This window comes from Janthinobacterium sp. JC611 (genome assembly GCF_018682595.1).
In the GTDB taxonomy this organism is placed as follows: Bacteria; Pseudomonadota; Gammaproteobacteria; order Burkholderiales; family Burkholderiaceae_D; genus Janthinobacterium.
On sequence record NZ_JAFLJN010000044.1, the window covers coordinates 171,909 to 286,160 of the forward strand.

Sequence of the window (114,252 nt, forward strand, 5' to 3'; positions counted from 1 at the left end):
GGAAGGAGCGCTCGCCCTCGTACCCGAATACACGGATGCGCTGACCTTGCTGCATGGCCAGTATGTGCGGATGGGAAGAATCGACGACGCCGTCACGGTGGCCATCCAGGCCATCATCTCGCCACCGGCATTTGGCGGCCCGCCCTTGAAAGCCTTGCAATGGCTGCGCACGCAGCCGGTGCCGGAAGGGGAAATCGACCCCATCTGGCGCGCCTGCGGGCAGTTGTCGTTCCACTTTGGCGGCAGCAAGGACAATGCCGATTATCCCGTGCTGCTCGCGGCCATCGACTCCTACCTGGCGCAGGGCAAGCACGTTTGCGCCGCGACCCTGATGCAGACGTATGCCGAACTGATGAGCGCGGAAACCGTCTCCTTCCAGGAACGCCACGCCTTCGAGCCGGCCGCCTTCATCGCGCGGCAAATCGCCGTCAGCGCGATGCTGCCCCAGGGCAGCCGGGATCCGGCGCTACTCTGGTCAAGCGAGCTGGCCTAGCTGCTGCCGGAACAGCTTGCGATACGCCGTAGGCGACGTCTGCAAGCTGGTCCGGAAATGCTGACGCAAGGACAGGGCCGTGCCGAAACCGGCTTCCTGCGCCACGATGTCGATCGACGCCGCGCTTTTTTCCAGCAAGCCTTGCGCATGCGCCAGGCGCTGGTTCAGCAGCCACTGCTTGAACGACGTGCCCATGGCCTGGCGGAAGTGGCGCGTGAAATTGCGCCGGCTCATGGCGGCCTGTTCGGCCAGCGCGTCGATGCTGTGCGCCTGGTCCAGCCTGGCCGTCACGCCAGCAAGCACCTCGGCGAAGCGCCCTTCGCTGCCGGACACGGGCAGCGGGCGCGCGATGAACTGCGCCTGCCCGCCCTGGCGGTGCGGCGCCACCAGCAGCCGGCGCGCCACCCTGTTGGCCACTTCGGCGCCCGCCAGCTGGCGCAGCAGATACAGGCAGCAATCGAGGCCGGCCGCCACGCCGGCCGACGTCAGCACGCCGCCATCGTCCACGTACAGCACTTCCCGGTCCACCCTGACCCTGGGATAGCGGGCCGCCAGCCGGTCCGCCATGCCCCAGTGCGTGGCGGCACTCTTGCCATCCAACAAGCCCGCCTGCGCCAGCGGAAACGCGCCCAGGCACAGGCCCACCATGCGCGCGCCGCGCCGGCTGGCCGCCTGCAGCGCCGCGACCAGGGGCGCCGCCGCGTCGCGGCAATCGTCGTGCCAGGCCGGCATGATGACGATATCGGCGCCGTCCAGCCCTTCCAGGCCGAACTCGGGCGCGATGCCGAAGCCGGCCGCCGTGCGCAAGGGCGCGGGATCGGCGGCGCACACGCGCACGTGGAAAGGCGGTAGATCGGCCTCGTCCGTCTGGGCGCCGAACACGAGGCAGGGCACGGACAAGTGGAATGGCGTCATGCCGTCGAAGGCGATCACGGCAATGCTCAAAGGAGCGGAAGAGGCAGGAAGAATAGGCATGGCCCGATTTTATCGCAGATAGGCCTTCGGGCCACTTTTTGTTTGCGGCGCGCGGATCGAGAATAACGGTATCGAGGAAGTCCTTCCTCTTTCAACCGTCTCAGGAGAACCCATGTCCAGCCCAGTTTCCACCGCCCCACGCCGCGCCCTGCTCGTCATCGACGTGCAAAATGAATACTTCACGGGCGACCTGCCCATCGCATATCCATCCGTCGACATCTCGCTGCCGAACATCGTCACGGCCATGGCGGGCGCCCGCGCCGCCGGCGTGCCCGTCATCGTCGTCCAGCACGATGCGCCGGAAGCCTCGCCCATCTTCGCCAGGGGCAGCGACGGCTGGCAGCTGCATCCGCAAGTGGCCGCCTTCACCGCCGACCACCGCATCAACAAGATCATGAGCAGCGTGTTTGCCGGCACGGACTTGCGCGCCTGGCTGGAGCGCCACGGCATCGACACCCTGACGGTGATCGGCTACATGACGCACAACTGCGACGCGGCCACCATCGTCCACGCCGCCCACGACGGCTTGCAGGTCGAGTTCCTGCAGGACGCCACCGGCACCCTGCCCTACGCCAATGCGGGCGGCACGGCCAGCGCCGAGGAAATCCACCGCGTCTTCAGTACGGTCTTCCACTCGAATTTCGCCGCCGTCGCCAGCACGCAGGCGTGGCTCGACGCCGTGCGCGAAGGCAAACCGCTGGAAAAGGACAATATTTATCTGTCGAACCAGCGCGCGCGCAAGGCGCAGGCGAACTGACGCCGGCGGGAATGGACGGGTATCATGCGTCCATTTCCTACTTGATGATGCACGATGCGAAAAATAACTGTGATTGGCTTGACGACTGCGGGTGTTTTCCTGCTGGCCACGACCGCCCTGGTGCTGGCGGGACTCGACGACAAGCTGGCGCCCGCCGACCTGATCGTCGTGCCGGGCAACACGATCCTGCCCGACGGCACGCCCAGCCCCCGCCTGCAGGCGCGGCTCGACGCGGCGCTGACGCAATTCCAGGCACACCGGGCGCCGCGCATCCTCGTCAGCGGGGCGACGGGCAAGGAAGGCTTTGACGAGGCCGCATCAATGGCCCGCTACCTGCAGTCGCGCGGGGTGCCGGCCAGCGCCATCATCGAGGATAATCAAGGCTGGACCACGGACGCCACGGCCCGCAACGCGGCGCTGCTCATGCGCGCGCACGGCTGGAAGACAGCCATGGTGGCCACGCAATATTTTCACGTGCCCCGCTTCCGGCTGGCGCTGGAGCGGGCCGGCATCGCCGTCAGCGCCAACGTGCACGCGCCGTATTTTGAACTGCGCGACTTGTATTCGGTGCCGCGCGAAACGGTCGGTTACGCCGTGTATTTCATGCGGCCCTGAGCACGCGTTTTCACTCGCTCCAGTCGCGAGAGCGCTCCACGGCCCGTTGCCACTTGTGCAGCCGGCTCAGGCGCTCGTCGGCCGCCATGGCCGGCTCGAAGCGGCGTCCCACCCGCCACTGGGCCGCGATTTCTTCCTGCGATGCCCAGAAACCCACGGCCAGGCCCGCCAGGTAGGCGGCGCCCAGAGCCGTCGTTTCCGTCACCACGGGACGCACCACGGGCACATTCAAGATGTCGGCCTGGAACTGCATCAGCATGTCGTTGCGGGCCGCGCCGCCGTCGACGCGCAGTTCCGAGAGCGCGATGCCCGCGTCGTCCTGCATGGCGGACAGCACATCGACGTTCTGGTAGGCCACGCCTTCGAGCGCCGCGCGCGCGATGTGCGCCTTGCCCGTGCCGCGCGTGATGCCGATCAGGGTGCCGCGCGCATACGGGTCCCAGTACGGCGCGCCGAGTCCGGCGAACGCGGGCACGAAGACCAGGCCGCCCGAATCGGGCACGCTGGTGGCCAAGGCTTCCACTTCGGACGAGTCGCGGATGATGCCCAGCCCATCGCGCATCCATTGCACGGCCGCGCCGGCGATGAAGGCGCTGCCTTCCAATAAATAATCGGTCTTGTCCGTTCCCTTGCCCAGGCTCCAGGCCACCGTCGTCAACAGCCGGTTTTTCGAGGGCAAGGGACGCTTGCCCACGTTCATCAGCATGAAGCAGCCCGTGCCGTAGGTATTCTTGGCCATGCCCGGTTTCAAACAGGCCTGGCCGAACGTGGCGGCCTGCTGGTCGCCCGCGATGCCGGCGATCGGCACGGACACGCCCAGCAAGTTGGCATGCGTGTGCGCAGCCACGCCGCTCGACGGCACGACGTCGGGCAGCAGGGAGGCGGGAATGTCCAGCAGCGCCAGCAGGTCCGTGTCCCATTGCAGGGTGTGGATATTGAACAGCATGGTGCGCGCCGCGTTGCTCGTGTCCGTCAAGTGGGCGCCGCTCATCTTGTAGATCAGCCAGCTGTCGACGGTGCCGAAGGCCAGCTCGCCCCGTTCGGCGCGCGCGCGGGCGCCGGGAACGTTGTCGAGCAGCCATTTGAGCTTGGTGGCGGAAAAATAGGCGTCCAGCACGAGACCCGTCTTGCGCTGGATCAAGTCCGCCTTGCCCTGCTCGACCAGTTGCTCGCAGTAAGCCGCATTGCGGCGGTCTTGCCAGACGATGGCGTTGGCGACGGGCTCGCCCGTGGCGCGGTCCCACAGCACCGTCGTTTCGCGCTGGTTGGTCACGCCGATGGCGGCCACGTCGGATGCGGCCACGCCGCTGTCGCGCAAGACCTGGTGCAGCACGCCCTCTTGCGACGCCCAGATGTCGTTCGCGTCATGCTCGACCCAGCCCGGCTGGGGGAATATCTGGCGAAATTCGCGCTGCGCGCTGGCGTGCGGCCGGCCCGCATGGTCGAACAGGATGGCGCGCGAGCTGGTGGTGCCCTGGTCTAAAGCAAGTATGTATGTGGTCATGGTCGCTACTACGTCTTTACAGTGAAAGGGGCACAGGCATTGCCCGTGCCCCGGAACAACGGCGGCGGAAGTCTACACGACTACCTGACCTTGCCTTCTTTCCAAGCCTGCAATAATTTATCGTAGGCGATCGTTTCACCCTTCGGCTTTTCATTCGCCAGCTTTTTCCATGGGGCGTGCTGATCCGACAGATACTGGTTCGGGTCGACCTTGGGATTGAGCTTCGGCGCGCACGCTTTCATGCCGGCCCGCTGCAATCGCGCCATGACCTGGTCCATTTCCTCGGCCAGGTTATCCATGGCGGCTTGCGGCGTTTTTTCCGCCGTGATGGCCGTGGCCACGTTTTTCCACCACAGCTGCGCCAGCTTCGGATAGTCGGGCACGTTGTTGCCGGTCGGCGTCCACGCCACGCGGGCGGGGCTGCGGTAGAACTCGATCAAGCCGCCGTATTCATTCGCATGTTTCGTGAAGTAATCGTGGCGGATGTCGGAATCGCGGATAAAAGTCAGGCCGACGATGGACTTCTTCAGCGACACGGTTTTCGACGTGACGAATTGCGCGTACAGCCAGGCGGCGGCCTTGCGGTCGTCCGGCGTGGACTTGAACAGGAACCAGGAACCCACGTCCTGGTAGCCGTTCTGCATGCCGTCCTTCCAGTACGGGCCGTGCGGCGACGGCGCCATGCGCCATTTCGGCGTGCCGTCCTTGTTGACCACCGGCAAGCCCGGTTTCGTCATGCCCGCCGTAAATGCCGTGTACCAGAAGATTTGCTGGGCGATTTCACCCTGCGCCGGCACGGGGCCCGATTCCGAGAAATTCATGCCGTTCGCCTGCGGCGGCGCGTATTTCTTCATCCAGTCGATGTATTTCGTCAGCGCAAAGACGGCCGCCGGCGAATTGGTGGCGCCGCCGCGCGACATCGACGCGCCCACGGGCGTGCACTTGTCGGCCGCCACCTTGATGCCCCACTCGTCGACCGGCATGCCGTTTGGAATGCCCTTGTCGGCCGCGCCAGCCATCGACAGCCAGGCATCGGTGAAGCGCCAGCCCAAGGATGGATCTTTCTTGCCGTAATCCATGTGGCCATAGACTTTCTTGCCGTCCAGTTCCTTCACGTCATTCGTGAAAAAGTCGGCGATATCTTCATACGCGGACCAGTTTTGCGGCACGCCCAGCTCGTAGCCATACTTGGCCTTGAACTTGGCTTGCAAATCCTTGCGCGCGAACCAGTCGGCGCGGAACCAGTACAGGTTGGCGAATTGCTGGTCGGGCAGCTGGTACACCTTGCCGTCCGGCGCCGTGGTAAAGCTGATGCCGATGAAATCCTTCAAGTCCAGGCCGGGATTGGTAAATTCCTTGCCCTTGGCGGCCATGTAGTCGGACAGCGGTTCGACGGCGCCATAGCGGTAATGGGTGCCGATCAGGTCGGAATCGGAAATCCAGCCGTCATAGATGCTCTTGCCGGACTGCATCGAGGTTTGCAGCTTTTCCACCACGTCGCCTTCCTGGATGATGTCGTGGCGCACCTTGATGCCCGTGATTTCCTCGAAGGCCTTGGCCAGGGTCTTCGATTCGTAGACGTGGGTGTCGATGGTTTCCGAGACCACGGAAATTTCCTTGATGCCCTTGGCTTTCAGCTTGGCCGCCGCATCGATGAACCATTTCATTTCAGCAAGCTGTTGCTGCTTGCTCAGGCTGGATGGCTGGAATTCCTTGTCGATCCAGGTTTGCGCCTGTTTGGCGTCCGCCAGGGCCGCATTCGACACGAGCATGGCCGCAGCCGCGAAGACCGTGAACTTCAATTTCATCGTGAATCTCCTTTTATAGTTTTTACCGGCCGCCTGCTGGCGGTCCGGCCTCCATCAACACCGGCAAGCCGGTCATCCCCAACGCATTACAACCAACAACAAGACAAAACTGATCGCAGCCCCGATGGCCTGCTGCATTTCCGTGAACCCCGCCCACGCCAGATTCACATAGGCGGCCGTGAGCAGCCCGATGAACAGGCGGTCGCCGCGCGTGGTCGGCATGGGCAGGAAACCCTTGCGTTCGATGCTGGGCGAACGGATTTGCCACACCGTCATGCCCGCGAGCATCAAGCCGATGCAAAGGAAGAAGATGGCCACTTCCGGCGTCCACGCCATCCAGCCGAACAGGCTGGCAGTGCTATCGCTGGTATTTTCCATGTCACACCCTCCCCATCGCGAAACCCTTGGCTATGTAATGCCGCACGAACCAGATCACCAGCGCACCGGGCACGATGGTCAGCACGCCCGCGGCCGCCAGCACGCCCCAGTCCATGCCGGCCGCCGAGACCGTGCGCGTCATGGTGGCGGCGATGGGCTTGGCATTGACGGACGTCAGGGTGCGCGCCAGCAGCAGCTCCACCCAGCTGAACATGAAGCAGAAGAAGGCCGTCACGCCCACGCCGGACTTAATCATCGGCAAGAAGATGCGGATGAAGAAGCGCGGAAAACTGTAGCCGTCGATATACGCCGTCTCGTCGATTTCCTTCGGCACGCCGGACATGAACCCTTCCAAAATCCAGACGGCCAGCGGCACGTTGAAGACCATGTGCGCCAGCGCCACGGCCAAATGCGTATCCATCAGGCCCACCGTCGAATACAGCTGGAAGAACGGCACGAGAAACACGGCGGGCGGCGTCATGCGGTTGGTCAGCAGCCAGAAGAACAGATGCTTGTCGCCGACGAAGTTGTAGCGCGAAAATGCATACGCGGCCGGCAAGGCAACGGTGACCGACATGACCATGTTCAAGGCCACGTAAATCATGGAATTGATGTAGCCGCTGTACCAGGATCGGTCGGTAAAAATCGTGTGGTAGTTGGCGAACGTCAGTTGCTGGGGCCACAGGCTCAGCACGCCCACGATTTCCTCATTAGTCTTGAGCGACATATTGAGCATCCAGTAGATGGGCAGCAAGGAGCCCAGCAGGAAGACGGTCAGGATGGCGCTGCTCATTTTCTTGTGCATCATTTCTGGTCTCCCGTGCCGACGCGCTGCATCCACGTGTACAGCACAAAGCAGAACAGCAGGATGATCAGGAAGTAAATCAATGAAAAGGCCGAGGCCGGCCCCAGGTCGAACTGGCCCACGGCCTTTTGCGTCAGGTATTGCGACAAGAAGGTGGTCGCGTTGCCCGGTCCGCCGCCCGTCAGCACGAACGGTTCCGTGTAGATCATGAAACTGTCCATGAAGCGCAGCAAGACGGCGATCATCAGCACATTGCGCAGTTTCGGCAGCTGGATGTAGCGGAACACGGCCAGGCGCGAGGCGCCGTCGATGCGCGCCGCCTGGTAATACGCGTCGGGAATGGCGCGCAAGCCCGCATAGCACAGCAGCACCACCAGCGGCGTCCAGTGCCAGATATCCATCACCATCACCGTCAGCCAGGCGTCGAGCGAATTGCCGTTGTAATTGTAGGCTAAGCCCAGCTGGTTCAGGCTGTAGCCCATCAGGCCGATGTCGCCGCGGCCGAAGATTTGCCAGATGGTGCCCACCACGTTCCAGGGAATCAAGAGGGGCAGCGCGATGAGCACCAGCGCCAGCGACGCCTTCCAGCCGTCGGCCGGCATGCACAGGGCGATCAGGATGCCCAGCGGAATCTGGATCGCCAGCACGGAGCCGGAAAACAGCAGCTGGCGCAGCAGGGCGCTGTGCAAGTCGCCGTCGAGCATGACCATGCGGAACCACTCCGTGCCCACGAACACTTTTTGCGTGGGGCTCAGAATATCCTGCACGGAATAGTTCACCACCGTCATCAGCGGCAGGATGGCGGAAAAGGCCACGCACAGCAGCACCGGCAGGATCAGCAGCCAGGCGCGGCGGTTGTTATCGGTTTTACCGTTATGTATCATCAGGCCACCCGCTTATCGTTGACATAGAACAAGGTGCGTTGCGGCGGAAAGCGCAGCCGCACAGCATCTCCGGCGACGGCGTCGATGGCGCGCAGCTTGGCCGCCACCGTCGCGCCGCCCAGCTGGAATTCCGCCAGGTAATGCGTGCCCATGTTGCGCACGGCCGTCACCTTGGCCTCCAGGCAATGATCATCACCCTCACCCGCCTTCCAGCATTCGACGAACTCCGGCCGCACGCCCAGCGTGATCTTGCCTTGCGCGCCAGCGAGCGCCGCGCGCGCGGCGGCGGATACGGCCAGCACCTGCCCCGCCACGCGCAAGCCGCCATCGTCCAGGGCGCAATCGAGCAAGTTCATGCCCGGGTTGCCGATGAAATAGCCGACGAAGGTGTGCTCGGGCTCCTCGAACAGCGCTTGCGCGCTGCCCGTCTGCACCACTTCGCCCTGCGTCATGACGACCACCTGGTCGGCAAAGGTCAGCGCTTCCACCTGGTCGTGCGTGACATAGATCAATGACAATTTCAGCTCGTGGTGGATTTCCTTCAACTTTCTGCGCAGCAGCCATTTCAGATGCGGGTCGATCACCGTCAGCGGTTCGTCGAACAGCACGGCCGCCACGTCGGGCCGCACGAGACCGCGGCCCAGCGAAATCTTTTGCTTGGCGTCCACGGACAAGCCGCTGGCGCGCAATTTCAGGTCGTCCGCCAATTCCAGCATCTGCGCCACCTGCTGCACGCGCTTTTTGACTTCCGTCTCTTTCCAGCCGCGATTGCGCAGCGGAAAGGCCAGGTTGTCGTGCACGGTCATGGTGTCGTAGATGACGGGAAACTGGAACACTTGCGCGATATTCCTCGCCTCGGTTGGCAGTTGCGTGACGTCCTTGCCGTCGAACAGCACCTTGCCGTGCGACGGCTTCACCAGGCCGGAAATAATGTTGAGCAAGGTGGTCTTGCCGCAGCCGGACGGCCCCAGCAAGGCATACGCGCCGCCGTCATGCCATTCCATGCTCATGGGCCGCAGCGCGTAGTCGGCCGGCGCCGCGGGATTCGGTTTGTAGGCGTGGGCCAGGTCCAGCAGTTCGATGCGCGCCATGTCAAGCTCCTCCTGGCGCAAACAGCAGCCCGCCATCTTCTGCAAAAATCAGCAAGGCATGCGGCTGGCAATACACGGTGCAGGCGCTGCCGATCTCCAGCTTGTGCACGCCGCCCAGCTGCGCCACCAGGGCCAGCTCGCCGCGGCGCGCATGCACATAGGTTTCCGAACCGCTGATTTCCGCCAGGTCCACCGTAGCTGCGATGGGCACGTCGCCATCGGACTGCGGAGATAAATGCAAGCTGTGCGCGCGCACGCCGAGGATCACGTCCCGGCTGTCGCCCAGGCGGGCGCGCTGCGCGCCGCTCAGGTGGATGGCCAGGCCGTCGGCCGCCTGCGCCACGCCGTGCGCATCCACGCGCGCGGGGATCAGATTGATGGGCGGATCGCTGAAGGTGCGCGCCACGTCGATGGAATTGGGCGCGTTGAAGACGTCCAGGGTCGGCCCCTGCTGCAGCAAGCGCCCCTCGTGCAGCACGGCCACGTGGCCGCCCAGCTGCAGCGCTTCCAGCGGTTCCGTCGTTGCATACACGACCGTCGTGCTGCCGCTGGAAAACAGTTCCGTCAATTCGCGGCGCAATTCCTCGCGCAGTTTGTAGTCGAGGTTGACGAGCGGTTCGTCGAGCAGCAGCAGCGACGCATCCTTGATCAGCGCCCGTCCCAGCGCCGTGCGCTGCTGCTGGCCGCCCGACAGTTCGCCCGGCGTGCGCTGCAGATACGGCGTGATGTGCAGGCGCTCGGCCAGCGCCAGCACTTTCGTCCGGATCTGCTCCTCGGGCACCTTGCGCAAGCGCAAGGGCGAGGCGATATTGTCGTAGACGGTGAAGGCTGGATAGTTGATGAATTGCTGGTAGACCATGGCCAGGTTGCGTTTGCTGACGGGCACGCCCGTCACGTCCACGCCATCGGCCGTGACGGTGCCCCCGCTGGGCTTGTCCAGGCCCGCCATCACGCGCATCAGGGTCGTCTTGCCGGCACGCGTGGTGCCCAGCAAGACGTTGATGGCGCCCGGCACCAGTGCCAGCGACATCGGATATAAAAAGTCGTCAGCCCCCTGCTTCCTGCTGATCTTGTCCAGTACCAGTTGCACGCGCTTCTCCTCCAGTGATGGTTTCTTATTCTTCGCCGCGCCCTCTGCGGGGCGCGGTCGCTTACGTGTGCTGCTTACGGCAAAGGGTGCTGCTTATGACAAAGGATGCTGCAACAGCCAGGCGTCGAGCCTGCCTGCCGTCTCTTGCGGCAGGTGCAGGCCCAGCTTGGAGCGCCGCCACAGGATGTCGGCCGCGCTGACCGCCCATTCGTGGCGCCGCAGATAATCGACTTCCGCCGCGTACAGGCCGGCGGCGATTTCCTCGCCCATGGCCGCCACGTCCGCCCTGCCATCGAGCAGCACGTGGATGCGCGTGCCGTAGGCGCGCGCATAGCGCGCCACCAGCGCCGCCGGCAGCCAAGCATACTCGCGCTGCAAGCCTTGCACGAACTGGCCGAACTCGCGCACGGCGCGGTTCTGCGGCGTGCCGCCGAACAGGTCGCCGCCGGGCAGGCAGGCGCTGGCGGTCCAGGCCGGCAGCGTATTGCCCAGCAAGGGCGCCAGCATGTCCATGGCCTCCTCGGCCAGCTTGCGGAAGGTGGTGATCTTGCCGCCGAAAACGCTGAGCAGCGGCGCACCTTCCCGGTCCAGTTCGAAGCGGTAATCGCGCGTCACGGCCTTGGCGTCGGCCGCCGCGTCTTCCACCAGCGGGCGCACGCCCGCATACGTCCACACCACATCGGCCGGCAAGATTGGCTTGCTGAAATAGTAACTGGAAAGCTCGCACAAGTAACGAATTTCCTCGCCATCGATCTCCACCTTGCCGCTGTCGCCGTGATAGTCGAGATCGGTGGTGCCGATCAGGGTGAAATCGTGCTCATACGGAATGGCAAACACGATGCGTCCGTCCGGATGCTGGAAGATGTAGGCATGATCATGCGCGAACAGGCGCTTGACGACGATATGGCTGCCCTTGATCAGGCGCAAATGCCGGTGCGGTGCGGCGGGCGCCGCCTGCCGCAGGAACTCGGCCGTCCACGGCCCTGCCGCATTGACGACGCTGCGCGCGCGCACGGCCAGTTCGCGCCCGTCGTCCTGCCGCAAGGTGGCCAACCAGCAAGCATCCGCACCCGCACCGTCGCGCCGCAAGGCCGCGCAGCGCGTGCGCGTCAGGATGGTCGCGCCCTTGTCCGCCGCATCGATGGCGTTCAGCACCACCAGGCGCGCATCGTCGACCCAGCCGTCGGAATACACGAAGCCGCGCTTGAACTGGGGTTTCAACGGTTGGCCGGCCGCGTGGCGCGCCAGGTCGATGCCGCTGGAGGCGGGCAGGATTTCCCGCTTCGCCAGCATGTCGTAGAGGAACAGGCCGGCGCGTATCAGCCAGGCCGGACGCTGGCCCTTGGCGTGCGGCATGACGAAGCGCAGCGGCCACATGATGTGCGGCGCCGAGCGCAGCAGCACTTCACGCTCGATCAGCGCCTTGCGCACGAGGCCGAATTCATAGTATTCGAGGTAGCGCAGGCCGCCGTGTATCAGCTTGGTCGATGCGGACGAGGTATGCGCGGCCAGGTCATCTTTTTCGCACAGCAGCACCGACAAGCCCCGTCCCGCCGCGTCGCGCGCGATGCCGGCGCCATTGATGCCGCCGCCGACCACCAGCACGTCGCATGCCATCGTTGTCTCCACACCTTGCTGTGCTGCGGCCATCGGGACTCCGTGTCTGTCGGGAAAAGGCCGGCGAGGAAAGACTAGGCATCGCCGGCGACTGTCGCTAAGATCAATACAGATGCATTTCGAATGCAATATGGATAAGATTACGCCAGAATACGAACTCATAGCAACATATTTTTAGTACTATTTGTTCGTTTTTGTTCGTTTTAGATTTTTAAAGAGACAAACCCATGATCTTGAATCCCCGCCAGCGCCGCCTGCTCGAAGTGGTGCGCCAGAAGGTCACCATGTCCGTCGAAGAGCTGGCGCAGCAGCTGGACGTGACGCCGCAAACCGTGCGCCGCGACGTCAAGCAGATGGAAGAGGCGCGCCTGCTGGCCCGCTACCACGGCGGTGTGGGCTTGCCCTCGTCCGTGGAAAACATCGATTACAGCCAGCGGCAGGTGTTCAACAGCGACGCCAAGCGGCGCATCGCCGCCGCCGTCGCCGCGCAGGTGCCGCACGGCTGTTCGCTGCTGATCAATATCGGCACGACGACCGAGGAAGTGGCGCGCGCGCTGGGCCGGCACACGGGCTTGCACGTGGTAACGAACAACCTGAACGTGGCCGCCATCCTGGCCGACAACGCCGCCTGCGAAGTCATCGTGGCCGGCGGCGTCGTACGCGGGCGCGACCGCGGCATCGTCGGCGAGGCCACCATCGACTTCATCCGCCAGTTCAAGGTCGACATCGGCATCATCGGCATTTCCAGCATCGACGAGGACGGCAGCCTGCGCGACTTCGACGCGCGCGAAGTGAAGGTGGCGCAAGCCATCATCGAGCAGTCGCGCGAAGTATGGCTGGTGGCCGACCAGCATAAATTCGGCCGCAAGGCGCTGGTGCGCCTGGCCGACCTGGCGCAAGTGGACATCCTGTTTACGGATGCGCCTCCGCCGCCCCGCTTTGCCCAGGTCTTGCGCGACGCCAACGTAAAAGTACGCGTGGCAGCCTGACGACGACCGCGTCCTCCCCGGCTCAGTGCGCGATGGCAAGCTTGCCGAAGTGGCGCCCGCCGGCAGCCAGTTCCGCATACGCTGCGGCCGTGTCGTCGATGCCGAACACGCGATCGATGACGGGCACGATGCCATGCGCGGCGATGGCCTGGGCCGCCTGCGCCAGGTCGGCCACGGAACCGGTGTTGTTGCCGATGACGCGCAAGGCCTTGACGATGACGGGCAACAAGTCGATGCCGGCGGCCGTGCCGCCGACAAAGCCCACCGTGAAGACCGTGCCGCCCACCGCCGCCGCGTTGAGCGAGCGCGCGATGGTGGCGCCGCCCACCGTCTCGACCACCAGGTCGGCACCCCGCCCAACGGTCAGTTTCAGCACTTCCGCGTCCCAGGCCGGCGTGGCCCGGTAGTTGATCAGGTGATCGGCGCCCAGTTGGCGCGCCCGTTCCAGCTTTTCATCGCTGGACGACGCCAGGATCACCGTGGCGCCCGAGGCCTTGGCAAACTGCAAGGCAAAAAGGCTGACGCCGCCCGTTCCCAACAGCAACACCACCGATCCGGGGCGCACCTGCGCCGAACGCACGGCATTCCAGGCCGTCGTCGCCGCGATGGGCAGCGCCGCGCCCTGGACGAAATCAAGATGAGCCGGCAAGGGGACCAGGCTGGCGGCGGGCACGGCCACGTACTCGGCCAGCGAGCCCGGCAAAGAGACGCCGCGCATCGCACCGACGTTGTGCGGCGTAATGGCGCCGCCCTGCCAGTTCGGCATGAAGTGCGGGATGACGCGGTCGCCGACGGCCAGGCCGCTCACGCCGTCGCCCAGCGCCGCCACTTCGCCCGCGCCGTCGGCGACGGGGATCAGCGGAAAGGCCGCGCCGGCAAAGTTGCCCGTCGCAATGGCCACGTCCAGGAAGTTCAGCGTGGCGGCGCGCAAGCGCAGCAGCACCTCGCCCCGGCCGGCCTGCGGCTCGGGCAGCTCGGTCCGGCGAAACGCGGCAAGGGAAGGAGCGGTCAGTTGTATGGCTTTCATGGTCTGTTCTCTGGAGATGTGTGTCAGGGTGGCCGCAGGCTGGCGGGAAAAACATCAGTGTCATTTAAAATCATCGGTAGATAAACTATGGTTTAATTCAATGATTTGACACCAAGGATTGCCAATGGATTTACTCGACAGCATGAAGGTGTATGTACTGGCCGTTGACAAAGGCAGTTTGAGCGCGGCCGCGGCCGCCTGCGGGATCTCCGCGACGATGGCCGGCAACCATCTGCGTATGCTGGAAAAACGCCTGGGCATGCAACTGCTCCACCGCACCACCCGGCGCCAGCACCTGACCGCCTTCGGCGAGGATTACTACGCCCGCTGCAGGGAAATCCTCAGGCTGGTGAGCGAAACCGATGTCCAGGCGCAAAACTCGCAACTGGCGCCCGTCGGCAAGCTGCGCATCACGGCGCCCCTCACCTTCGGCGCGGAAGCACTGATGCCCGCCATGGCCGTGTACCTGGAACGCTATCCCGAAGTGAGCATCGATGTGTCCCTGAGCGACCGTGTGGTCGACCTGGTGGAGGAAGGCTTCGAGGCCGCCATCCGTATCGGCCAGCTGCCTGATTCGTCGCTGATCGCCAGGCCGCTGGCCCCCTACCGGCTGATGATCTGCGCCTCTCCCGACTATCTGGCGCGCAAGGGAACACCGCGCGAGCCAGCCGACCTGAGCCAGCACGAATGCCTGTCCTTCTCACCCGCCGCCCTGGCACACTGGCGCCTGACAGACCGCCAGGACGACGTCTGCAGCGTGCCGGTCTCGGGCCGCCTGCAAGTCAATCACGGCCAGGCGCTGCGTGTTGCCGCATTGCATGGCATGGGCATCGTGCTGCAACCGGCCTTCCTGCTACAAACCGACGTGCAGGCGGGCCGCCTGGTTCAGCTATTCCCCACGCATGCATTGCCCAGCCGCCCGTTAAGCGTGGTCTACCTGCCGGACCGCTATCGCTCGCCCAAATTGCGCAGCTTCGTCGATTTTCTGGTGGAAAGGTTCAGCTGAACGGCGCCGGCAACAGGCATCCGCCATTCGACAGTCATCGCCATTGAAATATTTATCAATTCGGCAAAATTCATGTTACCATTGATGCAACATGAGTTATTCTTTTAATCTTCCTGTCCAGCAAGACGATTACTTGCTTGATATTGCTTTTTATCCATCCAGAGCAAGAAAAAAGGAAAAACTCTTTGCCGGTAAGTGATTTCCTGCGAAAACAGTGTTAGAAATACCTCAAGCACGATGATTGTTCCCAAACAAACCACTCGACAGCAAGCGTGAAGGCCTGAACCATGCCGGCAACGCCGCCTTGTGAAGGAAAAGAAATGAGCCATAATTTTGAAACGGCCGCCATGCCGCAAGCCGCCCCTCCGAACAGCGACACCGTCAGCGAGCTGGAAGCCCATCTCGGTTACTGGCTGCGTTTCGTGTCCAACCACGTTTCCCACGGTTTCCAGAAAAAGGCCGAAGCCAATGGCGTGACGGTCTCCGAATGGGTGGTGCTGCGCGAAATGTTCCGCCTGGGCTGCACCTCGCCCACGGTGCTGGCGCAAGTGTCGGGCATGAGCAAGGGCGCCGTATCGAAACTGATCGACCGCCTGGAAAGCAAGGGCATGGTCAGCAAGTCCATCCTGCTGGCCGACCGCCGCCAGCATTCGATCGAACTGACCACGGAAGGCGAGGCGCTGGTGCCCGTGCTGGCCGAGATGGCCGACCAGAACGACGAGGAATTCTTCGGCCAGCTGCCGCGCCAGCTGCGCGACGACCTGCTCGAGGCGATGAAGGAAGTGGCGCGCACGCACCAGCTCAAGAGCGCCCCGCTGAACTAGCCGTAGTAACACATACGGCAAGGGTAACATGGTGGCGTGGGCGCTTCGGCTATGATGCTGGCCTGACTGTTTTCCAGGAACACGCATGGCCCTGCACATCGAAACTCCCTTGCTCAACTCGCGCGCCCTGAGCCTGCATAGCGAACGCGCCATCTGGCTCAAGCTCGAAGCCTTGCAGCCGCCCGGCTCCTTCAAGATCCGCGGCATCGGCCTGGCCTGCGAAGAATACGCACGGCGCGGCGCCAGCCGTTTCATCTCCTCTTCCGGCGGCAACGCCGGCATTGCCGTCGCCTATGCGGGCCGCCAGCTGGGCATCCCCGTCATCGTCGTCGTGCCGGAAACAACGAGCGCGCGGGCCAAGGCCCTGATCGCGCAGGAAGGCGCCGAAGTCATCGTGCATGGCGCCGCCTGGCAGGAAGCGAACGCGCTGGCGCAGTCGATGCTCACGCCGCAAGACGCCTTTTTGCATCCGTTCGACGACCCGCTGCTGTGGCAAGGCCACGCCGGCATGATCGATGAAGTGGCCCGCGCGGGCCTGAAACCGGACGCCGTCGTGCTGTCGGTGGGCGGCGGCGGGCTGCTGGCCGGCGTGGCCGAAGGCTTGCGGCGCAATGGCTGGGATGACGTGGCCCTGGTGGCCGTGGAAACGCAAGGCGCCGCCTCGCTGGCGGCCGCCGTGGCCGCGCGCGAACACGTGGCCCTGCCGGCCGTGAGCAGCATCGCCACCTCGCTGGCCGCGCGCCAGGTGTGCGCGCAGGCATACGCCATCAGCCAGACGCGTTTGCTGCACAGCGTGGTGGTCTCGGACCGGGACGCCGTCGACGCCTGCCAGCGTTTCATCGCCGACCAGCGCCTGGTGGTGGAGCCGGCCTGCGGCGCGGCGCTGGCGGCCGTCTACGGCAAGGCGCCGGCACTGGCGCCCTACCGCAAGGTGCTCGTCATCGTCTGCGGCGGCGTGACGGCCACCACGCAGCAGCTCGACCACTGGAGCGCCACCCTGTAGCACCTAAGGCGCCGCCTCGAGCAGCGCCACGCCGTCGCGGCCCTGCCCCTTGGCGGCATACAGGGCCTGGTCGGCCAGGTCCAGCAGCTGCGCCGGCGTCAGCGCGCCTTCGCGGAAGATGGCGATGCCGATGCTGGTCGTCACCGGCAGCGGGCCGCCGGCCAGCTCGAAGGGCTGGCGGATGGCGTCGATGATCTTGGCGCCGACGTGGCGCACCTCGGCGGCGCCGTTCACGCCGTCGAGAATGATCACGAATTCATCGCCGGCCAGGCGCGCCACCAGGTCGCTGGCGCGCACGCTGCGCACCAGGCGCGCGGCGAATTCCTGCAGCACCTCGTCGCCCGCCTTGTGTCCCAGGCTGTCGTTGATGGCCTTGAACCGGTCGATGTCGAGATAGGCCAGCGCCATCGGCGCGCGCGCGGCCCGCGTGCGCTGCATGCTTTGCGCCAGCTGTTCGTCGAAGCGGCGGCGGTTGGCGATGCCCGTCAGGGTGTCGGTGGCGGCGGCAAACTGCAGCGCCGTGTGCACGGCCTTGGTCTTGGTGATTTCGTGAATCAGGCCATACACGCCGTCCACCGCGCCGCTCTCGCCCACGTCGGGCACGTAGCTGGTCTGGAAGGCGCGCCGGCCGGCGTCCCCCTCCCCGTCGATGGTAAATTCATATTCGACCTCCTCGCCCGCGAAGGCGCGCCGCAGATACTGCTCGCGCAGCTGATAGGCTTCCTCGCCCAGCACCTCGCGCATCGACTGCATCAGGCTTTCCTGCTGCGACCTGCCGAACCATTTTTCAAACGTCGCGTTGATGAACTGGTAGCGGTGCTCGCGGTCGATGTAGACGATCACCACCGGCACGTGATCCGTCAGCAGCTTCAGGCGCCGCTCGCTGTCGCGCGTCTGCGCCTCGGCGATTTCGCGCTCGGCCACCAGGGAATAGAAATCGCGGCTCAAATCGCCGATCTCGTCGCGCCGCTCGATTTGCAGCGCCTCTATGCCCAGGCGCTGGCGGCGGATCTGGTGCACCTGGCGGCGCAAGCGCTCCAAAGGCTGCAACAGGCGCAGCACCACGCGCCAGCCGGCCAGGCCCGCCAGCGCCGCCAGCAGCACGGCGGCCAGCAGTATCTTGCTGCGGATGGCGTGCAGCGGCGCGAACGCGTCGCTCATCGGATACACGGACGCCAGTATCCAGCCCGTCGAGGCGATGCGGTGGTAGGCGAACAAGGCATCGACGCCTTGCGTGGTGGTGCCCGTCAGCCAGCCCTCGAAACCCTGCATGGCGCGCCGCGTGGGCACGCTGACGGGGCCATGGGCTTCGATATGCTGCATGATGCGCGACTTGTCGGGATGCTCGACGATCACGCCTTCGCTGGTCATGATGTACAGGTAGCCGCCCGCTCCGGGCTTGAGGGCGCCGAGACGGCCCAGGAAATCGGGCTGGCGCAGGTTCACGCTGGCCGCCAGCACATAGCGCACGCCACCCTGCGCATCGAACACGGGCTGCGTCACCACGACGATGGGCATGCCGGAAATGCTGCCGTTGAGCGGCGCCGAGATCGCCGAACGCCGGGTCGCCAGCGTCTGTTCGAAGTAGGGACGATCCTTCACGTTCAGCCCCGCCTGCGGCTTGAAGGGGCTCACGCTGGCCAGGACATGGCCGTCGGCGCCCACCACGCCGGCCGAATAGAATTCCTTGCCCAGCACCGTTTGCGCGGCCAGGAAACGCTGCAGGCTGGCGCCGTCATGCGCGCCGCTTGCCGCCAGGCTGTCCGCCATCGCGCGCAGCACATTGCGCTTGGCGTCGAGTTCCTCGTCGATGAAGACGGCGGCGCTGGCCAGCGATACGTACTGCTGGCGCCCCATCACGTCGCGCATGCCCCGTTCAGCCACGGCCAGGGTGGCCAGCGCCAGCGAAGCCACCGCGCCCAGCACGAGCAGGAAGACGACCACGCTCATGCGCGCCTTCAGGCTGGCGGGCAGACGCCGGCGCAGCCACTGACGCAATCTCCCCCTTGTCGCCGTCATGCCGTCACGCCCGCCGCTGCAGACACCGGCACAGGCGCTCGACCGACTCGTCCAGCGCCAGCGCGCCCGTATCCAGGGTCAGCGCGGGCGCCAGCGGTGCTTCATAGGGCGCGGAAATGCCCGTAAATTGGGCGATCTGCCCCGCGCGCGCCTTCGCATACAGGCCCTTGACGTCGCGCGCCTCGCACACCTCCAGCGGGGTGCTGACGTACACCTCGACGAACTGCGGCGCGCCGATGATCTGCGCCGCCATGGCCCGGTCGCTGCGGTATGGGGAAATCAGGGCGGCGATGACGATCAGGCCCGCCTCGTTCATCAGGCGCGCCACTTCGGCCGCGCGGCGGATGTTTTCATGCCGGTCTTCCGGCGTAAAGCCCAGGTCGCGGTTCAGGCCATGGCGCAGCTGGTCGCCATCGAGCACCGTCGCGGCGCGGCCTTGCGCCTTGAGCGCTTGCGCCAGCGCCAGGGCAATACTGGTCTTGCCTGCGCCGCTCAAGCCCGTCAGCCAGAGCGTCGGGTGTTGTGCTGCTGTCATCACACTGCCTCTCTCTTGTAGAGCTGGCAATATAACAAAGCCGCGCGGGAAAGGACAGATTATCAGGCCGCGCTGCGCGCCTCAAGCAGCAACTGTCGTATCTCCGGCACGCAGGAGCCGCAATTGCCGCCCGCCTTGACGCAGGCCGTCACCTGCGCCGTGGTGCTCAAGCCCTGCTCGCGGATGGCCGCGCAAATGGTGTTGCGCCCCACGCCAAAGCACGAACACACGGTGGGACCGGCGTCCATGCCCTTGCCGATGGGCTGGCCCAGCAGCACGCCGGCGCGGTCGGCCGCATCGAGCTGCGCGTGCGCGAACAGGCCCGCCAGCCAGCTGCGCGACGGCAGGTCGGGACGGGGCGAGACATACACGCATTGCGCGATGCGCCCCTCGTCCAGGTGCACGGCGCGGTACACGCCGGCGCTGGCGTCCGCGTAATCGAGCCAGTCGGCGTCGTCATCCGTCACGCCGAGCAGCGCGCGCGCCCAGGCGCCGAGATCCTCGATGCGCTGGCGGCCGGCCAGTTCATAGCGCAGGAACTGCTCGCCCTGGATGCGCGTCCAATGCGCCACGCCGTCCAGCAGCAAGGGCGTGCGGCTCAGGACAAACGCATGCCAGTGCACGCGGAACTGCTCGATGCGCACGGGCGTGTGCTTGAATTCGGGCTCGCCCGAGACGGGGTCGACGACCGGGTTGACGACGGCGCCCACGCGCGCGTCGGAGGCGTTCGCGTCGCTCCAGTGGATCGGCACGAAGACCTGGCCGCGCGCGATGCCGCCGCCATGCACGACGCGCGCCACCATCGCGCCCCAGGCGCTGGAGACGCGCGCCAGCTCGCCCTCGCGCACGCTGTACAGCAGCGCATCCTGCGGGTGGATGTCGATGAACGCTTCGGCGACGTGGCCCGACAGCTTCGCCGCCTTGCCCGTGCGCGTCATCGTGTGCCACTGGTCGCGCACCCGGCCCGTGTTCAGGATCAGCGGATAGTCTTCGTCGGGCCGGTTGCGCGGCGCGCGCGGCGCCGTCGGAATGAAACGCGCGCGCCCGTCCGCATGCGCGAAGCGGCCGTCGCCGAACAGCCTCGCCTGGCCCTGCGGCCACTGCTGCGGCGCCAGCGCGTCGTACCGTGCCGCATCCATGCCCGCCAGGTGGCCCAGCTTGAACAGGCGCCGTGTGGCCCCTTCGTTACGGAAGGCGGACAGGCGCGCGTGCTCGTCGAAGATCGCCTGCGGCGAGGTAAAATCGAAGCCGGCATAACCCATGCGCCGCGCCACGTCGCACAGCACGTCCCAGTCGGCGCGCGCTTCGCCGGGCGCCGGCAAGAACGCGCGCTGGCGCGAGATGCGCCGCTCCGAGTTCGTCACAGTGCCATCTTTTTCGCCCCAGCCCAGGGCCGGCAGCAGCACGTCGGCATGGGCGTTCGTGTCCGACCGCGTACTGATGTCCGACACCACCACCAGCTCGCATTTTTCGAGCGCGCGGCGCACCTGGTCGGCGTCCGGCATGCTCACCAGCGGATTGGTGGCGATGATCCACACGGCCTTCACCTTGCCCGCCTCGATGGCGTGAAACAGCTCCACCGCCTTCAGGCCAGGTTTACTGGCCATGTGGGGAGAGTCCCAGAAGGTTTGCACGGCCTCGCGGTGCAACGGATTGTCCAGCTCCAGGTGCGCCGCCAGCATGTTGGCCAGGCCGCCCACTTCGCGCCCGCCCATGGCGTTCGGCTGGCCCGTGAGGGAAAACGGCCCCATGCCGGGCTGGCCGATGCGCCCCGTCGCCAGATGGCAGTTGATGATGCTGTTGACCTTGTCCGTGCCGCAGGATGACTGGTTCACGCCCTGCGAAAAGGCGGTGACGACCTTGCGCGTGGCGGCAAAGGCCTGGTAGAACGCCAGCAGGGCTTGCGGGTCGACCTTGCAGATGGCCGCCACCTGCAAGGGGTCGCCGCAATCGATGTGCGCCGCCGCCAGCGCTTCATCGAGTCCCGCACTGTGCTGCGTGACGAACGCGTCATTGACCACGCCTTCGCGTGCCAGATGGCACAGCAAGCCGTTGAACAGCCACACGTCGGTCCCCGGTTTCACGGGCAGGTGCAGGTCGGCCAGCTCGCAGGTGGCCGTGCGGCGCGGGTCGATCACCACCAGCTTCACGTGCGGCCGGCTTTCCTTGATACGCGTGATGCTCTGGAACAGGATCGGGTGGCACCAGGCCGTGTTCGAACCCACCAGCACCACCATGTCGGCCAGTTCCAGGTCTTCATAGCAGCCAGGCACGATGTCCTCGCCGAACGCGCGCTTGTGGCCCGCCACGGCCGACGACATGCACAGGCGCGAATTGGTGTCGATATTCGCGCTGCCCACGTAGCCCTTCATGAATTTGTTGGCCACGTAATAGTCTTCCGTCAGCAGCTGGCCCGAGACATACAGGGCCACGGCGTCGGGGCCGTGCTCGTCGATGATGGCGCGCAAGCCGCCGGCCACCCGCTCCAGCGCTACATCCCAGGACGCGCGCCGCAGGACGCCGTCGACGCGCACCTGCGGCTGCAGCAAACGGTTCTCCAGGTCCACGGTGTCGCCCAGGGCCGAGCCTTTCACGCACAGGCGGCCCTGGTTGGCCGGGTGGCTGGCATCGCCGGCGATGCGGATGGCGCCGTCGGGCAGGCGTGTCGCTTCCACGCCGCAGCCGACGCCGCAGTACGGGCAAGTGGTTTTCACGGGCGTGCAGCTCGTCATGGAATGTCCTGTCAGGCGGCCTGGGCGCACAGCGCCTGGCCAAACAATAAATGGGCGCGCAACTTGCTGATGTCGCGGCGCTGCTGGATCAGGTCGAAGTACCAGGGACCGTCCTGCACGTCGCCGTACAGCACGGCGCCGGCCAGGCGGCTGCCCTGCACCACCAGGCGCTTGTAGACCCCGCGGCGCGGGTCGCGCAGCACCAGGTCTTCGCTGCCCTCGCCACCGATAATGTCGCCGGCCGAATACAGGTCGATGCCCGTCACCTTCAATTTGGTGGCGCTGGCCTGCTGCACGTAGCGGCGGTGTCCCGCGCCGGCCAGGTGCGCGCCGCACACGCGCGCCTGCTCCCAGATGGGCGCGACCAGGCCGAAGGTGGCGCGGCGGTGCTGCACGCATTCGCCCACCGCGTACACGCGCGGGTCATAGCTTTGCAGGCAGTCGTCGACGACGATGGCCCGTTCGCAGTGCAGGCCGGCCGCCTGCGCCAGGGCGATGTTCGGGCGCACGCCGGCCGTCATCACCACCAGGTCGGCGCGGATGCTGCCGCCGTCCGCGAACCGCACGCCTTCCACGCGCGAGGCGCCCGTGATTTCGGCGGTCTGCGCGTGCATCAGGAAACGCAGGCCGCGCGCTTCCAGCGCCGTTTTCAGCAGCATCGATGCGGGTGCGTCCAGCTGCTGGTTCATCAGGGCGCCGCTCATGTGCACGACGGTGACGTCCATGCCCTGGCGCAGCAAGCCGTTGGCCGCTTCCAGTCCCAGCAAGCCGCCGCCGATGACCACCGCGTGGCGGTGCGTGCGCGCCGCCTGCAGCATGGTGTCGACGTCGGCGATATCGCGAAAACCGATCACGCCGGGCAGCGCGTGGCCCGGCACGGGCACGATGAAGGGCGTGGAACCGGTGGCCAGCAGCAGGCGGTCGTAGCGCACCGCGATGCCCGACAGCGCCTCTACCTTGCGCGCCTGGCGGTCGATGCGCACCACGGGGTCGCCCGCGTGCAGGGTGATGCCGTGCTGCGCATACCAGTCGCGCGTGTGCAGCATGATGTCGTCCACCGACTTTTCGCCGGCCAGCACGGGCGACAGCAGGATACGGTTGTAATTGCCGTGCGGCTCGGCGCCGAAGACGGTGATGTCGTACAGGTCCGGCGCGAGTTTCAACAGTTCCTCGACCGTGCGCATGCCGGCCATGCCGTTGCCGACCACGACCAAAGAGGGACGCCGGGGCGGATTCACAGGGCCACCCACACCATGTCGGCGAACACGCGCGCCGGCCAGGCGGCCACCGAATGTTCTGGCGCTTCGATGCACTCGCCGCTGGCCAAATCGAAGTGCTGCTTGTAGATGGGCGACGCCACCACGACGCGCTCGCCGATGCTGCCGACCAGACCGCGCGACAGCACGGAAGCGCCCGCGTTCGGGTCGACATTGTCGATGGCGTACACGCGCGGCGCGGCGTCGCCGACGCGGAACACGGCCACGTGGCGCCCACCGAGCAGCGCGCACACGCCCGTGTCGGGCACGATGTCGGTCAAGGGGCAGATGGCCACCCAGTTGTCGGCGCTGGCGCCGGAAAGTTCATTCATCGCATTCATGGCTCAAGCCTCCACGGCAAGGATGGGGATCACGGTGCCGCGGCGTTCATCTGGCGTGGCGGGCCGGATCTGGCCCCGCTCTTCGACGAACACCACGTTTTCATCGTTCTTCCCGCTGTTGACGAAATGGCGGAAGCGCTGGCGCACGGCGGGGTTGGACACGGCTTCCCGCCACTCGCAGGCATAGGTGTCGACCACGTGCTGCATGTCCGCTTCCAGCTCGTGGGCGATGCCCAGGCTGTCGTCGATGATGACGCGCCTGAGGTAATCGAGGCCCCCTTCCAGGTTGTCGCGCCACACGCTGGTGCGCTGCAGGCGGTCCGCCGTGCGCACGTAAAACATCAGGAAGCGGTCGACATAGCGCACCAGGGTCGCTTCGTCGAGATCGGAGGCGATCAGTTCCGCGTGGCGCGGCTTCATGCCGCCATTGCCGCACACGTACAGGTTCCAGCCCTTTTCCGTGGCGATCAGGCCGATGTCCTTGCCCTGCGCCTCGGCGCATTCGCGCGTACAGCCGGAGACGCCGAACTTGATCTTGTGCGGCGTGCGCAAGCCCTTGTAGCGGTTTTCCAGCTGGATCGCAAAACCCACGCTGTCGGCCACGCCATAGCGGCACCAGGTGGAGCCGACGCACGATTTCACCGTGCGCAGCGACTTGCCATAGGCGTGCCCCGATTCGAAGCCGGCCGCGATCAGCTCTTCCCAGATGGCCGGCAACTGGTCGACGCGCGCGCCGAACAGGTCGACCCGCTGGCCGCCCGTGATCTTCGTGTAGAGACCGTATTTTTTCGCCACCATGCCCACGGCGATCAAGCCGTCGGCCGTCACTTCGCCGCCCGGCATGCGCGGCACGACGGAGTAGGTGCCATCCTTCTGGATATTGCCGAGGAAGTAGTCGTTACTGTCCTGCAGGCTGGCGTGCACGGGCGAGAGCACGAAATCGTTCCAGCAAGACGCGAGGATATTCGCCGCCACGGGCTTGCACACGTCGCAACCGAGGCCCTGGCCATGCGCGGACAGGAGCGCGCCGAAGCTGCGGATCTTGCCGACACGGACCAGGTGGTGCAATTCCTGGCGCGAGTACGCAAAGTGCTCGCACACGTGGTTGTTCACGGCCAGGCCCTGCTTCTGCATTTCCGCCTTCATGATCTGCGTCACCAGCGGCACGCAGCCGCCGCACGCCGTCCCCGCGCACGTAGCACTCTTCAGGGCGCCTATGCTGGTGGCGCCAGCGGCGACGGCCGCGCACAGCGCACCCTTCGACACGTCGTTGCACGAGCAGATTTGCGCCGAGTCGGGCAAGGCGTCCACGCCCAGGCCCACCTTTTGCTGGCCGTCCGCCTGCGGCAGGATCAGGAATTCGGGCGATGCCGGCAGCTCGATTTTATTGAGCATCATCTGCAGCAAGGTGCCGTATTCGCTGGCGTCGCCCACCATCACGCCGCCCAGCAGGTATTTGCCGCAATCGGAGACGACGATCTTCTTGTAGATCTGCTTGCGCTCGTCCATGAACTGGTAGGAGCGGCTGCCCGGCGCATTGCCGTGCGGGTCGCCCAGGCTGGCCACGTCCACGCCCATCAGTTTGAGCTTGGTGCTCATGTCGGCGCCCTTGAAGCCGGCCTCGCCCGCTGCTCCTTCCTCCTCGTGCAGCAGGTGGCGCGCCGCGATGCGCGCCATTTCATAGCCGGGCGCCACCAGGCCGAAGACCAGGCCGCCCCACAGCGCGCATTCGCCGATGGCGTAGATGTCCGGGTCGGAGGTGACGCAGCTGTCGTCGATGGCGATGCCGCCCCGTGGCCCCACCTCCAGGCCGCAGGCGCGCGCCAGCTCGTCGCGCGGGCGGATGCCGGCCGAGAAGACGATCATGTCCGCTTCCAGGTGGCTGCCGTCGGCGAACTGCATGCGGTGCGTGGCCGCCTCGCCGTCGACGATGGCCACGGTGTTCTTTTGCGTGTGCACGGTCACGCCCAGTTCCTCGATCTTGCGGCGCAGGACGCGCGCGCCGCCCTCGTCGACCTGCACGGCCATCAGGCGCGGCGCGAATTCCACCACGTGGGTGTCGAGCTTCAAGTCGCGCAAGGCTTTCGCGCATTCGAGGCCCAGCAGCCCGCCGCCGATCACCACGCCCGTGGTGGACTTGGCGCCCCAGGCCAGCATGGCTTCCAGGTCTTCGATGGTGCGGTAGACGAAGCAGCCGTCGCGCTCCTTGCCCGGCAGCGGCGGCACGAACGGTGTCGAGCCGGTGGCGAACACCAGCTTGTCGTAGGCCAGCACTTCGCCCGTGCTGGCCGTGACGGTCTTCGCCGCGCGGTCGATCGACACGGCGCGCGCATTGAGCTTCAGCACGACGTTGCCCTTGTCGAAGAAACCGGGCGCCACCAGCGACAGGTCCTCGGCCGATTTGCCGCTGAAAAATTCGGACAGGTGTACCCTGTCGTAAGCAGGGCGCGGCTCCTCGCACAACACGGTGACGTGCAGGTGCGGCGCGTTGTCCAATGCCAGGCGTTCGAGGAATTTGTGCCCGACCATGCCATGGCCAAGGACGACGATGTTCAGGGGGTGGTTCATTGCTCTCTCCTCAGGCCGCGGCCATGTTCGGTTCGGCCGCTACACGGGTAAAGCGCACGGCGATGGCGCACAGGGCCGAGATCACCACCAGCGCGCTCAAGATGATCAGGGTCTGGCGAATGTCGCCCGTGCCCTTCATCAGGAAGCCGGCCGCCACGGCGCCCACGTTGCCGCCCGCGCCGATGATGCCGGCCACGCCGCCCAGCGCGCGGCTGTCGATGAAGGGCACCAGCGCGTAGGTGGCGCCGCACGCCATGTGGGTGAACAGGCCGAACACCAGCATGGCGATGACGGCGTACGTGACGCTGTCGACCTTGGCAAACCACAGCAGGCCCACGCCTTCGCCGATCATCAGCATGAACAGCAGGGTCACGCGGCTGTTCAGGTTGCCGCGCAGGGCCAATTTATCCGACAGCCAGCCGCCGAGGGCGCGGGCAAACAGGGCCAGCAAGCCGAAGCTGCCGGCGGCCAGGCCGGCCGATTTCAGGGACAGGCCGAAATGGTCGACGTAGTACACGGCGGCGATGTTGTGGATGAAAATTTCGATGCCGAAGCAGGCGCCGTAGGTGACGAACAGCAGCCACACGCGATAGTTGGCGCTGGCGGCCTTGAAGCTGTCCCAGCCCCCCTTCTTGCCACCCTCGATAGGCACGCCGGCGGCGCGCAAGTCCGCGTAATTACCTTCCGGGCAATCCTGCGTATAGCGCCAGTAGAGGGCGGCCATCACCAGCATCAGCACGCCCGGCACCAGCAGCGCGATGCGCCAGCCCAGCGATTCGGACACGCCCAGCATCAGCACGGCGCCCAGCAGCAAGGGCATCAGCGCCTGCGCCGCGCCGCCGCCCGCATTGCCCCAGCCGGCGGCAGCCGCATTCGCCGTGCCGACGACACGCGGGGCGAACATCACGGAGGTGTGATATTGCGTGATGACAAAACTGGCGCCCACGGCGCCGATACCCAGGCGGAAGAACAGAAAGCTTTCATAGCTTTGCGACGCGGCCACGCCCAGCACGGGAATGGCGCCCAGCAGCAGCAAGCCCGTGTAGGTCTTGCGCGGGCCGTAGCGGTCGCACAAGGGGCCCACGATCAGGCGCACGAGGATGGTGATGGCGACGGCCGCGATATTGATGTTGGCCACTTGCGCCAGGGACAGGCCGAACTCGCCCTTGATGACGGGCATCAGCGGCGCGCAGGCGAACCAGGCGAAGAAACACACGAAAAATGCCATCCACGTCAGGTGGAATGCGCGCATGGGCGGCGTGGCGAGGGAGAAGAGCGCGATGCGCGTTGCTTTTTGGCTGGCCATGATAGGTTCCCGAAATATCCCGTTGATCAAACAAAACGGCGCCCGCCCCCGCCGATGAAAAAATCAGCCTGGGCGGACGCCGTTGTCCATGTGGTCCGTCGTTGGACCGTTGTGCGTTTATTCAGGGGATCGCCGTTGATCCGTATCTCTTGTGTAGCAAGCGCCGTGCCAGCTTTCCCAGGGGCGCGCGGCGTCATGCGCACTGGCTTTGCGCCAGATCATGGCCAATCACGGTGCAAGCACGCCACTTGCTGGTGCATGCGGGAACCATCACGTGGCAACTCTTGTCTAAACCACCATCTGCAGCAGTCGCGGGAGGCCACGATGGTCAAGACACTGCGCCGCCGATTGCGGCCACTGCGGCGACCATGGCTCGCTTGCGTGTGCGCGGGTGTGTTGCTCATTACGTGGAGCAACACTGCCGCCGCGCAAGAGCCGAAGGAGCCGAAGGAGCATAGCGAGCTCGACGCCACCGTCGTCGCGCCCTTTCACGCCGCGCTTGGTGCACGGACAACGCAGGCGCGTACCTTTCTGGTCCGCCTCGCCTATCCCGACGAGGGCCGTGCGCATGCCGTGCACTGGACCTTGACACTGTCCGGCCCCGGCCCGCAAGGGGCCGTGCTGCGGCGCTGGTCGGGCACGCAACAGGTGGGCCCCGGTGGCCAGAGCGTGACTTTGCCTTGGGATGGCCGCGCCGACGCCGATGCGCGCGAACGGCGCGTGCTGGCGCCGGACGGCTTGTATCAGTTGCGCCTGCTGGCCGTGGCCGATGCCGGCACGCCACAGGAAGCGCAGGTGGAACAGCAATGGCACATCCAGGTGCAGCGGGGCGCCAGCACGGCGCCCAGGGTGCCCGCCTTCCAGACCGGCCTGCAACAACTGCCCAGCCTCGATGGCCAGCCCGATTACCGCATCGTCTACGCCAACCTGCACAGCCAGACGCGCCACAGCGACGGCGGCGCGCCGCTCGATGCCTGCCATGGCGCGCAAGACCCGCAAACGGCGCCCTACGGCCCCATCGACGCCTATCTATACGCGCAGCAACATGGGCTCGACGCCCTGCTGACGTCCGAGCACAACCATATGTATGACGGTTCCGACGGCACGAATGGCGCGGCCATCCCTGCCGAAGCGATCGCCCTGTACCAGACGGGCCTGGCTGAAGCGGCCGCGTACACGGCCGCCCATCCGGGCTTTTTGGCCCTGTACGGCATGGAATGGGGCGTCATCAACAAGGGCGGCCATTTGAATATCTTCAATAGCGAGCAGTTGCTGGGCTGGGAAAGAAATGCCCGGGGCGAGTTGCTGGCCGAGGTCGATACGCCGAAGGGCGACTATGCGGGCTTGTACACGCTGATGCGCGAACGGGGCTGGCTTGGCCAGTTCAACCACCCGGCCTATGCGGGCCAGTTTCTCGTCAACGGCCAGCCGCTCGGCTACACGCCGGACGGCGACGCGGCCATGGTGCTGTGCGAAGTCATGAACACGTCCGCCTTTTCCACGAACGACCAGGAGACGGAGACGCGGCGCAGCAATTACGAGGCGGCTTGCAACCGGGCGCTGGCGGCCGGCTACCACGTGGCCTTCAGCAGCAACCAGGACAACCATTGCGCCAACTGGGGCGCGGCCTATGGCAACCGCACGGCCGTGCTGGTGGCCAGCCCGGCCGCCGGCATGCCCGTTTCCCGCGACAGCTTCCTCGAAGCGCTGCGCGCGCGCCGCGTGTTTGCCACCATGGACAAGCATGCGCAGCTGCTGTTTACCGCCAACGGCAAGTTGATGGGCGAGCGTTTCGATAACCACGGCCCCTTGCAGCTGGCCACCCATTTCAGCAACAGCGACGGGCGGCAAGCGGCGGACGTCGCCATTTTCCACGGCGTGCCGGGCGCCAATGGCTCCGTCACGCAGGTATCGGATCAGGCCGGGCTCACTCTCACGCCCGCGCCCGGCCCCCATTTCTACTATGTGCGCCTGACGCAGGACGATGGCAATATCGTCTGGTCGGCGCCCGTGTGGGTCAATCAGCTGCAATGAATTTGTCTGCAGCGACGCCTGTGAGGGCGTGTCACCGCCGATGCTCTGGCTCTGCCTTGATCACAGTCGTGCCAGCAAGCATGTCGCCGAGACGCATTTTATTGGAAGACAAGATAAACAAGGCATCCACCCAAAAAAACAGATGCATGACGTTGCGCCATATTGAGCGCAGCCAGGTACAGGAACGCGATGAGCGCGCGTGCACCGTACGAATCGAAAACAAGCGCTTCCCCAGGTGCAATTCCGGTATGCCATCCCTCAATAAAAAGTAGACCAACCATACGGCGAGCACAACATTGACATGTATTTCCTCAGATATCCACCGCAGTGGAGACAACAAGATGGTGAGCATGATTATCGCCCCCCATACATCCACGAAAAATGCCAGGAAGCGGGTCCAGCGTGTTGCCAGCCGGCCGGCATCCTTTGCGTGCCGTGCTTGCGGATACAGTACATCCGCGCGAACCGCGGTCGTCGCCTCGGGCGCCACGTTGCGCCCAGTGAGCACCTCCTGCAGAACGAGGCGCGCCTCCTCGGTCAGATCTTTGCGCGCAATAGCGAGCAGTTCTTCGGTATCTTGTCGTTCATAATATTCTTTAAGTTGCTCCATGTTCTATGTTCTTTCCAGACCATTATGCGTAGCGAGTACGCGAAAAAAATCAAGACCAAGGCGCCCGCAGCGGCACAGTGCGAGTAGTCCTAACAGCAGGCAACACCACTTGGCACAGCTTAGTCACATCAAAAATGTGTCCGGGAGTCGAACAGGTTCTTCAACGCTGCCCTGCCATACACGCGGAGAGCCCATGCCGGCGCCAGAGGCCAGCCCGTTACCGGACCGCAGAAAATACGGCCTGGTGATCCAGCGGCGAATATTATAGGAAATACATGCCAAAGCCATACTAATATCGACTCCGCACTGGTTCCCCAAAGCAATCCATGGCACCATGACTGCGCCGTTTTGCCTGCAACGCGGCCTCCATCGGACCAACCAGGAACCCTATATGTCGTCATATCGCATTCTCGCCGGCAGCATGCTGCTCGGCCTGGCCGCAGCGGGCATCGCCCATGCACAAGCACCGGCGCCCGCCGCCCCTACCGATCCCCACCTGTGGCTGGAAGAAGTCCTCGGCGACAAGCCGCTGGCCTGGGTCAAGCAGCACAATGCCGTCACCACCAGGGAACTGGAAGCCCAGCCCGGCTTCTCCGCGCTGCAGGCGCGCCTGAAAACCATCCTCAATTCGAAGGAGCGCATCCCCTACGTCAGCAAGGAAGGCGAGTATTACTACAACTTCTGGCGCGACGCCCAGCACGTGCGCGGCATCTGGCGCCGCACCACCCTGGCGCAGTACCAGCTGGCGGAACCCGCCTGGGAAACCGTGATCGACCTCGACCAGCTGGCCGCCGGCGAACATGAAAACTGGGTCTGGGGCGGCGCCTCCTGCCTGTATCCGAAGGGCGAACGCTGTCTCATTTCCCTGTCCCGCGGCGGCGGCGACGCCAAGGTGGTGCGCGAATACGACGTGGCCAAGCGCGCCTTCGTCGACGGCGGCTTTACCCTGCCCGAAGCGAAGGGCAGCGCCAGCTGGATCGACCAGGACACCCTGTTCGTTTCCACCGATTTCGGCCCCGGCTCGATGACCAGTTCCGGCTACCCGCGCATCATCAAAGAGTGGCGGCGCGGCACGCCGCTGGCGCAGGCGCAAACGCTGTATGAGGCCAAGCCCGACGACCTGAGCGCCGGCGCCTACAAGGATTTCACGCCCGGCCACGAGCATCAGTTTGTCGAGCGGCAGATCGATTTCTACAGCGGCGAAACCTTCCTGCGCGACGGCGCCGAGTTGAAGAAGGTGCCGAAACCGGACGACGCCACCGTGTTTACCGTGCGCGACCAGCTGATCATCACCCTGCGCTCGGACTGGAAAGTGAACGGCAAGACCTACCTGCAAGGCTCATTGCTGGCCACGGATTTCAAGGCCTTCATGCAGGGCAAGCAGGAGCTGGAAGTGCTGTACGCGCCCACGGCCACGTCGTCGCTGGACAACGTCACGGCGACGAAATCGGCCATCCTCGTGACGACCCTGGACAAGGTCAAGAACCGCCTGACGGAACTGCGCCACGTGAACGGCAAGTGGCAGCGCCGCGCCGTCGATGCGCCCAAACTGGGCACCCTGGCCGTCAGCGCGCTCGATCCCGTCGACTCGGACCAGTACTTCCTGACCGTGACCGACTTCCTCAACCCCACCACCCTGTACCTGGCCACGGCGCAAAGCGACAAGCGGACAAAAATCAAGTCGCTGCCCGCCTACTACGACGCGACGCCGTACAAGGTGGAGCAGTTCGAAGCGACGTCGAAGGATGGCACCAGGGTGCCGTATTTCGCCATCATGGGCAAGAAGACGAAGTTCGACGGCAGCAACCCCACCGTGCTGTATGGCTACGGCGGCTTTGAAGTGTCGCTGAAACCTAGCTACAACGGCACCACGGGCGTGGCGTGGCTGGAAAAGGGCGGCGTGTACGTGCTGGCGAATATCCGCGGCGGCGGCGAATTCGGCCCCCGCTGGCACCAGGCGGCATTGAAGGAAAACCGCCAGCGCGCGTATGACGATTTCATCTCCGTGGCGCAGGACCTGATCCAGCGCAAGGTCACCAGTCCGCGCCACCTGGGCATCATGGGCGGCAGCAATGGCGGCCTGCTGACGGGCGCCGTGCTGGTGCAGCGCCCCGACCTGTTCAACGCCGTCGTCAGCCAGGTGCCGCTGCTCGACATGCGCCGCTATAACAAGATGCTGGCGGGCGCCTCGTGGATGGGAGAATACGGCGACCCGGACGTGCCGGAACAATGGGCTTACATCAGCAAATACTCGCCGTACCAGAACGTCTTCAAGGACAAGAAATATCCGCGCGTGCTGTTTACCACCTCGACGCGCGACGACCGGGTCCACCCCGGCCATGCGCGCAAGATGGTGGCGAAGATGGAAGAGCAAGGCCACGACGTGCTGTACTGGGAAAATACGGAAGGCGGCCACGCGGGCGCCGCCAACAACGACCAGCAGGCGCTGATGTGGGCGCTGACCTACACCTTCCTGCTGGAGCAGCTGAAGTAAGGTGGCGGCAGTCCCTACTTCGCCTGTGCGCTGGGGCGTTCGGCGATGCGGTCGCGGTAGGCCTGCAGGTGCTGCAAACCTTCCGCGCCGGGGCGGTACTTCATCAGGCCGCGCGCGAATTCCAGCGCGCAGAAGGCCGTGATGTCGGCGATCGTAAACCGTTCGCCGGCGATGTAGGGCTGGCTGGCCAGCACCTGGTCCAGCCACTGCGCCGTCTCGCGCAGCTTGCCCGCCTGCGCCGTGGCGAAGTCGGGAAACTGCGGGTTTTCCAGCGCCACCAGGGCCGGATGGCCGTGGCGCACCCAGTTGGCGGCGGCGCTGAACAGATGCAGTTCCACGCGGCGGTCGGCCATTTCGATGAAGGCGCGCTCCTCGAAACCGTCGCCCATCAGGTTAGGCTGCGGCTGCAAGCCTTCCAGGTAAGTGCAGATGGCGCGCGTCTCGGTCAGCACGCGCCCGTCGTCCAATTCCAGCACGGGCACGCGGCCCAGCGGATTCTTGGCCAGGAAGGCGGGATCGCGGTGCTGGCCCGCCATCAGGTCGAGCGCCACTTCCTCGATGCCGGTGATGCCCTTCTCGGCGATGAACATGGTGACGCGGCGCGGATTGGGCGTGCGGGGGCTGATAGTCAGTTTCATGTGCGTAGGTCTCGTCTCGGTCTCGTCTCGTTTATAGGGTGGCCAATCGGCCGCGGGACCGGCCTGTGGCAGGACAGTCAGGTCCTCATCATACCAGCGCGCCGTCGTGGTGCGGCGCCCCTGGCGCGTTGACTTTGCCCCCGTTTCGCCTTAGATTGCTGTACGGGAACGCTGGCCGCCAGCTCCAGCGATGTCCCCAACCGCCATCAACGCCCGCAGCCTACCCGGCTGGCGGGCGTTTTATCCATGAACCAAGGGCATACCATGCATCGCATACCGACTCCGCGCTTCCGGCGCAGCCAACTGGCCGCCGCCGTCCTGGCACTGGCTTCCATCACCGCAGCCCATGCGGGCAACGCCGCTCCCGCCGCCAGGTACGTCTCGGCCAGCCATGCACCCAGCACCACCACGCAGCTGCCGCGCGGCGTCACGCCTCTGCACTATATTGTGTCGATCAAGCCGGACGCCACCGCATCGACCTTCAAGGGCGAAGCCGCCATCAAGGTGGCCGTCGACACGCCGACGGCCAGCATCACCTTCAATGCCCTGAACCTGGCGTTTGCCGCCGCCGCCATCGAAGGCGCGGGCGGCAGCAAGCAGGTGACGCGCAAGATCGACTTCGATGCGGACAAGCAGACGGCCACCGTGCACTTTGCCGAGCCACTGGCCAAGGGCGAGTACCTGCTGCGCATCGATTACAGCGGCAAGATCGGCACACAGGCCACGGGCCTGTTCTCGCTCGACTACGACACGCCGCAAGGGCGCCAGCGCGCGCTGTACACGCAGTTCGAAAATTCCGATGCGCGCAGCATGCTGCCATCGTGGGATGAACCGGACTACAAGGCCACCTTTGCGCTGGACGTGGTCGTGCCGAGCAAGCAGATGGCCGTCGGCAACATGCCGATCGCCCGCAGCGAGGAGATGGGCTATGGCATGAAGCACGTGTACTTCGCCACCACGCCGCGCATGTCGACGTATCTGCTGTTCTTCGGCCTGGGCGACTTCGAGCGGGCGACAAAGATGGCCGATGGCACGGAGATCGGCGTCATCACCAAGCGCGGCGCGCTGGCGCAAAGCCGCTTCGCGCTCGACGAGTCAGCCGCCCTGCTGCGCGAATACAACGATTATTTCGGCGTGCGCTACCCGCTGCCCAAGCTCGACAACATCGCCGCGCCGGGCCGCAGCCAGTTCTTCGGCGCCATGGAAAACTGGGGCGCCGTCTTCACCTTCGAATACGGCCTGCTGCTCGACCCGACCATCTCGACGCAGACCGACAAGGAAAACATCTACACCACCCTGTCGCATGAAATGGCGCACCAGTGGTTCGGCGACCTGGTCACCATGCGCTGGTGGGACGACCTGTGGCTCAACGAGGGCTTTGCGTCATGGATGGAAAGCCGCACCACGGAGCGTTTGCACCCGGAATGGAACACGGCCCTGTCCAACGTCGGCGGGCGCGAATCGGCGATGAGCCAGGACGCGCTGCGCACCACGCATCCGGTGGTGCAGCGCATCGCCACCGTGGAACAGGCCAGCCAGGCCTTCGACGGCATCACCTATCAAAAAGGCGAAGCGGTGATCCGCATGCTCGAAGCGTACGTGGGCGCCGACACGTGGCGCACGGCCGTGCGCAGCTACATGCGCAAGCACGCCTACGGCAATACGGTATCGGACGACCTGTGGCGCGAAGTCGACGCGGCCGCCGGCAAGCCTGTCAGCGCCATCGCCCATGATTTCACCTTGCAGCCGGGCGTGCCGATGATCACCGTGGGTGACGCCGTGTGCAGGAAGGGCCATACGCGCGTGACCCTGACGCAGACGGAATTTTCCAAGGACCAGCCGAATAAAAAACCGCTGTCGTGGAAAGTGCCGGTGATCGCTTCGACGGTCGGCAACGGCAAGCTGGCCAAGGTGGTGCTCAAGAATGGCAAGGCCACCCTGAACGTGCCCGGCTGCGGCGCCCTGCTGGTCAACGCGGGCCAGAGCGGCTACTACCGCACCCTGTACGCGCCCGCCAACACGCGCGCGCTGGCGGGCAGCTTCGCGCGCCTGGCGCCGATCGACCAGCTGGGCTTGCTGGCGGACAGCCAGTCGCTGGGCATGGCGGGCTTGCAAGACCCGGCCGCCTTCCTGGAACTGGTGAAAGCGACGCCGCTGTCGGCCGACCCGCAAGTGCTGGGCCGGGTGGCCGGCGCGCTGGGCGGCCTGTACGAACAGTATGCCGGCGATGCCGAGCGCCAGCAGGCGTTCGGCCGCTTCGCCATGGCGCGCCTGGCGCCCATGATGGCGCAGACGGGCTGGGAAGCGCGCGCGGGAGAAGCATCCAGCGTGGCGACCCTGCGCGGCCAGCTGATCGCCATCCTCGGCGACATGGGCGAGCCCGGCGTGCTGCTGGAGGCGCGCCGCCGCTACGCGGCCAGCGAGCAGGCCGGTGAGCAGGCCGCCATGCCCGCGCCGCTGCGCCGCACCATCCTGGGCGTCGTGGCGCAGCATGCGGATGCCGCCACCTGGGAACAATTGCACGCCAAGGCGCGGCAGGAAAAAACGCCGCTGGTCAAGAACCAGCTGTACGACTTGCTGGCCTCGACCGACGATGCGGCCCTGGCGCAGCGGGCGCTGGCGCTGGCGCTGACGGATGAACCGGGCGTAACCAACAGCCCGGCGATGATCTCGCGCGTGTCGCGCACGCATCCGGAACTGGCCTTCGACTTCGCGCTGGCGCACCTGGAGCAAGTCAATGCGCGCATCGACGCCAGTTCGCGCAGCCGCTACTTCCCGCGCCTGGCGGCAGGCTCGGCGCAGCCGGAGATGATCGCCAAGCTGGAAGCGTATGCGCAAGCGAACCTGCCGGCCAGCGCGCGCGGCGACGCCGACAGTTCCGTGGCGGGCATCAAGTACCGCATCAAGGTGCGTAGCGAGCGCCTGCCGGCCGTCGATGCGTGGCTGGCGAAACAGGCGGGTTAATTCGGTTTCCCGGCGCCGCGGCGCCGGGAGCGGAGGAAAACGCGGGCAAAAAAAACCGGCTTCGCAAAGTGCGGTAGCCGGTTGAAACGCTGTTTCAGAGCGCAGGGATAAAGCGGAAAACACATGAAAAAGTGGAAATCGTGCCGGTCATTGAGGTGTCCGGCAACCTTGCGCCCGGGGTTTCCGTGCGCCATGTACCCACTATGCCAGTGCTTCCCTGAGACAGGCTTAGGACTTCATTAAATCCCCGACAGATCCCTGCATTTCCCCTGCCCCACCCTGCAATCATTGCAATAAAACAAGTTTCACGTGTCTGGTGCCGATGGTTGAGCTCACCGGCTAAGCTGTTGAGTCATGCCTGCATCCTATCGCTCCCGGAACGTAGTGATTTGCGCACCGCATGCTGTGTGCCAACAAAAGCATCTTAACAGCGCCATATGACCGCCTTATGACGTAGCGCTAAGGTGCGCCCCCCTCCCGCACTGAACGCTTGACACCCGTCAATTCAATCTCCACGCGGCGGTTCGGCTGCAAGCAGGCGATCAGGGCCGCGCGCGGCGCCACCTTGTCGCAGGCCGCGACGGGTTCGGCCTTGCCCTTGCCATACGCGCTGATGACATTGGCGATGCCTTGCTCGCGCAGCAACTGTTTCACCGTCAGCGCGCGCCGCTCGGACAGGGCCTGGTTATAGCTATCCGTACCCAGGCGGTCCGTGTGGCCCGTCACGGACAGCGACTCGATCTGCACATAGCCCTGCTTCAGGCGTGCCGCCAGTGCGCGGATTTTCTCGACGCCCTGCGGCAGCACGTCGGCCGCGCCCGCCTTGTCGAAGCGGAACAGGGCATCCATGTCCAGCGTGATGCGTTCATGCTCGATGCGCGGCGGCGGCATTTCCGGTTGCGGTTCCCGCTTCGGCTGGTCGGCCGGGCAAGTTGCCGCGGCGGACTGGGCGGCTGCCTGCGCATCCTCGGCCAGCTGCACGTACGGGTTCGCGTGGCGCCAGCCCTGCTGCTTGTATTCATTGCCCGCATGCACCAGTTCCACTTCGCCGCACGCCACCTTGTGCGCCGCGCAGGCGAAGCCCGGCGCGTCGCGCAACTTGCCGAAGCTGGCCCACAGGTCGTCGCGCAGGCGCGTGGCGTCGTTCACCAGCGGCGTCGCGTCGCCAGGATTGGGCATGCTGCCGTCTTCCAGCGCGGCGACGATCTTGGCCGATTCCTGCAGTGCCTGCAGGGGAAAGGCCGAGCGGTCGTTGCGCGTGTATTCATGGAAAGACACGTCGAGCCAGCACTGCGCCTTGGACAGGTAATAGTCGCCCACGCGCACGCCGCCGTCGTTGAGCTTCTTGATGCGCTCCTGCAGCAGGCGGTAGGCCTGCTGGTCGGCAGAGACGGCCTGGTCGCTGATGCGCAGCTGGGGCATGGCCAGCGGCGCCGTTGGCAGGGTCGGCGCGGCCCCTTGGGCCAGGCCCATGGCCAGCAGGCTGGCGAGCGGCAGCAGTTTCATCATCGGGGTCAGGGTGGGTGTCGACATTGGAGTCATTTTCGGAGTCATGGTGGTTTTCATGGCCGGGCCAGGGTACGGTTGATGGTGGCGTCTTTGCCTTTGAACAGGTTTTCATCGAACTTGAAGCGCAGGCGCAGGTAGGGGCCGCGGGCCGTGTAGTCGGCGCCCGTCAGGTCGCGGTCGGAAAAGCCCGACCAGTTGTGGCCTGCCGACAGCCACAGGTTTTGCGCCAGCAGATAGCCCACTTCGACGCCGTTGGCCCACTGGCGGCTGCCCCCTTGCGGGCTGCCCATCACGGCCGCCAGCACGCCGATGTCCCAGTGCTTGCTGATGTCGTACACGGTGCGCCCGGAAAACAGCCACGCCGTGTACTTCTCTTGCCCAACGGGCAAGTTCTTGTCGTGATTGTGCTTGGCGGCGACCCTGCCCGTGAACCACCACGGACGGCTGGGGTGGTAATCGAGGTGCGTGGAGACGATATGCGCGCGGTAATTGTCGCCATCGATCTGCGACTGGTCGCGCACCGTCTTGTACTCGTAGCGGGCCAGGCCGTTGAACCGGTTGTCGTCCACGGGACGCCAGGCAAAACCCAGCTGGGCACGATCCTGCAGCACGTTGCCGACCGGCGCGCCGCTGGCGTCGTCGTTGTTGCGCGTGTATAGCAGGTAGTTGCGTGCAAGCAGAGTCCAGTCGCGGCTCAGCTTGCGTGCCCAGGCGATGGTATTGAGCCACTGGTCCTGGCGCTGGTCGCCTGGCGCGATCTCGCTGTCGAACAGACGCCGGTACTCGAGCTTGACGGAACCGCGCCACAGCGGATTGACCGCATAGTCGAAGCCTGCCGCCACGGCCACGGCTTGCTGTTGCTGGCCGTTCATGACTTTCAGATATTCCACATTCGTGTTCGCCGCCAGCCCCTCGCCCAGGTTCCACGTGTTGCGCAGGCCGGACGCCAACTGCAAGTCGCGCTGATTGCTGAGGCTGTAATCCATGGCGTCGCGCATGCGGTACTCGCCAAACACGGTGCCGCCCGGCATGTAGCCCGTATCGGCGCCGGCGACGAAACTGGTGCTGCGGTCGGCCGGATTGAGCGAATACGCGGACGCCAGCCCCGTCTGGTTTTCATAGCGCGCGTACAGCCGGCTGCGTTCGGCCAGCTGGTATTGCGCGCCCAGGCCGTAGCGGTGCTGGTCCGCGTCGGCAATGCTTTTTTCCACGTCGCCATTCAGGGTCCAGCGCTCCGTGGCCTTGTATTGCGCGCCCAGGCGCACGGTGGTGGCGTCCAGCGGCGCCGTCGCGCCCGCGCCCACGCCCGGATTGATGGGCGCAAACGTGGTGATGCCGCCGCCCGTCACGGGGTCGATGGCCGTGTTCGCCGTGCCGTTGCCGAAGAAGCCGCCCGTGGGATTCAAGCCCGTGCCCAGCGGCGACGTATTCGGCGCGATGCCGGCCGTCGACGGCATGCCGCCGCTCTCCTTCATGTGCTGGATAGACACGTCGAGCAGCCAGCGCTCGCTGGCGTTCCACGCCACGCCCAGGCGCTGCGCATCGCGGCGCGCGTCCGTGCTGCGCTCGTCGCTGCGGATGGCCTCGCCATACACGGTGATGGCGGGACTGAGCTTGTAGCCGGCCTTCACGCCCGCCTCGCCCCGCCCGCCCGTGATGCCGGCCGCCGTGTTGTTGAAATCCTGGTCCGAGCGGCTCCAATAGGCTTTCGCGTCGAGATTCTCATCCTTGTGCTGCAGCTCGATCCGGGCCGCGTTGCCGCTCACTTCGTCGCGCAGCTCGCCCGCCTGGCCCGACGGCGTCGTATAGATGTTGCCGCCCGCGCTGTAGCTGGTGGACGTGGTACGCGCCACCTCGACCACCAGCAGGCTGTGCTCGCCCAGGCGCAAGCCCGCATTAACGCTATGCAATTTGTACGGCGACAAGGGATTCCTGTCTTCCACGGCCGAGCCGCCGATGGAGACCATCTTGCCCAGCTGCACTTGCCCATCCACGCCCACGGTCCAGAATTTCTCGCCGCCCTGGTCCACCTCGTAGCTGATGCGGATCGATTGCGGATCGCCATTCGGCGTCAGCGCGGGGATCGCCTGCTTGAACAGGATGCGCCCGCTGAACGGCTCGAAACTGTAATCCTCGAAGCGGCGCAGCTGCGTGGCCTGCACGATGTTGCCGTTCTGGTTCTTGTCGCGCACCACGATCTCGATCTTTTCCGAGTTTTCGATGGCGTTGTTGTTGCGCACGGCGAACGGTCCCGACGTGCCGTTCGCCCGGTATTCCTCGACTACCTGCTTCAGGCTATCGTGGATGGCGAAGGCGTTGGCGACGATGCCATCCCGTTCGTAATGGCCGCGCCCGCCCGTGGCCGTGCGGTTGTACTGGCCAAGTTTTCTCTGCTGCAAGCTGGCCACGGCGCCACCGCCCGTCATCTGGCTGAAGCCGTCGCCGGTGGCAAAGTCGCCGTACAGCACATAGCTTTTTTGCCGGTCGATGCGCACATATAAACGGTCGCTGGAGCGGGCGTCGAAATTGCGCACGGAACTGTCGCCGTAGACGGGATAAAACTCTTCCGGATTGACATCGCGCAACAGACGTGCGCGCGTATCCTTGTCCGAATCGTAGGCGGCCGTCAGCAAGGCGTCGCCGCGGATGGTGCCCTTTAAGAACATCGCCGCCCGGCCCGCCACGTTGGCCTTGCCATTGTTGAAGGCGCGGCTCCAGCGCACGATGTCGCGCTCGAAACCGTCGTTGAAGCGCGATGGCGCTATGTCGCCGCTCGACAGGCTGCGCTTGCTGATGATGCCGTCGATCAAGCCCACGGCCAGCATGTCGCGCAGTTCCGGCAGGAAGCTGATGCTGCCCTGCGCCGCCACACTGCCGGCCGACACGCGCAGCAGCACGTCCTGCGGCGTGGCCGGGGCCAGCAGGCTGAACGTCGCCACGCCATTTTCCACCGTCAGCTGCGTGCCGGGCGTGACCTTGTCGACGTCGCGCCGCTCCGGCCCCAGCTCATCGGTCCGCGCGCCGGGCAGCAGGATGCGCCCGCCGCTGGCCTCGATGGTCAACAACGCCGTGCCCATCAAGGGCTTGCCCTGTTCGTCAAACAGGCTCACCGTCACCTTGACCGCGCTCTGGCCATCGGCCGGCACGTCGTTGCGGTCCGTCTCGACGGCGATGCGCGCCACGCCCCGGTTGATGGCGTAGTCGGCGCCACCGACCTTGCCGGCAAAGAACGATGGCGCGGCCACGCCGGGACCGGCGGCGCCGTCCGGCAAGGGCAGTTGCGCCTGGCCGGCCACGGGAAAGGTCAGCAGCGCCAGCACGAGGGCCATGCGCCGGGGAGAGGGATGTGTCTTCATGGCCTGTTTCTCTTTGACGGCGCCAGCCAGCGGCACGTGAATGTAGGGATGCTTATTGCGCATGGCTGCCTCCCGCGGCTGGCGCCTTGGCTGGCCCAGGGGCTGGCGTGCGGGGCGCCACGACAGGCTGGTTGGCGCTGTCCGTCGCCTGCGCGGGCGCGCCGGCAGGCTGGCTGCTGAAGCGCAGTCCCGGCCCCGCCTCCCTTTCCACACTGCGCACTTCGCCCTGGGCACGGCGCGCCTTGACCTGTTCCAGCACGGGGTTCGAGCAAGAGCCCTCGATGAAGTCGGCGCGCAGCAGTTCGCCGTTCTTGGTATCGAGGAACAGGCTGTGCGGATCGCCCAGGTTGCGGTTCGACGCTTCCATCATGCGGCTGGCCCGTGGCAAGGTGGACGCATCGACCTTGATCACATGGCTGTTCGGCGTGATGCCGCAATAGCTGTACTTGCCTTCCACGTCCGTGGTGAAGTTCGTGCCATCCTCCATGTACAGGCGCACGCCTGGGATGCCCAGTTCCTCGCCATCCTGCACGTGATTATTATTGCAATCGACAAACACCTTGCCGGCGAGGCAGGCATCCGTCGTGAACACGCCGCCCGTCACTTTCACCTTCGCGCGCGCCTCGTTCGAGGGCGGGCCGTTGGTGGTCGTCGCCTGCGCGCGGTTGACGCCGTCGCCCTGCAGCGAACCGACGCCCACGCGCAGGCGGTAGCGGAAGCTGGCGCTGGCGTTCGGCGCCAGGGATTCCAGCTTGAAGCTCAGCTGCGGCCCCGGCTTGCCGGACGGATCGGGCTGCACCACATTGTTACGCGTGGTGGTGCCGTCGATATAGCGGAAACCGGCCGGCAGTTTATCGAGCACGCTGACGCCGAACGCCGTCGCCACGCCCGTATTCTTCACCTCGATCGTGTATTGCAGGCTGTCGCCGATCTCGGCCTGCGCCTTGTTGACGCTCTTGCTGATCAACAACATCGGCTTGTCCTTCGTGTTGAACACCACGGGGGTAAAGCTTGGCGGCGTGGCGCCGGGCGTGGCCGGCAGCAGCAAGGTATCGGCCGAGCTGGCCACGACCAGCACGCTGGCCGGCGCCACCGGCGTACTGCCGCCATCCGTGCCGGTATAGCTGTGGCCGATGTTCCGGCCGCCTTCCTTGCCCAGCATGGTGCTGGCATACACCTGGTTCAGTTGCGGCACGGTGGGAATCGCCGCCACGCTGCCGAAGTCGACCAGCACCGTGAAGACGATGCCGCAGCTTTCCTGCGGCTGCAAGTCGCCCATGCCATTGAGCAAGCCAAACACCGTGACGCCGTTGAAGTCGGGATTGGCCACGCAGGCCGTGGCGCCGGCGGGCCGTGGCGTGACGACCAGGCTGCCCGGCTTGAAGGTGACGCTGGTGGCCGTCGGAAAGACGGCCTTCAGGTTTTCCGCCACCTGCACCATGGTCGAGGTCGGATAGCCGGCAGGATAGCGGTTGGCCGCCTGCACCGTGTAGCTGATCTCGAACTTGCTGGCGTCCACTTGCTGCTGGGCCGAAACAGCCTTGATGACGTCCACCACTTGCCGCAGCAAGAGCACGGGCGTGGGCGTATCTTCGCCCGTGAACGGCACGCCGCCCACGGTTTCCGACGCATTGCCGTTGCGGTTGGGATCGACCTTTTCCGCCAGCGCGGCCACTTCCGCCGCCGTCGCCACGGCGCCCGCGTAGCCGCCGCCATTGTTGGAAGCGTCAAACACCAGGCTGCCCGACGGTGGCGTGTAGCCGGGGTTGGCGGCGATGGCGCCCGCCGCCGGGGCCGGCGGCACGCTGATGCTGCCGCCTGCATTGGCGGTGTTGCCGCCCAGGACGCTGGCAAACACGCTGTTGTTGTACTGCGGCAAGGTCGTGTCTTGCAGCGTGATTTCGACAGTGAAAGTGATGACGCTCAGTTCGCCCTCGCCCAGGGACGCATCGCCGTTGAGCAAACGCAGGTCGCTGCCGCCGCAACCGCCGGCAAATCCCGGATTGACGGCCAGCTGCCTGCTGCCGCCGATGGCGGGCGCGGCAGGCGGCGCGACGATGCGGCACGCCACCGGCTCGGGGAAGGCGGCGCGCAAGCTGTCGAGCGCCTGCACGTTCGATGCCGTACCCTTGCCCACGTTCCTGATCACCACCGTGTACGGCACGTTGAAGACCCTGGCCGACAGCTGCGTCACCTTGCCCACGCCCAGCGCCGCGCCGATGGCCGGGTTCGCCACTTCCGTGACGGCCGTGCAGTCGGCCGCTTGCGCGCAGCGCGGCAGGTCGGGGCCGGTGGGCACGATGGTATTGCTCAGGCTGCCGCTGGCGGCCACTTTCGCACTGACGGTGACGGCGGCCACGGCATTGGGCGCCAGACCGGCAGGCACCGTGCACACCAGTTTATTGGCCGCCAGCGGTGCGCACACGGTGGGGGCCGCCGGCGTGACGGCGATGTCCGTCAGGCTGGCAAGCAACTCATCGGTCAGGACGATGGGCGCCGTGGTGGCGCCGCTGCCGCCGTTGGTGGCGGTGATGGTCCAGCTGACGGTGTCGCCGATGCTGGCGCTGGCCTTGTCCGCCACTTTCTTGACCATCACGCTGGGGCTGGTGACGTTGGTGGTAGTCTGGCAATCGGCGGGAGACAGGCACAGCGGCGCATCGGGTCCGGATGGCACGACGCTGTTGCGCGCGCTGCCTGGCTGGGTGACGGTGGCAGAGACTTCCACGCTGGCTTCGCCGCCATTACCGATCAGGCCGGCAGGCACGCTGCAGGTGAGCACATTGCCGGCCACGGGCGCGCAGGTGGCGCGCAGCGGCGTCACCACCACATGCGTCAAGCCGGCCGGCAGGGTGTCGACCAGGGTCATCGCGGCGCGCGTGGGGCCGCTGCCGGAATTGGTGGCGCTGATCGTCCACACCACGGTGTCGCCCACGTTGGCGGCGGCGCGGTTGGCGATTTTCTTCACAGCCACTTTCGGCCCCGTCAGCAGCACCCCCGCTTCGCAGCTGCTCGCTTGCGCGCAGGCCGGATTGTCCGGACCGCTCGGCATGACCCGGTTCGACAGATTGCCTTCCAGGGTACCGGTGGCGGTGACGCGCACGCTGCGCACGCCATTCATGGCGGCCAATTGACCTGCCGCAATGCGGCAGCTTTGCACGCTGTTGGCGACCCAGCTGGCCAGCGGCGGACAGGTCACGCCGGCGTCGGCGCTGACGGCCAGCACCGTCAGGTTCGCCGGCAGGATATCGGCCAAGGTCACGATGCCCGCGTTGGCCACGCCGCCGCTGTTGACGGCCGTGATGGTCCAGACGATGCTGTCGCCAACGTTGGCACTGACCGTGCCGGTAGTCTTGCTGACGCGGATCACGGGACCCGGCATGGTCACCGTTGCCGTGTTCGGCAAGTCATTCGCCACTTCCGTGGAGCTGGTGGCGATGATGCTGACGATGGTCGAGACATTGCTGGCCGGCTGGATGTACGCCAGGCCGAAGCTGTGCGCCTCGTTGGCCGCCAATGCCGTTGGCAGGCCCGTCACCGTCAGCATGCCGCTGACGGCGTCATAGCTGCCGGCGGCGCCGCTCAAGGTCACGCCCATCAGGCCTTGCGCCAGTTTCAGGCTGTACGTCACGTTCTCGGCGGTGCCGGGCCCCGCATTGCTGAAGGTGACGATGCCGTTGATCTGGTCGCCCGCATTGGTGGTGCCCGGAAAACCGTTCAAGGTGGTGGTCACGTCGACCAGCAGCTTGATGGCCGTGGTGCTGGTGCTGCAATCGGCCGCCTGGACGCAAACGGGATTGTCGGGGCCGGCAGGCAGCACCGTGTTTTGCAGCACGCCGGCGGCGGCGACCGTGGCGCGCAGCACGACTTGCGCCTGTCCGCCAGGCGCCAGGCCGGCCGTCACGCTGCAGGTGACGATATTGCCGGCCACGGGCGCGCAGCTAGCCAGTTGCGTCGACAGCACTTGCACGCCGCTGACGCCGGCTGGCAGATTGTCGGTCAGCGCGATGGCGGACCTGGTCGGACCCGTGCCGGTATTGCTGGCGGTAATGGTCCAGGTCAGCAAGTCGCCCACGCTGGCCGTCCCCTTGTCGACACTCTTGCGCACCGTTACCTGCGGCGCCACCAGAGTGCTGGTGGCCTGGCAGGCGCTGGCCGTGTCGCAGGCGGGATTGTCGCCACCGGAGGGCACGACGCGGTTCGACAGGGTGCCGCCCGCGGTGCCGCGTCCCGTGACGACGATCTTGCGGCTGCCATTGCCGGCGGCCAATTGGCCTGCCGCCACCGTGCACGCCTGCACGCTGCCAGCCGTCCAGCTGGCCGCTGGCGGACAGCTCACGCCCGCATCGGGCGTCACGCTGAGAATGACTATGTTGGCGGGCAACACGTCGCTGACGACGACGGGATGTTGATTCGGCAAATTCCCCGTGTTCACCGCCGTGATGCTCCAGCTCAGGATATCGCCCACGGCCGCGTTCACCTTATCAACCGTCTTGCTGGCGCGGATCACGGGGCCGGGCAAGTTCGTCGTCGCCGTATTCGGCAAGTCGTTGACGATTTCCGTCGAACTGGTGCCCACCACGCTGCTGATGCGCGAACTGTTGCTGGCAGGCTGCGTGTAGAACAAGTTGAAGCTGGCGCTCTGGCCGGCGATCAGGGTGGCCGGCAAGCCGCTCAGCACATACATGCCCGTGGCGCTGTTGTAGACGCCGCTGATGCCGGGCGCGCCGCTGACGGGGCTGACGGAAACGCCGCTCAGGCCCGCTTCCAGCTGCAGGCTGTAGCTCATCGTTTCCGCCACGCCCGGCCCGACGTTGGCGAACGTCACCACGCCACGGATGGCGTCGCCCGCGTTGCTGCTGGCGGGGAAGCCGTTCAGGGTGGTGGTCACGTCGACCAGCAATTTCGACACCACCGTGGTGGTCTGGCAATCGCCGGGAACGGCGCAAGCGGGAGTATCGCCGCCGCCAGGCAGCAGCGCGTTGACCAGGCTGCCCGACGCGGTGGCCGTGGCGCTCAGTTTGACGGTGGCGCTGGCGCCGGCGGCGAGGCCGGCCGGCACGCTGCAGTTGACGACATTGCCCACCGGCACGGCGCAAGTGACGGGCGCCGTGGGCGTCACCAGCACGTTCGCCAGGCCCGCAGGCAGGGTATCGGCCAGGGTGGCGACGGCCGTGCTCGGTCCCGTGCCGGTATTGCGCAAGGTCAAGGTCCACGTCAGGGTATCGCCCACGTTGGCCGCCGTCCTGTCGACGGTTTTACTTGCAGTCAACAGCGGTGAACTGACCGTGCTGGTGGTGCCGCAATCGCCCGCCTGCAAGCAGGCAGGGTTGTCCGTGCCGCTGGCGCTGACGCTATTGGCCAACGTGCCTGCGGCGGCGGCGCGCGCCGTCACCTGCACCGTGGCGGCACTGCCTGCGGCCAGCCCGGCCGGCACGCTGCACGTGAGCACATTGCCGGCCAGCGGCGCGCAGGTGACGGGCGCGACGGGCGTGACGACGATATTCGCCAGGCCGGCCGGCAAGGTATCGGTGAGCGTGGCGATGGCCGTGCTGGCGCCCGTGCCCGTATTGGCCAGGGTGATGGTCCAGCTCAGGCTGTCGCCGATGTTCAGCGCAGCCTTGTCGACCGTCTTCTTCAGCGCCAGGGCCGGGCTGGTGATGGTCGTCGTTGTCTGGCAACTGCTGGCCTGGAAGCAGGCCGGATTGTCCGGGCCGCTCGGCATGACCTGATTCGCCAGGGTGCCGCCCGCGCTGGCTTTGCCGGTCAGCACGATCTGGCGCTGGCCATTGCCGGCCGCCAGTTGGCCGATGGCCACGCTGCAGCTCTGGTTGCTGTTGGCGACCCAGCTGGCCAGCGGCGGACAGCTAACGCCGCTGTCGGGCGCCACATGCGTCACGACGATATTGGCTGGCAGCAAGTCCGTCAAGATCACGGCGCCCTGGTTGGCCAGGCTGCCCGTGTTGCTGGCCGTAATCGTCCAGATGATTTCCTCGCCGACATTCGCCACGGCCTTGTTGGCCGTCTTGCTGACGCGAATGATGGAACCGGGCATGGTGACGGTGGCCATGTTGGGCTGGTCGTTCGGCACTTCCGTCGATGTCGTGGCGATGCGGCTGACCACGGTCGACAGGTTGCTCGCCGGCTGGATGTAGCCGAGCTGGAAGCTGAAGCCCTGCCCCAGCGCCAGGGTCGCGGGCACGCCGCTGAACGTCACCAGTCCCGAGCCCGGATTGTAGCTGCCCGCCACGCCATTGAAGGTGACGCCGGCCAGGCCGGGCGCCAGCTGCAGGCTGTACGTCACGCCTTCGGCCGGCCCGGGGCCGATATTGCTGAAATTGACGGTGCCGGCGATCGTGTCGCCCGCATGTGTGCTGCCAGGAAAGCCGTTCAGGGTGGTGGTCACGTCGACCAGCAGTTTCACGGCCGTGCTGGTGGTGCTGCAATCGCCGGGCTGCGGACAGGCGGGATTGTCCGGGCCGCTCGGCACCACCGTGTTGACGAAGGCGCCAGCTGCGTTGGCCACGCCCTTGACGACGATATTGAGCGTGGCGCCCGCCGCCATGCCGGCGGGAATCGTGCACACCAGCTGGTTGCCGTTCGGCACGGCGCAGGTGGCCGGCGACGCGGGCAGCACCTGCCACAGGGTCAGGTTGGCCGGCAAGGTGTCCGTCAGGGTGATGGCGCCGCGCGTCGCCCCCGTGCCCGTGTTGGCCACGGCTATCGTCCACGTCAGCGCGTCGCCCACGTTGATATTGCTCTTGTCGACGCTTTTATGCACGGCCACTTGCGGGCTGAGGACGGTCGTGCTGGTCTGGCACGAGGCCGCCTGCGCACAGGCGGGATTATCTGGTCCGCTCGGCAACACTTTATTACCCAGGCTGCCTCCGGCCGTCCCACTGGCCGTGATGGTAATGCTGCGGCTGCCATTCACGGCGGCCAGCTGGCCTGCCGCGACGGTACACGCTTGCGCGCTGTTGGCCAGCCAGCTGGCCAGCGGCGGACAACTGACCCCGGCGCCCGGCGCGACGGACAGCACCGCCACGTTGGCGGGCAGGATATCGGTCAGGGTCACCAGCCCCAAGTTGGCCAGGCTGCCCGTGTTCGTGGCCGTGATGGTCCAGGTAATCGTCTCGCCCACGTTGGCCGTCGTCTTGTCGGCCAGTTTCGTCACGCGGATGATGGGACCGGGCACCGTCGCCATAGCCGTGTTCGGCAAGTCGTTCGCCACTTCCACCGAGGTGGTGGCGATGCTCGACGTCACCATCGACAGATTGTCGGCCGGCTGCGTGTAGCTGACATTGAAGCTCGTGCTCTGGCCATTCGCCAGGGTCGCAGGCAAGCCGGACAGCGTCACCAGGCCAGTGGCCGGATTGTAGCTGCCGGCTGCGCCCATCAAGGTGACGCTGGCCAGGCCCGGCGTCAGCTGCAGGGTGTACGTGACGCCCTCGGCCGGCCCCGGTCCCACGTTGGCATAGGTGACGGTGCCGGAAATCGTGTCGCCCGCAAGCGTATTCGGCGGGAAATTGTTCAGGGTGGTGGTGACATCGACCAGCAGCTTGACTACCGTGGTGGTGGTGCCGCAATCGCCGGGCAGCACGCAGGCGGGATTGTCGCTGCCACCCGGCAGCACGCTGTTGACGGCGGCGCCGGCCAGGGTCGCCGTGGCGCTGACGATGACCTTCGCCGAGGCGCCCGGGGCCAGGCCGGCCGGCACGCTGCATGCGAGGTTCTGGCCCGCCACGGGCGCGCAGGTGGCGGGCGCCTGCGGGCTGACGACGACGTTCGACAGGCCGGCCGGCAAGGTGTCGGCCAGCGTGACGACGCCCGTGCTGGCGCCCGTGCCGCTATTACTCACCGTCAAGGTCCACGTGAGCGTGTCGCCCACGTTGACGCTGGCCTTGTCGACGGTTTTTTTTACCGCCACGTTCGGTCTGGTGACGGTGGTGCTGGTCTGGCAATCACCCGGCGTGGCGCAGGCAGGATTGTCGACGCCGCCCGGCACGAGGCTGTTGGCCACCGTGCCGGCCGCATTCGCCACGGCCTTGATGGTCACGCTCGCCTGCATGCCGCTGGCCAGGCCTGGCGGCACGGTGCACGTCAGCGTGGCGCCGGCCGGCACGCCGCAACTGGCGGGCGCGACGGGCAATATCTGCAGCGCGCCCACGTTCGCCGGCAAGGTGTCGGTCAGGGTGATCGGGCCGTTCGTGGGGCCGCTGCCGCTGTTGATGGCTTTCAGGGTCCAGGTGATGGTGTCGCCCAGGTTGACGGTGGTCTTGTCGACGCTTTTCGTCACGGCCACGCTGGGGCTGGTCACGGTGCTGGTGGTGGCGCAGTCAGCGGCGGTGGCGCAGGCCGGATTATCGGCACCGGCTGGCACGACGCTATTGGCATAGGTGCCCGCGGCGGCAGGCTGGGCCGTGACGATGAAGCCGGCCACGCCGCCGTTCGCGGCCAGGCCGGCCGGCACCGTGCAGGTGAGGATATTGCCCACCGGCGCGGCGCAGGTGGCGCTGCCGACCAGCGCCACGTTCAGGTTCAGCAGGTTGGCCGGCAAGGTATCGGTCAGCGTGATGGGCGCGGTACTCACGCCATCGCCGCTGTTGCTCGCCGTCACGCTCCAGTTCAGGGTGGCGCCGATATTGATCGTGGCCTGGTCGACGGTCTTTTTCACCGCCACTTTCGGGCCGGTGATGGTGCTCGTCGTCTGGCAGGCGCTGGCCGAGCTGCACGCCGGGTTGTCCGGACCGCCCGGCATGATGCGGTTCGACAGGCTGCCTGCGGCCGTGGCGTGCGCCGTGATGATCACCGTGCGGCTGCCGTTCAGGGCGGCCAGCTGGCCAGGGGCGACCGTACACGTCTGCGTGCTCGACGCCACTCAGGCAGCCAGCGGCGGACACGTCACGCCCGGCGCCGCCACCACGTTGCTCACCACCAGGTTCGCTGGCAGCAGGTCTGCCAGGGTCACGACGCCCTGGTTGGCGATATTGCCCGTATTGCTGGCCGTGATCGTCCAGACGATACTCTCGCGCACGTTCGGTCCCGGCACCGTCACCATGGCCCTGTTCGGCAAGTCGTTCGCCACTTCCGTCGAGCTGGTGGCAATGACGCTGGTCACGGAGGAAATATTGCTGCCAGGCTGGGTGTACGACAGATTGAAATTGAAGGTTTCGCCCGGCGCCAGGGTCACGGGCAAGCCAGTGAACGTGATGCGGCCGGTACCCGCGTCATACGTGCCGCTCACGCCGGTGACGGACACGCCCGCCAGGCCCGTGGCCAGTTGCAGGCTGTACGTCACGCCTTCCGCCGCGCCAGGCCCCAGGTTGGCGTAGGTCACGACGCCGCTGATGGCGTCGCCCGCGTTCGAGGTGCCGGGAAAACCGTTCAAGGTCGTGGTCACGTCGACCAGCGGCTTGCTGACGACGGTGGTGGTCTGGCAAACCGCCGGCGTGGCGCAGCTGGCGCCATTGCCGCCGGACGGCGCCACGCTGTTGACGAAATTGCCGGCCGCCGTCGGCACGCCGGTGATGCTGATCTGGGCGCTGGCGCCCGGCGCCAGGCCGGCCGGCACCATGCAGGTGAGCGTATTGCCGGCCAGCGGCGCGCAAGTGGCGGGCGCCGCTGGCGTGACGACGATGCCCGCCAGATTGGCCGGCAAGGTATCGGCGAGGGTCAGGGCCGCTGTGGTGGCGCCCGTGCCGGCATTGTTCGCCGTCAAGGTCCACCGCACGCTGTCGCCCACCGTGGCGGCAGTCTTGTCGACGCTTTTTTGCACGCGCACGAGCGGGCTGACGATGCCCAGCGTATCGCTGTCGACATTGTTCGCGGGGATGGGGTCCAGCGTGCTGGCGCCGGCCGTCGTGGTGATCGTCAAGCTGCCGCTGGCGGGCAAGTTGAACGTGGCGCTGCAATTGATGCGCGAACCGGGAATGAACGGCGACACGGGCGCGCTGCAGGTGGCGGTGGAGCCGGCCGGCAAGCCGCTCATGACGCAGGTGGGCGCGGCCGCGTCGTCGGGGCCGTTATTCGTGCACACGCCCGTGACGGTGATGGCGCTGCCCGCATTGTAGGGCCCCGGCGGCACGGTGGTGACGGCTTGCATGTCCGCCTGCAGGCGACGGTTGCTGATGGTGCAGGCGACGGGCGCCTCGGGCATCGTGACATTGCCCGAGGTGGCCGTGCCGCTGGCGATGACGGCCGCCGTATCCGTGCGCACGCAACTGTAGCTGCTCTGGTACTGCGCCAGGGCGGTAGCCGTGCCCGCGGTTTCCGCGAACGTCACGAGGTTGCCCACGCGCACGACGGCGCTGGCCGTGGCGCCGTTACCGCCCTGCACACCTGCCGTGCCGTTGGCATTCATGATGAACAGCCCACTGTCGCCGACCGGCGCCAGCGCCTTGACCACCGTCAGGGTATTCGTCCTGACCGTGGCCGTGGTGCTGCTGCTGTTGTTGCTGAGATCGCTATCCGTTTCGTTGGGCGAGACGGTCACATTGGCCGTATTCACGATGCTGGCGGCGTCGCCCGGCGTGGCCGTGATCGTCACCGTCAGGTAGGAACCGGTGGTGGGCGCGCTGGCGGCCGCATTCACGGGCAGGTTGCCCATGGTAATGCTGACGCTGTTGCTGCCCGAACCCGAGGTTTTCGTGCCGCAGGAAGCGCTGCCGCTGGCGGCACACGTCCAGCTGACGTTGCCCAGGCTGGCAGGCAGCACGTCGCTGAAGGTGGCGCCCGTGCTGAGGGCCGGACCCCGGTTCCACACCTTCATGGTGTAGCTCAAGGGCTTGCCCACGGAGAACTGCGCCGGCCCCGCCTTGCTGACGGCCAGGTCGGTCTTGCTATTGGTGCAATCGGCATAGGAACTGGCCAGGCCGGGATCGCGCAATTGCGTAGCGGGAATAATTTCCGTCACATTGTCAGGGCGCGTCCAACGCATGTGCAAATAATTGATGCCGCCCACGTTATTCCACAGGACGCGGGCCAGATAACAGCCGCCGGGCGTGGCGCTATTGAAATTGCCGGCCAAATTCTGGAAATCCGCTTCATTGTTCGAATATTCGGCCACGCTCCCCACGGCCACGTTGTAGACGGTATTGCGGTAATTGGTCGAATATTGGGTCGAGAAATCCACCTTCACGTCGTCATCGTGCGAGACGCTGAATTTGTAATTGCCCGCCTGTGGAAATACCACCAGCGTGTACATCACGCGCCCCATGATCCAGGCCCGGCAGGCAGCCGACGATTGCTGCGTATCAAAATTGCATAACTGCCCGGGATTGGCGGCCGTGCCATTGGCCCAGTCCATCTGCGCCGAGGCGCCCGTGCGCGCCGCGTTGGCGGCGGGATTGGCGGCCAGCGCCGCCAAATTGGCGAGCCGGGCCGTGCTGCCCGCATTGAAGCCATTGTTGTAGTTGGGCGCGGGTGGATTGGCCGGCACCCGCTCGATGCCGCGGTAATCCTCCCACAAGACCTGCGCAGCGGCGGGCGCGGCGGCGCCCAGCATCAGGAAAGCGAGCGCCAGCGGCGCAACATGACACTTGGAAAGTTGGGCTAAGCGAGCGCGGCCAACAATCGCGGCCAGCATCCCCATGTAGCGTCCGGCGGACAAAAAAGCTGCCTGGCGGCCGGAACGGCCTGCCGTTTCCTGGTGTGTTTTGATCATGTTGTTCGCTATGAAATGTACCGCTGCAAAATGCAGACACATATAAAAATGACATTTATTTGTCATGATTATACGAACAGGTAACACTTCAAGAGTACGCCAACAGTGTTTTTTTCGTTAGCAACAAAGAAATTAAATTATCTCGTTGATATTTCACAACACATTCATCAAATTAATCGTGTAATCACGCTGCGTTTCTATTTCTACTGCATACTGATGAGCTAAACATACTATTTAACTTATTATTTACATAATCATGCGAAACTATCAAACGCATAGTTTGTTTTTTAAAAGAAATTATTAATGCTAATTATCAGCATTTATTTCAATACGCATCTTCCTTCCGCCGCCAAGGCCCCCACGATTCGCTTCTGCGCTGTCGCACATTTATTTTCCAGCGCCTTCCATTAATACCAATTTAACTCCATTCACGTCTGCCGCTCCACCAGAGATGGCGTGCGGCAGGATGAATTGGTCTTGCAAAACGGGGGCGCATGTGCGGCGACCATCACACCGGCGCGCGGATCGCTTACTATCGCCCCATGGCGCCTTGCGCCACCGCCAATCCCTTTGCCAGGAGTCCTCATTGATGCCACATGTCCACCGCCGCGCGCTGCTGGCCTGCGCCTGCGCCTTGCTCGCGGCCTGTACCCCGTTCGCCCCGCCGCCCGGCGCCTCGCTGCCCGCCGCGCCAGTCGCGGCGCCAGCCATGCCCGCGCCGGCGTGGCAGCAGCCGGGCGTGCAACTGCTGCACATCGCGCCCGAGGATTCCCTGCTGACCATCACCGTGCGCCGTGGCGGCGCGCTGGCGCGGCTGGGGCATGACCACGTGGTGGCCAGCCGTACGCTGCAAGGCGTGGTGGCGCCCGCGCCTGGGCGCGCGCAGTTCCGCTTCCGGCTCGACGAGATGAGTGTGGATGAAGCAAGCCTGCGCCAGGCGGCCGGCCTGACGACGACGCCGTCGGCCGACGCCATCGCCGGCACGCGCCACAACATGCTGGTGCGCGTGCTCGACGCCGAACGTTATCCGTGGGTCAGCATCGACGCCCGCCGCGCAGGCAAGCAGGACGTGTTCGAGGCCGACATCACCCTGCATGGCGTGACGCGCACGGTGCAGCTGCCGGTGCGCATCGAGCAGGCGGCCGATGGACGCCGCCTGCAGGCCAGCGGCAGCCTGCTGCTGAAACAGAGCGACTTCGGCATCGTGCCCTTTGCCGTCCTGGGCGGCGCCATGGCCGTGCAGGACCAGATGGAGCTGGCGTTCCGCATTACCGCCCAGCAAGACCTCAGCGCGCCAGGATCAGGCGCAAACCCAGGCCGATGAAGATGGTGCCGGCCGCGCGGTCCAGCCACAGGCCGGCGCGCGGACGGCGATTAAGCCACTTGCCGACGGCGCCGGAGAAATAGCCGAGCAGGCCGAACAGCACGCACGCCTGCGCCGTAAACAACAGGCCCAGCTGCGCCGTCTGCCAACTGGCATTGCCCTGGCCCGCGACGATGAACTGCGGCAGGAAGGACAGGAAAAACAGCACGACTTTCGGATTGATACTGTTGGCAAGCAAACCCTTGCCGAACAGGCGCAGCAGCGCTTCCTCGGGCAAGGCCGCCGCGCCATCGACCCTGGCGCCGCCACGGCTGCGCAAGGCGCCGATGCCCAGCCACACCAGGTACAGCCCGCCGGCCACTTTCAGCATGGTAAACGCCGTGGGCGAGGCGGCCAGCAGGGCCGACACGCCGATGGTCGCCAGCAGCGTGTGCGTCAGGCAACCCAGGGCGCAGCCGAGGCCGAACGCCATGCCCTGGCGCCGCCCGCGCGACATGCCCACGCCCAGCACCATCAGGTTGTCGGGGCCGGGACTGGCGGTGATCAAAACGGCGGCGGCCAGGAAGGCCAGGAACTGGTCGGGACTGAGCATGAATATCTCGCGGGCAAAGGCGCCATGATACCGGAGAGGGCGTCATCCCGGCGGCACAGGAAATTGCCCGTATGCCAGCAAGAGTCGATTAAAATGGGCACTCCACAGCAAACGGCGCTGCCGCCGGTTCTCGCACGACCCTCACCAAGCCCGTTCCAAGCCCATCAATGCCAGCCCACCCGCACCCTTCCCGCCACCGCGCTTCCAGCTCCCGCGCCTGCGCCTGGCCATATGGCTGGTTGCTTGTGCTCGGCCTGCTGTTCGGTCTGTTGGGCCCGGCAGGCGCGGCGCAGGCAAACCCCTTGCCCTTGGGCAAGCAAGGCATCCGGCACCTGGGCAATGGTGGACAACTGTTTCTCGCCGAAAATGAAGCCGCGCCTGCCGATGCGGCCGCCCTGCCCGCCTGGCTGGCGCGCCTGCATCCGGCCGGCCAGGTCGACCTGTTCGGCGGCGCCTACTGGCTGCATGCGCAGGTGCGCAACGACAGCGGCGAAGCGGCCTGGGTCATCGATCCGAACGATACCCTGATCGACCTGGTCGACCTGTACGTGTATGGCCCAGGGCCGCACGCGGCGCCGCAGACCTTGCTGACGGGCTACCAGCGCCCACATGAGTATTTGCTGCACTACGGCAAGAACGTGCAGCTGGCGCCGGGCGCCACGTATGACATCCTGATCCGCTTTTCCAGCCCCTATTATGCGCGCGCGCCCATGTTCGGCGTGAGGACGCAGCAAGACTACCGCAAGCTGGTGGGCAAGGAAAACTTCCTCATCGTCGCCTCCATCGGCGCCCTGCTGGCGCTGGGCCTGTTCAATTTCTTCATCTTTTCCATCACGCTGGAAAAAGCCTCGGCCTATTACGCGCTGTACGTGCTGACCTATGGCCTGGCGTGGGCCATGACCTTCCACGTCTTTGCCGACCTGTTCGACTGGCATCTGCTGCAGCTCCATTACGTGCCGTTTTTCCTGCTGCCCGTCTTCAGCACGCTGTTCTACACGCATTTCCTGCGCCTGCGCGACTACTCGCCCCTGCTCTACCGCATCAGCCAGGTCAACCTGGTGCTGCCCCTGCTGCTGCTACCCAGCTGCTTCTTCGCCCTGTCGTATGCGCACACCCTGGCCACCATCGCCATCAGTATCTGGATGCTACTGGCGCTCATCAGCGGCATCGTCGTCTGGCGCCGCGGCTACCAGCCGGCGCGCTTCTTCGTGCTGGCCTTCGTCGCGCTGATGCTGCCCGGCTTTCTGATCCTGCCGGCCAACCTCGGCCTGATGCCGGCCATGGTGGCCAACGCCCAGCTGGTGACCCTGCTGGGCGGCACCTTCGACGGCTTGCTGCTGGCCTTTGCCCTGGCCGACCAGATCCGATTGCTGCGCAACAACCTGGAACAGCGCGTGCAGGAACGCACCCTGGCGCTCACCCTCAGCAACGACGCCCTGCTGAAAGCCAAGGAACATGCGGAAGTGGTCAGCCGCCACCGCATCGATTTTCTGTCCGCCATGAGCCACGACATCCGCACGCCGCTGGCCGGCGTGATCGGCATGCTGAAATTCGCCCTGCGCGACCAGTCCGTCAAAGGCCGCACGCAGGAATACCTGCGCATCGGCCTGCACAATGGCGTCTCGCTCCTGACCATCCTCAATGACATCCTCGATTTCTCGAAGATCGACGCGGGCAAGCTGACTCTGGAAACCGTGGACTTCGACCTGCTGGCGCTGATCGGCGACGCGGCCGGCATCGTGCAGGGCCAGGCCGACGCCAAGAGCCTGCTGCTGCGCCGCGAACTGGCGCTGGACTTGCCGCGCTACGTGCGCGCCGATCCCACGCGCTTGCGGCAAATCCTCATCAACCTGCTGGGCAATGCGCTGAAATTCACGGCGAATGGCGAGGTGCTGCTGGAAGTGCGGCGCGCCCGCACGCCGCCGCGCCGCGACGGCCGCAGCGAGATCGAATTCATCATCAGCGATACGGGTCCGGGCATCGACGCGGACACCTTGCCGCGTTTGTTCCAGAAATTCGAGCAGGCCGACCATTCCACCACGCGCCGCTACGGCGGCACGGGCCTGGGCCTGGCCATCTGCAAGGAACTGGTCGAACTGATGCAAGGCACGATCGGCGTGGAAAGCCGCGTCGGCATCGGCTCGCGCTTCCATTTCACCTTGCCGCTGACGCCGGGCAGCGCGCCGGCGGCCGACGCGCGCCGGCCGCCGCGCCACATGCGCCACGCCTGCCGCCTGCGCATCCTGTGCGCCGAGGACGTGCGCACCAACCAGATCATCATCGGCACCCTGCTCGAAAGCATGGGGCATGAGGTCACCATCGTGGAAAACGGCGAACAGGCGCTGCGCGCGCTGGGCACGGGCGCCTACGATTGCGTGCTGATGGACGGCCGCATGCCGCTGATGGATGGCGAACAGGCCGCGCGCCTGATCCGCGACGGCGGCAACGCCGAATTCCCCATTCCCGACGCGCACATTCCCATCCTCGCGCTGACGGCCAACGCCAGCGAACATGACCGGCAACGCTACCTGGCCGCCGGCATGGACGACTTCCTCAGCAAACCCGTGGACGAAGCGCTGCTGTTCGAGAAAATCGACGCGCTCATCGACCTGCTGCTGGCACGCGGCCACGCGCTGCCGCCAGCGGCGCCCACCGGGGACGACAGCCTGGCGCGCCAGTTCGGCCTGGACGACGCCGACGACGCACCTCCCGCGCCGGCCGATCCCATGACGGCGCCCGTGCACATCCTGCCGCTGGCCGGCCTGTCGCCGCAGCACTTGCAGCGCATCGCGCAAGCGTTCCTGACGGAAGCGCCACGGCGCCTGGACCTGGCCTGCCACGCCGTGCGCGATGGTAACGCCAGCGCGGCGGCGGCCGCCTTCCACGCCTTGAAGGGCAGCGCCGGCTACCTCAGCCGCCCCACCCTGCACGGCCTGTGCCACCAGCTGGAAACCCTGGCCTCGAACGGCCAGCTGGAGAACGTGGAACAGTTCCTGCCGCAGCTGAAAGACGCGCTGGACGTGGCGCGGCGCGACCTGGAAGCTCAGCCCGGAGCCTGAGGCATCCAGCCGCGCGCTTGCAGCCACGCCAGCAACAGCCGTGGCCAGACGGCCGGTTCGCTGCCCGGCTTGCCCAGGCCCCAGCCATGGCCGCCGTGCCGGAACAGGTGCAGCTCGACGGGCACGCCCGCGCGGCGCAAGGCCGCCGCCATCCATATACTGTTCTCGGGTGGCGCAATCGGATCGTCGAGCGCCTGTGCCAGAAACACGGGCGGCGTGCGCGCATCGACGTGCCGCTCCACCGACCAGGCGTCGCGCGCCGCCTGCGCGGGACGACTTCCCAGCAGCTGTTTCTTCGCGTGCGTCGTGTCGAACGGCGGCTGCATGGTCAGCACCGGGTACAGCAGCACGGCAAAGTCGGGCCGCGCGGAGACGGCGTCCATCGCGTCGACCGGTGCATACAGGGCGGCATCGGGCTGCACGGCCGTCATGCCGGCCAGGTGCGCGCCGGCGGAAAAACCCAGCATGCCGATGCGCGCCGGATCGATGCCCCACTCGGCCGCGCGCGCACGGATCACGCGCATGGCGCGCTGGCCATCCTGGAACGGCGCGGCCACCCCACCGCCTTCCCGCGGCAGGCGGTACACGAGCTCGAACGCCGTGACGCCCCGCGCCTGCAACCAGTCCGCGACCGGGCCGCTCTCCTTGCCCGCTTCGATATGCGCATAGCCGCCGCCGCTGAGCAGCAGGATGGCCGTGCCGTTCGGCTGCGCCGGGCGGTGCGCGATCAGGTAAGGCTGCCCGACCTGCGTGATGGAACCCTTGGCGCTGTCGCGCTGCGGGCCCGGCCACAGCACGATGGCGCCAGGCGGCGCGGCGCCCGCGTGCAGGTGGAGCAGGACAAGACACAAGGGTATCAGGCGTCGCATGCCTGGAAATCCGTCTCGCCCTGGATCACGGCCGGATAACCGGTCATGGCGCGCGAGGTCTGCATGCCGGCCATCACGGCAGCCTCCACGCAGCCCGCGTTCAGGCCCGTCCTGATCCAGTCGCCCGTCAGGAACAGGTTGGAAAAGCCCGACTGGTCGGTGGCCAGCCGGTACTGCGTGCTGCCCACCACCGACATCACGTAGCGCTCGGACGGGTCGACGTTGGCGCGCCAGTACTGGCTGTCGAAGCGCGCCGGCCCCGTGCCCGCCTTCGCATCGACCAGCCATTGCCACGGGAACGCGCCCGGCGCGCCCGCCTCGGGCCACAAGGCGCCGATCTCGCGCTCCAGCTGGCGCAAGGCGCCCGCTTTCGCCCTGGCCGCGCAGCGGGCGGGGAAGCCCGTGTCGGTGACGGGCGGATAGCTGTCGACGGGGAAGGCGCTGCAAAAATACGAGACGTTTTTCGGCTCCCGCCCCGCCGGCCAGTCTTCGCGCGCCAATAATTGATCCATCGGCGCCCACGTGTCGTACGGTTCCGTGAAGGCCGACAGCACCGGTTGCTGGCCCTGCGGCTGCGTGGTCCAGCCCATCTGACGCAAATCCTTGTTGAGCCACACCTGGTAAGCCTGCGTGGCCACGGTTTGCACCTTCTCGGCCGCCAGTCGCAGGGCCGGGCTTTGCGCCAGCAGTTGCGGGCACAAGGCCTGCAGCGAACCGATGGAAATGCCGAACACCACCTTGTCGAAATCGACGCCCTTCTTCAATACGGTGGCGGGCAGCGCGCGGCCGAACGCTTGCTGGTATTGCCGCGGCCAGTCGCTCCAGTACGATTCCAGGTTGACTTCCTGCGCCTGCAGCAGCGCCGCCTGGGCCGGTTCGATCTGCGCGTAATCGGGCGCGCTGGGCCAGCAACCGAGGCCCTTCACGTCCACCAGCGGCGCATAGCCGGCGGCCGGGTCCTTCAATTGCACCTGCTCGGTGATGCGGATGCTGTCGATGTCGCCCGCGCCCGGTACCAGTTCCTCCACGCGCTGGAAGAATTTGAATTCCACGCCGCGTTTTTTCAGCACTTCGTACAGCGGCGTGAAAATCGTGTCGCCCATGCCGGCCTGCATCTTGAACATGATGCCGCCCTTGTAGGCCAGGCCGATGCGCGCCATCGCCCGCAAGAGCGTCCCCGCCTCGATGTTCGGCTTCCCGAAATCGCCGCCCTCGTAGGCAAAGACGAGGTCATAGAAGCCGCGCACGGGCGCCGAATTGACGCTGAACTGCTCGTCGCCGCCATGTTTTTTCAGCCAGGCGCGGAAGTCGATGTCGTTAATGACGTCGAAGCCGTTCTTGAACACGCCATCCTCGAACATGCCCTTCATGACCGTGATGCCCAGGTCCAGGCAGGTGAACAGGCGGCGCAATTCATCGTCGCCATCGATCAGCGCGCGGTAGCGCAGGCGCAGCCAGGCGCGGATGCCGTTCAGGGTGCTGGCCAGCAGCTGGTGGCGGGCCTGGTCGTGGCGCGTGGAATCGGGCGCCAGGTCGGCCACCAGCGCCGCCAGCGCGCCCACGGACAAGCCCACGTCGAGGCCCAGCTCATCGGCCTGCCCCACCACTTCATCGGCCAGGCGGCGCAGCCAGCCGGGCCACACGCCCTCACCTTGCGAGGCGCTGGCGCTGGCACTGGCACGCTCTATGCGCGCGTCGGCGTCCGCCACCTGCCGGATCTGGCGCAGCCACTGCTCGATCCAGCCCACCATGGCGACGGCCATCTGCCACAGGGTGATGTCTTCGCCGCCCTCGCCCGGTTCGCCCGGCAAGGTGGGAAAGACGATCGACCAGTTGCGCCACTCGCCCTTGACGTCCTCGGACAGGGCCACGTAATCGTGCTGTTTGAAGGCGTCGCGCCAGGTGGCCAGCGGCGCGCCTGCCGGGCGATCCAGGCTGGCGTAGGCTTCCTTGATCATCCTGAAGGCATTCGCGTAGAAGCCGAACCAGATGTGCAGGCCGTGCTCCTCGATGCGCTGGCCCGCTTGCGCATTGCGTCCGCTGGCGCCCTTGCCGCCCAGGCGCCAGCCCAGCTGGTAGACGGTGATGGCGTGCCGGTTTTGCCAGCCCGGCTGGTGCGTCAAATAATACGCGGTGGTCATGGCCGCCACGCCGCCGCCCAGGATGGCGATCTTTTCCGGCGCGATGCGGGAATTGTCGACCAGTTCCTCGCCCGGCATGGCCGTGAAATCGAAGTTCACCTGGAACGGCAGTATCGCCGCCTGCGGCCCCAGCTTGAGGCCCAGGGTCCGGTCCAGCGGGAAGCTGTCGAAGGCGTGCAGCGTGCATGCGTATTCGTAGCCGAGCAGGCGCGCGCTGTGCAGGCGGTTGACCTCGGCCGGCGCGGCCACCAGGGCCTGGTACACGGCTTTCACGCCCGCGCTGTCGGGGAATTGCTTGAGGAAGATCTGGTCGATGCGGGGGGTGCGCAGCAAGGACAAAATATCGGCCCAGCCGGCCTGGTCCATGTCGAAGAAATCCGGGATGGAGAGGAAAATCTGGAATGCCTGCTCGATGAGTTCGAGGAAACTGTTGACGGGTTTGTGCGTCCCCGTCCGCACGGTGGCGTTGACCTCCAGCAAAGGATGCAAGGCCAGTTTCGTTTCCGGCGAAAAATGCTGGAAGCCCTTGGCGGCCACGGAACAGCGCAGCGGCTCGCTGCCGGCGGCGGGGATCTCGTAGTCGCACAGATATTTCGGATAGCCAAACAGTTCACGCCCGTTGATCAGGGCCATCGCGTCATCGACGAAGATATGGCACGGGTACCAATAGATATGCGCGAGCTTGCCCTTGTCGTCCATCTGGCCCACCATGATCCAGGTGACGATGTCGACTTCCGTGATCCAGCCCTTGGCCTGGTCGACGGGGTTGGCCGAATCGGCATGGTTGACGCGCGTAAACGTCAGCATCACATACGGCGACAGGGCTTTCAGGGTCATCTTGCTGCCCGCCACCTGGTTCAGGGTGGTATTCACGGTCGCCTGCAGTGTCGCCAGGTCGCCCTTGACGAAATAGCCGTACATTTCCGACTGTTTCAATTGCAGCGGCGCGTGCATCATCACCGAACCGCCCTGATAGATATACGAAGGTCTTGCCGAAGGTATCGCCGTCATTGCCCTGCCCCCTTAAATTTCAGACAAACAAGATTTCCACAGTGTATTTGAGAAATATCAATGAATGATATGAAATAAATTAAAGGATTTGCCAAGATGCATAGGCTCAGCAGGAGGGTGAAAAGTAGCAGCGAAAGGCAAGTGGCGGCCATCCGGTGTAGGATGAATCATCCGTGCAAAGCAGGTGAGCTGACCCAGAAATGATTACTACCGACTACGTATCGACCTATTCAGGCAACCGTTTTTATCCCTTGCGCCCGCATATCGACAAGGTCGCCATCGAAGACATCGCCCACGGCCTCGCTTACCAGTGCCGCTTCAATGGACAGACGCAGGTGTTTTACTCGGTCGCCCAGCACAGCCTGATCGTCGCCGGGCTGGTGCCGCCCCATTTGCGCCTGGCCGCCCTGCTGCACGACGCGGCCGAAGCCTACCTGGGCGACATGGTGAAGCCCTTGAAAGTGTTGCTGCCGGAATTTTCCGTGCTGGAAGACAAGGTCAGCGCCATCATCGCCGCCACCTATGGACTGGATTTTTCCGATTACGCGCCCATCAAGCGGGCCGACCTGATCGCGCTGGCCACGGAAAAGCGCGACCTGATGCCGCACTCGGCCGAGCGCTGGGCCTACCTTGACGGCATCGCCCCCTTGCCCGGTATAATCGAGGCCATAGGTCCGGCCGAAGCCAAGCAGCGCTTCCTGCACGCCTTTGCCCAGTTGGGCGGACTGGGGCTTGCCGCATGAAAACTCGATCCAGCCTCACGAACGGACGCCAAGTCCCGGTTTTTGCACGGCTTTTTCAGATATCCACAGCAACTGTGGATAAAGTTGTTGATAAGCCCCTCTTGACAAGCCGCAACACCAGTATTGATGCGGGTTTCAACAATTTGCTGATTTCACAGGCAATTTTTTCCCCCAATGAAATCAATGACTTGCAATCACGGATTTGCGCTTAATCAAACTTACTCTATGCCATGAAAATATATTTTACTGTGCATAAGCAGCCCAGGCGCCAGGCCGTCTTGCTTGAACAGCATTATTTTGACAAACCCCGCAGACTGGCATAGTGTGGAGTAGCAAGCACGATCAACGGTGGATAAACGCATGAACATGGATAGCGATAGCGCCGCCAAGGAGGCGGACGAGCCCGACTGGCTGGTCGACGAACCGCTGGAACGGGCGGACGCGGCGGCGGAGGCTGCCAACCCGGTGCCATGGCGCGTGCTGATCGTCGACGACGATGTCGACGTGCATGTGGTGACCAAGTTCGCCCTCAGCCAGGCCAGCTTCCAGGGCCGCAGGCTGAGCTTTTTGCATGCGTATTCGGGCGCCGAGGCGCTGGCCTTGTTGCGTGGCACGTCCGATATCGCCGTGGTGCTGCTCGATGTGATCATGGAAACCCAGGATGCCGGGCTGCAAGTGGCGCGCCAGATCCGCGAAGATTTGCACAACAGCGCCGTGCGCGTCATCCTGCGCACGGGCCAGCCCGGCCAGGCGCTGGAACACCGCATCATCATCGACTACGATATCAACGATTTCTGGTGCAAGACCGACCTCACCACGCGCAAGTTGTTTACCACCGTGATCGCCTCGCTGCGCACCTACGCCACCCTGCGCGAAGCGCAGCAACAGGTCGCCGAGCTCGCCACCGCCCTGGCCCAGCGCGGCGACGCGCCAGAGAAGCCGGCCGGCGGCACCCCCTGAACCGCCGCCGCTACTCTTAGTCACAAAACAAGAACACTGGATGGGCATACAGGTTTGTGCGATGCCCCATTTTGGGCCGCCGCGACGCCGAATTTGCCGCGCCAATCCGGTGTCATTATCTAAGTGGCGGATTGTTAAGCGCTTTTTCAGATATCCACACCGACTGTGGATATCTTTGTGGATAAGGGCCTATTGACAGGCCTCAAAGCCACAGCCCGTGCGGCTTTCAATAAACTGCTCAATCAAACGGCAAAAATAAATCCCATTAAAATCAAACACTTAGAAACTCACACATAATCACAAGAAAATTATTTCGATAATTTCGCTAACTCATCATTTGTGCATAACTGAGCCGTAATGATCAATCCGACAACGCCGGAATAACGCTGCCGGCAACACAGTTGCTACACGGATACTCAATGCACGGCCTGGCGTCGCTGCTCCGGGTGCAGCAGCACGCGCTCGATCAATTCGGGAGCGACATTGTATGACTTCAGGTATTCCAGCGCGCACAAGGTGCTGAAGGCCGCCTGCACGGCGATGCCCAGGTTGACGATGTCGCACATCTTCTGGTCGGTCCGGGCATGCGGCACCACGGTTTTGACGGGCATATGCAGCGTTTCTGTGGAATGAGGCATGATAAGCAACTCCTGCGAAGAGGGACGGAGGGGTGGAGACGGCGTGGCGGCGCGAACCGCGACAGCGCGGACAGGGACGGCGGTCATGTTGCCGCTAAAAGTATTGCCGATAAACTCACGATGTCAATGGCAGGGAAACATGTGCCACGGTTTTTTTCTTGCAGGCACAAGCCCGGCCGAAAGCGATGGACAAGCGCGCGCGGCCACGGCGATAATCAGCCATGCCCTCATCGCCCGCCCTTCCGCCCGACCCGCCCCGCCCTCAGCCCGCCTCGCTTGCCGACCTGTTCCTCTCGTTCACCTGGCTGGCCCTGCAAGGCTTCGGCGGCGTGCTGGCCGTGATCCAGCGCGAAATGGTCGAGCGCAAGCGCTGGCTGACGCAGGAGGAATTCCTGGAAGACTGGGCCGTGGCGCAAATCATGCCCGGGCCGAATGTCGTCAACCTGTCCTTGATGGTGGGCGGGCGCTATTTCGGCTTGCGAGGCGCGCTGACGGCGCTGGCCGGCATGCTGACCGTGCCCCTCGTCATCGTGCTCGCGCTGGGCGTGCTGTACACGCGCTTCGGCGACAATCCGCAGATGGCGGGCGCCTTGCGCGGCATGGCGGCCGTGTCGGCCGGCATGATCGCCGCCACGGGAGTGAAACTGGCAACCGCGCTGGCCAGGCATCCGCTGCCCCTGTGGCTGACCCTGCCCCTCGTCGTGCTGGGCGTGCTGATGGTGGCGGTCTTGCGCTGGCCCCTGCTGTACATCCTGCTGGGCCTGGGTGGCATCGGCTGCCTGCTGACGTATCGAAAGCTGTCCGCATGAATCCGCCCCTGCACCTGACGTTGAGCGCGGGCGACTGGCTGAACCTGTTCGGCCACTACCTGATGCTGTCGCTGATGTCGATCGGCGGCGCCATTTCCACCACGGCCGAAATGCACCGTTTCCTCGTCGAGCAGCACGGCTGGCTGACGCAGGCGCAATTCAATGAATCGATCGCCATCGCCCAGGCCGCACCGGGCCCGAACGTGCTGTTCGTCGCCCTGATGGGCTGGAACGTGGGCATGAACGCGGGCAGCTATACGGCTGCCTGGCTCGGCGTACTAGTGACGATGGTGGGCATCATGCTGCCCAGCACCACGCTCACTTACGTGGCGGCCCAGTGGGGCTACCGCAACCGCGACCTGCGCCCCGTGCGCGCCTTCAAGCAGGGCATGGCGCCCATCGTCGTCGCCCTCTTGATTTCCACCGGCATGATTTTGGGCGGCGCCAACCATCAATGGAGCACCGACTGGCCCCTGTGGACCCTCTCCATTGTGGCCGGCATCCTCATCTGGCGCACGAAGATCCATTTGTTGTGGCTGCTGGCGGCCGGCGCCGTGCTGGGGTGGTTCCAGCTCGTCTGACCTTACACGGCCAGGTGCCGCTTCACCTCCTCGCCATCCATCTGTTCCGCCTTGCCGCTGGCCACCACCTGCCCCCGCGACAGCACGATGAAGTCGTCGGCCAGCTCGCGGGCGAAGTCGAAATACTGTTCGCACAGCACGATGGCCATGTCACCACGCTGTTTTAAGAGGGAAATGACCCTGCCGATATCCTTGATGACGGACGGCTGGATACCCTCGGTCGGCTCGTCGAAGATGATCAGTTGGGGTTCGGCCAGCAGGGCGCGGGCGATGGCCAGCTGCTGCTGTTGCCCGCCAGACAAATCTCCGCCGCGCCGCTGCAGCATCTCCTTGAGCACCGGAAACAGTTCATACACGTGGGGATCGATGCGCGCAGCTTGCCTGCCCCGCTTCACCGCCATGCCCATCAGCAAGTTTTCCTCGACCGTCAGGCGCGCAAAGATGTCACGCCCCTGCGGCACGTAGGCGATGCCCAGCTTCGCCCGCGCATGCGGCGCCAGCCTCGTGATGTCGCGTCCATGGAACACCACCTTGCCTTGCGCCACGGGCAGCACGCCCATCAGGCATTTGAGCAAGGTCGTCTTGCCCACGCCATTGCGGCCCAGCAAGGCCAGGCATTCTCCCTTGCGCGCCGACAAGTCAATCCCGCGCAAGGTGTGCGAGGAACCATAGTATTGATGCAATTGTTCGACTTCCAGCATAGTTCCTGACCTTCCTTTATTACCTTCCAAGATAGACTTCGATGACGCGCTCGTCGGCCTGCACTTCGTCCATGCGGCCCTGCGCCAGCACGGCGCCCTCATGCAGCACGGTGACGATGCCTTGCTGGGCGATTTCCGTCACGAAACCCATGTCATGCTCCACCACCATGATCGAATGCTTGCCACGCAAGTCATTGAGCAACTCCGCCGTACGCGCCGTTTCCGCATCCGACATGCCGGCCACCGGTTCGTCCAGCAAAATCAGCTGCGGCTCCTGCATCAACAGCATGCCGATTTCCAGCCACTGTTTTTGCCCGTGCGACAGCAAGCCGGCCGGCCGCGCCTCGTGGCCATGCAGGCGGATCAAGCGCAAGATCGCTTCGATCCTGCCTGCCTGCTCCGAGCTCAAGCGGGAAAACAGGGTGGGCGCCACGCGCTTGTCCATCTTCATCGCCAGTTCCAGATTGTCGAACACCGTGTGCTGCTCGAACACGGTGGGACGCTGGAACTTGCGGCCGATGCCCGCGTGGGCGATCTGCGCTTCCGTCATCGTCGCCAGATTCATGGTCTGGCCGAACCAGGCCGTGCCGGACGTGGGGCGCGTCTTGCCCGTGATCACATCCATCATCGTCGTCTTGCCCGCGCCGTTAGGCCCGATGATGCAGCGCAATTCGCCCACGGAAATATCGAGGCTCAGCTGGTTGATGGCCTTGAAGCCGTCGAAGGACACGCTGATGTCTTCCAGATACAAAATGGCGCCGTGCGTCGTGTCGACGCCCTCACCTTTCACGCGCGAGTACATGGCGCCAGCCTCGGTGCCGGCCATGCCGGGCAACATGCGGATGCTCATGCGGCCTCCTCTGCCACGATGGGCTTGCGTTTCAACTTGCTCAACACGCCCAGCATGCCCTGCCGCATGAACAGGGTGACGACGATGAACAGCAAGCCCAGCGCGAACAGCCACAGTTCCGGCATGGCGGCCGTGAACCAGCTTTTCAGACCGTTGACGGTGAAGGCGCCCAGGATCGGACCGATCAACGTACCCCGCCCGCCCACGGCCACCCACACGACCATTTCGATGGAATTGGCCGGCGACATTTCGGACGGGTTGATGATGCCCACTTGCGGCACGTACAGGGCGCCCGCGATGCCGCACAGCACGGCCGACAAGGTCCACACGAACAGCTTGAACCACAGCGGGTTGTAGCCAAGGAACATCAGGCGCGCCTCGCTGTCGCGCACGCCCTGCAGCACCCGGCCCAGTTTCGAACGGACGATGGCGCGCGCACCGATCAAGGCCGCCAGCAGGAAGGTGAGCGTCAGCAGGAACAGCACGGCCCGGGTGGCGGGCGCCGTGATGCTGTGGCCCAGGATCGTCTTGAAGTCCGTGAAGCCGTTGTTGCCGCCAAAGCCGGTGTCATTGCGGAAGAACAAGAGCATGAAGGCATACGTCATCGCTTGCGTGATGATGGAAAAATACACGCCCTTGATGCGCGAGCGAAAGGCAAAGTAACCGAAGACAAAAGCCAGCACGCCTGGCACCAGCACGACGAGGGCCATGCAATACCAGAAGTGTTCCGTAAACGCCCAGTACCACGGGTAGGTTTTCCAGTCGAGAAAGACCATGAAATCGGGCAAGCTGCTGTGGTACTGGCCCTGGTCGCCGATGGCGCGCATCAGATACATGCCGTGCGCATACGCGCCCAGCGCAAAGAACACGCCATGGCCCAGGGACAATATGCCCGTGTAGCCCCAGACGAGGTCCAGCGCCAGCGCGGCCAGCGCATAGCACATGAACTTGCCCACCAGCGCCACCGTGTAGGCGGACACGTGCAGCATATGCCCCTCGGCAAACGCCAGGTTAAAAATCGGCAACAGCGCCGCCAGCAGCGCGCATGCGGCAATCGCCAGCCACACGGGCCGCGTGAATAGGCCTTGCCTGGATGGATAGGAGGTAGTCATTCGACGCTGCGTCCCTTCATGGCAAACAGGCCCTGCGGCCGGCGCTGGATGAAAATGATGATGAAGACGAGAATGGCGATCTTCGCCAGCACGGCGCCCGCCACCGGTTCGAGGAATTTATTGACTTCGCCCAGGCCCAGCGCGGCGATCACGGTGCCGGCCAGCTGCCCCACGCCACCGAGCACCACCACCATGAAGGAGTCGACGATGTAGCTTTGGCCCAGGTCCGGCCCCACGTTGCCCAGCTGCGACAGGGCCACGCCGCCCAGTCCGGCGATGCCGGACCCAAGGCCAAAAGTGAGCATGTCGACCTTGCCCGTGGCCACGCCCACGCAATCGGCCATGCGGCGGTTTTGCGTGACGGCCCGCACGAACAGGCCCAGGCGCGTCTTGTTCAGGATCAACCACACGGCCGCCACGACGACGATGGCAAAGCCGATGATGGCCAGCCGGTTGTACGGCAGCACGAGGCCGCCCAGTACCGTCACGCCGCCCGACATCCAGGCGGGATTGGCCACTTCCACGTTTTGCGCGCCGAAGATGGTGCGCACCAGCTGCATGAGGATCAGGCTGATGCCCCAGGTGGCCAGCAGGGTTTCCAGCGGCCGGCCATACAGCCAGCGGATCACCGTGCGCTCGAGCGCCACGCCCACCAGTCCCGCGACGAGAAAGGCGGCCGGCAAGGCGGCCAGCAGGTAGGCATCCTGCAAGCCAGGCAAATAGCTGCGGAAAAACAGCTGGCACAGATAGGTCGTGTAAGCGCCTATCATCAGCAATTCCCCGTGCGCCATGTTGATGATGCCCATCAAGCCAAACGTGATGGCCAGGCCCAGCGCGGCCAGCAGCAGCACGCTGCCCAGCGAAATGCCGTAAAACACATTGCCGGCGAACTCCATGCGTGACACTCGTCCCTTGATCTGGCGCATGGTCTCGATGGCGGCCAGCTGCACGCCCTCGTCCGGCTCGCCATCCTTCTCCAGCATGGCTTGCAGCACCGGCAGCAAGCGCGCATCGCTGCTGCCGGCCAGCGCCTGCACGGCGGCCTTGCGCGTGGCGGCGTCCGGCGCATGCAGGTTGGCGCTGGCGATCAGCAGCTGCAATATCCGCGTAATTTCCGCATCGCTTTCGCGCGCCAAGGCGGTGCGGATCAGGGGCAGCTGCGCGGGATCGACGGCCGTCCGCAAGGCTTGCGCGGCAGCCAGGCGGGCGCTGCGCTCGGGCGCCAGCAGCTGCAAGCCCGACAAGGCGCCCGCCACCGCCGCGCGCAAGCGGTTGTTGACCATCACGCCATCGACGCCATCGGGCAGCGCCACGCTCCGGCCGAGCGCAGGGTCATATGCCTGCTCGCCGTCGACGATGTACACCTTGCCGTCGGGCGCGGCGTACAGGGCGTCGTCCTGCAAGGCTTGCAGCACTCGGGCGGCCTCGGGCGTCGCCAGCGCGGCGATCCGCGCCACGGTGGCGATTCTGGCGTCGGGGTCGTCGCCGGACAGCGGTTTCAGCAGCTCGGGAGGGATGGCGGCCTGCGCCATGGATGACAGGCACAGGCAGGCGAAGACCAGCAGCGACGTGAATAACCTCATGGAATTCCCGGGTAGGCGTGGATGATCAGCAAGGACAGGGGTCAGACCCGCCGGGGGAATGCGCCCCAATGGGGCCGCATTCCGATCGCGAGGCTACTGACCCCAGCTCTTTGCCTGGGGTTGCGATGACGATGCGACGCGCAAGCTCCTACAACTTCTGCTTGCCCTCATTGCCCTTGATAAACGGGCTCCACGGCTGGGCGCGTATTGTTTCCTTGGTTTTCCACACAACATTGAATTGCCCGTCGGCCTTGATCTCGCCGATCATCACGGGCTTGTGCAAGTGGTGGTTGCTCGCGTCCATGGTCAGGGTGAAGCCCGATGGCGCCTTCACGCTTTGGCCGGCCATGGCGGCGATCACCTTGTCCGTGTCCGTCGATTTCGCCTTTTCCACGGCTTGCGCCCACATGTGGATGCCCACATAGGTCGCTTCCATCGGGTCGTTCGTCACGACCGACCCCGCATTCGGCAGCTTTTGCGCCACGGCATACGCCTTCCACTGCTTGATGAAGGCCGCGTTGACGGGATTCTTGACGGACTCGAAATAATTCCACGCCGCCAGGTGTCCCAGCAGGGGCTTGGTATCGATGCCGCGCAGCTCTTCCTCGCCCACGGAAAACGCGACGACGGGCACGTCCGTGGCTTTCAATCCCGCATTGCCCAGTTCCTTGTAGAACGGCACGTTCGAGTCGCCATTGATGGTGGAAATGACGGCCGTCTTGCCGCCCGCGGAAAACTTCTTGATGTTGGCGACGATGGTTTGATAGTCTGCATGGCCGAACGGCGTGTAGACCTCGCTGATATCGCTATCCTTGACTCCCTTGCTTTTCAGGAAGGCGCGCAGGATCTTGTTGGTGGTGCGCGGATACACGTAATCGGTGCCCAGCAGCACGAAGCGCTTGGCGCCGCCGCCATCCTTGCTCATCAGGTATTCCACGGCGGGTATCGCCTGCTGGTTCGGCGCGGCGCCCGTGTAAAACACATTCTTTTCCAGCTCCTCGCCCTCGTATTGCACCGGGTAAAACAGCAGGCTGTTGAGTTCCTTGAAGACGGGTAAAACCGACTTGCGCGACACGGACGTCCAGCAGCCGAACACGACGGCAACCTTGTCCTGCGCCACCAGCTGGCGCGCTTTTTCCGCGAACAGCGGCCAGTTCGACGCCGGGTCGACGACGACGGCTTCCAGCTTCTTGCCCAGCACGCCGCCCCTGGCATTGATCTCGGCGATCGTCATCAGCGCCACGTCTTTCAGCGACGTTTCGGAGATGGCCATGGTGCCCGACAGGGAGTGCAAGATACCCACCTTGATGGTATCGGCGGCCCAGGCCGCCTGCATGGTGATGGACGTGGCCAGGGCGATTGCGCCGGCGGCGGCCGCTTTCAGGATGATGCGTCGTGACATGGGGACTCCTGTGATGGGTTCGTGGGGGTCGAGCTGGGCCTGCGATGTTGTTAAAGCAGAATGCATGCCAGCGCCAGCCGTCGTCCGCCATGGTGCGTGCCCGCCAGCGCCGCACGAAAAAAAACCTGGCTGCACAAGGACTGTGCAGCCAGGTTTCAGATTGCCGTAAAACGGTGCGCGGCAGGCCTTACATCTTGCGCGGTGCACCTCGCAAACGGCGCCAGCCCTTGCGTCCCAGCGGGAACAGCAGCACGAACGCGATCAGCCACGGCAGGATATAAGCCATGGCCGTGATGGCGTTGGCCACGCCTTCCGACAGGTTTTCCGTGAAATTGCCCAGCGCGCGCTTGACGGGCCGCCAGAACGATTGCTTGCCTTCGGCGCTGATGGCCACGTTCAGCAAGTCCGTATCGATGCGCTGCATCAACAGGGCGTGGGCCGCCGTCGCCTGCTCCAGCTCCACTTGCACGGTGGCCAGTTCCTTGCTCACCTTGATCAGCGCATCGACGTTCGTGCCCGAGCGCTTTTCCAGGTCTTGCAGCTGCGCCTGGTATTGCTTGAGCATCTCCAGGCGCTTCTTGCTGTCGAGCACGGGACGGCCCAGGTCTTCCACCTTGGTGCCCTGGCTGGTGACGTCGCCTTCGGCCGCGACCAGCGCGACGAGCTTCCTGATGCCGGCCGGCTTGGCGCGCATGCTGATGCGCGCATGCACGTAGCGCCCGCTGTCGAGGCTGGAATCGAGCAGCAGGCAGCCGTTTTCCGTATCGGCCTTGCAGGCGGCCACCACTTTTTCATACAGGGGCCGCACTTGCGCCTCGTGCGTATCGACGCTGACGTTATGTTCATAGGCAAGAAACTCGCTGCCCGCTTCCTTGCCATCGAGGCGCGCGGCGCTCGATTGCCCGCCGCTCTCGCCCTTGCCGCCGCAACCGGCCAGCAGCAACAGGCCGATCAAGCCAACATACACTTTTCTCATGTTTTCTTTCTGTAATTTACTTGCGCAGCGGCAGCAATTCGACATCGGGCAGGTGCGCCGCCACGTCCTGCACGGTCGCATGGCCCGTCAAGGACGCGATCACCTGCGGCAACGGCGCCGGCCAGATTTCCGGCAAGTCACGCTCTTCGGGCGCCAGCACGGGAAAGGCCAGTTGCTCCTGCGGCGGCGTGAAGGCGGCCGCGACGCCGGGCTTGTTGCCGCGCGCATCGATGCGGTACCAGCCGAAGTCTTGCAGATACACGGCGTTCAAGCCATGCAGGCAAAACGGCGGCCCCACCTCGCCCACGGCCAGGCGCTGGTAGCACAGGCCGGCCGGAATGCCGTTGGCGCGCAGCAGCGCGGCCAGCAGATGGCTCTTCGCATAACAGTATCCCGTGCCATGCTGCAAGACGTCGGACGCGCGGCAAGTGACGGGATTGCGCTGGTAATCCCAGCTGTGGGCGATCTCGTCGCGCACAAAGGCAAAGCAGCGGGCCGCGATGGCGGCGTCGCCCGGCGCGCCTGCCGCCAACTGGGCTGCCTTGGCGCACACGGCCGGATGGTCGCTGTCGATATACTGGCTGCTGGCCAGATAGATGGAAAAGTCGGGGGAAAAGTCGGTAACCATGGCATCAAGGTCATGCGAAAAGATAAAGCGCGATTTTAGTCGAAGCGGCATGAAATCGAGCGTTTCCTTGCGCAGGAACAAAGAAAAACCACGCATCCGGCTCGCTGCGCGGGGGCCGGCGACTTTGGCGGCGGCCCGGTAGCTGGTATCATGCGGGCAAACGCCAGCCGGTCCCATTGGGCCGGCGCATGCAACACCCTGCGAAGCGGCCCCCGCCGCCGACGCCTCCCCTACAGATCAGAGAAACGAGTTCCTATGAGCACACCATCGTCCCACCCATCGTTCTGGCGCCGAGTCCCGCTGGCTTTCGGCGCCTTCTTCAGCACCCTGTCGGACGCCGCCTATGCGGCCCGCGTGGAAAAACTGTCCCTGCCCGAGGCTGCGCCCGTCGCTCCCGTCACTCCCGTGGCGCCTGCTCCTGCGCCAGCGCCCGTGATTTTGAAAGAAGCGACGCCGGACGCGGCCCTGCAATTGCTGGCCCTGCTGCAACGCGAAGCGCGCTTGATCGACTTCACCCAGGAAAACCTGGGCAGCCATGCCGACGCCGACATCGGCGCGGCCGCCCGCGTCGTGCATGAAGGCTGCGCCAAGGTCATGCGCGAATACTTCACCATCGCCCCCGTGCGCCAGGAAGCCGAAGGCAGCCGCATCGTGCTGCAGGAAGGTTTTGATTCCGCACAAGTGCGCCTGACGGGCAACGTCGTCGGTTCCGCGCCGTTCACGGGCACCCTCAGCCACCGCGGCTGGCGCGCTTCCAGCGTGCGCTTGCCGAAGCTGAGCGAGCAGCACGACGCCGCCATCCTGGCACCGGCCGAGGTGGAACTGTGAACGATCAAACCAACACCACCGCGCGCTACGCCATCGGCATCGACCTGGGCACCACCCACAGCGCGCTGTCGTATGTGAACCTGGTCGAAAGCGACGGCGAGCAATCGAGCCACGGCGTGCTGAAAGTGCCGCAGCTGTCGGCGCCGGGCACGGTAGAAGAGCTGCCGCTGCTGCCATCGTTCGTCTACCTGCCGCACGCCGATGAAGTGGCGGCGGGCGACCTGGCCCTGCCCTGGGTGACCGAGGAAGCGCAAGCGCTGTTCGTCGTCGGCGAAATGGCCCGCAGCCGCGGCGCCACCACGCCCATCCGTCTGGTCTCCAGCGCGAAAAGCTGGCTGTGCCACCCGGGCGTGGACCGCCGCGCGGCCATCCTGCCGAACGACGCGCCGGCGGAAGTGGCGCGCATCTCGCCCATCACGGCCGCCACGCGCTACCTGACGCACTTGCGCCAGGCCTGGGACAACGCCCACCCGCAAGCGCCGTTCGCCGAGCAGGAAATCACCGTCACGATTCCCGCCTCGTTCGACCCGGCCGCGCGCGAGCTGACGATGGAAGCGGCGCAGGCGGCCGGCTACACCTCATTGACCCTGCTGGAAGAGCCGCAGGCGGCCCTGTACAGCTGGATCCAGACCAGCGAGGGGCGCTGGCGCAAGGAAGTCAAGCCGGGCGACATCATTTTAGTGGTCGACGTGGGCGGCGGCACCAGCGACTTTTCGCTGATCGCCGTGCTGGAACGCGACGGCGTGCTGGAACCGCACCGCGTGGCCGTCGGCGAACACATCCTGCTCGGCGGCGACAATATGGACCTGGCGCTGGCCCACCTGGTGGCGCGCAAGCTGGCCGCCAACGGCACCCAGCTCGACGCCTGGCAAATGCGCGCGCTGACCTATGGCTGCCGCGGCGCCAAGGAAAGCCTGCTGGCCGACAGCGGCCTGGAAACGGCGCCCATCGTCGTGCCAAGCCGCGGCTCGAAACTGATCGGCGGCTCCATCCGCACGGAACTGACGCGCGCCGAAGTGTCCACCTTCATCCTCGACGGCTTCTTCCCCCAGGTGGAAGCGTCGAGCCGCCCCGCCGTGCGCACGCGCGCCGGCCTGACGCAACTGGGCTTGCCGTATGCGCAGGACGCGGCCATCACGCGCCACCTGGCCGCGTTCCTGGGCCGGCAAGTGGCGGCGACCGCCGAACTGGAAGGCTTCGCGGGCCGCCAGTCGGCAGACGCCAGCTTCCTGCACCCGACGGCCGTGCTGTTCAACGGCGGCGTCTTCAAGTCCGACCTGCTGGTCCAGCGCATCATGGCCACCGTCAACGACTGGCTGTACATGGAAGGCGCGGAACCGGCGCGCATGCTGGCAGGGGCCGACCTGGACCTGGCCGTCGCGCGCGGCGCCGCCTATTACAGCTATGTGCGGCGCGGCCATGGCGTGCGCATCCGCGGCGGCACGGCCAGTTCCTTCTATGTCGCCATCGAGTCGGCCATGCCGGCCATCCCCGGCATGGAACCGCCGATCCAGGCCCTGTGCGTGGCGCCGTTCGGCATGGAAGAAGGCAGCGAGCTGGAACTGCCGGGCCAGCAATTCGGCCTGGTCGTCGGTGAACCCGTGCACTTCCGCTTCTTCGCCTCGTCCACGCGCCGCAACGACCAGATCGGCGACTTGCTCGACTTCTGGGGTCCCGATGAATTGCAGGAACTGAGCGAAATCCAGGCGACCTTGTCCGCCGAAGGCCGGTCGGCCGGCGACGTGGTGCAGGTGAAACTGCACGCGCGCGTCACGGAAGCGGGCACCCTGGAGTTGCTGGCGGTGTCTACCGACGGCGCCGAGCGCTGGAAGGTGGAATTCGACGTGCGCGGCACGCCGCAGCAATAGGCATGCGCAGCGCCGCGGGCAAGCCGGCCTTCCTGGTCGGCATCGACCTGGGCACCACCAACACGGTGGTCGCCTATGCGAATGCGGCCGATGCCGCCGATGCGCAGGCGGGCATACAGCTGTTCGCCATCGAGCAGCTGGTCGCTCCCGGCGAAGTGGGCGCACGCCCCCTGCTGCCGTCCCTGCGCTACCACCCCGCCCCCGGCGAACTGGCGGCGGGCGACTTGACGCTGCCATGGCCGCAGCACGAGGTGGCTGGCGTCGAGCATGCCGTGCTCGGTGCCCTGGCGCGCCAGCTCGGCGCGCAAGTGCCGGGCCGGCTCGTGTCCAGCGCGAAGAGCTGGCTGTCGCATGCGAACGTGGACCGCCAGGCGCCGATTTTGCCGTGGGGCGCGGACGCCGACGTGGCCAAGGTGTCGCCCGTGGCGGCCAGCGCCAGCTACCTGGCCCATGTGCGCGCCGCCTGGAATCACCGCTTCCCCGAGGCTCCGCTGGAAAGCCAGGAACTGGTGCTGACCATTCCCGCCTCGTTCGACGAGGCTGCGCGCGCACTCACCCTGCAAGCGGCCCGCATGGCGGGCTTGCCGGCGCTACGCCTGGTGGAAGAACCGCAGGCGGCCTTCTACGATTTCCTGCAGCGACGGCGCGCCACCCTGCGCGACGACCTGGCCAATACGCGCCGCATTTTAGTCTGCGACGTGGGCGGCGGTACCACGGATTTCAGCCTGATCGACGTGGCCTTCGACGACGATGGCGAACCGCAGCTCACGCGCAGCAGCGTGGGCAACCATTTGATCCTCGGCGGCGACAATATGGACCTGGCGCTGGCCCACCTGGTGGAAACGCGCATGGCCGCCGGCGTCGAGGGCGGCATGAAGCTGTCGGCCGCGCGCCTGTCGCAGCTGATGGAACGCTGCCGCGCCGCCAAGGAGCTGCTGCTGTCGATCGACGCGCCGGAGCGCGCGACCGTCACCCTGCTGGGCGCCGGCTCGCGCCTGATCGGCGCCAGCCGTTCCGTCGACGTCACGCGCGAGGAAGTGGCGGCGATGGTGGTCGACGGCTTCTTCCCGAGGGTGGAATTGAGCGAGGTGGCCAGAAAGGGCCGCGCCGGCATCGTCGAATTCGGCCTGCCGTATGCGCAGGACGCGGCCATCACGCGCCAACTGGCCAGCTTCCTGCAGCAGCATGCGGGGGAACTGCCCGACACGTTGCTGCTGAACGGCGGCGTGTTCCGCGCCGACGCGCTGGCGCGCCGCCTGGCCGACACCCTGGCCCACTGGCGGGGCCAGCCCCTGACCATCCTGCATAACGATAATCCCGACGTGGCCGTGGCGCGTGGCGCCGTCGCCTACGCGCTGGCCCGGCGCGGCCAGGCGCCGCGCATCGGCGGCGGTTCGCCGCGCAGCTATTTTCTCGTGCTGGGCGAGGCGGGCAAGGAGCGTCGCGCCGTCTGCATCCTGCCCCGCGGCAGCGCCAGCGGCGAAGAAATCCGCCTGACGGAGCGCCTGTTCGCGCTGCGCCTGGGCCGGCCCGTGCGCTTCCACCTGGCCACCTCCCTCTTTGAGGCGGGCGCGCCGCCACGACTGGGCGAGATCGTCGACCTGGACGCCGGCGAGTATCTGCTCCTGCCGCCGCTGGCCAGCGTGCTGCACGCCAGCGACGGCAATGACAAGCGCGAAATCACCGTGCAGCTGGCCACCGTCATGACGGAAGTGGGCACGCTGGAAGTGCATTGCGTGGCCGAAGCCGATGCAAGCGCGCGCTGGCTGCTGGAATTCCAGCTGCGCGCTGGCAAGGAGGAGCAAGACGATGGCGAGGCTCAAGCCGTCTCGCCGCGCGTGAAGGAAGCCATCGAGAAGATCGAGCGCATCTTCGGCGGCAAGGCGCAAAAGGTGGAAGTGAAAGAAGTGCGCCAGCTGCGCCAGCACCTGGAACGGGGCCTGGGCGGGCGCGAAAGCTGGGATACGCCGCTGCTGCGCCAGCTGTTCGACGCCCTTCTGCTGCGCGCGCGCGGCCGGCGCCGCTCCGCCGAGCACGAACGTGTCTGGCTGAACCTGGCCGGCTACTGCTTGCGTCCCGGCTATGGCGACGCGCTCGACCCGTGGCGCATCGAGCAGCTGTGGGCCCTGTTCGACACGGGCGTGCAGCATCACAAGGACAGCCAGGTGTGCGCCGAATGGTGGACCTTGTGGCGCCGGGTCGCCGGCGGCTTGAGCACGGAGCAGCAACTGCGCCTGCTGGACGACTTCGCCTTCAACCTGCAAGCCGATGCGGCCCAGCGCGGCAGCCGCCCCGTCACCCTCGTCAATGGCAGCGACGACGACATGCTGCGCCTGGGCGCCTCGCTCGAACGCATTCCCGGCGCCTACAAGGCGGAAGTGGGCGCCTGGCTGATCAAACGCCTGGACAAAGCCAGCAAGAAGGGCGAAGCGGCGGACACGAATACCCTGTGGGCGCTGGCCAGGGTCGGCGCGCGCCAGCCCTTCCACGGCAGCGCGCACGAAGTGGTCGACAGCGCCACCGTGGCCGACTGGCTGCAGGTGCTGCTGGCGCTGGACTGGAAAAAAACGGAGCCGGCGGCGTTTGCCGCCACCCACCTGGCGCGCATGACGGGCGACCGCTCGCGCGACATCGCCGACGACCTGCGCGCCACCATTCTCGCCCGCCTGAAAGCCGTCGGCGCCCCGCCCCTGTGGCAAGCGATGGTCGGCGAAGTGACGCAACTGGACGAGGCGAACACGAAACGCATGCTGGGCGAGGCGCTGCCGCCGGGGTTGAAGCTGATCGGGTGAACACCGTTCTTGATTATGCGATTACATGAATCTACAATGTAGATACATAGGAGGCCATATGGAACTATCGATCCAAAAATGGGGCAATAGCGCGGCCGTGCGCTTGCCAACAGAACTGCTCGGCATGCTGAAGGTGTCGCTGGGTGACAAGCTGGCGGTCGATGTGCGTCCCGACGGCGTATTCCTGAAAGCCAAGCGCCCCGCCTTTACGCTCGATGATCTGGTTGCCCAATGCGATGTCACGGCGCCAGAACCGGCCGATATGGCGGCATGGTGCCATGTCAAACCGGCAGGCCGCGAAGCATGGTAAAACGCGTCCAGTTCGGCCGTGGCGACATCGTGATGGTCAATCTGGAGCCAACGGCAGGCCGTGAACAGCGCGGCGCGTCCCGGCCAGCGCTGGTGCTGTCCTCCAGCGTCTTCAACGCGCTCGGCGTCGTGCTGCTCGCCCCCATCACCCAAGGCGGCGATTTTGCCCGTCACGCGGGCTTTGCCGCCTCATTGAGCGGCAGCGGCACGACAACGCAAGGCGTGGCGCTGGTCAACCAGATCCGCATGCTCGACCTTGAAGCGCGCGGCGCGAAGCGCATCGAAACCGCGCCCGAGTTCGTGGTGGAAGACGCGCTGGCACGCCTGCGCGCCATTATCGATTAAATCCCAGTCGATACGCGACCCGCGATACTGCGCCAAGCCGCAGGCCAGCTTCACCTATTCCAGTTCACAGCGATGATCAACAGCAGCACCGCCAGCGGCGCCTGCACCAGCACGATGCCCGGATGCGTGCGGCGCAGCCGGGCCCAGACGGACAGGCCAGCCACTTCCTCGTGCGGATGGTGGGCTTCGTCGCGCAGCGACATCGCGTGCAGGAACATGCCGGCGATCAGGGGGCCGGGATTGACCCACCAGCCCTGCTCCAGCAAGCCGCGCGAGGCGTAGATGGCCAGCGCGCCGATGGCAAACGGCGAGGCCCATACCAGCACCAGCATCAGGCGGATGCCATAGAATTCGGCCAGGGTGCCCATGCGGTGCAGGCGGCTGAAATCGTGGTCTTCCATGCGCTTGTCGATGGCCAGCTCGGCGCGGCCATACAGGGTCCACAGGCCGCCGAACAGGCAGCCCAGCAGCACGCCGATGACGATGTCGGCCGCGAACACGGCATATTTGTTGACGTCGGCCGTGCCGATGCCCAGCGACGCGTGGGCGGCCGCATGCAGGTGCAGGCTGGCCTGCTCGCCTTCGGCCGTCGCATAGCGGTCGCGCACATCATAACTGCTGCCGATGTACACGACGTTCTTGCGCAGCGCCCCCGCATCCACGCCGGCCTGGCCATCGATCAGTTTGACGCGCGTGCGCGTGGGATTCAAAAATTGGGGCGCCACGGCGGTCGGGTGAAACGGCGCGGTGACGGCGTTCTGTTCGGCCGCCGCCCTGGCGTCGCCATGGATCACGGGCTCGAACGCCCAGCGCGCCAATTCCTTTTCGCTGCCCGCGCGCCGCGCCAGTTGGCACACGCGGCCAGCCAGCGGCAGCCCTTGCTTTTGCTCGGACAGGATGGCCGGCATGGGCTGCTTTTGCTCCTGCTCGTCGGCGCCATGCGCCAGCTCGAAGGCCACGGCCGCCAGCACGGGGCTTTTCAGCTCGATGCGCGTGACGGCGCCCATACGCTCGCGGATGCGCGGGCTGGCGAAATGGATGCCGGCCGCGCAGCGCGCGCGTATCCACGGCAGGTTCGCGTTCCGGTCCGATTGTTCGGGCAGGATCAGCACCAGTTGCCGGCCATCGGCGGCCAGCCGGTCGAGCAGGCGGTCCAGCGGCCGCTCGCCCGGGGCATCCTGCTCGTAGACGGCCGGCGCGAGGTCCAGGTCGATGGCCAGCACCTTGCCGCCGCGCGCGGCGGCGCTGGCGATCAATTGTTCCAGACGCGTGCGTTCCAGCGGTTCGCGCTCGTCGAAGACCTGTTCAAACGCTGGCTGGTCGATTTCGATGATGCCGGGCCGGTAGGCGGCGCCCGGGTCCTTGCCCCGGTCCAGCAGCTGCCCCTGCGCCGCGCTGGCGCGCAACATGGCCGCATCGAGCCATTCGAGCACGTGAAAACCTTCCAGCGCCAGCATCAGCGCGGCGATCAGGCTGGCGCCGATCACGTGGTGCAGCAGATGCGTACCCGTCAGCTTGAATGCCGCGCCCAGCTGGGCGACTGGCCACAGCAGGCGCCGCCAGAGGGGCGGGCGCGGTTGGTCTGGCGGGCTGGTCTCCACGGTGCATTCCCCTTGCGTGCGGCGAGTAAATTATCACCCAAGCAACAAGTGATGACGAAAGGACAGTGTATTGCAGTTGTGCCCGTTCCGCCGCACGGCTGACACGCCCCCTCCTACTTCGGCTTGGCCAGCAGCAGCTTGCCCAGCGCTTCAAAGGCCGGCGTGGTGGTCGGGTCGTTTGCCGCATTGGCCGCCGTCGGCGTCGAGGCGAAACGCACGATTACCATTTCCGCCTTCGGATCGACATAGATGCGCTGGCCGTACACGCCGCGCGCCATGTAGGCGCCATGGTCGTTGTGCGTGACCCACCACATGTCGCGGTAGCTCCAGCCCTTGAGCAAATCATAGCCGCCCTTGGCGAACAGCTGCTTGTCGCCGCCGCGGCGGATGTCCTCGACCGCCGCCTTCGGAATGATCTGCTGGCCGTTATAGCGGCCATCGTTGCGCAGCATCTCGCCGAAGCGGGCCAGGTCGCGCAAGCCCGCGCTCAAGCCGCCGCCGGCAAACGGCGTGCCCGTCGAATCGACGCTCATGTAGGCATCCTGCTCGGCGCCCAGCTTGCGCCAGACATGCTCGGACAGGTACTCGTTGACGTTCTGCCCCGTGGCGCGGGCGATGATCCAGCCCAGCACGTCGGAGTTCACCGTGCGGTAGCCGAACGCCTCGCCATGCCTGCCCTCGTGCCGCACCGTCTGCAGGTACTCGAAATAACTGCGCGGCCCCGTGTAGTCCTTGGGCTTGGGCAGCGGATTGCCGGCCGCCGCATGCTGCCACACTTCCGCCTTCGGGTCGGCGTAATCTTCGCTGAATTTCAGGCCCGTGGTCATGTCGAGCACCTGGCGCACGGTGGCGTCGCCAAACGCGGATTTCGCCAGTTCCGGCACGTACTCGGCCACTTTCTTGCCTGGATCGAGCTTGCCTTCGGCCACCAGCGCCGCACCCAGGGTGCCCATCACGGATTTCGTCACCGACATGGCGCCATGCTGGCCGCTATCCTTCAGCACGCCGAAATAGCGTTCATACACGATGCGGCCACGGTGCAGCACCACGATGCCGTCCGTGTAATTGGCGCCCAGCGACTGCTCCCAGGTCATCGTTTCCTTCGCGCCCAAAGGCGTGAAGCGCAGGCTGTCGATATCCTTGCGCAGCGCGCGCTGCAGGGGCTGCGGCGCCCCCAGGCCGCGCGACACATTCACCGTCGGCATCAGCTGGCGGAAGTGCGACACGCTCCAGCGCAACTGGGGAAAAGTGAAATAACTGCCATCGTCGAAGCGGATGATTTTATCGGCCGGCGGCGGCGCGCCCACCATCCATTTCAATGCGGCCGGATCGCTGGCGGCGGCCGACAGCGGCGCCGTCGGCTCTGCGGCATGGGCGCCGGCGGCCAGCGCCAGGCAGGCGGCGGCCAGTGCCAGACGTTTCATGCTGGGGAAATCGTTCATGCGATGCTCTCCTTGATAGACAGAATATTCAATAGACCCATACGACGTTGGCCAGCCAGCCCGTCCACGTCCTGGCCTGCCCGTTCACCAGCTGGTTGACGCCCGACTGCGCGAATGAAGCGCTGAAACCCAGGGTCAGATAGGTATTCGGGTTCACCACGCGCACATACTTGATGAAGACATCGTTCGCCAGCATCGGGCGCAACACGCCGGCGATCACCACGGGCGCATCGCCCGGCACGTCGAGGCGCGTGGCCTGGCCGAACTGCAGCGGGCTGCCCATCCGGTTGGCGCGCACCTGGGCCAGGTAGGCGGTCACGGTGTCTTTCGGCGTCGGGTGCAGCTCGATGGTGGCCTGCAGCGCATTTACGTTGGCATTGACGAAGACCCAGGTCGCCTTGCTGCCCGAAGCCCAGGCGCCCGGCGTGCCCTCGAAGAACAGCGGGTCGAAGCGCTCGTTGCGCGCCGTGTGCGGATCGTCGCCGGAAAAACTCTGGTAGCCAAGGGTGAACTTCGGCGTCCACGCCACGTCAGGCAGGGAAAAGCCCCCTTCCGTGCGCCAGCCCCAGGCCCGCATCGGCTCGCGCGTATTCCATTCGCGCGCCGCGTCGACGCCGAACCAGCCTTTCGACAGCACGCTGGGCAGTACGGGAACGCGCGCATAACCATACACGAATTGCAAATCCTTGCGGCCGTCCGGCACGGCCAGCGGTGCGCCGATGCCGCCCGGCGCCGCCTGCGGATACGCGGCATGCGAACGGGGCACCTTGCCATATGCGATGCCGGCCTTGCGGTCGTTCGCGGGCGCGTAGCTGACGTCGACGCCCACCAGGCGCGTGCCCGAATCGTTGTCGGGGTTTTCATTCGGGTCCAGGTAAAACGCCTGGGCGCTGAACGCATCCTGGCTTATTCTGGCCACCGCGGAATTCTGGAAGGCCTTGCGCGGTCCCAGTTTCAGCGCGCCGCGGTCAAAGCCGTTCGAGCCGCCATTGGCGACCAGCATGCCGGTGCCCAGCGTGAAATTCTGCGCGCCGGCCGACAGGTCGAGCATGGCGCGCGTGCCGCCGAGCGGCATGCGGATGCCGGCGACGAATTCCTCGATCGAGATGCGGCCCGTGTCGCCCGCGCCAAACGGATCGTGGCGCACGGTGCCCGAGCCCACGGCGGAGACGCGCGCATACAGCTGCTTGCCGTCGCTCAGGTTGCGCTTCAAGCCGAGCGCCGGCTTGACGTAGAACTCGTACCAGTAGGGGTTGAAATCGAAGTCGGGCTGGCGCGCCGGGGTGTTCGACAGCTTCCAGAACAGCTTGCTCTCGCCTGCCACCTGCACGCCCGCTTCGACGGAACGCGTCACTTGCCAGTCGGCACCGATGGCCGGTTCGACGGCCGCGCGCCGGGCCACTTCCTTTTCCATGCTGCTCTGTCCATCGGGATCGAGCTGGCCGGCGGCGCCGCAGACGGTGCTCCAGCCCAACAGGGAAAGGGCGAGGGCGAGTGAACGGCTTACCGGGAACGTCGCTTGCATTGCCATGGATATCCCTCGCGTCAGCTGACTGTATAGTTGAGCCGATGTTATCAGAGATGCTCTTTTTTGTTGTTGTAAAGCATCCTATTGTGCGGGCCGCGTCTTGAGACGAACGTCTCACGGCAGTGCCGTGCTGCAATGCGGCATGCATGCGCCTGCGCTTCGTGCTACAAACGGAAAAGCGTCAACACATCAGCAACCGAGACACTGGAGAGCGCCATGCCCTACGTCCGCCAGACCAGCCATATCGACCGCGTGCGCGACCTGATCGCCGGCCGCATCGTCCATCCGGGAGCCGATATGGCCAGGCTGGCTTCGTCGTACCGGCGCTCGCTGGACGACTACCGGCTCGACCCCGCCTCCACCACGGGGCCGCGCATCCTGACGGGCGCCGAACTGCGCGCCATCCAGCAGTCCGAGGAAAATTTTCTGCGTTCCACGGGCCAGTGCCTGCCGCGCCTGCACGCCATGGTGCGCGAAGCGGGCTACTGCGTCATCCTCGCCAATGCGCGCGGCGTGACCATCGACTACGTGGTCGACGCGGCCCAGCGCAAGGACTTCAAGAAGGCGGGCCTGTATCCGGGTTCGTGCTGGTCGGAAGAGGAGGAAGGCACGTGCGGCATCGCTTCCGTGCTGCTCGACCAGGAAGCCATCACCGTGCACAAGACCGACCATTTTCGCGCCGCGTTCACGGGCCTGACCTGCAGCGCCGCGCCGATTTTTTCGCCGCACGGCGACTTGATCGGCGTGCTCGATGCGTCGGCCCTGAATTCGCCCGACGCGCGCGACAGCCAGCGCCTGGTGAAACAACTGGTGCGGCAAGGCGCGACCCTGATCGAGGACGGTTTTTTTCTCAAGTCCTACGGCCATTGCTGCATCCTGCTGGCGCACCGCAACCGCCACTTCGTGGAAGTGCAGCCGGAGATGCTGCTCGCCATCGACGAACATGGCAACGTCGTCGCCGCCAACGGCTGCGCGCGCGACGTCATCGGGGGCCTCGCTACCCTGCCGCGTCCCGTGGGCGAGGTGCTGGAAGTGCGCGCCGAACGGCTGTTCGATGCGCGGGCCGGACACAATCTGCTGTCTTTGCGCCTGGCCGGCGGCGGCAGCTGGCTGCACGCCCGCGTGCGCGCGCCGCTGCGCCAGGCCAGCATGCGCGCACGCGTCAAGGACACGGCCCCCGTGACCGATGACGTGGCAGCCTGCACGCCGCAGGAACAGGCCGAGCGCACGCGCATCGTGCATGCCATGAACAGCGCCAAATGGCGCCCGCTGCAGGCGGCGGCCATGCTGGGCATCTCGCGCGCCACCCTGTACCGGCGCCTCAAGCAGCTGCACATCGCGCCGCCGCACCGCCAGTAGCCCGTTTGACAGCTGAGATTTTCGTCTCAGATTCCGCCATGCTGCGCTGCGGGATGCGGGGCCGGAACGCCAGTGTTACAACGTCGTCAGCGGCAACACAGCCGCATCCCATCATACAGTCAGCAGACTTGGAGGAGACACGATGCAAACCGATATCAAGCCGCACGACCTGGCCGTGGCCGGCATCCTGGAACAGCTCGAAGGCGCGCTGCGCGCCAATGACGGCACGGGCGCCGCGCAACTGTTCGAACAGGACGGCTACTGGCGCGACCTGGTGCTGTTTACCTGGAACCTGAAAACCCTGGAAGGCCGCGAACAGATCGCCGCCATGCTGGCCGCCCAGCTGGGCGCCGTGCAGCCGGTGTCCATCCGCATCGCCGACGGCGAACATGCGGTGGAGGCCGGCGGCGTGCTGCAAAGCTGGATCACGGTGGAAACGCACGTGGCGCGCGGCGTGGGCTTCATCCGCATCCGCGACGGCAAGATCTGGACCCTGCTTACCACCATGAGCGAATTGAAGGGTTTTGAGGAAGCCAAGGGCGGCCGGCGGCCCATGGGCGCGGAACACGGCGCGCGCACGAATCGCAGCAGCTGGCTGGAGCAGCGCGAGCAGGAGGCCAGGGAACTGGGCTACGCGCGCCAGCCCTACTGCGTCATCATCGGCGGCGGCCAGGGCGGCATCGCGCTGGGCGCGCGGCTGCGCCAGTTGAACGTCCCCACCATCATCATCGAGAAAAACGCGCGCCCCGGCGACAGCTGGCGCAAGCGCTACAAGTCCTTGTGCCTGCACGACCCGGTCTGGTACGACCACATGCCCTACATCCCCTTCCCCGACAACTGGCCCGTCTTCACGCCGAAGGACAAGGTCGGCGACTGGCTGGAAATGTACACCAAGGTGATGGAGCTGAACTACTGGGGTGCGACGTCCTGCGAATCGGCCAGCTTCGACGAAGCCACGGGCGAGTGGACGGTGCAGGTGCTGCGCGACGGCCAGCCCGTCACCTTGCGGCCGAAGCAGCTGGTGCTGGCCACGGGCATGTCGGGCAAGGCGAACCTGCCGAAGTTCAAGGGCATGGACGTGTTCCAGGGCGAGCAGCAGCACTCGTCGCAGCATCCGGGGCCGGACGCGTACGTGGGCAAGAAGGTGGTGGTCATCGGCGCGAACAATTCCGCGCACGATATCTGCGCCGCCCTGTGGGAAGCGGGCGTGGACGTGACCATGGTGCAGCGCTCGTCGACGCACATCGTCAAGTCCGATTCCCTGATGGACCTGGCGCTGGGCGACCTGTATTCGGAACGCGCGCTGGCGGCCGGCATGACCACAAACAAGGCCGACCTGACGTTCGCCTCGATTCCGTACAAGATATTGGCCGACTTCCAGAAGCCCGTCTTCCAGGCCATCCGCGAGCGCGACGCGGACTTTTATGCGCGCCTGGAAGAACGGGGATTCATGCTCGATTTCGGCGACGACGATTCCGGCCTGTTCATGAAATACCTGCGCCGCGGCTCCGGCTACTACATCGACGTGGGCGCGTCCGAGCTGGTCGCCGAGGGCAAGATCAAGCTGAAAAGCGGCGTCGGCGTGCAGGAATTGAAAGCCCGTTCCATCGTGCTGTCCGACGGCACGGAACTGCCGGCCGACCTGGTGGTGTACGCCACCGGCTACGGTTCCATGAATGGCTGGGCGGCCGACCTGATCTCGCCCGAGGTGGCCAACAAGGTGGGCAAGGTGTGGGGCCTGGGCTCCGCCACGACGAAGGACCCGGGCCCGTGGGAGGGCGAGCAGCGCAATATGTGGAAGCCCACGCAGCAGCAAGCGCTGTGGTTCCACGGCGGTAACCTGCACCAGTCGCGCCACTATTCGCAATACCTGTCGCTGCAGCTGAAGGCGCGCATGGAGGGGGTGAACACCCCTGTGTACGGGCAGCAGGAGGTGCATCACCTGGCGTAATAACCGAAGGCAGGTAAAAAAAATGGCGGCGGACCGAAGTCCGCCGCCGTTTTACGTTGCAGCGAAAATGTGGGGTCAGACCCCAGCAGTTTACTGCTTGATCGCTTCGATCGCGAACGTCAAAGTGACGTCATCGCTGACGGCTGGCGCATATTTGCCGGCGTTGAATTCCGAGCGCTTGATCTTGGCCGTGGCGTTGGCGCCGCAAGCGTCTTTCTTCAGCATCGGGTGCGGTGCGCAGGTGAACGAGGTGACGCTCAGGGTGACTGGCTTGGTCACGCCTTTCAGGGTCAGGTTGCCTTCCACGGACGCCAGCTTGTCGCCGTCGAAGTTGAACTTGGTCGATTTGTAGGTGGCGACCGGATACTTGGCCGTGTCGAGGAAATCTTCGCCTTGGATGTGCGAGTTGAACAGGGTCGAACCGGTATCGACGGACTTGGTGTCGATCAGCACTTCGACGGCGCCCGTCTTGGCGGCGCGGTCCAGGGTGATCTTGCCGGTGGTGTTGTTGAAACGGCTTTGCTGCGTCGAGAAGCCCATGTGGCTGTACTCGAAGCGGGGGAAGGTGTGGCTGCCATCGATGACATAGACTTCTGGAGCGGCAAAAGCGGACAGCGAGAAGCCGGCGGCGGCGATAAAAGCGAGCAGTTTTTTCATTGTAGGTTCCTAACAAGAAGTGGAGGATGTCAAAACCGCAAGAAGCTGCAGGCGAATAGTGCCTGAGGCTGCTTGTCTGGCTTCAGTTGCAACAGATTATGCATGGCATGAAGATCGATGTAAAACGGAAAATATACCTAGTTAGCATCGAAAAAATCGATAATAACGGCAATAATGTCCGCGACAACGTCTTCTGTTGCCGATTATTGTCTGCCTTGTCAAAAATATCCAGCGTTATACAGTCCAGCAAATGAGAATGATTCTTGTTATTATTCTATAGGCTGCGATCATCGCGGCCCGGGTGCGCATGCGGCGCCGCCCTGATTCCTCCATAATAGCGCTGAACACCGAGCAGAAAAACATGACGGCCACCCGCCACGATACGAACACCTTGAACCCGCACCCCACCTATTGCCGACCCCGCAGCCAGGGCGCGAGCGCCGGAGCCTTCGCCTGATGCGGGAAACGCCCGCCCCGGCGCCATTGCGCGAGGCGCATGGCGTGCGCCTGCGCCGCTGGGCCTGGACCGCCGCCGGCGCCCTGATGGTGCTGCTGGGGATCATCGGCGCCATGCTGCCCGTCATGCCGACGACGATTTTCCTCATCCTCGCCCTGGCCTGCTTCAGCCGCGCCTCGCCGCGCCTCGAGCACTGGCTGCTGCACCATCCCCGCTTCGGTCCGCCGCTGCGCCAATGGCGCGCACACCGCGCCGTCTCGCGGCGCGGCAAGGCCATGGCTTGCCTGGGCATGGCCATCGGCTTTGTCGCCATGTGCCTGGGCCATCCGCCGTGGTGGGTCATCGCCATGGTGGGCGCCATGGAAATCGCCGTCCTCGTCTACCTGTTGCGGCGTCCCGAAGGTCCTGCCGCCAGCGGAGCAGAATCTGCCCGCGAAGAGGACAAAGGCAGGCTGTAAACCGCCGTCCCCGCGTCGAAAAAACGGCAAGTCAGCCGAACTGCGCATAAAAACACCGCGACGCCTGCGCAGGGCGCGTCGAACTTTTCACCAAGATACGGCTACGTCACGCCCGTGCACGCGATTAAATTCGGCAAGAACGGCGCTTTCCCGCTTTTTCCACTTGCAAACTGGCGCATAGACATTATTTGCATATTCAAAGCAAGATTCTGTCGTAGGAGTAATAACACGATCGGAGGTATACTACGCAACCGACGTAGCAGGCTGGGCGATTTGGCCAAGCAAGCCTGTCACGGTCCAATAAAAAAGGAAACACTGCATGACCACACCACACCGTACGCCGGTGATTCGCATCGATGGCGCGAACAAGACCTTCGCGCTGCCCAAGGGCGAACAGTTCCACGCGGTCAAATCGGTCACGCTGGAAGTCTATCCCGGTGATATTTTCGGCCTGATCGGCAAGAGCGGCGCCGGCAAATCGACCTTGCTGCGCCTGATTAACCTGCTCGAGCGTCCCGACAGCGGCACCATTACCGTGGCCGGGCGCGAACTGACCCGCCTGGGCAAGAGCGAGCTGCGCGACGCGCGCCAGAACATCGGCATGATTTTTCAGCAGTTCAACCTGCTGCAAAACGCCAGCGTCTTCGACAACGTCGCCTTCCCCCTGAAAATCCATGGCGCGGTCAAGGGCGAGCAGATCGCCGCCCGCGTCGAGGAGTGCCTGGCGCTGGTGGGCCTGTCCGACAAGCAGCACAGCTATCCGGCGCAACTGTCGGGCGGGCAGAAACAGCGCGTGGCGATTGCCCGCGCCCTGGCCAGCCACCCGGACGTGCTGCTGTGCGACGAGCCGACGTCCGCGCTGGACGCGGAAACGACGCGCGCCCTGCTCGACACCCTGCGCGACATCAATGCGCGCCTGGGGGTGACCATCGTCATCGTCAGCCATGAGCTGTCGGTGCTGGGCGCCATCTGCAACCGCGTGGCCGTCGTGGAAAACGGCGCCATCGCCGAACAATTCGATCTGAGCGACACGGCCACCCCGCGCAAGACGGCGCTGGGACGCGAGCTGGCTTATTACGGTACCGAGGCGTTTGAAGCCACCGCATGGAAGGATGCAACACATGTTTGAAGAATCGATCAATAACGTCATCAAGCTGCTGCCGGAAATCTGGGTGGCGCTGGGCCAGACCATGACCATGCTGGGCATCGGCCTGACGGCCGCCATCCTGATCGGCGGCCCGCTGGGCATCCTGCTGTTCCTCGTCTCGGAAGGCCAATCGCTGGAAAACCGGCCGCTGTCGACGATCCTCGGCTGGCTGGTGAACACCGTGCGCAGCTTCCCCTTCATCATCCTGCTGGTCGCCCTGACGCCGTTTACGCGCATCATCGCCGGCACCTCGATCGGCCCGCTGGCGGCCAGCGTGCCGCTGTCGTTCGCCGCCATTCCCTACCTGGCGCGCCTGGTGGAACAGAACCTGCGCGAAGTGCCGCGCGGCGTGATCGAGGCGGCGCACGCCATGGGCGCGTCGGAAATGCAGATCATCTTCCGCGTGCTGCTGGTCGAAGCGCGTTCCGGCCTGGTGCTGGCCCTGACCGTGCTGTCGATCAGCTTCCTGTCGTATTCGGCCGTGGCCGGCGTGGTGGGCGGCGGCGGCATCGGCGACCTGGCCATCCGCTACGGCTACTACCGCTTCGAGACGGACATCATGGTCGCCACCGTGGCCATCCTGATCGTGCTGGTGCAAACCATCCAGTTCGCCGGCACGCGCATCGCCAAGCGCCTCGACAAACGTTAATCCCTATTCAGAAACAAGGACCTACATGAACCACCTTCGCCGCACCCTGCTCCTGGCCGCCGCCAGCCTGGCCTTCGCCACCGCCGCCCACGCCAAGGACCCGAAAGAACTCGTCATCGGCACCAGCTCCGGCCCGTACTCGGACCAGCTGAAGCTGGGCATCAAGCCCATCCTGGAAAAACAGGGCTACAAGGTCAAGATCGTCGAATTCAACGACTACGTGCAGCCGAACTACGCGCTGGCCGAAGGTTCGCTGGACGCCAATGTGTTCCAGCACATCGTGTATCTGACCAAGTTCGCCACCGATAACAAGCTGCCACTGAGTTCCCTGATCACCGTGCCGACCATGCCGATCGGCCTGTACGGCGGCAAGCAGAAAACCCTGGCGGAAGTCAGGAACGGCGCCACCATCACCATGCCGAACGACCCGACCAACCAGGCGCGCGCGCTGGTGATGCTGGCCAAGATGGGCTGGATCAAGCTCAAACCGAACGTCGACCCGCTGCGCGCATCCGAGCGCGACGTGCTGGACAACCCGAAGAAGCTGAAACTGGTGCCGCTGGAAGCGGCGCAGCTGCCACGCTCGCTGGCGGACGCCGACTACGCTTTCGTGAACGGCAACTTCGCCCTGGCCGCCGGCATGAAGCTGACGTCGGCCCTGAGTGTGGAAAAGATCTCGGACAGCTACATCAACCTGGTCGCCATCCGCACGGCCGACAAGGCCAAGCCCTGGGTCAAGGACCTGGAAGCGGCCTACCGCTCGCGCGCCTTCCTCGACGCGACGAACAAGTATTTGGCCGGCTACGAAAAGACGGACTACCAGCTGGCGCTGGAAAAGACGCTGAAAAAATAAACGGCGTGCACCAAACGTAAAAAGGACGGCGAAGCCGTCCTTTTTTATTGTCCGCGCCGCGCGGGCGCTGTCATGCAAAGCTTAGAAACGGTAACCCACACCAACGCCGATCAGGATAGGATCGACCTTGACTTCGCTGATCTTGGCGCCACCGGCCAGTACGTCGCTGCGGATCTGTACTTTCTTGATGTCGAAGTTCAAGGACCAGTTTTTGTCCAGTTTGTAATCGACGCCGGCTTGCAGCGAGTAGCCCCAGCTGTCGTGCTCCAGGCGGCCTGCGCCGTTCAGCAATTTCACGTCCGAGATATTCGTGTAGTTGATGCCGGCGCCCACGTATGGGCTGAACTGTTTTTCCGGCATGAAGTGGTATTGCAGCGACAAGGTCGGCGGCAGGTGCTTGAAGGTACCGATCTTCGTGCCGGACAAGGTAACGTCATGCTTTTGCGGGTAGGTCAGGATCAGCTCGGCAGCGATGTTCGGGGTGAAGAAGTACGAAATATCGATTTCAGGAATCGTCTTGCTGCTGACGTGGATCGTGTCCGATGCGCCGATGCCACCAACAGGAGCAGATTTGTTGGCCGGATCGATGTGCACGGCGCGCGCACGGACCAGCCATGGGCTTTCCTGTGCCATGGCGTTGCCGGCGAATGCGCCGATGGCGGCCAGGACGATTGCTGCTGCAGTTGCGGACGTTTTCATTATGTTTTCCTCTGTCGTTAAGTAACGCTGCGAAGTCTAAGAGTGCAGTGCAACAAAAACTTTGATCCACATCAAATAGTGCTAGATGGCATCACTAGAGGGATTTTTTCCTTTGCCCAGGTCAAGAAAATGCGGCAATGCAGCGTGACCGCTTGCCTGCGCGCCATGCCGGCACAAGTTGCCCGCCACGCAATCGCCACTTGCGCCGATGTCACTGGATTGCCACCGACCCGCGCGGCATACTATGTTTCGTTCGCACATGAGAATAGTAATGATTATCATTTGCGATATAATGGAACACCTCGCTGGGCGACTACAAAAAGGAATGGGAGACATGGATATATTGAGGGAACTGCGTGAATCGGGCTTGAAAGTGACCATCCCCCGCTTGCGGATTCTGCAGCTGTTTCAAGAAGGCGGCATCAAGCACCTGAGCGCGGACGATGTCTACAAACTCTTGCTGGCCGAAAAGATCGACGTGGGCCTGGCCACCATCTACCGCGTGCTGATGCAGTTTGCCGAGGCGGGCATCCTGTTCCGCCGGCATTTCGAATCGGGCCACGCCGTGTTCGAGCTGAACGAAGGCCAGCACCACGACCACCTCGTCTGCACGGGGTGCGGCAAGGTCGATGAATTCGTCGACGAAGGCATCGAACTGCGCCAGAACGAGATCGCCGCCGAGCGCGGCTTCGTGCTGCACGAACACGCGCTATCGCTGTACGGCACCTGCGCCGAGTGCACGGCGAAGAAAATCCCGCCGCGCCGGGCCTGAAGCTGCCTGGGCCGCCTGGGCGCCGCTGCCTTGCGGTAAGATTCGCTCACGCTTGAGAAAGGATCATCCATGTACATCGGAGAAATCGCCCGCCTGGCGGGCACCTCGCCCAAGGCCTTGCGCCACTATGAAGCGCTGGGCTTGCTGGGCGACGTGCGCCGTTCGGGCGCCTACCGCGTCTACACGCAGCAAGACCTGGCGCAAGTCAGACTCATACGCCAGGCGCAAGCACTGGGCTTCCGGCTGGCCGAACTGCTGCCCGTGCTGGCCGGCGACGAGACCGACTGGGCCGCCCTGTCGCAACACATCGCCACCAAGCGCGCGCAGGTGCGGCAGGATATCGCCCGCCTGCGCCAGCTCGACGCGCAACTGGCCGGCATCGACACGGAAATCCGCGACTGCCTGGCGCGCCAGCAGCTTCAAGCGGCCGCTTGACTCTGCCACTAGGGGCAGGCTTTAGCATGCAGGCTGTTCTTTAATGGAAAGCCTGCATCATGCCCCAAATAGCACCCAAACGCGTCCTGATCATCCTCGGCCACCCGTCCAGCGACAGTTTCTGCGCCGCCCTGGCCGAGGCCTACGCCGCCACCGCCCGCAGCGAAGGCCACACCGTGCGCGAGCTGCGCCTGGGCCAGCTGGACTTCGACCAGAACCTGCATGAAGGCTACCGCCAGATACAGCCGCTGGAAGCGGACTTGGTGGCGGCGCAGGAAGCCATCACCTGGGCCGAGCACCTGGTGTTCGCCTACCCCATCTGGTGGGGCGGCGCACCGGCCCTGCTGAAAGGTTTCGTCGACCGCGTCTTCCTGCCCGGCTTCGCCTTCAAGTATCGCCCGGGCAAGGCTTTCCCCGCGCAGCTGCTGAAGGGCCGCACGGCGCAGCTGCTGGTGGCGATGGACACGCCGCCCTGGTATTTCCGCTGGGTCTACCGTATGCCGGGCATTCACCAGTTGCGCAAGACGACGCTGGAATTTTGCGGCGTCAAGCCCGTCAAGGTGGCCAGCTTTGGCCCCATGATCCATTCCACCGAAGCGCAGCGGACGCGCTGGCTGGAACAGGCGCAGGCGCTGGCGCGGCGCCTGTAAGCCCGGCAACGGCTTGCCATGCAGCCATCTTGCATACGGTTTTGACAAGCCGGTAATCAAGCCGTCATATTCACAGGCTACCATGATGATATTGCCTGTTTGTCAGTCGCCTTGCTCTCGCGACAACAAGGGTCCGATCGTCATGTAAAGGTAGCCGCTGTGGAGTTCAACGCTTCTCGATTGCATCTTCCCCGTTATCGCACGTCCGTGGCGTCTGACCTGTGCATTCCCACGGAATCCGTGCAGGCCGACGCCAGCAACTTCGCCGTGCTGGAACTGTTCACGGAAAGGCGCGACATGATGAGCCTGCCCGTCACGGAGCAGCAGAAGCCCATCGGTTTGATCAGCCGCAACATCTTCATGTCGCAGATGTCCAAGCCCTTTTATCACGAGGTGTACGGCAAGAAGAGCTGCATCGCCTTCATGGACAAGGAGCCGCTGATCGTCGACGGCGCCATGAGCATCGAAGACCTCACCTTCCGCGCCGTGGAAGCGGGCGAAAAGGCGCTGGCCGACGGCTTCATCATCACCGAGGATGGCGCGCTGGCCGGCGTGGGCTTCGGCTTACAGCTGATGAACGTGGTGGCCACCATGCAGGCGGAAAAGAACCGCCAGATCATGCACAGCATCGATTACGCCAGCGTGATCCAGCGCGCCCTGCTGCGCACCTCCGATGCGGAGCTGCGCGCCACCCTGCCCGACGCGCACCTGGAATGGCAGCCGCGCGACGTGGTCGGCGGCGACTTCTACTTTTTCGAGCGCCACGCGGGTGGCTGGTTCGCCGCCATCGCCGACTGCACCGGCCACGGCGTGCCGGGCGCCTTCATGACCCTGATCGCCTCGTCGGCCCTGAGCCAGGCCCTGCGCGAGCTGGGGCCGCGCGATCCGGCCGCCCTGATCGGCGCCGTCAGCCGCGCCATCAAGACCTTGCTGGGCCAGGACGGCGCCGGCAGCGGCGCGGCCGCCGGCCACGCCGGCTCGAACGACGGCATGGATTGCGCCTTCCTGTGCTACGACACGGCCAGCGCCAGCCTGCGTTTCGCTGGGGCGAAACTGGCGCTGCACGTGGTCGCGCCGGGCGAGGAGACCGTGCGCGCCATCGACGGCGCGCGCATGGGCGTGGGCTATGTCGACACGCCGGCCGGCTACTGTTGGCACAACGAGACGCTGGCCATACCCGCCGGCAGCCTGCTGTTCCTCACCACCGACGGCTTGCTCGACCAGATCGGCGGCGCGCGCGACATCGCCTACGGCAAGCGGCGCATGCGCGAGCAGCTGCTGGCGCGGCGCGACGCACCGGCCGGCGAGGTGGCGGCGGCGCTGCTGCAGGACAGCGCCGCCTGGCAAGGCAGGCAGCCGCGCCGCGACGACCTGACCTTTTTCTGTTTCCGCCTGTAGTTTTGGCGCCATCGAGCCACCTTATCAACAAGAAACCGGGTCACCGGCTAGCCAGGAGCACGGACGTGCTGTACGAAGAATTCAACGAGTTTTGGGATGTGGCGCGCAAGCGCAACATCATCTTTTTTTACGTGGGCTATTTCTCGCAGCACGTGGTGAACGCCATTTCCGAAACCATCAAGGCGCGCCTCGACACGGCCGGCGCGGCCGGGCCCACGCGGCGGCGCATCTTTTCCTCGTTCATCGAGATGTCGCAAAACATCATGCATTATTCCGCCGACAGCCTGACGCCCGATGCGCAGCTGGACCAGCAGATGCGGCGCGGCTCGTTTTGCATCGGCACGCGCGGCGACAGCTTTTTCCTGCTGTGTGCCAACCCCGTCTCGACCGACAACGTGGCGCAGATCCGCGCCCGCCTGGAGCCGCTGCACACCATGACGATGGAAGAAATCCGCCTCGCCTACAAGAAGGCCCTGCGCGAGGAAGCGCCGGCCGACAGCAAGGGCGCGGGCCTGGGCTTTCTCACCATGGCGCGCGACGCCAGCGAGCCGCTGGAATTCGAATTCGTCCAGGACCCGCAGGAGCCTGGCCACACCATCTTCTGCATCAAAGCCATCATTTGAAAGAGCCGACTCAGGAAAGCATATGCAATTACCGTCACCACTGTTCATCGCCGCGACCCCGAGTTCGCCCGAAATCGACTTCCGTTTCGAGCAGCACACCCTGTCGATCAAGGGCGAGTCGTATCCGGAAAATGCGGCCGCATTCTATGGCCCGCTGATCGCCGCCGTGCGCGCCTACCTGGAAGGCTGCCGCGAGAGCGCCATCACCGTCAACGTCTCGCTGGCCTACTTCAACAGCTCCAGCACGAAGATGCTGTTCACCCTGTTCGACACCCTGAACCAGGCGGCCATCGACGGCAACCGGGTGCGCCTGAACTGGTATCACGACGAGGACGACGACACCATCCTGGAATTCGGCCAGGAGCTGCAGCAGGACTTCACGGCGCTCGATTTCCGCGACCATCCCGTGCAGGGCAGCTAGGACATGCGCGCCGCCCTCTCCGAGTCCGGACTGGAACCGGACCTGTTCACCGTGGAAGCGGCGGCGCTGGCCGCGGCGCGGCGCATGCACGCCGATACTCACGCCAGCGGCGAGGCGCAGCGGCGCGTGCTCGGTGAGCTGATCGTTCACTACGAGCGGTTGATGCGCGAGACGCGCCGGCTGATCGGCCGCAGCGACCGCGCCGAGCGCGACATGCATCTGCTGAACCGGCAGTTGCAGACGCTGGCCGGCCAGCTCGAATACCGCGCCACGCACGACCCGCTGACGGGCGCCCTGAACCGCGGCGCCGTGATCGACCACGCCTCGCGCTGCCTGGCGCAGGGCGACATGGCGCTGATCGTGCTCGACATCGACCTGTTCAAGCAGGTCAACGACGACTTCGGCCACCCGGCCGGCGACGGCGTGATCCAGGCCGTGGTGGACTGCCTGAAGGGACTATTGGGACAGGAAACGGCCATCGGCCGGGTCGGCGGCGAAGAGTTTTCCGTCGTCTGGCCCACCTCCTCGCGCGACGACGCGGCGCAAGTGGCGCAGCGCATCTGCGAGACGGTCGGTCGCCAGCGCCATGCGGCGCCCATCACGCGCGCCATCACCGTCAGCGTGGGCCTGAGCTGGAACCGCGCCGGCACGGCCTTCGAGACGGCCTACAGCCATGCGGACCAGGCCCTGTACCAGGCCAAGCGCGAAGGACGCAACTGCGTGCGTCAGTGGCTGGAGAGCTGAATCAGCGCAGCTGTTCGCGCACCATGCCGCCGTCGCGGCGCATGGCCGCCGCCGCACGCTGCATGGCCAATACCTGCGCCTCGGGCAGCTGTTTATTACAGGCCAGATACGTCTGCACGCGGTTGAACGTCAGCAGCGGCACCACCTTGCCCTCCCACGCCTTGCCGGCAAACGGCTTGCTGCCGACCGCCATGCCGACGGCCCACAGGTCGATGCGTCCCAGCAGCAGCTTTTGCGGATTGAGCCACTCCTGCGTCACGGGCGCCACGCTCAATCCTTGCTGGCGCAGGTAATCGTCGCGCGCGTCGCCCAGCACCGTGCCGATCACCAGGCCGCGCGCATCGGCCAGCGTGCGCAGCGTCAGGCGCCGCTCGGCCAGGCCATACAGCACCCATTCCGCTTCATTGAGGGGGCCGATCCAGCGAAATTGCGCTTCGCGCTCCTGCGTGCGGCTGGTGGAAAAGAGGCAGGTATCGGCTTCGCGCAGCGCTTGCGCGTACGCGCGCTTCCACGGCAGCAGCTCGATGCTGTAGGAAAGCGCGGCGCGCGCCATGATCTCGCGCACCTTGAGCGTTTCGCGTCCCACGACGACATTGCCTTCCATCATGCTCGACGGCGGCAAATGCTCGCCGACGATGCGCAAATCCGCCGCCGCTACCACCGGCGGCACCAGCAACGCCGCTGCCAGCAGCCATGCCATTCCTCGTTGTTTCATGCTTGCTTTCATCTACCTCAGGACATGTGCATCCCTGCCATCGGCACGATGTTACCACCGGCTACGGCTGGCCATCGCCAAAAGTTATCTATTAAATCATTGTTTTTCAGCAACGTGGCAGCGGGCCAACGCCGGCGGGGGTGCCATGTGGAAGACGGGGGAAGGAAAGGGGAAATAATGGCGGAAAACAGTAGGAGTCGAACCTACGGGAGAACGGCTGACGCCCTCCACCGGGTTTGAAGCCCGGCCACATCACCGGATGAGTGTGCTTTCCGCGGTGCCTGAGCTAGCTGCTCGACAAGGGTGGACTATAGGACCACAGCGCCTGCGGGCGCAATAGATGCCCATTGCCAACACGGCGAGTATAACCGACGCGGTCGAAGAACTCCAGAACCTGGATCGCCCGCTTGCGGCCCAGGCCGCTGGCGTCGCGGAAGGTGGCCGCGCCGACGGCGCCGGAACCGGGCGCCAGGCCGTCGTCCAGCTCCGCTTTTTCGGCCAGGGTGCGCACCAGTTGCGCCAGCTCGGCCAGCGCCGCCTGGTGATAGAACAGGTCGTGCACCACCTGGCTGATCTGCCCTGCCTTGGCCAGTTTGCGCAACAGCCGGCGCGCGTCGTCCTCGGCCAGGCCGAAGTCGCGCGCCAGGTCGCGCGTCCACGGCGGATCGGCACGCCCCTGCAGCAAGGCCGCCAGCAAGGGCTCGGCCAGCGCCTGCTCCTGCGGCGTCAATTCCACGCTGTGCGTCGGCAAGTGCAGGCTGGCGCCGCGCGCCAGCACGCTGCCCTGCGCCAGCAAGCCTTCGACCAGGTGGCTCCACAAGGCGTCTTCCATCTCCGCGTCGACGATGCGCTTCAAACGCCACAGTTCCGGCCCCGCCTCGTCGGGCGCGCGCGCGTGGAAGGCTGCCAATGCGGCCAGCACTCTTTCTTCCAGTACCGCCTGCGCCGCCGGCGCCAGCAGCAGGGCGTCGCCGCCGCGCAGGGCGATGCGCCGCGTGTCGGGCGGCAGCGCCAGGGCGTGCGGCGGCAGCAGGGACAGGCGCACCAGCAGCGACTCGCGCAAGCCCAGCGGGCTTTGCGCCAGCAAGGCCGCATAGTCGCCGTGCGCGACGAACGCGGCCAGCGCGTCGAGCCACGCCAGCCTGGCCGGGCTGCGGCGCTTGCGCGCGGGGCCGAACGGATCGAGCACCATGCCGCCGCCCACCGTCTGCGTGGCTTGCGCATTGCGCACGACGAAGCGGTCGCCCGGCACGCCGTGCATGGGTGCGTCGAACACCAGCTGCACCCTGCCCGTCTGCCCCGGCGACAGGGTTTCGCCATCGAGCATGACGGCGCGCGCCAGCTGGTGCGCCGCGCCCAGGTGCACGTGCAGCGGCGACCAGGCTTTCAGCTGCACGCCGGCGTCGGGCAGCAGGGTCAGTTCCACGTCGAGGCGTTCCGAGCACTGCGCCAGCTCGGGCGCGACGATCCAGTTGCCCCGCTCGATGCGCTCGCGGTCGATGCCGGCCAGGTTCAGCGCCAGGCGCTGGCCCGCCATCCCGGCGTCCGCCGCGCGGTTCTGCGCATGGATGCTGCGCACCCGTGCCGCCGCGCCGCCGGGCGCCAGCTGAAGCATGTCGCCCACCTGCGCGCGGCCCGCCAGCGCCGTGCCGGTGACGATGGTGCCCTGCCCCGACAAGGTGAACACGCGGTCCACGCCGAGGCGGAACAAGCGCCGCTCGTCGCGTCGCGGCAGGCTGCGCGCCACCCGCGTCAGGTGCGCCAGCAAGGCGGCCACGCCGGCGTCGCCGTCGCGATGGGCGGCCGTGGGGAAGATCGGGCTGCCCGCCAGCGGCGTGCCGGCCAGCAGCGCCTCGATGTCCGCCTCCACCTGCGCCACACGGGCGCCGTCGGCGCGGTCGATCTTGGTCAGCGCCACGGCGCCGCGCGTCACGCCCAGCAGCTGCAAGATGGCCAGGTGTTCTTGTGTCTGCGGCATGATGCCGTCGTCGGCCGCCACCACGAGCAAAGCGAAATCGATGCCCGTCACGCCGGAAGCCATGGTGCGGATGAATTTTTCGTGGCCCGGCACGTCGATCACGCCCAGCACCGTGCCGTCCGCCAGCGGCAGGTAGGCGTAACCGAGTTCAATCGAGATGCCGCGCGCCTGCTCTTCCTTCAGGCGGTCCGTGTGCACGCCCGTCAGCGCGCGCGTGAGGGTCGTCTTGCCATGGTCGATATGGCCTGCGGTGCCGACGATCATGCGGACAACTCGTCGAGTTGCGCGATGAAGGCCGTCTCGTGCGCCGCTTCCAGGCAGCGCAAATCGAGCCACAAGGTGTCTTGTCCGATGCGCCCGATCACGGGACGCGGCAAGGCGCGCAGCCGCTGTTCCAGCGCGCCCAGCGGGTTGCTCAGGCGCGAGCCTGGGGCGCTGCGGATGGCCAGGCCAAAGCTGGGCAACTGGTCGACGGGCAAGGCGCCGCTGCCGATCTGGCTTTTCATCGCTTCAGCGGTGACCACATAGGCGCTGCCGAGCGCCCCTTGCAGCAGCGGCAGCATGGTGTCCGCCTGCGCACGCATGGCGGCGGCGGGACGCGTCAGCAGGCGCAAGGTGGTCAGGCGCTCGGCCAGCAAGTCCGGCGCGCGGTACAGCTGCAGCACGGGGGCCAGGGCGGCCAGGGTCAGCTTGCCGACCCTCAGTGCGCGTTTCAGGGGGTTGCGCTTGATCTTCGCGATCAAATCGGCGCGCCCGACGATGACGCCGCACTGCGGCCCGCCCAGCAATTTATCGCCGCTGAAGGTCACCAGGTCGGCGCCCGCTGCTATGGTTTCGCGCACCGTCGTTTCATGCGGCAAGCCATACTGGGCCAGATCGACCAGGGTGCCGCTGCCCAGGTCCACGGCCGTCGGCACGCCGCGTTGCGCCGCCAGCGGCACCAGTTCGTCGAGCTCCACGCTTTTCGTGAAACCGGTGATCGCGTAATTGCTGCAATGGACCTTCATCAGGAGGGCAGTGTCTTCATTCACGCCGTTGGCGTAGTCGGCCAGGTGCGTGCGGTTGGTGCTGCCCACTTCGCGCAGCACGGCGCCGGCGCGCGTCATGACGTCGGGGATGCGGAAGGCGCCGCCGATTTCCACCAGTTCGCCGCGCGACACCACCACCTCCTTGCCCTGCGCCAGGGTATTCAACATCAGCAGCACGGCGGCCGCATTGTTGTTGACGATGGTGGCCGCTTCGGCCCCCGTCAGTTCGCGCAGCAGTTCCTCGACCAGGTCGTCGCGGTCGCCGCGCTTGCCCGTCTCCAGGTCGAATTCCAGATTCATCGGCCACTGCAACGCTTCGACCACGGCTTGCACGGCGGCGTCGGGCAGCAGCGCGCGGCCCAGGTTGGTGTGCAGCACGGTGCCCGTCAGGTTATAGACGGCGCGCAGCCGCGAGCGCGATTGCGCCTGCAGCCGTTCGGCCATCTGCGCGGCGATGGCGGCGATCGATGCGCCCTCTTCGCAGACTGCGCCCGCCAGCATGGCCGTGCGCATTTCCGCCAGCACGGCGCGCGCGCAGGCCACGGTCTGCACGCGGCCATGGTGCGCGATCAGGTCGAGGCAAGCCGCGTCGCCCAGGATGCGGTCCACCGACGGCAGGCGCACGGTTTGCCCCGTCGTCATGCTGGCTGGCCCTCGCCGCTGTCGCCCTTGCCCAGCCACAGCAATGGATTGCCGCTGGCGCGCTGGTAGCCCGCCTCGCCCACCAGCAGGTCGAGCATCAGGCTGGCCAGGTCGTCGGCCAGGGGTTCGACGTTGTAATCGTGTTCCTGGTTGAAGACCTTGCGGTAGGTATGGCAATCGTCGCAGGTTTCCGCGCGCGCCACCTTCTTCGGATCGTTCGCCTTGTTCGGCGATTTGTCGTCCTTCGCCGCCACGGGATCGAACGGCTTTGCTCCCGCCGCATCCAGGCCCTGGTAGGCGATCTTGCCATTTTGTTCGCAGGTCGAGCACTTCACGCGCACCATATGCCATTCGCTTTCGCAAATGCCGCAGTGCAGGTAGCGGTAGCCCTGCGACCCGCCGCCGATGCGGATCACGCTGGCGACGGGGTGCGAACCGCAGACGGGGCACAGGGCGCCCGTTTCCAGGTCCGGCACGCGCGCGGCGCGCAGTTCGCTGGCCGACACCGACCATAAAATTTGCAGCGCGGCCGCGACGAACGGTGCATGCATGGGATTGAGGTTGTCGCCGTTTTCATCGAGCACGCAATCGGCGCAGGCGTCCAGCGCTGCCGCGTCGAGCGCGCGCAATTGCGCCAGCACCTGCGTCAGGCCGCCGGACAGGGCCGGCTGGCTGGCCGCCGTGGCAGCCAGTTCATCGAGCAGGCTGGCAAAGATGTCGCGCCAGACGGGCGGACGGGCGCCGCTGACGGGCAGCACCGGCATGCGGTGAGCGATGGCGCGGCGCAGCGCGTCGGGGTCGGCGGCGGGCACGGCGCCAGGCGCCAGTTTTCCCACCACGGCCGCCTGCGCGTCGGCCAGCGCGGCCATCAGCACCAGGTAACCCTGCATGCCCGCATCGACGGGGATGCCCTTGATCTTGCCCTGCGCCAGTTCGCGCAAGCGCAAGGCGCGCGCCGTAAACAGGCTGGCGGGCTGCGGCAGCAGCAGGCGCGGAATCGCGTTATGGTCCAGGCCTTCGATTTCGCCTGGCTGAAGAATTCGTTGTACCAATGGAGTTTTCCCATCCAAAAAAAACAAAGCAGAGCCAGCGGAGTTGGCTGTGCTGTAAAAGTATTCTAAACGATAAAGAGAACGGGGCCGATCCTGTGGGACCGGCCCCGGCTCTTGCAGCAGGGTGTCAGTGCGGCAGCTTAATCCTTGCTGTTGCGCATCACCGATTCAAACCACTTCGGATGGTGCTTGCGCGCCCAGCCGTAAGTGACGGTGCCGCGCACCATGGCGCCGATCGAGCCCTTGACCCAGATCGCTGCATAGATGTGCACGATGATGGCGCAGATGATGCCAAATGCGCACACGGCGTGCAGCAAGGCGGCCGCGCGGATGACGGGGATCGGGAAGTAGAACGCGAAGTACGCGCGCCAGATCACGATGCCCGACAGCAGCAATCCCACCATGCAGGCGAGCAGCACGAAGAACAGGATCTTCTGGCCGGCATTGTATTTGCCGATCTTCGGAAGCTTTTCTTCGCGGTTGTTGAGCACGTCGTCCATCTGTTTCAGCCACTGCTTGTCGCCGTCCTCGAACTTGTTGTGGTGCCAGAAGCGCACCACCAGGATCGCGAACGAGACGAACATCACCAGGCCGGCGAATGGATGCAGAATGCGCGTCCATTGCCCGCCGCCGAACAGATTCGCCAGCCACGCCATCGACGGATGGAACATGGCCAGCCCGGACAGGGCCAGCATGACGAAGGTGATGGCGGTGACCCAGTGATTCGTGCGCTCGTTCGGTTCGTAGCGCTGGATCAGCGGGTTGCCATCCTTGTCGCGCAGCTTGCCATCGTGAAGTTCACTATGCTTCATGCTGTTCCTCCCGGATGCGCTTGGCCTCTTCCAAGGCTTCGTGCTCTTCGTCCTTGCTCACTTCGTTCGGACCGACACGCGTGTAGTGGAAGAAGCCTGCCAGCGCCGTGGCGGCCATGCCGGCCACCGCCAGCGGCTTGGACCAGCCCTTCCAGAAGCCCACCATCGGGCTGATGCGCGGGCGTTCCGGCAAGTTCGAATACAGCTTCGGCTTGTCCGCATGGTGCAGCACGTACATCACGTGCGTACCGCCCACGCCCAGCGGGTCGTACAGGCCCGCATTCTCGAAACCGCGCGACTTCAGGTCGACGATGCGCTCTTCCGCATGCACCTTCATGTCTTCCTTGGTGCCGAAGACGATGGCGCCCGTCGGGCAGGTTTTCACGCAGGCCGGTTCCTGGCCCACGGCGACGCGGTCCGAGCACAAGGTGCATTTATAGGCGCGGTCGTCCTTTTTCGAAATGCGGGGCACGTCGAAAGGACAGCCGGCCACGCAGTAGCCGCAGCCGATGCAGCTTTCCTGGTGGAAATCGACGATGCCGTTCGTGTATTGCACGATGGCGCCCGGCGCCGGGCAGGCTTTCAGACAGCCCGGGTCCTCGCAGTGCATGCAGCCGTCCTTGCGGATCAGCCACTCGAGGTTGCCGTCGTTGTTTTCGTGTTCGGCAAAACGCATCACCGTCCACGATTGCGGCGTCAGGTCCGTCGGATTGTCATAGGTGCCATGGTTTTCGCCGACTTCGTCGCGCAAGTCGTTCCATTCCATGCACGCCGTCTGGCAAGCCTTGCAGCCGATGCATTTCGACACGTCGATCAGCTTGGCCACGGTGCCCGTCACCGGGCTGCGCGCCTGCGGCGGCGTGACCGTGGTGGCGGACAGGCGCCGGATATCTAAGGATTGCAGTGCCATTATTGAGCTCCCATCATGCTTTTTCCACCTTCACGAGGAAGGACTTGAATTCCGGCGTTTGCGAATTCGCATCCCCCACGCCCGGCGTCAGGGTATTGATCAGATACCCCGGCTTGGCCACGCCCGTAAAGCCCCAGTGCAGCGGCAGGCCCACGGTATGCACCGGTTTGCCCTCGATCATCAAAGCCTTGATGCGCTTGGTGACGACGGCCTTGGCGATGATGTGGCCGCGCTTGGAACTGACGCGCACTTCGCCACCGGCGACGACGCCGATGCTCTTGGCCAGCTCTTCGCCGATTTCGACGAATTGCTGCGGCTGGATGATGGCATTCAGGCGCGCATGCTTGGTCCAGTAATGGAAATGCTCGGTCAGGCGATAGCTGGTGGCCACATGCGGGTATTCCTCATGCGTGCCGAACAGCTTGCGGTCATCGGCGAACACGCGCGCGGCCGGATTGCTGGTCGCCTGCGGGTTTTTCGGATGCATGGGGTTATAGCCGAGCGGATTCTCGAACGGCTCGTAATGCTCGGGGAACGGCCCCTCGGCCATGGCGCCGCGCGCAAAGAAGCGCGCCACGCCCTCGCCCAGCATGATGAACGGGCCCATGCCGTTTTCCGGCGGTTCGTCGGCCTTGAAGTCGGGAATGTCCGCCCCGCTCCAGTTCGTCCCATTCCACTCGATGAGTTTACGGGTCGGATCGAAAGCCTTGCCCTTCAAGTCGCACGAGGCGCGGTTGTACAGCACGCGGCGGTTGGCCGGCCACGCCCAGGCCCAGCCCAGGGTCTGGCCGATGCCGGTCGGGTCGCTATTGTCGCGCCGCCCCATCTGGTTGCCCGCCTGCGTCCAGCTGCCGGCGAAGATCCAGCAGCCGCTGGTGGTGGTGCCATCGTCGCGCAATTGCGCAAACGAGGCCAGCTGCTCGCCCTTTTTCACCAGCAGCTTGGTCGGATCTTTCGGATCGTACAAGTCGGCCAGCGCCTTGCCGTTGAATTCGCGGGCGATTTCTTCCGGCTGCGGGTTATGCGGCTGCGCATAATTCCACGTCAGGTTGACGATAGGATCGGGGAACTTGCCGCCCTCTTTCTTGTACATGTCGCGCATGCGCAAGAACAGGCCCGACATGATCTCCAGGTCGCTGCGCGCCTGGCCCGGCGGTTCGGCCGCCTGCCAGTGCCACTGCAGCACGCGCGAAGAACTCACCAGCGAACCGCGCTCTTCGGCGAAGCAGCTGGTCGGCAGGCGGAACACTTCCGTCATGATCTTGGTGGGATCGACTTCGTGGTACTGCCCGTGCGCCTTCCAGAATTCCCCCGTTTCCACGGCCAGCGGATCCATGATGACGAGGAACTTCAGCTTAGCCAGCGCTTCCGTGACCTTCTGCTTGTTCGGCGCGGACGCCAGCACATTGAAGCCCTGGCAGATATAGCCCGTCATCTTGCCTTGATGCATATTCTCGATCGCTTGCATCAAGTCATACGGCTTGTCGAGTTTCGGCAGGTAGTCGAAGGCGTAGTTATTTTCCGCCGTGGCAAAGTCGCCCCACCACGTCTTCATGAAGCTGACGTGGAATTTGCGGTAATTGCTCCAGTAGCTGAGCTGGTTCGGCCGCAGCGGCTTGGTGGCGCGCGCGGCGATATAGCCGTCGAAATCCTGCTCGGCTTCGTTCGGCAAGGTCATATAACCCGGCAACAGGTTCGACATCAGGCCCAGGTCGGTCAAGCCCTGGATGTTCGAGTGGCCGCGCAAGGCGTTCATGCCGCCGCCGGCGATGCCCATATTTCCCAGCAACAGTTGCACCATGGCGCCCGTGCGGATGGTCTGCGCGCCCGTCGAATGGTGCGTCCAGCCCAGCGCGTACAGGATGGTGCCGGCGCGTCCCGGCACGGCGGTCGAAGCCAATGCTTCCGCCACCTTGTGGAACTTGTCGGCCGACACGCCGCACGTGCGTTCGACCATCTCGGTCGTGTAGCGCGCGTAGTGCTTCTTCATCATCTGGTAGACGCAGCGCGGGTGTTCCAGGGTCGGGTCGACCTTGGCGTAGCCGTCTTCGCCGATCTCGTAATCCCAGGTGGCCTTGTTGGTGTACTTGCCTTTTTCCTTGTCGAAACCCGAGAACAGGCCATCCTCGAACGCATAGTCTTCGCGCACGATGAAGGGCATGTCCGTGTAGTTGCGCACGTACTCATGCTGGATCTTGTCGTTCGTCAGCAGATAATTGATGATCGCGCCGAGGAAGACGATGTCCGTGCCGGTACGCGTGGCGCAGTAGTAATCTGCCACGGATGCGGTACGGGTAAAACGCGGATCGACAACGATCAGCTTGGCCTTGTTATGCGCCTTCGCTTCCGTTACCCACTTGAATCCGCAAGGATGTGCTTCTGCTGCATTGCCGCCCATGACCAGGATCACGTCGGCATTCTTGATATCGACCCAATGATTCGTCATCGCGCCACGGCCAAACGTCGGGGCAAGACCTGCCACCGTCGGTCCGTGTCATACACGCGCCTGATTATCAAAGGTCAGCATCCCCATGCTGCGCACCGTCTTGTGGGTCAGATACCCCACCTCGTTGCTGCCGGCGGACGCGGCCAGCATGCCGGTGGAGAGCCAGCGGTTGACGGTCTTGCCGTCGGCATTCTTTTCGATCAGGTTGGCGTCGCGGTCATCCTTCATCAGGCGCGCGATCTTGTCGAGCGCCACATCCCAGGAGATCGGTTGCCATTCCGTGCCGCCCGGTGCGCGGTATTCGGGCATTTTCAGGCGGTTCGGGCTGTGGATGAAGTCGACCAGGCTGGCGCCTTTCGGGCACAGGGTGCCGCGGTTCACCGGGTGATCGGCATCGCCTTCCACGTGGATGATGCTGGAGACGGCGTTTTTCGCGCCGTCGCCCAGGCCATACAGCAGGACGCCGCATCCTACCGAACAGTAAGGACAGGTATTGCGTGTCTCGGTCGTGCGAGACAGCTTGTATTGCCGCACTTCCGCCATCGCCTGGCCCGGTGCGAAACCGAGCAGGGCGAGGCTGGAACCAGCAATGGTCGCGCCAGTTACCCGAAGGAACTGGCGCCTGGACATCTGAACCATATTCAGGCCTCTATGATGTGAGTAAATAAAAAGTCATACGGCGTCGTTGTCGTGTCATACCATCAAGATATAAGCACCATGCCTGTGCCGTATGACGCCATTTTACCCCTCAAACTCCGACAAGGCTTAGTCCGCCGGGAAAAATTGCCTTTAGTCAACATTAATCTGACGATAGCGAAGGTTCCCTCTAAACAATGCCAGTCTGCCCGGCACGCTTGCACATCGCTACCCACCCATGAAAAAACCCGCTCGCGAGCGGGTTTGGAAAGCGTGACAAAAATGCCGGATTACAGGCTGTAGCGCAAGGTCAGCGCCACGTTGCGCGGCGCGCCCGGCAAGCTCAGGTTCGGGCTGGAACCGTGGCCCGAGACGATGTAGCGCGTGTCGCCGATATTGTTAACGTTCAGCTGCACTTCATAGCGGCCCGTGCGGTACGCGGCCATGGCGTCGGCCGTCACGTAGCCTGGCAGCAGCACCGTGTTGCCCGGATTGGCGTAGCGGCTGCCGACGGCGTTCGCGCCGCCGCCCACCGTGAAGCCATGGCCCAGGTCTTTCGTCAGCCACAGGTTGGCCGTATTGCGCGCCGTCAAGGTCGCGCGCTTGCCCTTGATGGCGACGGCACTGGCCGTCGTCGTGCCCGGCGCATTCACGCTCTTGTCGACGGCGATGGAATCGGTGATGGTGGCGTCCAGGTAAGCGTAGCCGGCCGTCATCTTCCAGCCATCGTGCAAGTCCGCGTTGAAGGTCAGCTCCAGGCCGTCCGTGCGCTGCGTGCCGACCGGCACGATGCGGTTCGTGATCGGGTCGCTGCTCTTGATATTGTCGCGCTCCAGGCGGAACAGCGACACGCTGGCGTTGGCGCGGCCGCCCCACAGCTCGTACTTGGCGCCCACTTCCGTGTTGCGCGTGGTTTCCGGCGCCAGGTCGGCATTGTTGGCGGCCAGGGCGAAATTCTCGCCGCTGGGCTGGAATGAGCGGCTCCACGACGCGTAATACGACTGCGCCGCGCCCGGTTGCCAGACGAGGCCGGCACGGGGGCTGTAGGCCGAATCCGTGCGCGACAAATCCGCCGTCGTCGCGCCAAGCGCATTGGCCAGGCGCGACTGCTGCCGGTAGCGGTCGTAGCGCAGGCCGGCCAGCGCCTTCCACTCGTCGCTGAAGCGGACGGCGTCCTGCACGTAGGCGGCGGCCGTGTCGTAGGTGCCGAAGGTATCGCTGCGCGCGCCCAGCTTGCTGCGGTTGACGTGCGGCAGGACGGGATGGAAGATCGACACATTCGTCGCCACCACGCTCGACGCCCAGCTCGACGCATCCTTGTTTTGCTTGCCGAATTCGGCGCCGTACAGCACTGCGTGGCGCATGGTGCCCGTGACGAGCTTTTGCGTCAGTTCCGTCTGGTTGAACCAGCCGCTCTCGTCGCGGTTCAGCTTGGCGTGGCCCAGGTTCATCGTGCCCTTGACCTCATTGACGTTGCCGGAAATGTTAGTGTTGTTGCGGTCCAGGTGGTAATCGTAATAACGGAAGGCATTGCGCAGCGACAAGGACTCGCTGAACTTGTGCGTCAGCGTGGCGGCCGTGGACACCACGCGCGACTGGCTGAAGTCGGCATCGCGGGCGTTGGCAGCGCCGTAATACGTGCCCGCATCGACGGCCACGGGACGGCCGTGCCAGGACGGGATGCCGAAATCCGTCAGGCGGCGGTCTTCCAGGTAATCGCCCTGCAGCAGCAGTTTCGTCGCGCTCGACAGGCGGATGGCCACGGACGGCGCCAGCGCCGTGCGGTTGATGAATTGCTGGTCGCGGTAGCTGTCCGACAATTCGCGCGCGCCCGTGACACGCCAGTCCACCGTCTCGCCCACGCGGCCCGCGTCGACTTCGCCGCGGCGCCCTTTTGTATTCGTCAGGCTCACGGCCACGTCCGTGATGTCCACGCCCGGCTTCTTCGTGATGCGGTTCACCAGGCCGCCCGAGGAACCGCGGCCGTACAGCACGGCGGCCGGCCCCTTGATCACTTCCAGGCGCTCCACGTTCGACAGGTCGCGGAAGTACAGCGCGTCATCGCGGAAGCCGTCGACGAACTGGTCGCCGATGGCCGTGAAGCCGCGGATGAACACCTGGTCGCGCTGGCCGTCGCCCGTGGACAGGCCCACGCCGGGGATGTTCTTCATGATGTCCTGGATCGACATGGCGTTCTGGTCGCGGATGACGGCGGCCGGCACCACGTTGATCGTCTGCGGCACGTCGCGCAGGGCCATGTCCGTCCTGGTGCCGCTGGCGGAGGTGACGGCGACATAGCCGTCCTGGTCCTTGGCAGCCGTCACGGTGACGGCGGGCAATGTTTCCTGCGCCCACGCCACCAGCGGCGTGGCGCCCAAGGTCAAGGCGCCCAGTACGGCGATGGTGATCGGTTGACATCCCGGCTTGCGCTGTTGCTGCATACAATTCCCTGGTCGATGGTTTAATACGAATGATTATCATTAGTATTTTATCAGCCAACATGGGGAAAAGTAAGACGGAATGTAAGTGATAGTACTTATAGACTAGGTACTTGACGTAAAAACACAACAGGAAATCAATATCAAAAAACAATTAAAATTGCCGCCAGAAACTATTTCCCTGCGTCAATGCTATACTTGCGGCTTGCTGGGCAGCGGTCAGCCTGACCGACGTGCCCCTTGCTTCACCTCCATCGCCACGCTCAGCGTGGCGCGCCGCACAGCCATCACGCGGCACCCGAAGACCCCGATCCCCTGCGCCTTGCGGCGCCTGTCCGCCCCTGCTGGCGGCGGCGATCATGACCATTAAACTGTTAGGAATTACATGAAAAACCTGAACATCGGCAGCCGCCTTGGCGTCGGCTTTGCCGTCGTATTGCTGTTGCTTGCCGCCTTGACCATCACCGCCCTCGTGCGCATGCAAACGGCCAGCGACCTGACCTATCGCCTCATCAACACCAGCATCAAGAACCAGCGCATGGTGGCCGAATGGTCGAAGATCATTGAGCTCAACAGCGTGCGCGGCGTCGCCTCGTTCGAGATCACCGATCCGCTCGTGCGCGCCAAGATCGAGGACGACTTGAAGGTCGATGCGGAGCGTTCCAGCAAGCTGCAGGACGACATCAGCGCGTCCTTGCTCAACCCGGCCGTGATCGAGCAGTTCAAGGTCGTGCGCAAGGTGCGCACCGACTACGTGACGACGCGCGCGCGCGCCTTCAAGATGAAGGCCGACGGCGACATGGCGGGCGCCAAGATCGTGTTCGACAAGGAAGTCGCGCCGATCACCGTGGCCTACCTGGCCGAGGTGAAGCGCTTTGCCGGCATGCAGATCAAGGCGGCCGACGCCGTTGGCGCCAGCATCATCGAAGCCTACAGCGGCACCCGCATCTTCCTGATCACCATGGGCGTGCTGGCCGTGCTGATGGGCATCGGTTTCGCCTGGTGGATCACGCGCTCGATCACCGGCCCCATCCGCGACGCCGTGAAAGTGGCGGAAACCGTGGCAGCGGGCGACCTGAGCAGCACCATCACGGCCCAGGGCCGCGATGAAACAGGCCAGCTGATGCATGCCCTGAAAACCATGAACGATAGCCTCGTCGGCATCGTCGGCCAGGTGCGCAGCGGCACCGACACCATCGCCACGGCGTCCGCGGAAATCGCCGCCGGCAACCAGGACCTGTCGTCGCGCACGGAACAGCAAGCCAGTTCGCTGGAAGAGACGGCCTCGTCGATGGAAGAGCTGACCTCGACCGTGAAACAGAACGCGGACAATGCGCGCCAGGCGAACAAGCTGGCCGGCGACGCGGCCGGCATCGCCAGCCGCGGCGGCGCCGTTGTGGCCGAAGTGGTGGCCACCATGGGCGAGATCAATGCCTCGTCGAAGAAAATCGTCGACATCATTTCCGTCATCGACGGCATCGCCTTCCAGACCAACATCCTGGCCCTGAACGCGGCCGTGGAAGCGGCGCGCGCCGGCGAACAGGGCCGCGGCTTCGCCGTCGTGGCAACAGAGGTGCGCAACCTGGCGCAGCGCTCGGCGGCTGCGGCAAAAGAGATCAAGGGCTTGATCGACGACTCCGTGCAAAAGGTCGACGTGGGCACGGACTTGGTCGACAAGGCCGGCAAGACGATGGAAGAAATCGTGCAAAGCATCGGCTTCGTCACGTCCATCATGAGCGAGATCAGCAACGCCAGCGAAGAACAGAGCGCCGGCATCGAGCAAGTCAACCAGGCCATTTCCGAAATGGACCAGGTGACCCAGCAGAATGCGGCCCTGGTGGAAGAAGCGTCGGCGGCGGCAGAAGCGATGCAGGAACAGGCGAGCGAACTGGCGCAGGTGGTCAGCGTCTTCCGCCTGGACGCCAATGCGGTCGCGACCGACCGTTTCAGCGCCAAGGCGGCGCAGCGCAGCGCACCGGCAGCGCCGATGGCCGCGCCGGCCCGCAAGGCTTCGGCCCCTGCCCTGCGCCTGCCCGCGACGCGCGCCAGCAGCAAGGCAGCAAGCCCGGCCGAAGGCGAGTGGGAAGAGTTTTAAATCCGCTTCTGCAAGCCGTGCGGCATCACGCCGCGCGGGCTTGCGCCCGGGCGATCAGTGCCGCCAGCTCGCGCGGCGCGGATTGCCCCAGAAATTCCAGCGCCAGCGCTTCCGGATCAATGGCGGCGTCCGCCGGCAAACCATGCTCAAAACCGCCTACCATGATGCGGCAGAAATGCGGCGATTCCGCCCGCGTTTCCACATACCAGCAGCCCGCATGGCCTTGCACGAAATATTCGCCGATAAAGTAGCCGAGCATGGTTTTCACCCATTGCCAGCTCTCGTCGCGGATGACGATGGTGCGCATGGCCGCGTCGATGTACGGCAGGTATTCGGCCGCGTTCGTCAACACTTCGTGCGCCGGCTGGATGCCCAGTCGCTCGACAAAATTCACCAGCGCGGCGCCCAGCGCGTCATAGTAGGCATCAAAAGCCGCTTGGCTTTGCTGCAATAATTGTTCTTGTTCCTTCGACAGCATTCACACTCCACAGACATTCAGCAATCCCGTATTTTACGCCACGCTCACGTCCACCCCGGCCCGCCGCAGCAAGGCCTCATTGCGGGCGGACAACTGCGTCACCTGCAGATGCTTGCCGGCCTTGTCATAGCGCTCATACAGCGATTCGATGGCGGCGATGGCCGAGTGATCGGCCATGTGCAGGTGGCGGCAGTCGAGGATGACGCGGGCCGGGTCCGACGCTGGCTGGAACAATTCCAGGAAATGCGCGGTCGAGGCGAAAAACAGGGTGCCGTGCGGCAGGTAGACGCGCATGCCGGGCGTGCCGTCATCGAGGTCGGCACGCATCTCGCGCGCATGCTGCCAGGCGAAATTCAAGGCGGCGATGATGATGCCGCACAGCACGGCCAGCGCCAGGTCCGTGAACACCGTGATCACCGTCACGGCGACGATCACCAGCGCATCCTGCAGCGGCACCTTGCCCAGCACGCGCAAGGAACCCCAGGCAAACGTCTGCTGCGCCACGACGAACATCACGCCCACCAGGGCGGCCAGCGGGATGCGCTCGATCAGCGGCGACAGGAACAGGATGAACAGCAAGATCATCACACCGGCCGTCACGCCCGACAGGCGCGAACGGCCACCGGAGCTCAGATTGATCATCGTCTGCCCGATCATGGCGCAGCCGCCCATGCCGCCAAACACGCCCGAAACGATATTCGATGCGCCGAGCGCGATGCATTCGCGGTTTGGCTGGCCACGCGTTTCCGTGATCTCATCGGTGAGATTAAAGGTAAGCAAGGTTTCCAGCAGTCCCACCATGGCCATCAGCGCCGCGTACGGGAAGATGATGTGCAAGGTGGCCATCTCCAGCGGCACGGCAGGCCAGTGCAGTGCCGGCAAGCCGCCGGCGATATGCGCGAGGTCGCCCAGGGTGCGCGTGGGCAAGTGCAAGACATGGCTGAGTACGCCCACTCCCAGGATGGCCACCAGCGCCGGCGGCACGGCTTTTGTCAGGCGCGGCAGCACGTAGACGATGGCCATGGTGAGCAGCACCAGTCCCCCCATCACATACAAGGGCATGCCTTGCAGCCAGGTTTCGCCTTGCGGCGTGGCCTGGCGGAAGTGTTCCAGCTGGGCCATGGCGATGACGATGGCCAGGCCATTCACAAAGCCCAGCATCACCGGATAGGGCACCATGCGAATCAGCTTACCCAGGCGCAAGATGCCAAACAAGGCCATCAAGATACCGCCAAGCACCACGGTGGCCAGCAGGTATTGCACGCCATGTTGCGCCACCAGTGCCACGATGACGACGGCCATGGAACCGGCCGCACCGGAAATCATGCCGGGACGCCCGCCAAAGATGGCCGTCAGCGCGCAAATGATGCAGGCGCCATACAGGCCCATCAAGGGATTCAATTGCGCCACCAGGGCAAAGGCGATGCACTCGGGCACCAGGGCAAACGAGGTGGTCAAACCCGCCAGGACGTTTTTTTGCAGGTTCGGGAACCACTCTTCCCGAAAAGTTGTGTTGATCATTGAGTCAAATCCAAAGTCGGAGCAGGAAAATGCCGGCTTGATGGGCAATCATCAGGCGCAGCCATGCGAGCGGGCGTCACAATCAAGCGGCGCCAGGGCCGAACGGCACAGGAAAGTCGTCGGTGACGACATCGGTATGGGACGAAAGCGCAGACAAAAAAATAGCCCACTCGAAAGCGGGCTATTTTTTTCATCTGGAGGCGAGGACGGGAATCGAACCCGTCTAAACGGCTTTGCAGGCCGCTGCATAACCTCTTTGCTACCTCGCCAGAGGAACTGCTTCGATGCGCCTTGCGGCCCACCTTGAAAACTGGAGCGGGAGAAGAGTCTCGAACTCTCGACCTCAACCTTGGCAAGGTTGCGCTCTACCAACTGAGCTACTCCCGCATTGGAGCTTCTATTTTCTGCTACTGCCATCTTGCTGTACTGCTTCAGCTTTCGCTGGAGCGGGAGAAGAGTCTCGAACTCTCGACCTCAACCTTGGCAAGGTTGCGCTCTACCAACTGAGCTACTCCCGCATACGAACCGCTATTTTACTGCTTTTTACTACCGTTTACCAGTGCTGCTTTACTGCTGATCTAGTCTTCACTGGAGCGGGAGAAGAGTCTCGAACTCTCGACCTCAACCTTGGCAAGGTTGCGCTCTACCA

Annotated in this window: 84 protein-coding genes, 4 tRNA genes and 1 pseudogene (1 of these 89 cut by a window edge); 35 read left to right on the top strand and 54 right to left on the bottom strand. The window is 65.1% G+C overall.

Going from position 1 to position 114,252, the window contains the following annotated elements; all coding sequences use genetic code 11:
• Positions 1–493: the 3' portion of a tetratricopeptide repeat protein gene (locus tag J0O65_RS24630; RefSeq protein ID WP_215409795.1), read on the top strand. It extends 368 nt beyond the left edge of the window; the window shows 493 of its 861 coding nt (coding positions 369–861); its start codon lies off the left edge, out of view; the stop codon is at positions 491–493.
• On the opposite strand, the gene J0O65_RS24635 is transcribed toward J0O65_RS24630, so the two are convergent.
• Entirely contained in the window at positions 476–1,438 is a 963-nt protein-coding gene (locus J0O65_RS24635; RefSeq protein ID WP_502793592.1) for a GlxA family transcriptional regulator, read from the bottom strand. The genes J0O65_RS24630 and J0O65_RS24635 overlap by 18 nt on opposite strands.
• 142 nt (positions 1,439–1,580) lie before the next feature.
• Here J0O65_RS24635 and J0O65_RS24640 point away from each other — a divergent pair, with 142 nt between their 5' ends.
• Positions 1,581–2,225, top strand: coding sequence for a cysteine hydrolase family protein (locus J0O65_RS24640; RefSeq protein WP_215409797.1), 645 nt, complete (start codon positions 1,581–1,583; stop codon positions 2,223–2,225).
• 54 nt (positions 2,226–2,279) lie between these two features.
• The gene (locus J0O65_RS24645) at positions 2,280–2,840 is read left to right on the top strand and encodes a YdcF family protein (RefSeq protein WP_251373969.1); all 561 of its coding nucleotides are present in this window, start codon (positions 2,280–2,282) and stop codon (positions 2,838–2,840) included.
• Between the two features lie 10 nt (positions 2,841–2,850).
• Here J0O65_RS24645 and glpK read toward each other — a convergent pair whose 3' ends face one another.
• The 8 genes from glpK to glpD form a co-directional block, all read right to left on the bottom strand.
• The gene (gene glpK / locus J0O65_RS24650) at positions 2,851–4,344 is read right to left on the bottom strand and encodes a glycerol kinase GlpK (RefSeq protein ID WP_215409798.1); all 1,494 of its coding nucleotides are present in this window, start codon (positions 4,342–4,344) and stop codon (positions 2,851–2,853) included.
• Positions 4,345–4,424: 80 nt separating this feature from the next.
• On the bottom strand, positions 4,425–6,152 hold the full coding sequence (locus J0O65_RS24655; protein ID WP_215409799.1) for an ABC transporter substrate-binding protein: 1,728 nt from the start codon (positions 6,150–6,152) through the stop codon (positions 4,425–4,427).
• Between the two features lie 72 nt (positions 6,153–6,224).
• Complete coding sequence (locus J0O65_RS24660) at positions 6,225–6,500, bottom strand: DUF2160 domain-containing protein (protein WP_215409882.1); 276 nt, start codon at positions 6,498–6,500, stop codon at positions 6,225–6,227.
• A 31-nt stretch (positions 6,501–6,531) separates the two neighbouring features.
• A complete protein-coding gene (locus J0O65_RS24665; protein WP_369811511.1) occupies positions 6,532–7,338 on the bottom strand; it encodes a carbohydrate ABC transporter permease in 807 nt (268 codons plus the stop codon).
• The gene (locus tag J0O65_RS24670) at positions 7,335–8,219 is read right to left on the bottom strand and encodes a carbohydrate ABC transporter permease (protein ID WP_131686321.1); all 885 of its coding nucleotides are present in this window, start codon (positions 8,217–8,219) and stop codon (positions 7,335–7,337) included. Before J0O65_RS24670 ends, J0O65_RS24665 begins: the two co-directional genes overlap by 4 nt.
• Complete coding sequence (locus J0O65_RS24675) at positions 8,219–9,310, bottom strand: ABC transporter ATP-binding protein (protein WP_215409800.1); 1,092 nt, start codon at positions 9,308–9,310, stop codon at positions 8,219–8,221. The genes J0O65_RS24670 and J0O65_RS24675 overlap by 1 nt, the downstream gene beginning before the upstream one ends.
• 1 nt (position 9,311) lies before the next feature.
• Positions 9,312–10,400: an ABC transporter ATP-binding protein gene (locus J0O65_RS24680; protein ID WP_215409801.1), complete on the bottom strand. Its 1,089-nt coding sequence runs from the start codon at positions 10,398–10,400 to the stop codon at positions 9,312–9,314.
• Positions 10,401–10,493: 93 nt separating this feature from the next.
• Positions 10,494–12,017 carry a glycerol-3-phosphate dehydrogenase gene (gene glpD / locus J0O65_RS24685; RefSeq protein ID WP_215409802.1) on the bottom strand — a complete coding sequence of 508 codons (1,524 nt, stop codon included), beginning with the start codon at positions 12,015–12,017 and terminating at the stop codon, positions 10,494–10,496.
• A gap of 227 nt (positions 12,018–12,244) precedes the next feature.
• Between glpD and J0O65_RS24690 the strand changes: the two genes are divergently transcribed.
• Entirely contained in the window at positions 12,245–13,006 is a 762-nt protein-coding gene (locus J0O65_RS24690) for a DeoR/GlpR family DNA-binding transcription regulator (protein WP_215409803.1), read from the top strand.
• Positions 13,007–13,028: 22 nt separating this feature from the next.
• On the opposite strand, the gene J0O65_RS24695 is transcribed toward J0O65_RS24690, so the two are convergent.
• Positions 13,029–14,033 carry a zinc-dependent alcohol dehydrogenase family protein gene (locus J0O65_RS24695; RefSeq protein WP_215409804.1) on the bottom strand — a complete coding sequence of 335 codons (1,005 nt, stop codon included), beginning with the start codon at positions 14,031–14,033 and terminating at the stop codon, positions 13,029–13,031.
• Positions 14,034–14,157: 124 nt separating this feature from the next.
• Between J0O65_RS24695 and J0O65_RS24700 the strand changes: the two genes are divergently transcribed.
• From J0O65_RS24700 to J0O65_RS24710, 3 genes are all read left to right on the top strand, one after another.
• Positions 14,158–15,039, top strand: a complete 882-nt coding sequence (locus tag J0O65_RS24700) for a LysR family transcriptional regulator (RefSeq protein ID WP_215409805.1) — start codon at positions 14,158–14,160, stop codon at positions 15,037–15,039.
• Positions 15,040–15,359: 320 nt separating this feature from the next.
• Positions 15,360–15,863 carry a MarR family winged helix-turn-helix transcriptional regulator gene (locus tag J0O65_RS24705; protein WP_215409806.1) on the top strand — a complete coding sequence of 168 codons (504 nt, stop codon included), beginning with the start codon at positions 15,360–15,362 and terminating at the stop codon, positions 15,861–15,863.
• An 85-nt stretch (positions 15,864–15,948) separates the two neighbouring features.
• Positions 15,949–16,866, top strand: coding sequence for a pyridoxal-phosphate dependent enzyme (locus tag J0O65_RS24710; RefSeq protein WP_215409807.1), 918 nt, complete (start codon positions 15,949–15,951; stop codon positions 16,864–16,866).
• Positions 16,867–16,869: 3 nt separating this feature from the next.
• On the opposite strand, the gene J0O65_RS24715 is transcribed toward J0O65_RS24710, so the two are convergent.
• The 7 genes from J0O65_RS24715 to J0O65_RS24745 form a co-directional block, all read right to left on the bottom strand.
• A complete protein-coding gene (locus tag J0O65_RS24715; RefSeq protein ID WP_215409808.1) occupies positions 16,870–18,885 on the bottom strand; it encodes a diguanylate cyclase domain-containing protein in 2,016 nt (671 codons plus the stop codon).
• 4 nt (positions 18,886–18,889) lie between these two features.
• Positions 18,890–19,420, bottom strand: coding sequence for an adenylyl-sulfate kinase (gene cysC / locus J0O65_RS24720; RefSeq protein ID WP_215409809.1), 531 nt, complete (start codon positions 19,418–19,420; stop codon positions 18,890–18,892).
• Between the two features lie 62 nt (positions 19,421–19,482).
• The gene (locus J0O65_RS24725; protein WP_215409810.1) at positions 19,483–22,152 is read right to left on the bottom strand and encodes a nitrate reductase; all 2,670 of its coding nucleotides are present in this window, start codon (positions 22,150–22,152) and stop codon (positions 19,483–19,485) included.
• An 11-nt stretch (positions 22,153–22,163) separates the two neighbouring features.
• Positions 22,164–23,390: an NAD(P)/FAD-dependent oxidoreductase gene (locus J0O65_RS24730; protein ID WP_215409811.1), complete on the bottom strand. Its 1,227-nt coding sequence runs from the start codon at positions 23,388–23,390 to the stop codon at positions 22,164–22,166.
• Complete coding sequence (gene nirD / locus J0O65_RS24735) at positions 23,387–23,740, bottom strand: nitrite reductase small subunit NirD (protein WP_215409812.1); 354 nt, start codon at positions 23,738–23,740, stop codon at positions 23,387–23,389. Before nirD ends, J0O65_RS24730 begins: the two co-directional genes overlap by 4 nt.
• A gap of 12 nt (positions 23,741–23,752) precedes the next feature.
• The gene (gene nirB / locus J0O65_RS24740) at positions 23,753–26,317 is read right to left on the bottom strand and encodes a nitrite reductase large subunit NirB (protein ID WP_215409813.1); all 2,565 of its coding nucleotides are present in this window, start codon (positions 26,315–26,317) and stop codon (positions 23,753–23,755) included.
• A 10-nt stretch (positions 26,318–26,327) separates the two neighbouring features.
• Positions 26,328–27,623, bottom strand: a complete 1,296-nt coding sequence (locus J0O65_RS24745; RefSeq protein WP_215409814.1) for an MFS transporter — start codon at positions 27,621–27,623, stop codon at positions 26,328–26,330.
• Between the two features lie 324 nt (positions 27,624–27,947).
• Between J0O65_RS24745 and J0O65_RS24750 the strand changes: the two genes are divergently transcribed.
• On the top strand, positions 27,948–29,657 hold the full coding sequence (locus J0O65_RS24750; RefSeq protein ID WP_215409815.1) for a CehA/McbA family metallohydrolase domain-containing protein: 1,710 nt from the start codon (positions 27,948–27,950) through the stop codon (positions 29,655–29,657).
• 31 nt (positions 29,658–29,688) lie between these two features.
• Here the strand turns inward: J0O65_RS24750 and J0O65_RS24755 are convergent, their stop codons facing one another.
• The gene (locus J0O65_RS24755) at positions 29,689–30,267 is read right to left on the bottom strand and encodes an RDD family protein (protein WP_215409816.1); all 579 of its coding nucleotides are present in this window, start codon (positions 30,265–30,267) and stop codon (positions 29,689–29,691) included.
• 391 nt (positions 30,268–30,658) lie between these two features.
• On the opposite strand from J0O65_RS24755, the gene J0O65_RS24760 reads away from it, so the two are divergent.
• Entirely contained in the window at positions 30,659–32,761 is a 2,103-nt protein-coding gene (locus tag J0O65_RS24760) for a prolyl oligopeptidase family serine peptidase (RefSeq protein ID WP_251373972.1), read from the top strand.
• A 14-nt stretch (positions 32,762–32,775) separates the two neighbouring features.
• Here the strand turns inward: J0O65_RS24760 and J0O65_RS24765 are convergent, their stop codons facing one another.
• On the bottom strand, positions 32,776–33,399 hold the full coding sequence (locus J0O65_RS24765; RefSeq protein ID WP_215409818.1) for a glutathione S-transferase family protein: 624 nt from the start codon (positions 33,397–33,399) through the stop codon (positions 32,776–32,778).
• A 264-nt stretch (positions 33,400–33,663) separates the two neighbouring features.
• Here J0O65_RS24765 and J0O65_RS24770 point away from each other — a divergent pair, with 264 nt between their 5' ends.
• A complete protein-coding gene (locus J0O65_RS24770) occupies positions 33,664–36,363 on the top strand; it encodes a M1 family metallopeptidase (protein WP_215409819.1) in 2,700 nt (899 codons plus the stop codon).
• 459 nt (positions 36,364–36,822) lie between these two features.
• Here J0O65_RS24770 and J0O65_RS24775 read toward each other — a convergent pair whose 3' ends face one another.
• The 5 genes and pseudogenes from J0O65_RS24775 to J0O65_RS24790 form a co-directional block, all read right to left on the bottom strand.
• Positions 36,823–37,896, bottom strand: coding sequence for an OmpA family protein (locus J0O65_RS24775; RefSeq protein ID WP_215409820.1), 1,074 nt, complete (start codon positions 37,894–37,896; stop codon positions 36,823–36,825).
• A gap of 29 nt (positions 37,897–37,925) precedes the next feature.
• Positions 37,926–41,291, bottom strand: coding sequence for a hypothetical protein (locus J0O65_RS24780; RefSeq protein ID WP_215409821.1), 3,366 nt, complete (start codon positions 41,289–41,291; stop codon positions 37,926–37,928).
• Positions 41,281–45,735: a hypothetical protein gene (locus tag J0O65_RS28405; protein WP_502793593.1), complete on the bottom strand. Its 4,455-nt coding sequence runs from the start codon at positions 45,733–45,735 to the stop codon at positions 41,281–41,283. The genes J0O65_RS24780 and J0O65_RS28405 overlap by 11 nt, the downstream gene beginning before the upstream one ends.
• Positions 45,736–46,215: 480 nt before the next feature.
• Positions 46,216–49,983, bottom strand: a pseudogene (locus tag J0O65_RS28410) (hypothetical protein); the annotation flags it as partial.
• 120 nt (positions 49,984–50,103) lie between these two features.
• Positions 50,104–52,887 (bottom strand): DUF11 domain-containing protein, encoded by a 2,784-nt coding sequence (locus J0O65_RS24790; RefSeq protein ID WP_215409823.1) that lies wholly within the window; start codon positions 52,885–52,887, stop codon positions 50,104–50,106.
• 589 nt (positions 52,888–53,476) lie between these two features.
• On the opposite strand from J0O65_RS24790, the gene J0O65_RS24795 reads away from it, so the two are divergent.
• Positions 53,477–54,211, top strand: coding sequence for a YceI family protein (locus J0O65_RS24795; RefSeq protein WP_251373973.1), 735 nt, complete (start codon positions 53,477–53,479; stop codon positions 54,209–54,211).
• Here the strand turns inward: J0O65_RS24795 and J0O65_RS24800 are convergent.
• Entirely contained in the window at positions 54,174–54,803 is a 630-nt protein-coding gene (locus tag J0O65_RS24800) for a LysE family translocator (RefSeq protein WP_215409824.1), read from the bottom strand. The two genes, J0O65_RS24795 and J0O65_RS24800, sit on opposite strands and share 38 nt — an antisense overlap.
• 245 nt (positions 54,804–55,048) lie before the next feature.
• On the opposite strand from J0O65_RS24800, the gene J0O65_RS24805 reads away from it, so the two are divergent.
• Positions 55,049–57,862: a hybrid sensor histidine kinase/response regulator gene (locus tag J0O65_RS24805; protein ID WP_353056242.1), complete on the top strand. Its 2,814-nt coding sequence runs from the start codon at positions 55,049–55,051 to the stop codon at positions 57,860–57,862.
• Here J0O65_RS24805 and J0O65_RS24810 read toward each other — a convergent pair.
• Positions 57,847–58,731, bottom strand: a complete 885-nt coding sequence (locus J0O65_RS24810) for an alpha/beta hydrolase (RefSeq protein WP_215409825.1) — start codon at positions 58,729–58,731, stop codon at positions 57,847–57,849. The genes J0O65_RS24805 and J0O65_RS24810 overlap by 16 nt on opposite strands.
• The gene (locus tag J0O65_RS24815; protein WP_251373974.1) at positions 58,719–61,883 is read right to left on the bottom strand and encodes an NAD(P)-binding protein; all 3,165 of its coding nucleotides are present in this window, start codon (positions 61,881–61,883) and stop codon (positions 58,719–58,721) included. The genes J0O65_RS24810 and J0O65_RS24815 overlap by 13 nt, the downstream gene beginning before the upstream one ends.
• Before the next feature lie 200 nt (positions 61,884–62,083).
• On the opposite strand from J0O65_RS24815, the gene J0O65_RS24820 reads away from it, so the two are divergent.
• Both J0O65_RS24820 and J0O65_RS24825 read left to right on the top strand, forming a co-directional pair.
• A complete protein-coding gene (locus tag J0O65_RS24820; RefSeq protein WP_215409826.1) occupies positions 62,084–62,626 on the top strand; it encodes a phosphohydrolase in 543 nt (180 codons plus the stop codon).
• 360 nt (positions 62,627–62,986) lie between these two features.
• The gene (locus tag J0O65_RS24825) at positions 62,987–63,586 is read left to right on the top strand and encodes a response regulator (protein WP_251373975.1); all 600 of its coding nucleotides are present in this window, start codon (positions 62,987–62,989) and stop codon (positions 63,584–63,586) included.
• Positions 63,587–64,002: 416 nt separating this feature from the next.
• Here the strand turns inward: J0O65_RS24825 and J0O65_RS24830 are convergent, their stop codons facing one another.
• Positions 64,003–64,224, bottom strand: coding sequence for a hypothetical protein (locus J0O65_RS24830; RefSeq protein WP_215409827.1), 222 nt, complete (start codon positions 64,222–64,224; stop codon positions 64,003–64,005).
• Positions 64,225–64,445: 221 nt separating this feature from the next.
• Here J0O65_RS24830 and J0O65_RS24835 point away from each other — a divergent pair, with 221 nt between their 5' ends.
• Together J0O65_RS24835 and J0O65_RS24840 are read left to right on the top strand one after the other, a co-directional pair.
• The gene (locus J0O65_RS24835; protein ID WP_215409828.1) at positions 64,446–65,033 is read left to right on the top strand and encodes a chromate transporter; all 588 of its coding nucleotides are present in this window, start codon (positions 64,446–64,448) and stop codon (positions 65,031–65,033) included.
• Positions 65,030–65,614: a chromate transporter gene (locus J0O65_RS24840; protein WP_215409829.1), complete on the top strand. Its 585-nt coding sequence runs from the start codon at positions 65,030–65,032 to the stop codon at positions 65,612–65,614. Before J0O65_RS24835 ends, J0O65_RS24840 begins: the two co-directional genes overlap by 4 nt.
• A 2-nt stretch (positions 65,615–65,616) precedes the next feature.
• On the opposite strand, the gene urtE is transcribed toward J0O65_RS24840, so the two are convergent.
• The 7 genes from urtE to J0O65_RS24875 all read right to left on the bottom strand — a co-directional run bounded on the left by urtE (position 65,617) and on the right by J0O65_RS24875 (position 72,866).
• On the bottom strand, positions 65,617–66,315 hold the full coding sequence (urtE, locus tag J0O65_RS24845; protein ID WP_215409830.1) for an urea ABC transporter ATP-binding subunit UrtE: 699 nt from the start codon (positions 66,313–66,315) through the stop codon (positions 65,617–65,619).
• 19 nt (positions 66,316–66,334) lie between these two features.
• A complete protein-coding gene (urtD, locus tag J0O65_RS24850; RefSeq protein WP_215409831.1) occupies positions 66,335–67,165 on the bottom strand; it encodes an urea ABC transporter ATP-binding protein UrtD in 831 nt (276 codons plus the stop codon).
• On the bottom strand, positions 67,162–68,277 hold the full coding sequence (gene urtC, locus J0O65_RS24855; RefSeq protein WP_215409832.1) for an urea ABC transporter permease subunit UrtC: 1,116 nt from the start codon (positions 68,275–68,277) through the stop codon (positions 67,162–67,164). Before urtC ends, urtD begins: the two co-directional genes overlap by 4 nt.
• Positions 68,274–69,860 carry an urea ABC transporter permease subunit UrtB gene (urtB, locus tag J0O65_RS24860; protein ID WP_215409833.1) on the bottom strand — a complete coding sequence of 529 codons (1,587 nt, stop codon included), beginning with the start codon at positions 69,858–69,860 and terminating at the stop codon, positions 68,274–68,276. The genes urtC and urtB overlap by 4 nt, the downstream gene beginning before the upstream one ends.
• A gap of 148 nt (positions 69,861–70,008) precedes the next feature.
• Complete coding sequence (gene urtA, locus J0O65_RS24865; RefSeq protein ID WP_215409834.1) at positions 70,009–71,262, bottom strand: urea ABC transporter substrate-binding protein; 1,254 nt, start codon at positions 71,260–71,262, stop codon at positions 70,009–70,011.
• 187 nt (positions 71,263–71,449) lie between these two features.
• Complete coding sequence (locus J0O65_RS24870; protein WP_215409835.1) at positions 71,450–72,238, bottom strand: DUF4349 domain-containing protein; 789 nt, start codon at positions 72,236–72,238, stop codon at positions 71,450–71,452.
• A gap of 16 nt (positions 72,239–72,254) precedes the next feature.
• Positions 72,255–72,866, bottom strand: a complete 612-nt coding sequence (locus J0O65_RS24875) for a transglutaminase-like domain-containing protein (RefSeq protein ID WP_215409836.1) — start codon at positions 72,864–72,866, stop codon at positions 72,255–72,257.
• 255 nt (positions 72,867–73,121) lie between these two features.
• Between J0O65_RS24875 and J0O65_RS24880 the strand changes: the two genes are divergently transcribed.
• From J0O65_RS24880 to J0O65_RS24900, 5 genes are read left to right on the top strand one after another with little or no spacing between them, the layout of a single operon-like run.
• Positions 73,122–73,694 carry a DUF2760 domain-containing protein gene (locus J0O65_RS24880; protein WP_215409837.1) on the top strand — a complete coding sequence of 191 codons (573 nt, stop codon included), beginning with the start codon at positions 73,122–73,124 and terminating at the stop codon, positions 73,692–73,694.
• Positions 73,691–75,562: an Hsp70 family protein gene (locus J0O65_RS24885; protein WP_215409838.1), complete on the top strand. Its 1,872-nt coding sequence runs from the start codon at positions 73,691–73,693 to the stop codon at positions 75,560–75,562. Before J0O65_RS24880 ends, J0O65_RS24885 begins: the two co-directional genes overlap by 4 nt.
• Positions 75,563–75,564: 2 nt before the next feature.
• A complete protein-coding gene (locus J0O65_RS24890) occupies positions 75,565–78,354 on the top strand; it encodes an Hsp70 family protein (protein ID WP_215409839.1) in 2,790 nt (929 codons plus the stop codon).
• Between the two features lie 58 nt (positions 78,355–78,412).
• On the top strand, positions 78,413–78,664 hold the full coding sequence (locus J0O65_RS24895; RefSeq protein ID WP_215409840.1) for an AbrB/MazE/SpoVT family DNA-binding domain-containing protein: 252 nt from the start codon (positions 78,413–78,415) through the stop codon (positions 78,662–78,664).
• Positions 78,658–79,008: a type II toxin-antitoxin system ChpB family toxin gene (locus J0O65_RS24900; protein ID WP_215409841.1), complete on the top strand. Its 351-nt coding sequence runs from the start codon at positions 78,658–78,660 to the stop codon at positions 79,006–79,008. Before J0O65_RS24895 ends, J0O65_RS24900 begins: the two co-directional genes overlap by 7 nt.
• Positions 79,009–79,058: 50 nt before the next feature.
• Here J0O65_RS24900 and J0O65_RS24905 read toward each other — a convergent pair whose 3' ends face one another.
• From J0O65_RS24905 to J0O65_RS24915, 3 genes are all read right to left on the bottom strand, one after another.
• Complete coding sequence (locus tag J0O65_RS24905; RefSeq protein WP_215409842.1) at positions 79,059–80,609, bottom strand: CHASE2 domain-containing protein; 1,551 nt, start codon at positions 80,607–80,609, stop codon at positions 79,059–79,061.
• A 113-nt stretch (positions 80,610–80,722) separates the two neighbouring features.
• Complete coding sequence (locus tag J0O65_RS24910) at positions 80,723–82,051, bottom strand: serine hydrolase domain-containing protein (protein WP_502793591.1); 1,329 nt, start codon at positions 82,049–82,051, stop codon at positions 80,723–80,725.
• A 28-nt stretch (positions 82,052–82,079) separates the two neighbouring features.
• Positions 82,080–83,582, bottom strand: coding sequence for an alginate export family protein (locus J0O65_RS24915; RefSeq protein WP_215409843.1), 1,503 nt, complete (start codon positions 83,580–83,582; stop codon positions 82,080–82,082).
• 213 nt (positions 83,583–83,795) lie between these two features.
• Between J0O65_RS24915 and J0O65_RS24920 the strand changes: the two genes are divergently transcribed.
• Both J0O65_RS24920 and J0O65_RS24925 read left to right on the top strand, forming a co-directional pair.
• Positions 83,796–84,938 carry a sigma-54-dependent Fis family transcriptional regulator gene (locus J0O65_RS24920; protein ID WP_215409844.1) on the top strand — a complete coding sequence of 381 codons (1,143 nt, stop codon included), beginning with the start codon at positions 83,796–83,798 and terminating at the stop codon, positions 84,936–84,938.
• A gap of 142 nt (positions 84,939–85,080) precedes the next feature.
• Complete coding sequence (locus J0O65_RS24925; RefSeq protein WP_215409845.1) at positions 85,081–86,889, top strand: NAD(P)/FAD-dependent oxidoreductase; 1,809 nt, start codon at positions 85,081–85,083, stop codon at positions 86,887–86,889.
• Positions 86,890–86,979: 90 nt separating this feature from the next.
• Here the strand turns inward: J0O65_RS24925 and J0O65_RS24930 are convergent, their stop codons facing one another.
• The gene (locus J0O65_RS24930) at positions 86,980–87,546 is read right to left on the bottom strand and encodes a YceI family protein (RefSeq protein ID WP_215409846.1); all 567 of its coding nucleotides are present in this window, start codon (positions 87,544–87,546) and stop codon (positions 86,980–86,982) included.
• 456 nt (positions 87,547–88,002) lie between these two features.
• On the opposite strand from J0O65_RS24930, the gene J0O65_RS24935 reads away from it, so the two are divergent.
• The 4 genes from J0O65_RS24935 (at position 88,003) to J0O65_RS24950 (ending at position 91,110) form a co-directional block, all read left to right on the top strand.
• The gene (locus J0O65_RS24935; RefSeq protein WP_215409847.1) at positions 88,003–88,461 is read left to right on the top strand and encodes a YbaN family protein; all 459 of its coding nucleotides are present in this window, start codon (positions 88,003–88,005) and stop codon (positions 88,459–88,461) included.
• Positions 88,462–88,780: 319 nt separating this feature from the next.
• Positions 88,781–89,590 carry a methionine ABC transporter ATP-binding protein gene (locus J0O65_RS24940; protein ID WP_215409848.1) on the top strand — a complete coding sequence of 270 codons (810 nt, stop codon included), beginning with the start codon at positions 88,781–88,783 and terminating at the stop codon, positions 89,588–89,590.
• Complete coding sequence (locus J0O65_RS24945; RefSeq protein WP_152251093.1) at positions 89,583–90,257, top strand: methionine ABC transporter permease; 675 nt, start codon at positions 89,583–89,585, stop codon at positions 90,255–90,257. The genes J0O65_RS24940 and J0O65_RS24945 overlap by 8 nt, the downstream gene beginning before the upstream one ends.
• Before the next feature lie 25 nt (positions 90,258–90,282).
• Complete coding sequence (locus J0O65_RS24950; protein ID WP_215409849.1) at positions 90,283–91,110, top strand: MetQ/NlpA family ABC transporter substrate-binding protein; 828 nt, start codon at positions 90,283–90,285, stop codon at positions 91,108–91,110.
• Positions 91,111–91,191: 81 nt separating this feature from the next.
• Here the strand turns inward: J0O65_RS24950 and J0O65_RS24955 are convergent, their stop codons facing one another.
• The gene (locus tag J0O65_RS24955; RefSeq protein ID WP_215409850.1) at positions 91,192–91,809 is read right to left on the bottom strand and encodes an OmpW/AlkL family protein; all 618 of its coding nucleotides are present in this window, start codon (positions 91,807–91,809) and stop codon (positions 91,192–91,194) included.
• A gap of 334 nt (positions 91,810–92,143) precedes the next feature.
• Here J0O65_RS24955 and fur point away from each other — a divergent pair, with 334 nt between their 5' ends.
• From fur to J0O65_RS24990, 7 genes are all read left to right on the top strand, one after another.
• Positions 92,144–92,581, top strand: coding sequence for a ferric iron uptake transcriptional regulator (gene fur, locus J0O65_RS24960; protein ID WP_076566678.1), 438 nt, complete (start codon positions 92,144–92,146; stop codon positions 92,579–92,581).
• 69 nt (positions 92,582–92,650) lie between these two features.
• A complete protein-coding gene (locus tag J0O65_RS24965; protein WP_215409851.1) occupies positions 92,651–93,016 on the top strand; it encodes a MerR family transcriptional regulator in 366 nt (121 codons plus the stop codon).
• Positions 93,017–93,075: 59 nt separating this feature from the next.
• Positions 93,076–93,666: an NAD(P)H-dependent oxidoreductase gene (locus tag J0O65_RS24970; protein ID WP_215409852.1), complete on the top strand. Its 591-nt coding sequence runs from the start codon at positions 93,076–93,078 to the stop codon at positions 93,664–93,666.
• Positions 93,667–93,906: 240 nt separating this feature from the next.
• Complete coding sequence (locus J0O65_RS24975) at positions 93,907–95,064, top strand: SpoIIE family protein phosphatase (RefSeq protein ID WP_353056244.1); 1,158 nt, start codon at positions 93,907–93,909, stop codon at positions 95,062–95,064.
• A 65-nt stretch (positions 95,065–95,129) separates the two neighbouring features.
• The gene (locus J0O65_RS24980; protein ID WP_034756676.1) at positions 95,130–95,687 is read left to right on the top strand and encodes a SiaB family protein kinase; all 558 of its coding nucleotides are present in this window, start codon (positions 95,130–95,132) and stop codon (positions 95,685–95,687) included.
• 22 nt (positions 95,688–95,709) lie between these two features.
• A complete protein-coding gene (locus tag J0O65_RS24985; RefSeq protein ID WP_215409854.1) occupies positions 95,710–96,108 on the top strand; it encodes a DUF1987 domain-containing protein in 399 nt (132 codons plus the stop codon).
• Between the two features lie 3 nt (positions 96,109–96,111).
• Complete coding sequence (locus J0O65_RS24990; protein WP_215409855.1) at positions 96,112–96,852, top strand: GGDEF domain-containing protein; 741 nt, start codon at positions 96,112–96,114, stop codon at positions 96,850–96,852.
• Position 96,853: 1 nt separating this feature from the next.
• Here the strand turns inward: J0O65_RS24990 and J0O65_RS24995 are convergent, their stop codons facing one another.
• The 9 genes from J0O65_RS24995 to J0O65_RS25035 all read right to left on the bottom strand — a co-directional run bounded on the left by J0O65_RS24995 (position 96,854) and on the right by J0O65_RS25035 (position 109,512).
• A complete protein-coding gene (locus J0O65_RS24995; RefSeq protein WP_215409856.1) occupies positions 96,854–97,567 on the bottom strand; it encodes a substrate-binding periplasmic protein in 714 nt (237 codons plus the stop codon).
• Between the two features lie 178 nt (positions 97,568–97,745).
• Positions 97,746–97,841: transfer RNA gene (locus tag J0O65_RS25000), tRNA-Sec, on the bottom strand.
• Between the two features lie 12 nt (positions 97,842–97,853).
• Positions 97,854–99,809, bottom strand: coding sequence for a selenocysteine-specific translation elongation factor (gene selB, locus J0O65_RS25005; RefSeq protein WP_215409857.1), 1,956 nt, complete (start codon positions 99,807–99,809; stop codon positions 97,854–97,856).
• Positions 99,806–101,215, bottom strand: coding sequence for an L-seryl-tRNA(Sec) selenium transferase (gene selA, locus J0O65_RS25010; RefSeq protein ID WP_215409858.1), 1,410 nt, complete (start codon positions 101,213–101,215; stop codon positions 99,806–99,808). Before selA ends, selB begins: the two co-directional genes overlap by 4 nt.
• Positions 101,212–102,267, bottom strand: a complete 1,056-nt coding sequence (gene fdhE / locus J0O65_RS25015) for a formate dehydrogenase accessory protein FdhE (RefSeq protein ID WP_215409859.1) — start codon at positions 102,265–102,267, stop codon at positions 101,212–101,214. Before fdhE ends, selA begins: the two co-directional genes overlap by 4 nt.
• Before the next feature lie 140 nt (positions 102,268–102,407).
• Complete coding sequence (locus tag J0O65_RS25020; RefSeq protein ID WP_215409860.1) at positions 102,408–103,079, bottom strand: formate dehydrogenase subunit gamma; 672 nt, start codon at positions 103,077–103,079, stop codon at positions 102,408–102,410.
• The gene (gene fdxH, locus J0O65_RS25025) at positions 103,069–103,989 is read right to left on the bottom strand and encodes a formate dehydrogenase subunit beta (RefSeq protein WP_215409861.1); all 921 of its coding nucleotides are present in this window, start codon (positions 103,987–103,989) and stop codon (positions 103,069–103,071) included. Before fdxH ends, J0O65_RS25020 begins: the two co-directional genes overlap by 11 nt.
• A 13-nt stretch (positions 103,990–104,002) precedes the next feature.
• Entirely contained in the window at positions 104,003–107,074 is a 3,072-nt protein-coding gene (gene fdnG, locus J0O65_RS25030) for a formate dehydrogenase-N subunit alpha (RefSeq protein ID WP_215409862.1), read from the bottom strand.
• 287 nt (positions 107,075–107,361) lie between these two features.
• Entirely contained in the window at positions 107,362–109,512 is a 2,151-nt protein-coding gene (locus tag J0O65_RS25035) for a TonB-dependent receptor (protein WP_215409863.1), read from the bottom strand.
• Positions 109,513–109,894: 382 nt separating this feature from the next.
• On the opposite strand from J0O65_RS25035, the gene J0O65_RS25040 reads away from it, so the two are divergent.
• Entirely contained in the window at positions 109,895–111,604 is a 1,710-nt protein-coding gene (locus tag J0O65_RS25040) for a methyl-accepting chemotaxis protein (RefSeq protein WP_215409864.1), read from the top strand.
• A gap of 25 nt (positions 111,605–111,629) precedes the next feature.
• Here the strand turns inward: J0O65_RS25040 and J0O65_RS25045 are convergent, their stop codons facing one another.
• From J0O65_RS25045 to J0O65_RS25065, 5 genes are all read right to left on the bottom strand, one after another.
• A complete protein-coding gene (locus J0O65_RS25045; RefSeq protein ID WP_215409865.1) occupies positions 111,630–112,082 on the bottom strand; it encodes a hypothetical protein in 453 nt (150 codons plus the stop codon).
• A 33-nt stretch (positions 112,083–112,115) separates the two neighbouring features.
• Positions 112,116–113,603 (bottom strand): SulP family inorganic anion transporter, encoded by a 1,488-nt coding sequence (locus tag J0O65_RS25050; RefSeq protein ID WP_215409866.1) that lies wholly within the window; start codon positions 113,601–113,603, stop codon positions 112,116–112,118.
• Between the two features lie 195 nt (positions 113,604–113,798).
• A tRNA-Cys gene (locus J0O65_RS25055) sits at positions 113,799–113,872 on the bottom strand.
• 42 nt (positions 113,873–113,914) lie between these two features.
• Positions 113,915–113,990: transfer RNA gene (locus J0O65_RS25060), tRNA-Gly, on the bottom strand.
• A 55-nt stretch (positions 113,991–114,045) separates the two neighbouring features.
• Positions 114,046–114,121, bottom strand: a tRNA-Gly gene (locus J0O65_RS25065).
• Positions 114,122–114,252 lie beyond the last annotated feature (131 nt).

Coding starts and splice junctions, on each gene's coding strand:
- J0O65_RS24640 (WP_215409797.1), top strand. CDS start 1,581: ATGTCCAGCCCAGTTTCCACCGCCCCACGCCGCGCCCTGCTCGTCATC.
- J0O65_RS24645 (WP_251373969.1), top strand. CDS start 2,280: ATGCGAAAAATAACTGTGATTGGCTTGACGACTGCGGGTGTTTTCCTG.
- glpK (WP_215409798.1), bottom strand. CDS start 4,344: ATGACCACATACATACTTGCTTTAGACCAGGGCACCACCAGCTCGCGC.
- J0O65_RS24655 (WP_215409799.1), bottom strand. CDS start 6,152: ATGAAATTGAAGTTCACGGTCTTCGCGGCTGCGGCCATGCTCGTGTCG.
- J0O65_RS24665 (WP_369811511.1), bottom strand. CDS start 7,338: ATGATGCACAAGAAAATGAGCAGCGCCATCCTGACCGTCTTCCTGCTG.
- J0O65_RS24670 (WP_131686321.1), bottom strand. CDS start 8,219: ATGATACATAACGGTAAAACCGATAACAACCGCCGCGCCTGGCTGCTG.
- J0O65_RS24675 (WP_215409800.1), bottom strand. CDS start 9,310: ATGGCGCGCATCGAACTGCTGGACCTGGCCCACGCCTACAAACCGAAT.
- glpD (WP_215409802.1), bottom strand. CDS start 12,017: ATGGCATGCGACGTGCTGGTGGTCGGCGGCGGCATCAATGGCGCCGGC.
- J0O65_RS24690 (WP_215409803.1), top strand. CDS start 12,245: ATGATCTTGAATCCCCGCCAGCGCCGCCTGCTCGAAGTGGTGCGCCAG.
- J0O65_RS24695 (WP_215409804.1), bottom strand. CDS start 14,033: ATGAAAGCCATACAACTGACCGCTCCTTCCCTTGCCGCGTTTCGCCGG.
- J0O65_RS24700 (WP_215409805.1), top strand. CDS start 14,158: ATGGATTTACTCGACAGCATGAAGGTGTATGTACTGGCCGTTGACAAA.
- J0O65_RS24705 (WP_215409806.1), top strand. CDS start 15,360: ATGAGCCATAATTTTGAAACGGCCGCCATGCCGCAAGCCGCCCCTCCG.
- J0O65_RS24710 (WP_215409807.1), top strand. CDS start 15,949: ATGGCCCTGCACATCGAAACTCCCTTGCTCAACTCGCGCGCCCTGAGC.
- J0O65_RS24715 (WP_215409808.1), bottom strand. CDS start 18,885: ATGACGGCGACAAGGGGGAGATTGCGTCAGTGGCTGCGCCGGCGTCTG.
- cysC (WP_215409809.1), bottom strand. CDS start 19,420: ATGACAGCAGCACAACACCCGACGCTCTGGCTGACGGGCTTGAGCGGC.
- J0O65_RS24725 (WP_215409810.1), bottom strand. CDS start 22,152: ATGACGAGCTGCACGCCCGTGAAAACCACTTGCCCGTACTGCGGCGTC.
- nirD (WP_215409812.1), bottom strand. CDS start 23,740: ATGAATGAACTTTCCGGCGCCAGCGCCGACAACTGGGTGGCCATCTGC.
- nirB (WP_215409813.1), bottom strand. CDS start 26,317: ATGAACCACCCCCTGAACATCGTCGTCCTTGGCCATGGCATGGTCGGG.
- J0O65_RS24745 (WP_215409814.1), bottom strand. CDS start 27,623: ATGGCCAGCCAAAAAGCAACGCGCATCGCGCTCTTCTCCCTCGCCACG.
- J0O65_RS24750 (WP_215409815.1), top strand. CDS start 27,948: ATGGTCAAGACACTGCGCCGCCGATTGCGGCCACTGCGGCGACCATGG.
- J0O65_RS24755 (WP_215409816.1), bottom strand. CDS start 30,267: ATGGAGCAACTTAAAGAATATTATGAACGACAAGATACCGAAGAACTG.
- J0O65_RS24760 (WP_251373972.1), top strand. CDS start 30,659: ATGTCGTCATATCGCATTCTCGCCGGCAGCATGCTGCTCGGCCTGGCC.
- J0O65_RS24765 (WP_215409818.1), bottom strand. CDS start 33,399: ATGAAACTGACTATCAGCCCCCGCACGCCCAATCCGCGCCGCGTCACC.
- J0O65_RS24770 (WP_215409819.1), top strand. CDS start 33,664: ATGCATCGCATACCGACTCCGCGCTTCCGGCGCAGCCAACTGGCCGCC.
- J0O65_RS24775 (WP_215409820.1), bottom strand. CDS start 37,896: ATGTCGACACCCACCCTGACCCCGATGATGAAACTGCTGCCGCTCGCC.
- J0O65_RS24780 (WP_215409821.1), bottom strand. CDS start 41,291: ATGCGCAATAAGCATCCCTACATTCACGTGCCGCTGGCTGGCGCCGTC.
- J0O65_RS24790 (WP_215409823.1), bottom strand. CDS start 52,887: ATGATCAAAACACACCAGGAAACGGCAGGCCGTTCCGGCCGCCAGGCA.
- J0O65_RS24795 (WP_251373973.1), top strand. CDS start 53,477: ATGCCACATGTCCACCGCCGCGCGCTGCTGGCCTGCGCCTGCGCCTTG.
- J0O65_RS24800 (WP_215409824.1), bottom strand. CDS start 54,803: ATGCTCAGTCCCGACCAGTTCCTGGCCTTCCTGGCCGCCGCCGTTTTG.
- J0O65_RS24810 (WP_215409825.1), bottom strand. CDS start 58,731: ATGCGACGCCTGATACCCTTGTGTCTTGTCCTGCTCCACCTGCACGCG.
- J0O65_RS24815 (WP_251373974.1), bottom strand. CDS start 61,883: ATGACGGCGATACCTTCGGCAAGACCTTCGTATATCTATCAGGGCGGT.
- J0O65_RS24820 (WP_215409826.1), top strand. CDS start 62,084: ATGATTACTACCGACTACGTATCGACCTATTCAGGCAACCGTTTTTAT.
- J0O65_RS24825 (WP_251373975.1), top strand. CDS start 62,987: ATGAACATGGATAGCGATAGCGCCGCCAAGGAGGCGGACGAGCCCGAC.
- J0O65_RS24830 (WP_215409827.1), bottom strand. CDS start 64,224: ATGCCTCATTCCACAGAAACGCTGCATATGCCCGTCAAAACCGTGGTG.
- J0O65_RS24835 (WP_215409828.1), top strand. CDS start 64,446: ATGCCCTCATCGCCCGCCCTTCCGCCCGACCCGCCCCGCCCTCAGCCC.
- J0O65_RS24840 (WP_215409829.1), top strand. CDS start 65,030: ATGAATCCGCCCCTGCACCTGACGTTGAGCGCGGGCGACTGGCTGAAC.
- urtE (WP_215409830.1), bottom strand. CDS start 66,315: ATGCTGGAAGTCGAACAATTGCATCAATACTATGGTTCCTCGCACACC.
- urtD (WP_215409831.1), bottom strand. CDS start 67,165: ATGAGCATCCGCATGTTGCCCGGCATGGCCGGCACCGAGGCTGGCGCC.
- urtC (WP_215409832.1), bottom strand. CDS start 68,277: ATGACTACCTCCTATCCATCCAGGCAAGGCCTATTCACGCGGCCCGTG.
- urtB (WP_215409833.1), bottom strand. CDS start 69,860: ATGAGGTTATTCACGTCGCTGCTGGTCTTCGCCTGCCTGTGCCTGTCA.
- urtA (WP_215409834.1), bottom strand. CDS start 71,262: ATGTCACGACGCATCATCCTGAAAGCGGCCGCCGCCGGCGCAATCGCC.
- J0O65_RS24870 (WP_215409835.1), bottom strand. CDS start 72,238: ATGAGAAAAGTGTATGTTGGCTTGATCGGCCTGTTGCTGCTGGCCGGT.
- J0O65_RS24875 (WP_215409836.1), bottom strand. CDS start 72,866: ATGGTTACCGACTTTTCCCCCGACTTTTCCATCTATCTGGCCAGCAGC.
- J0O65_RS24880 (WP_215409837.1), top strand. CDS start 73,122: ATGAGCACACCATCGTCCCACCCATCGTTCTGGCGCCGAGTCCCGCTG.
- J0O65_RS24890 (WP_215409839.1), top strand. CDS start 75,565: ATGCGCAGCGCCGCGGGCAAGCCGGCCTTCCTGGTCGGCATCGACCTG.
- J0O65_RS24895 (WP_215409840.1), top strand. CDS start 78,413: ATGGAACTATCGATCCAAAAATGGGGCAATAGCGCGGCCGTGCGCTTG.
- J0O65_RS24900 (WP_215409841.1), top strand. CDS start 78,658: ATGGTAAAACGCGTCCAGTTCGGCCGTGGCGACATCGTGATGGTCAAT.
- J0O65_RS24910 (WP_502793591.1), bottom strand. CDS start 82,051: ATGAACGATTTCCCCAGCATGAAACGTCTGGCACTGGCCGCCGCCTGC.
- J0O65_RS24915 (WP_215409843.1), bottom strand. CDS start 83,582: ATGGCAATGCAAGCGACGTTCCCGGTAAGCCGTTCACTCGCCCTCGCC.
- J0O65_RS24920 (WP_215409844.1), top strand. CDS start 83,796: ATGCCCTACGTCCGCCAGACCAGCCATATCGACCGCGTGCGCGACCTG.
- J0O65_RS24925 (WP_215409845.1), top strand. CDS start 85,081: ATGCAAACCGATATCAAGCCGCACGACCTGGCCGTGGCCGGCATCCTG.
- J0O65_RS24930 (WP_215409846.1), bottom strand. CDS start 87,546: ATGAAAAAACTGCTCGCTTTTATCGCCGCCGCCGGCTTCTCGCTGTCC.
- J0O65_RS24935 (WP_215409847.1), top strand. CDS start 88,003: ATGCGGGAAACGCCCGCCCCGGCGCCATTGCGCGAGGCGCATGGCGTG.
- J0O65_RS24940 (WP_215409848.1), top strand. CDS start 88,781: ATGACCACACCACACCGTACGCCGGTGATTCGCATCGATGGCGCGAAC.
- J0O65_RS24945 (WP_152251093.1), top strand. CDS start 89,583: ATGTTTGAAGAATCGATCAATAACGTCATCAAGCTGCTGCCGGAAATC.
- J0O65_RS24950 (WP_215409849.1), top strand. CDS start 90,283: ATGAACCACCTTCGCCGCACCCTGCTCCTGGCCGCCGCCAGCCTGGCC.
- J0O65_RS24955 (WP_215409850.1), bottom strand. CDS start 91,809: ATGAAAACGTCCGCAACTGCAGCAGCAATCGTCCTGGCCGCCATCGGC.
- fur (WP_076566678.1), top strand. CDS start 92,144: ATGGATATATTGAGGGAACTGCGTGAATCGGGCTTGAAAGTGACCATC.
- J0O65_RS24965 (WP_215409851.1), top strand. CDS start 92,651: ATGTACATCGGAGAAATCGCCCGCCTGGCGGGCACCTCGCCCAAGGCC.
- J0O65_RS24970 (WP_215409852.1), top strand. CDS start 93,076: ATGCCCCAAATAGCACCCAAACGCGTCCTGATCATCCTCGGCCACCCG.
- J0O65_RS24985 (WP_215409854.1), top strand. CDS start 95,710: ATGCAATTACCGTCACCACTGTTCATCGCCGCGACCCCGAGTTCGCCC.
- J0O65_RS24990 (WP_215409855.1), top strand. CDS start 96,112: ATGCGCGCCGCCCTCTCCGAGTCCGGACTGGAACCGGACCTGTTCACC.
- J0O65_RS24995 (WP_215409856.1), bottom strand. CDS start 97,567: ATGAAACAACGAGGAATGGCATGGCTGCTGGCAGCGGCGTTGCTGGTG.
- selB (WP_215409857.1), bottom strand. CDS start 99,809: ATGATCGTCGGCACCGCAGGCCATATCGACCATGGCAAGACGACCCTC.
- selA (WP_215409858.1), bottom strand. CDS start 101,215: ATGACGACGGGGCAAACCGTGCGCCTGCCGTCGGTGGACCGCATCCTG.
- J0O65_RS25020 (WP_215409860.1), bottom strand. CDS start 103,079: ATGAAGCATAGTGAACTTCACGATGGCAAGCTGCGCGACAAGGATGGC.
- fdxH (WP_215409861.1), bottom strand. CDS start 103,989: ATGGCACTGCAATCCTTAGATATCCGGCGCCTGTCCGCCACCACGGTC.
- J0O65_RS25035 (WP_215409863.1), bottom strand. CDS start 109,512: ATGCAGCAACAGCGCAAGCCGGGATGTCAACCGATCACCATCGCCGTA.
- J0O65_RS25040 (WP_215409864.1), top strand. CDS start 109,895: ATGAAAAACCTGAACATCGGCAGCCGCCTTGGCGTCGGCTTTGCCGTC.
- J0O65_RS25045 (WP_215409865.1), bottom strand. CDS start 112,082: ATGCTGTCGAAGGAACAAGAACAATTATTGCAGCAAAGCCAAGCGGCT.
- J0O65_RS25050 (WP_215409866.1), bottom strand. CDS start 113,603: ATGATCAACACAACTTTTCGGGAAGAGTGGTTCCCGAACCTGCAAAAA.